A 115,343-nucleotide genomic window follows, 5' to 3' on the forward strand; every position below is an offset into this window, starting at 1 on the left:
GCTCCCCGGGCCGCCCGCCGTGTTCCCGCCCCTGTCTCTACTTCGTACTGCCGTCGTCGTTCTTCCGCAGCAGCGCCCCGATGTGGGCCGCCGCCGTCGACAGGTGTCGGCGGGCCTCGGCCAGCTGCTCCTGTGTGACGCCGCGGTCCCGCGCCACGTCCCGGATGTCGTCGCGGAAGCGGTCGAGCAGACGGTCCAGATCGCGTGCCGGGTCGCCCGTACTGTCCGCGTCCTTGCCCCAGTCGGGGTCGGCGTCGGCGGGTTCCGGCTTGATGTACGGGGGCCAGTTGCCGGTACGGGCGAGGCCGCCCAGCTGGCCGGTGATCTCTGCCAGCCCTTCCCGGACGCCCGAGGGCCAGTCGCCCCGGGCGAAGTGCTCCTGGACCTGACGGGCGGCGTTCTGCATCTGCTCGCGCGCCCGGTCCTGGGCCTCCTTGGCCTGGCGGCGGGCCTGCTGGGCGTCCTCGCGGGCGCGGCGGGACTCGTCCTTCGCCCGGCGGGCCTGCTCCTTCCACTCCTGCTTGGCCTTGCGCAGCTCCTCCTTCGCGGAGCGCCATGTCTCCTTGTCGCCGAAGTCGAGGTCACCGAGGTCACCGAAGCCGCCGAACGGGAACTCCTTGCCGGACTTGCCGGTCCCGGGCCGGTCGCTGCCGTGGCGGGACTCGTCCGCCGCGGCGCGCATCTCGCTGCGCAGCTTGCCCGCGGCGCCGCGGACGTCGTCGCGGATCTCGGCGGCCAGTTCGGAGACCGACTCCCTGATCTCCAGCTCCAGATCGGCGAGCTCGCCGGTACGGCCCGCCAGTTCGGCGCGGCCGGCGTCGGTGATCGAGTAGACCTTGCGGCCGCCCTCGGTGGCATGGGTGACCAGTCCCTCGGCCTCCAGCTTGGCCAGCCGCGGATAGACCGTGCCGGCCGAGGGCGCGTACAGCCCCTGGAAGCGTTCCTCCAGCAGCCGGATGACTTCGTAGCCGTGGCGCGGGGCCTCGTCGAGCAGCTTCAGCAGGTAGAGGCGCAGGCGGCCGTGGGCGAATACGGGGGGCATGTCAGAGCACCTTTCCGGTCGGCTCGGCGTCGTGCGGACCGTCCTCGGACGGTGGGCGCCGCAGGAGTGCGATGGAGCCGGAGACCGTCGTCGCCTTCAGCGTCCCGGTCCCGGAACCGAGCGTGCCGGTGATCCTCTTCGCCCCCCACTGGCCATTGACCCGGAGGTCCTCGAAGCCGTTGGAGACGGAGCCGCTCGCGGTGTTCGCCTCCACCTTGGCGTCCGCCGGGTGCGGCAGCCGGATGGCGACCTCGCCGGAGACGGTGGTGAGCCTGATGTCCGTGGGCTTTCCGGTCGGGTCCAGATCGAGCACCATGTTCCCGCTGACCGATTCGGCGCGCACGGAGACTCCCGCGCCCTCCACGACCGTCAGATCGCCCGAGACCGAGTGGAAGCGCAGCTCGCCGGTGACGGACTGGGCCTCCAGGTTGCCGGACACGGTCTCCGCGCCGACCGGCCCCGCCAGTCCGACGAGGGTGGTGTCGCCGGTGACGCCGCGTACGTCCGTACGGCCGCGGATTCCGGAGACGAAGGCTCCGGCGCCGACCACGCCGACCTCCACCGCCGATCCGGCCGGGACCGCCAGCGAGACGGCCGCGCGGCGGTGCCAGCCCTTGCGGTCGAACCACTTGAGGAGGCCCTGCCAGGTCAGGTCCTCGTAGGCGACGGTGAGGACGCCGTCCTGCTGGGTCACGATCAGCGGCGGTCCCTCGATGTCGGTGACCTCCAGCCTGGCAGTCGGTTCGTCGGTGCCGACGACGTCGACCGTGCCGTTGACAATGCGCACGTTGAGCGCCCGCACGGGTTCGTCGAAGGCGAGCTTCTGCGGATCGGCGATGGCCCACGTCGACACAGGCATGGATCTGACCTCCTGGGGAGCGCGGATGACGCAACATATCGCGTCTCTTGCAGAACACGATATATCGCGGATCGGGGAAGTCAAGACAGGTCGCGGTCCGCGAGGGGTGAGTGCATGGCCCATATCGCAACAAACCATGACTATGTGTCCTACGGTGTGAGGCATGGACGCGGACGCGACATCACCCGTGGGGGCACTGCTGCTGTGCCGGGCCGAACCCGAGACCGTGCGGCCGGTCGCCCACCTGCTGCGCGAGCGGATGCTGCTCGCGCCCGCCGGAGGCGGGTGGAGCGTCCTCGTACCGGAGGGAACGCCCTGGCGGGACCGGCGGGCGGGGGAGCCGGCCGAGCCCGTCGACCGGGTGCTGGGCGGCTGGGCCACCGCACTCGCGGTCGGCTCCACCTGGCCGGTCCTCGCGCTCTGGTGGGACGGAGACCGGGCCGGGCACACCCTTGCCGCGGGATTCCGCCGCCCGGTCGGCTACGTCTGGCTCGCCGACGGGACCCCGGCCGGTGAGGACGAGGCGATGCGTACGTTCGCCGAGCGGCTCGGCCTCGATCCCGTACTGGACGTCCAGGCGCTCGAAGCCCTGACCCGCCCCGATCCGGAGTCTGACGCCGCGGCCCGGCTGCGCGGACTGCTCGCCGTCCTCACCCGCAGCGGGCTGACGCTCCCGCCCGGCCTCGGCCCCGGCGCGTCCGCAGCTGCGCTGACCGCCGCGGCCGACGCGGGCCCGGAGGCCGAACGGATCGCCTGGACCGGTTGGCGCGACGTGGTCCGGGTGGAGCTCGAAGCGGTGGAGAACAGCCGCGTCGGGCCCTGGATGCGCGGCCCCAGGGCCCGCGCCCTGGCAGGCGCCCAGCTGGCGGCGGGTCTCCCGCTCGCCCTCTGGGGAGCCGGCCGGCGCAGCGGAGGCTGGTGCTTCGCCGGGGCGCTGCTGATGGTGCACGGCGCGCTCGGTCTCGCGTATGACCGGATCAGGGACGAGGGCCCGGACGGCGGGGCGGCCTGACGGACGGCCGACGGCGGTGACTACTCCTCGTCGTCCTCGTCGTCCAGCCGTGCCAGCCAGGTGGCGAGGCGCTCGACCGGCACCTCGAAATCGGGATTCAGATCGACGAACGTACGCAGCTGCTCGGAGAGCCACTCGAAAGTGATCTCTTCCTCGCCTCGCCGCTTCTCCAGCTCCTCGATACCGCGGTCGGTGAAGTACATGGCGGCAAGTTTAATGCCTGGTGGCAGCCCGGAACGGCGCCGGTACCCGGCCCGGACCGGCCGTGCGGACGGTGGCCGAAACGGACCCCCGCGCCCCCGCGCCGTGGTTCACGTACCTCGCATCGGCCGACTACGCCCGTTAACCTGCGGGTAGTTGGGGAACGGGGGGTGTCATGGGTGACAGTGGGGCCCGTATTACGCGCATTGAGATGCCGGACGGCACGCCGGTCTGGGCCCGGATCTCGGGAGCCGAGGAGCTGGACCGTCCGGCGCCCGGTGACGGTCCGACGTACACCGACACCGGGTTCGGGGACATCGCCGACCGGGTGCAGGCCCGGGTCGAGAGCCTGCAGTCGGTGGTGACCAGTGTCGCGCGCTCCCTCGCCGTGCCGCTGCGCGCCGTGCGGCCGGACGAGGTCAGTGTCGAGTTCGGGATCGAGCTCACCGCCAAGTCGGGCAAGGTCGTCGGACTCCTCGCGGACGGCGAGGCCAAGGGGGCCATCAAGGTCACGCTCACCTGGAACGGCGGCGGACCACCCGTCGACCCGCCTCCGCCTCCGCCGGCTCCCGTGCCCGCGCAGGCGCCGGCGCCTGCGGCGGGAACGCCCGCCGCCGTGCCGCCGGTGCCGTTCGCGCCCCCGGGAGCGCCGCCCGTCGCACCGGCGCCCACACCCCCGGGCCCGCCCGCCGGGGCACCCCCCGGCGCCCCGGCGCACCCGGACGGGGCGGACGACACCGACGGTGGCAGGGCATGACCTCGGATGGGGACGGGGGCGCAGAGGGGGGTCTGGGCGGGCCGCAGGCTGCGCTCATGGACCTCGTGCATGACTCCACCGTGCGCATCCATCACCCGGGGTCCGGGTATGCCCATGACGGACCGGGCGGGGACTTCTTGGGGAGCGGCTTCTTCATCGCCCCGAGCTGGATCCTCACGTGTGCGCACGTGGCAACGAGGGGGGAGGGGGGCGTGGTGAACGTGTGGTTCAAGGAGGACCGCTACAGCACCGAACTGAGCGAGGTGCCGGGCAAGGTCGTCGCCGCGATGCCCGGCGCCCGGCCACCGGGCGCGGGCGGCTGGCCGGCCCCCGACCTCGCGCTCATCAAGCTCCAGCGGCCGGTCGAACACACCTGTGTCTACGTCACCGAGCGCTCGGAGGCGATGCTCCGCAGCCGCGAGATCCACTGTGTGGGCTGGGCGCCCTCGCAGGGCGGCGGGCTGCTGAAGCGCAGCGGTGTCTGTGTGGTGAAGGGGGCCTACGGTGCGTCGGACGACGCCGAACAGGTCGTCCGGCTCGACGGCGACTGGCTGGAGCTGGGCATGTCGGGCGGCCCCGTGGTGGATCTCGCCCGGGGCGAGGTGGTCGGGGTGATCAAGTCGCGGCTCGACAACCACCAGGGCGGAACGGCTGTGGGGATCGAGCGGCTGCGCACCCTGAAGGTGCCGTCCACACCCGTCGAGGCCGAGGCGGACGACACCTATCAAGCGGTCTTCCACGCCCATGACCGCTACCACTCGGACCGGCACAACAGCCCGGCCAGCACCGAGCGGACCTGGGCCGACGCGCAGAGCGAGCTGTCGGCCCCGCCCGGCGGGGTCCTCGGCCCCAAGCGGCGGGCGGACCTGCTGGGGCGGCTCGCGGAGTTCCCGCCCCCGGTCAGCACCCGCAGCCTGCTCGTCCTCCTCGACTCCCTGCCCGGTGTCCACTCCCGGGACCACCGCCCGGCCCCGCGCGGCTGGCGGGACGGTCTGGGGGCGTTGTACGACACCCGCGCCCGGGACCGGGAAGCCCCGCTCGAACTGGTCCTGCGCTACTGCATGGGCGTGCTCGCCGCCGACCGCCCCTTCGACGTGCCGTCCACCAGGACAGCGGCCAAGCTGCTGTGGGACTGGGTGAAGCGGATCGCGGAGGAGGAGCTGTCCCGGGACTTCCGCCAGCAGCTCGCGCTTGACTGGGCGGCCGTCCGGCTGCGCATGGAGGAGAACCGCCGCCGGGCCCGTGCACCGGTGAACGAACCCGTCCGGTACGGCGAACGCGCCTGCGTCCTGCTGGAGCTGGCACCGCAGGGCTGGGTCCGGGACCGCTACGACTGGCGCATCGGCGTCGCCCGCCCCGGCGAGGACATGCTGCCCGTCGCCGAGGACAGCCAGGGCTCCGCGCTCGACACCCTGCCGGACCGGCTGGCCGCCGCGCTCACCGAGGCGTTCCGGCAGTGCGACGAGCCGGGCAGCCCCGCCCTGCTCCAGGTCGCCGTCGCCCCCGCGCTGTTCGGCCTCGAGGTCGACCGCTGGGAGCTCCCCTCCGACGGACTGCCGCTCGGCGTCGTACGCCCGGTGGTCCTGCGCAGCACCTACCAGGGCCCGGCCGACGAGCGCCCGGCGCGCTGGAACGCCACATCGGAGACCGGGATCCGGGCCGAAGTCATCGACTGCGAGAGCGGATTGCGGGTACGAGTACCGGAGGTCGCACAACTGCGCACCCTGGCACCCGAAAGCGTGCCGGTGCTGTGCCGTTACGGCAGCCGGCCGGACCCCGGGACCACGGCCGGTGTGGTGCGGGTTCTCGACGCCGGCTTCTCGGTGGCGCTGCTGCAACGGCGGCCGACGGAGAGCGACACGGTCTGCACGGAATTCCACCGGCGGGTGGCCGAGGCGGTCGACGAGGCGCACGCCCTGGACGGGCTGCCCCTGAAGGTGCACGAGTTGAGAAAAGGAGTGAGTGCGGAACGTACGGAGACCTACTGGTCCGACGGCGTCGCTCTCTACTTCGACGACCCCCACCACCCCCTGCCCGGTTCGGACGAGTTCCTGGAGGCGCCGTGACGGGACGCGCCGGTCATCATCCCCCGGAGGGCCGCAGCGGCCCGCCCCTTACGGGAGGTACGCCGGATCGATACGGTAAAGAATGCCGGACGGCTGCTGTCCCTGGCGGACGAGTGACAACGAGGACCACGCAATGAGTGAACCCAGCGAGTGGCTCATCTACCGCGGGATCGGTGAACCGCACGACGGCGTACCGCAGTTGCCGCCCCCGCCGCCCTGGCGCGACTTCGCGGGCGGCCGCGGGGCACCGGCGGACGGGGACGACTCCGCCGACCGCCGGCTCGGTATCCCCGGACGCATCGCCGAGGAGCACCGGCCGGGCGCCGAGGAGCTCGAAATGATCAACGCCGCGCTGTATCTGCGTCGACCGCTGCTGGTCACCGGGGACCCGGGTGCCGGAAAGAGCACCCTGGCCCACTCGGTCGCCCGGGAGCTCGAATTCGGCAAGGTGCTGCGCTGGCCCATCGTCAGCCGCTCCACCCTGCTGGACGGCCTCTACCACTACGACGCGATCGCCCGGCTCCAGGACGTGCAGATCGCCTCGCACGCGTCCGCCGGCGGGGGAGCCGGTGCCGACTCCGCCCAGAACGTGGGCAGTTACATCCGGCTCGGCCCGCTGGGGACGGCACTGCTGCCCTCCGACCGGCCGCGGGTGCTGCTCATCGACGAGCTCGACAAGAGCGATATCGATCTGCCCAACGATCTGCTCAACGTGCTGGAGGAGGGCGAGTTCGCCATTCCCGAGCTGGAACGGATCGTGGACCGGCTGCCGGACGGCGAGGCGGACGTACTCGACCACGACGGCAACAAGGTGCGGATCAAGGGCGGCCGGGTCCAGTGCCAGGCGTTCCCGTTCGTCGTCCTCACCAGTAACGGCGAGCGGGACTTCCCGGCCCCGCTGATGCGCCGCTGCATCCATCTGGAGCTCGACCGCCCCGACCACAAGCGGCTGGCCGCCTTCGTCAAGGCCCATCTGGGCGAGGAGGCGGCCCGCTCCAGCGAGGACCTCATCACCCACTTCCTGGAGCGGTCGCGCAGCGAACTCCTGGCCACGGACCAGCTGTTGAACGCGATCTACCTCACCCATGCGGCGGCGCCGACCGGCCGCGACCGGCTGGCCGACCTGCTCATCCAGCGACTCGACCGGCCGAGGTGAGGTACTGATGCCCGGGGCGGACGAGACGCCGGGTGCGCCCGGGGCGGACGGGGCGCCCGGGGCGGCGGATGCCCTCGAACCGTACGACGGAGGGTTACTGCCCACGCTCGTCGCCCGGCTTCGCGGGGCCGGGCTCGATCCCGACGTCGAGCAGCTCTGTGATGCCCTCTGGCTGGCCGGCTGGACCCGCACCCCCGGCGTGCCGGAGGACAACGAGGACGATGCCGGCACAGCCCCCTCGCCGGGACGGACGCCCGAGGGGCCCCCGGGCCCGGGGCGGCCGGTGGACCCGCGCGGCCCTCGCGTCCCGGACACCGACGGGGACGAGCCGCCCGGCGAGCCGCATGGACCGGGCGACGATGGGCGGATCGCCCTGTACCCCGTGCCGCACTCCGCGCCCGACGGCGGCGAACGGGACGACGGTGACCCCACGGGCCGCGGGAGATCCGGTCCCGAGCCTCGCGCCACCGTGCTCACCCTCGGCGTGCCGGCCGCTCCAGTCCTGCCGGCCCCCCTCGAACTCACCCGTGCACTGCGCCCGTTGCAGCGCTACCGCCCGGTCTCCGCTCCGCTGCGCCGCGCCCTGGACGAGGAGGCGACCGCGGATCTCAGTGCCCGCGCGGGCGGCATGGTCATGCCGGTGTTCCGTGGGGTCGGGCGGGCCGACGCGATCCTCCAGTGCGTCATGGACGCCTCGTCCTCCATGCTGGTGTGGGACCGGATGTTCGGGGAACTCCAAAAAATCTTTGGGCAGTTGGGCGCCTTCCGGGATGTGCAGGTGCGCTATCTGCACCAGGGCCCGGACGGCGGCTGTGCGGTCAGCCGCAGCTCCGACCCGGCCGCGGCCCCGCTGCACACCGCGGACCGGCTCAGCGATCCGACCGGACGCCGCGTCACCGTGGTGATCAGCGACTGCGCCGGGCCGCTCTGGCACAGTGGGCGCGCCCACCGGCTGCTGCACCAGCTGGCCAGGCAGGCCCCCGTCGCCGTGCTGCAGCCGCTGCCGCAGCGCATGTGGAACCGCACCCGGCTGCCGGTCACCTTCGGCTCGCTGTCCCGGGGTGACGGCCTCGCCGGAGCCACCCAGCTGAAGGTCACCGAGGACGCCGGCACCGGCCCCGCGGTGCACCCCGGCGCCCTGGCCGTCCCGGTCCTCCCGCCGGCGCCGGACGCGCTGGCGGCCTGGGCCAGGCTGCTCTCGGGCACCGGCGCGGCACGGATCTCCGGAGCGGTCGGCTGGGTACGGGCCGACCAGCCCGCGGCGGCCGCGCAGCGCTCGGGCGCCACCCTCTCCTCTCTCCAGCTGGTCAGCCGCTTCCGTTCGACGGGCTCCCCGGTGGCCGGGCAACTGGCCGTCTATCTCGCGGCCGCCCCCCTCTACCTGCCGGTGATGCAGCTCGTGCAGCGCACGATGCTGCCCCAGTCCGGCCCCTCCGAACTCGCCGAGGTACTGCTGAGCGGACTCCTCTCGCGCGCCGACGGCGGCGGGGGCCGCGGACAGTGGTACACGTTCGAGCCCGGCGTCCAGGAGGCGCTGCTCGGTCCGCTCGGCCGGGACGAGGCCCTGCTCGTGCTCAAGCACTGCTCGGAGTACATCGAGACGCGGTTCGGCAAGGGCGGGCCCAACTTCCCCGCTCTGGCCTTCGCCCAGCTCGGCGACGGCGGGGCAGGTATCTCCCCGCGCGCCACCGGGCGCGACAGCACGGGCGCCGGCGGCGAGGAGTCCGACGACGGCGAGGAGAACGAGGCGGACGGGGGGACGGAGAGGCTCGGAGGCCCGCGCGTCCCCCATGCCTTTGCCGAGGTGGCAGCCCGCGTACTGGAGCGATTCATGCCCGTGCCCCCCAGATTCGTGACCCCGCCACCGACCGCGCCCGGAAGCGCCCCCGCCGTTGAGCGCGCCCGCGAGCTCGTGCGGCAGTTCGACGCCGACAAGATGGTGCAGCGCCTCATCGACGCCGTCCAGCTGCTGCGGGGAGCCACCGAGAACGGCCCGCAGCAGCCGGACGACCCCGGACTCTGGGCGGAGTACGCGCGCTGCGTCCTGCGGCTGTGGGAGGTGCAGGGCGGCGCCGAGCTGCTCCGGGAGGCCGAGCACGCCGCCGAACGGGCCGCCGCGATTCCCGGCGCGGTACGCGAACGGGCCGTACTGGCCAAGGTGCTGCACGCAGCGGCCGACGACCGGCGGCGGCGCGGCGACCGGCGCGGCGCCCTGGACCTGCTGCGCCGCGCCGACCGCGAGTACACCGCCGCGTGCGCGGCCCCTGGCCTGGAGCCGGGTGAGGCGCTGCGGCTCACCCTGGAGCGGGTGCGGGCCCTGGAGGCGCAGTGGCGGCTCGACGGCGACAGCGCCCTGCTGCAGAGCGCTTGCGGGATGCTGGAGGCCTTCGCCGACGCCTGGCCCGACCAGGGGAACCGGCCCGCCGCCCTCCCGCTCCAGCACGGCCGGACGCTGCTGAAGCTGGCCGGCGCCACCGAGGACACGGAACAGTCAAGGGAGTTCGCCGGGCAGGCCGCCCGCTCGCTGCGCACCGCCTTCGCCCAGGGCGGCCGGCACACCATGGGCACCGAGGTCCGCATCGTGCTGGACCTGGTGGACGCGCTGCTGGCCTCCGGTGATGAACCGGACGAGGCCGCGGCCCTGACCGCCCAGGCGCTGGAGACCGTACGGGAGCAGCGGCAGCGCGCCCAGCTGCAGATCAGGGCCGGACGGGTCCGGGCCGCCCGCTACGAGCACACCGGAGACCCGGACGAACTCGTGGGCGCAGCCGACTGGTTCGCCCGTGCATCCCGAGGCATCCCCCGGGACTCCCGGGCCCACACCGACCTGCTCGCCGAATGGGGCGGCACGCTGCTGCGCCGCGCCGAACTGCCGGACGGCGGAGCGCACATCGGCGCGGCGGTGCGGGTGCTGCGCGACTGCCGCACCGAGACGCCGGCCGGAGGCGCGCACCAGTCCGAGCGGCTGCTGATGCTCGGCCGGGCGCTGATGCTGCGGCACCGGGCGACGACGGACCGGGTCGACCTGCGGGAGGCCGAGTACCTCTTCGGGCTCGCGGCGCAGGAGGCCGCGGCCCCGCTGACCGCGGCGCGCTGCTGGCTCGAGCTGGGCAGGGCCCATCTGGAGGCCGCGGATCTCATGGACCGGCCGGCCCGTCGCGACCAGGCGGCGGAGGCCTTCCGCTCGGCCGCCGAGTCCGCCCGGCAGGCAGAAGCGGAGCAGATGAGTCCGCAACGGCTTCAGGAGGCAGTGGAGTTGGGTGCTACAGCCAACCACTGGCGGGGTATGACGTATGAGAGAGCGGGGCGCCCCCGGGCCGCGCGGGAGGCGTACCGGGCGGCCCGCCTGGAGTGGCGCAAGCTGCCGGACGGCGGCGGCGCGGCGGGTGAGTCGACCGCCGAGCGGCTGGCCGGGCTGGAGCGCTGAGTGCTCAACGACGAGCACCCGGCACGGCGGCACCGCCCGGGACCGGGCACGACCGGCGCGCGACCGGCGCCGGCCGAGGTGCGGACAGCAGGACGAAGCGGGTCAGGGACGTGGGACCGGCGGTGTGCGCTCAACGGCGAGCGCGGCGCGGCGGGCCCGGTGCTGAGTACGGGGAGGCGTGATGAGCGAGTCGACACGTAACGACGGGGCGGGCGGGCCCGGTGCCGCCGGCGGTGGTGCGTCCGGAGCCACGGGCGCGCTGCCGGATCTGCTGGGGCTCGATCTGGAGACCCTGCGGACCCTGGACCACCCGGTGCTGACCGAGGTGGTCGCGGATCTGCGCGGCCGCGCCGAACAGCCCCGCGAGATGCTCTGGGGCTTCAACAACGCCTTCTGAGGCGGACGGCTCCGCCGTGCCCCGGACCGGACCCGCACGGTTTCGGCCCGGGGCACGGCCGTTCAGGACATCATCGCCCGGGACGGGTCTGGCCGCGCCGCGCGCCGGGGATACTCACCCCGGGCCGGTGCGGGTGACCGTCCCGGCAGACGTACAGCACGGGGGTGCCGGAGTGGTCCGACGGGCGACGCCGCAGGGGGAGCAGCGGTACGCGGACGGGAGCGGCGAGCCGTTCCCGGGCGCCGGACCGCGCCCGGAACCCGGCGGCGACGGCCCGCACCGGGGCGTGCCGTTCGGGCAGTTCATCGTGAAGGTGCACGGCCGCTGCAACCTCGCCTGCCGGTACTGCTATCTGTACGAGGGCCCCGACCGGACCTGGCGGGACCGGCCGGCCGCCGCCGCACCCGCCGTCCTGGACCGCACCGCGGACCGGATCGCCGAACACGCCGCCGCGCACCGGCTCCGGCACATCGCCCTGGTGCTGCACGGCGGCGAACCCCTGCTCGCGGGCCCGGCCCGGCTGGCCGCCCTCGCCGGCCGGGTCCGGGAACGGGTCCCGGGGGACTGCACCGTCCACGCCACCGTGCAGACCAACGCCACGCTGCTCACCGACGCACGCGTCACCACGCTCGCCCGGCACGGCATCAGCATCGGCATCAGCCTGGACGGCGGCCTGGCCGCGCACAACACCCAGCGCACCGACCACGCGGGCCGCCCCTCCTGGCCCGCCGCCGTGCGTGGAGCCCGGCTCCTCGCCGACCACCACCCCGACGCGTACGCGGGCATCCTCACCGTCGTGGACCCGCGCACCGACCCCGTGGAGATGTACGAGTCGCTGCTCGCCCTGCGCCCGCCGGCCCTGGACCTGCTCCTGCCGCACGGCAACTGGACGAGCCCGCCGCCGGGCCTGCCGGACCTGGCGCACACCCCCATGGGCCCCGGTTCCGGCCGGGCCACCCCGTACGGCGACTGGCTGTGCGCCGTCTTCGACCGCTGGTGGCCGGCGGCCCGGCGGGAGACCAGGATCCGGCTCTTCGAGGAGTGCGTCGCCCTGCTCCTCGGCCTGCCCGCCGCCACCGAATCCCTGGGCCTGGACCCCATCAACGCGATCGTCGTCGAGACCGACGGGTCGATTGAACAGGTCGACTCCCTCAAGTCCGCCTACGACACGGCAGCCGCCACCGGACTCGACGTCTTCCGCCACACCTTCGACGACGCCCTGCGCCACCCCGGCGTCGCCGCCCGCCAGGCAGGTGCCGGCGCGCTCGCCGCCGCCTGCCGTGCCTGCCCGCTGCTGACCGTCTGCGGCGGGGGCCACTACGCCCACCGCTACCGCGCAGAGAACGGCTTCATCAACCCGTCCGTCTACTGCGCGGACCTCGAACGGCTGGTGCGCCACGTGGCGCACCGGCTCGCCGACGCAACCGCAGGAGACCCCCCATGAGTCCCGCCATCCCCGATCGCGTACTGCGCGAACTCGGCCGCACCGAGGGCGACACCGACTCCCTCGGCCTGCTCGTCCGCGACCAGGACACCCGCCGCCTCGTCCTCCTCAGGGCCCTGCTCGACGCCGCGGCCGCCGCCCCCACGACCGTGTGCCCACCCCCGCTGCTGGACCGGCTGCGCGAGGACTGGGCGCTGCTCGAAGCGGCCGAGCACACCGACCGCGACGCGGCACGCGCCGTCCTGTTCCACCCCATGACCGGCCCCTGGGCGCAGCGCCTCCTGGGTGGCCTCACCGGCACCGCCGCCACCGGCCCCGAACTCCGCGCCGACCTGGCCCATCTGAGCTGCCTCGCCGCGGCGGCCGCGATCCGTGCCGCACTGCCCTGCGCCGCCCGGCTCACCCCCCACGACGGACTGCTCTGCCTGCCCACCCTGGGAGCGGTACGCGCGGACACCGGGCCGGTCGAAATCCACTACGCGGCAGGGGAGATGACCGTCCGCCCGGCCGGTGCACCACCCCTCTCGGTACGGACCCTGCCGGACGGCACCCTGAGCTCGGCCGACCCCCGCTGGCTGCCCGTGCTCACCCTGCCCGCCGTACTGCCGGGCGCCGGCCCCGTACCCCTGGACGACCTCGACCCGTACCGCACCCGCGGCACCGGACTCGAACGCCACGGACTGAGCGCCGCCACCCACATCGACGACCACGAGCGCAAGGCCTGGAGCGAGTCCTGGTCCGGGGTCGAACCCCTGCTGCGGGTGGGCGGCGAGCACCGGCTCACCGAAGCGGCCGTCCTGCTGCGCTGCCTCGTCCCGCTCGGACCGCCGCCCGGCTCCGGGCCGGCCGGCCGGGGCGCGGCCCACTGCAGCGGCACCCGGCGCGAGGCGTTCGGAGCGGTCCTCAGCAGCAAGCCCGCCACACCCGCCTACTTCGCCTCGACCCTCGTGCACGAACTCCAGCACACCAAGCTCGCCGCGCTCGGCGCACTCGTCCGCCTGCACCACGAGGACGCCACCCCGCGCCACTTCGCACCCTGGCGCTCCGACCCCAGGCCCTTCGACGGGCTGCTCCAGGGCGCCTACTCGCACCTGGCGCTCGCCGACTACTGGCAGCGGTTCGCGCTCGGCGCGCGGCGGGTCACCCACCGCGATCTGGCCTGGGCGGAACACGCGCGCTGCCGCCAGCAGATCGGCGCCGTACTGCCGGTACTCGCCGGCTCGGCAGCGCTGACGGCCGAGGGCCGGGTGCTCGTCAACGAGATGATCACCGTCTACCACCGTCTGGAGGATTCGCCGCCACCCACGGGTCACCTGGCCCGTGCGGAGGCATATGTGAGTACCGCCCGAGTGATATGGCAGCAGAGGAACGGATCGCCCAGGACCTGAGCAGCCAGGTGATTCCGGCCGGAGCGGGACCGCTCCGGTGTATCTTGAAAGAGCTCGCAACGAGGTCAGGGAGACGGTTGAATGCCCGGAACGCGTAAGCAAGTTGGAGCAACCGGGGCGCAAACCGTCACCCTCAGTTTCGCCGGTTTCAACCGGGCCTGGGCGGCGTGGATCGCGGACCGGCTCGAGCGGCGCGGGGTGACGGTCGTACAGCAGCGCTGGGACCCGCCGGTCGAGGTCCCGCTGGAGGACGCCCTGCGGGACCTGATGCTGTCCCGCGGCCGGATCCTGGTCCTGCTCAGCGACTGGTACTTCCAGGTCGGGCCCCGCAGCCACGAGGAGTGGAACCGGGCCCTGCGCGAGGTCGTCGCCCCCGATCCGGACCGTTTCGCCGCGGTGTCCCTCACCACCGCGGCCCTGCCCGGCGCCACCTCGGTCTACGGCGCCGCGGACCTGACGAACGTCGGCGCGGACGAGGCCGAACGGCGGCTGCTGGTGCGGCTGGGACTGCCCACCGATCCGCTGCCCGAGACCGCCGTGGGGCGGCCGGGCCCGCGCTACCCCGCCGACACCCCCGAGGTCTGGGGCGGGGTGCCGCGCCGGAACACCCGCTTCACCGGCCGCGAGGAACTGCTCAGCAAGGCCTACACCGCCCTTCAGGACGCCGGGAGCGGCGCGGGCGTCGTCGCGCTCCACGGCATGTCCGGCGTGGGCAAGACCCAGCTGGCCGCCGAGTACGTCTACCGGTTCGGCTCCGAGTACGACGTGGTGTGGTGGGTCCCCGCCGACCGGCGCGCCCTCTACCGCCAGAAGCTCGCCGAACTCGCCCCGGAGCTCGGCCTGTCCACCGGCGCGGAGTACGGCGAACGGCTGCGCGCCGTACGTGACTCGCTGCGCCGCGGCGACCCGCACTCCCACTGGCTGCTGGTCCTGGACGGAGCCGACGAGCCGGAACAGATCTGGGACCTGGTGCCGACCGGCCCCGGCCACGTCCTGATCACCTCCCGCAACCCCGAGTGGAGCGAGCACAACAGCAACCTCGTCGAGGTGCCGGTCTACGCCCGCGACGAGTCGGTCGCCTTCATCCGCCGCCGGGCCCCGCGCCTCACCCAGACCGAGGCCGACCGGCTCGCCGAGGCGCTGGAGGACCTCCCGCTGCTGCTCGACCAGACGGCCGGCTGGCTGAACGACTCCGACATGTCGGTCGAGGAGTACATCGAGCTCCTGGGCGGCGGCATCGACCAGGACGTCGTCAAGGTCTCCGCCGACTTCCCGCTGGCCTTCCAGACCGCCTGGTCGATACTGCTGAACAAGCTCCGGGACACCGTCCCCGAGTCCGTCGACCTGCTGCGGCTGTGCAGCTTCTTCGCCCCCGGCTCCATTCCCGTACGGCTGCTGAAGGAGATGCCGCCGGGAGAGATGCCCGAGCAGCTCTCCGGCCTGATGAACGACCCGCTGCTGTGGAACAAGGCGATCGGGCAGCTGCGTCAGTACTCCGTGGTCCGCCTGGAGTCCCACGAGTCCGTCGCCGACGAGACGTCCTCCGGCGAGTCGATCTACCTGCACCGCATGGTCCACCAGATCGTCCGCAAGGACATGCCGGAGCGCGACCGCCAGGAGTTCATCGACGTGGTCCGCCGCGCTCTCGCCGCCGCGGACCCAGGCCGCCCCACGGACACCAGGCAGTGGCCCACGTACGCGGAGATCGCCCCGCACCTGAAGTGGGCCGACGTGCTGTTCAGCACCGACCCCGCGGTGCAGAGCCTGGTGCTCAACTGCCTGCGCTACATGTACCTCTCCGGCGAGTACCGGGCCGGCATCAAGCTGGGCTCCCGTGCCATGGCGGCCTGGCGCGAGCTGCTGGGCGAGAACCACCCCCGGGTCTGGGACCTCAGCTACCACTACGCCAACCTGTTGCGGGCCGTCGGCGACTACGCCGGGACCGAGGTCATTGAGCGGGCCGCCGTCGACCATCTGCGCGCCGAGCGGGGCGCCGAGGACCTGGAGCACCTGCGCGCCGCCGGCGGCCTCGCGGCCGATCTGCGGGGCCTCGGCCAGTACGACGAGGCATACGAGATGTCCAGCTGGATGCTGACCGCCTACCGCGAACTGCTCGGTGACCAGGACTCGCGCACCCTCAGCGCGCAGAACAACCTGGCCGTGTCGCTCCGGCTGCTGGGCCGGTACGAGGAAGCGCTGGAGCTCAACCGGCGCACCATGGAAGCCCGTCGCCAGCTGCTCAGGCCGCGCCACAGGTGGACCCTCTACTCCGAACTCAACTACGCCACCGACCTCCGTCTGCTCGGCCGCTACACAGAGGCCGAATCGCTCCAGAGCCAGAGTGTCCGGGTGCACCGGCTCGTCATGGGGAACGACAACCCCCAGACACTGCTTGCCGAACACAACCTCGCCCTCTGCCAGTACCGCTCCGGCGAGCGGAGCAAGGCCGCCGCGCTGTTCACCAGGGTGCTGGAACGGGGTGAACGGGTTCTGGGCGAGCGAGACCCGCTGACCATGATGTTCGCGGCCAGCCAGAGCTTCTTCGCCCGCGAGCACGGCGACATCGACCAGGCCAGGGGCATAAGCGAGAAGGTCGTGGACGGCTATGTGGAGATGCTCGGCGAGGAGCATCCGTACGTGTCGGGTACCCGGGTCAACCATGCCCTGATCCTGCGCAACGTGGGCGAGCGGGACCACGCCCACCATCTCCTGGAAGAGGCCCTCGCCGAGATGGGCCGGGCCGTGGGCGAGCACCACCCCTGGACCCTGGGCTGCGCGATCAACGCCTCCGCGCTGCGCAATCTGGTGGGCGACCCGGAGTCGGCCGCGGAGTTGACGGACTCGGTCGTCACCCGGGCCACCGAGGTCCTGGGCCGCACTCATCCCCTGACGCTCTCCGCCCGCATCGCGTACGCGGCTGATCTGCGGGGCCTCCGGGACAGGCAGCGGGCGGAGAAGGTCGAGTCGGAGGCGCTCGGGGACCTGACGGCGACACTCGGGGCCCAGCATGTCCACACTGTCTCGGCGCGGTCCCGGAACCGCCCGTTCTGGGACTTCGAGCCTTCGATCATCTGAGTGGGTTCCGGAAACCCGCACGCATGGTGATGAGGCGTCAGTAACCTCGTGAGACAGGCTTATTGGTCATCCAGGGGGGGCGTATGGCTGTCGTTGTCGGTCCGGTGATACCCGGGGAGGACGGCCCGATCCCGGTCGTGGTGGACGCAGAGGCGTACACCGGGACCGGGGTGTCGGCCCGTGACGTGGACTCGGTGTACCGAAGTGAGGAGACCCGGGACGGCACCGGCGCGGCCAGACGTGTCATGGGAGCGGCGGGCGATCTCTACGGGGACGGGCTCGACCTCGCGCGCCGCTGTGCCTCCCAGGCCATGCGCAGACTCGGTGACCTGGGGGACGGGCTGCGGCCCGACGAGGTCGAGCTCCAGGTCGGCATCACCTTCGAGGCGGGCATGGCCGCCGTGGTGAAGGCCGGCGCGGAGGCGCAGATACAGGTCACCTTCCGGTGGCAGCCGGGACGCGGGGAGCGGGCCACCGCGGTGGTGACCTCCTCATGAGCGGGGCGGCCCGGCCGGAGGTGCCAGGCCGGCGGACGCCGCCGGCGCCGATCCTCCCGTACAGCAGGGTCGTCGGACAGGACGGGCTGAAGCTCGCCCTGGAGCTGAACTTCATCGCACCGGGCATCGGCGGGGTGCTCATCGCCGGACAGCGCGGCACGGCCAAGTCCACCGTCGTGCGTGCCTTCGCGCTGATGACCGGCGGAAAGCTGCCCGTCACCCTGCCGATCAACGCGACCGACGACCGGGTGCTCGGCGGCTGGGAGCTGGACGCGCTGATGCACGGCGAGGCGAAACGGCAGACCGGGCTGCTCGAAGAGGCCCATGAGAAGGGGATGTTGTACGTCGACGAGGTCAACCTCCTCGATGACCACATCGTCAACATCATCCTGGACGTGGTCTCCACGGGAGTGCTGTCCGTCCAGCGCGAGGGCATCGACACCGAGACCCATGTCTCCTTCGGGCTCGTCGGCACGATGAATCCGGAGGAGGGCAGCCTGCGCGCCCAACTGCTGGACCGCTTCGGGCTGATGGTCACGGCGGCCGAGCTGGACATCGAGGAGCGCCACCGGATGATCACCACCGTGCTCACCTTCGAGGAGGAGCGCGAATCCGCCGGCTCCGCCTGGCTGCTGGCCGCCCACGAGGAGAACAACCGGCTGCGCGGGCAGCTGCTGGCCGCCCGCGACCGGCTGACGGACGTCCGGCTGGAGGAGGACGTCAGCAGGCTCTGCGCCGGGGCAGCGGCCCGGACGGGCGCCGTCGGGCAGCGGGGTGACCTCCTGGCGGCCAAGGCCGCCCGCGCGCTGGCCGCCAGGGAGGAGGCACAACGGGTGGAGCCCCGGCATGTGCGCCGGGTGCTGCCGCTCGCACTGCGCCACCGCAGGCCCGATTCCGCCCACGGTTCGGAGTTCGCCTGGGGGCCGGAAGAGGACGCCGTCCTCGACGACCTGTTCGGCTGAGCAGGATGTCCGCCCGGCCGCCGCAGGCCCAGGACCCGGGGGAGCCGGACGACGTCTCGCACCGGCTCCTGACGGCGCTCGTCTGCTCCGTGCTGGAACCGGCGCTGACCGGTGTGCTGCTCTTCGACCTGCCTCCGGAGCACGTGTCCGCCGTGGCCCGGGTGTTCGCCGAGGTCCTCGGTGCGGCAGGTGGCCGGCCGCCGGGGGCCGGGGTGCCCCGCACGACGCTCGACGCGTCGACCGTCGACGAGGACCTGTGGCTGCGGCCCCGGGTGCGGCGGGGTCCGGACGGCATCGAATTCGCCCTCGGGCCCGGCCCGCTGGCCGAGACGGCGGACAGCCCGCCGCTGGTCGTCGTGCCCGACCTGGCCCGGCTGAGCGTTCCCGGAATGCGGGCGGCCGTCCAGCTCCTCGGCGCGGACGTCGCCACCCTCGAACACTCCGGAATCCGGCGCAGCTGGACGCCCCGCGCCCGTTGGCTGGCGTTCTGCCGGTCCGAGGACGCCGTGCACCTCTCGCCGCACCTCCTGGACCGCTTCGCCGTACGTCTCGGCGTCCCGGATCTGCGGCCCACGCCGGGCCCGGAGCCGCTCGGACCGCTCCCCGCCGCCTGGGCCGCGGCGCTGACCCCGGGGGCCCCGCGTCCGTCCGTCACGCTCGGCGAGGAGTTCGCCGCGTCGGTGCTGGACCACCTGGACGACCGCGACGGCCTCGGACAGCGCAGGGCGCTGGCCCTGGGCCGTATCGCCCGCGCCCTGGCCCGGCTGGACGAGGCCGAGCGGGTACGGCCCGGCCGCGAAGCCGCGCCCGACGCCCCGCTCCTGGTCACCGCCGCTCATGTCGGCAGGGCCGCCCGGCTGATCCGCCTCCGCGCGGCCCACCGGCCGTCGACGCCGCCCGAGCCCGCCCCGGTCCACGAGCTGCCCGAGCCCTCCGGGCCCGGCCCGGAGCCTCCCCCCGCCGGGCTCCGTCCCGTCCGCGAACCGGCCGTCGAGGCAGGCCCGTTGGTTCAGGAGCCCGAGACCGTCGTGTCCCTCGGGCCGGCCCCGGTCCCCGGCGACCGGCCGGCCTCCTCGTCCCCGTACCCGGAGGACACGGCGGGGCCGGGGACGGACGGGGGAACGCTCCGGACGCCCGCCCGCAGGACAGCGGGCGCCCGCGCCTCCCGCGGTGCCGTCGTCGGGGTGCGGCGCGCCCGTGACCTGTGGGACCTCGCCCCGGTGCGTACCGCGATGGAGGCCGCGAAGTACCGGGCGATACGCGGCGGGCCCGGTCCGCTGGTGATCGTGCCGCAGGACCTGCGCGGATACGTCCGGGCGCCCGAACCCGTCCGGATGCTCACCCTCGTACTCGACCACACCTGCCGCGGCGACCAGGACTGGCACACGACGCTCGAACCCTTCCTGCAGTGGGCCTACGTCACCCGGGCCACCGTCCATGTCGTCGAGGTCGGCGCCCGGGGCGCGGCGAACGAACTGCGGGCCGGTTCCTTCTCGGCCAGGTCCACCAGGGACCCGAGGATCGCCGCCGCGCTCGTCCGGCCGCCCGGCCGCGCCACCCCGCTAGCCCACGGACTCGACCAGGCGGGCAGCGCCCTGCGCCGGGCCTTCCGCCACCACCGCGCCGGACTCGTCGAGGCCCTGCTCGTGGTCGTCACCGACGGACGGGGCAACGTGCCGCTGGCCGCGGGGCGCACCGGACACCAGGACCGGGGCCCGGTCGGGCGGACCGGGACGACGGACGCGGTGGAGGCCGCCGGACGGATCAGGGCCCTGGGCCGCTCCCGGCTGCACAGCGTCGTGGTCGACCCGGGGCGGCGTCCGTACACCGCGCTGCCCGCCGAACTCGCGGACGCGCTCGGTGGCGTCGTGATCGCGGCGCGGGACGGCGACGGGGAGGCGGGCCGTGCGCGATGACCCCCTCAAGGTGATCCGGCGGATCGGGCGGCGGGCCGGACAGGCGCTGCCAGGACCGCGGCCCGCCGTACCGGCCAGGGCGCTCACCGGCACTCCGCTGGGGCTCGGCGCGGCGGCGGCCGATGCCAGACAGGCACCCGACACGACGTACGCCCGCATCAGGGTGCGGCGCCGGCGCCCTTATCCCGGACATCCGGAGACCTTCGGCTTCGAGGCCTGGTGCCACGGTGTTGCGCCGCTCCCGTACACCTCGGGCGGCGGCCAGCGGCGGCCGGTGTCGATCAGTCTCGGCAACGCCAGGCAGGGTGGCGACCCCCCGTCCGAACTGCTCCGCTCCATCCGCCGCTGGTCACTGAACCAGGGACCGCTGACCGACTGGATCAACCGCTGCCGGCAGGTCCACGGCGACTCCCTGCAGCTCGTGATCCTGGACCAGACCGGATTCGACCTGCCCTGGGAGGCGCTCACCCTGCCGCCGGTGCCGGAGGCGGGACTGCCCGGCGGAATGCTCGGCATGCTCGTCGACCTGGCGCGCTGGTTCGACGCGGTCCGCGGCGGAGACGACTTCCCGACCGACGTCGCCGCCCCGGCCGGTGCGGTACTCGGCTACTTCCACCCGGACATGCACTCCGACCGGGAGGTCTTCCACGCCTACGAGCACCGACCGCACTCCGGCATCGTGTCCTTCCTCAGAAGCCTGGACGAACACACCGCCGACCGGACCGGACTCGTCTACATGGGCTGCCACGGCACCTTCGACCAGGAGCTCAGCAATCTCACCCTGGCCGACGTCACATGGGCGGAGTACCACGACCACGAGATGCGGCTGCTCGGCAGGGACGGTTCGCTGGTCTGCCTCAACGCCTGCCACTCCGGCCGGTTCCTCGACCACGACGGCGACGGCCGGCAGTATCTGCGGGGCTTCACCGAGGTCTTCCTCGGCAACGGGGCCGGCGGCTGCATCGTCACCGCGGGGAAGGTCGGCGACGCCGAGGCCCGCGAGCTGATCCGCCGGCTCGTCGAGACGGTGACCGCCGACCCGGACCGGCCGGTGGCACGGGCGTTACGGGCCTTCCGGACAGCAGCCCACGAGGCCTTTCTCGCCGAGGGCGGGGTTCCGCTGCTGGTCCGGGACGACGGCACGTTCGACGAGCGGGGCCAGCGCAACGTCCTGCGGCTGCTCTACAGCCTGATGTTCCAGTACTACGGGCACCCGCTCAGCACGCTGCACCTCACCGGCCGGTACGCGGACGGCCCCCGCCCCCGGGAGGGCGCCGAGCATGAACGGTGAAGAGCTGCCCCTGTTGATCGAGCCCGTCGTGGGCTGGCTGCACGAGGTCGGACCCGGCGCCGTCCAGTGCGTCGGCGTCGACCTGCGCGGCCCGCTGAACGCCCGCAACGAGGAGGACAGCGAGGCATGGCCGTACGAGGAGGAGGAGCTGGCCTTCAGCGTCTCGCTGGACGGCGCCCCGCACTTCGTCTGCGAGGTGCTCGACGACCCCGGACTCGTACTGCACCGCTTCGGCGGTACGTACGGCCCTGCGCGGTTCCTCGTCACCGCGGGCACCGCCACCGGGCCTGCCGTGCTGCGGCTGACCATCTCCAACCAGTGGGGCGCCCCGGTCCGCAGGGCCGAACTGCCCTGCCGCATCAAGGAGCCGGCAGGCCCCCAGGCGCCGCCTCCGGGCCCGGCCAGGCGGTGGGGCCCGGCCGCGCCCGCCAGGACCACGCCACCCGTCCCGCCCCCGTCCGGCACCACCACCCTCACCCTCAGCTACGCCGACTCCGACCGGGCCTGGGCGGCCTGGACCGCCGACCGGCTGGAGCGGCGCGGGCTGACGGTCCTCCAACAGCGCTGGGACCCCCCGGCGGGCGGTCCGCTGGAGGACTCCCTGCGCGAACTCGCGCGCCCCGGCGGGCGCGTGCTGCTCCTGCTCAGCCACCGGTACGTCCAGCTCGGCGACCGGAGCCGCGAGGAGTGGGACCGGGCTCTGCGCAGGGTCGTCGGCCCGGACCCGGACCGCTTCGCCGCGGTCTGGTTCACGCACTTCGCCCCGTTGCGCGGCGCGGTCTCCCTGCTGGACCCGCTGGAGCTGTACGGGGCCGGTGCGCAGGAGGCCGAGCGCCGGCTGCTCCTGCGCCTGGGGCTCTCCACCGACCCGCTGCCCGAGGACGTCGCCGCCCGGGCGGGGCCCCACCACCCGGCCGAGACCCCCGAGGTGTGGGGCGGGGTGCCGCGCCGCAACACCCGCTTCACCGGCCGCGAGGAACTGCTGGCCGATATGTACGAGGCGTTCCACGCGGGCGGGACCGGCGGGGCCACCGTCACCCTGTCCGGGATGCCGGGGGTGGGCAAGACACAACTGGCCGCCGAGTACGTCCACCGGTTCGGCTTCGAGTACGACGTGGTGTGGTGGGTGCCCGCCGACCGCCGCGCCCACTGCCGCCAGAAGCTCGCCGAACTCGCCACCGAACTCCGCCTGTCCACGGGCCCGGAGTACGGGGAGCGGCTGCGCGCCCTGCACGAGGCGCTGCGCCTCGGCGAACCGTACGGCCGCTGGCTGGTCGTGCTGGACGGTGCCGACGAACCGGACCAGATCCGCGACCTGGTGCCGGCCGGCACGGGCCACGTGCTGATCACCTCCCGCAGTACCGGGGAGGACGAGGGCGGCGGCACACCGGTCGATGTGGCCGCCTACCGCCGCGAGGAGTCGGTCGGTTTCATCCGGCGCCGCGCCCCACGGCTGAGCAGCGCCGAGGCCGACCGGCTGGCCGAGGTGCTGGAGGACCTGCCGCTGCTCCTCGACCAGACCGCGGGCTGGCTCAACGGCTCCGACCTGCCGGTGGAGGAGTATCTCGGGCTCCTGGAGAACCCCCACCGGGAGGACGTCTTCAAGGTCTCGGTCGACTACCCGCTCGCCTTCCTCACCGGCTGGTCGATCCAGCTGGCCCAGCTGCGCGACACATCCCCGGACGCCTACGAACTCCTGCGGCTCTGCGCGTTCTTCGCACCCGGGTCCATCCCCGTACGGCTGCTGGAAGGCGCAGCCCTGCCCGGCCTTCCGGCGGACGACGCCCGACAGGCCAGGGCGGTGCGCGATCTGGTGGACCGCGCCGTCGTGCGCCTGGAGGCCGACCCCGGGCCGCTCGCCGGCGGGGACGACGAGGCGCTGCAGATCCACCGCATGGTCCACCAGTACGTCCGCGGATACACAGCGGAGAGCGACCGCCAGGCCTACCGGGAAGCGGCCCGGAGCGCACTGGCCGCCGCCGACCCGGGCGACCCCGCGGACATCCGCCACTGGCCGGCCTACGCCGCGCTCACCCCCCACCTCAAATGGGCCGAGGTCCTGGAGAGCGACGATCCGCCGGTACAGCGGCTGGTCCTCAACTGCCTGCGCTACATGTACCTTTCGGGCGAGTACGGCAGCGGTGTCCGGTTCGCCGCCCCCGCGATGGAATCCTGGCAGACCCTGCTGGGGCCGGCCCACCCGCGTATCTGGGACCTGCGCCACCACTACGCCAATCTGCTGCGCGCGCTGGGCGACTACCGGACCAGCGAGGGCGTGGAGCGCACCACCGCCGACTTCCTGGCGGCCGAGCGCGGCGAACTGGACCCGGACCATCTGCGGGCCGCCGGCGGGCTCGCCGCCGATCTGCGGGGCCTCGGCCGCTACCGCGAGGCGCTGGACCTGTCCGTGTCGATCCGGGACCGGGACCGGCAGCTGCTGGGTCAGGACGACCCCCGCACCCTCAACGCGGAGAACAACCTCGCGGTGTCACTGCGCCTGCTCGGCCGGTACGCCCAGGCGCTGGAGCAGGACGAATTCACCCTGGAGCGGCGGCGGGCCGTGCTGCCGCCGGAGGCCCCCGCCACGCTCTACTCGGAGATCAACCGCGCCATGGACCTTCGGCTGCTCGGCCGGGACCGGGAGGCGGAGGTCGCCCTGCGGGAGACGGTCCAACGCCATCTGCGCCGGATGGGCGGCAACAACCCGCAGACACTGCGCGCCCAGTACCACCTGACGCTCTGTCAGTACGCCCTGGAGGGCGCCCGGTCCGCCCTGCCCGCGCTCACCGCGACCAGGGACGTCTCGCTGCGGCTGCTGGGCGAGCACGACCCGCTCACCCTGCTGATCACCACGGCTGCCGCGGGCGCGGAACGGGAGGCGGGCGATCACCGGCAGGCGCTGCGGCTGCACGAGCAGGTGGTGGACGGCTACCGGCGGATGCTGGGCGACCGCCACCCGTACACCGTCGGCACCCAGGGCAACCTGGGCCTGATGCGGTGGACCCTGGGGGACAGGGACCACGGGTACGACGAGATCGAGCGGGCCCGCACCCGGATGTCCTGGGCGGTCGGCGAGAGCCACCCGTGGACGATCGGCTGCGCGCTCAACGCGGTGCTCATGCGGGCCCGGACGGGGCGGCTCGGGGCCGCACGCGAACTGGGACGGGCCAACCGGGAGCGGGCCGATGCCGCACTGGGGACCCGCCACCCGCTGTCCGTGGACTGCTGTGCGGCGATCGGGACCGTACCGACCGACGCCGAACCCGACTTCTGGCTCTTCGAGCCGCTCATCATCTGAGCCGGCCCGTTCTCCCGAATGACGCCCGGCCGGGCCCCGGCCGGTCTGAGCGGCGCGGTCCGGAGGCTTCGGCCGCCGGCGCGGTCAGCCGCGCACGTGCAGCCCGAAACCCGTGCGCCCCGCGGGCTCCAGCCCTTCCTTCAGATGCAGCGAGGGGATCTCGTAGTCACCGAAGTTCTGCGGGCGGAACGCGATCGGCTCGGTCGACTGCAGGGTGAGCAGGCGCTGCTCCCAGGCCTTGGCCGCGTCCCGGTAGTCCTCGCCGGTCAGCCGGTCGGCGCCGTACAGCACGAACGGCGGCAGCGCCTCGATGCCCGGGTAGTAGAGGATGCCGTGCTGGACCGGGAACAGCAGATCGTCGATGGGTCCGTTGATCCCGCGAGCGGAGTAATGCGACTCCGGGCCGCCGACGGTCACCGACAGCAGGGCCTTCCTGCCCGCGAGGGTTCCTTCGCCGAACCGCTCGCCGTACTTGGTGTCGCTGTGTTCGCCGACGCCGTACGCGAAGCGATAGGTGAACACCCGGTCCACCCAGCCCTTGAGGATCGCGGGCATGCCGTACCACCACAGCGGGAACTGGAAGATGACCGTGTCGGCCCACAGCAGCTTCTCCTGCTCGGCGAGGACGTCCGGAGTGAGCGTCCCGGCGTCGAAGGCCCGGCCCGAGTCCCGGGCGACCTTCAGCGGACTCGACGCGTTCGGGCCGTAGTCCGAGGCGTCCACCGCCGCCTTCCAGTTCATCGCGTAGAGATCGCTCACCCGCACCTCGTGCCCGGCGGCCTCCAACGTGGACACGGCCAGGTCCTTCAGCGAGCTGTTGAGCGAGTTCGGCTCCGGATGGGCGTGGACGATCAGTGTCCTCACGGGGACTCCTTCGGATCGGCTTCGGATCGGATGCCTCGATCCTGGACGTCGCGGCGCCCGGCGTTCAGGGGCGGCTCTTCCGTCGGACGGGACTTCCTGGTATCGGCAGGGCCACCTTCGCGGGCAACACCGAGGCCATACTGGGGCCATGGACGATCTGGCGGGCTTCCTGCGGACCCGGCGTTCCCGAGTCGACCCGGCAGCCGTCGGCATCCCCACCGACAGCCGCCGCCGGGTCGAAGGCCTGCGCCGCGAAGAGGTCGCGCATCTGTCCGGCGTCAGCGTCGACTACTACGTCCGCCTGGAGCAGGGCCGGGCGACGCAGCCCTCCGAGCAGGTTCTCGACGCGCTCGCCCGTGTCCTCGGCCTCGACGAGACCGAACGCGGGCACCTCGACCGGCTCGCCCGGCAGCGCCGCCGCCGACCGAAGGCGCCGGGCGGGCGGGTCCGGCCGGAGCTGCTGCGCGTCCTCGATCTGGTCCCCGACGCACCCGCGCTGATCATGGACCACCGCCTGGACGTGCTCGCAGGCAACCGGCTCGCCGGGCTTCTCCTCGGCCGGCCGCTGCCGGGTCTGAACACCGCCCGGCACATCTTTCTGGAGGAGGCCGGGAGCGGCCTCTACGCGGACTGGGAGAACTGCACCCTCGACGTGGTCGGGCACCTGCGCCTGTCCGCCGGGAAATACCCCGAGGACCCCCGCCTGGCCTCGCTCATCGGCGAGCTGGCGATGGGCAGTGAGCGCTTCCGGCGCCTCTGGGCCCGCGCGGACGTGCGCGCCCGCACGCACGGACACAAGGCGTACAGACACCCGCTGGTCGGACTGCTTGACCTGCACCAGGAGAACTTCGCGCTGCCGGATGAATCGGGCATGGAGCTGCTGGTGCTGTCCGGGGCCCCCGGCAGCCCCGCCGAGGACGGGCTGCGCCTGCTCGCCGGCCTGGACGCGGACAGCGATGAGGCGCATCCCGCAGCGAATGCTCAGGTGCGCGAGTAACAGGGCCGGTACCGGCCCGACGGCCCGGGGCAAAGCCGAGGGCCCGGCCCCGCGTTGGTTTCGCGGAGCCGGGCCCTCGGTTCGTGACGTGCCGGTCAGGCCTCGAAGACCTCGTCGAGCAGCTGGGTCTGCTCGGCCTGGTGCCGCTTGGCCGAGCCGACCGCGGGGGAGGAGCCGCGCGGCCGCGAGATGCGGCGCAGGCGCTCACCGTGCGGGACGTCGGCGCCGACGGCCAGATCCAGGTGGTCGATGAGGTTCAGGGCGATGAACGGCCAGGCGCCCTGGTTGGCCGGCTCCTCCTGCGTCCACAGGTACTTCTCGGCGTTCGGGTACTTGGCGATCTCCGCCTGGAGCTCGGCACCCGGCAGCGGGTACAGGCGCTCGAGGCGGATGATCGCGGTGTCCGTGACGCCACGCTTCTCGCGCTCGGCCTCGAGGTCGTAGTAGACCTTGCCGGCGCAGAAGACGACCTTGCGGACCGCGTTCGGGTCGACCGAGTCGTCGCCGATCACCGGGCGGAAGCCGCCGGTGGTGAACTCCTCCACCTTCGACGCGGCCGCCTTCAGGCGGAGCATCGACTTCGGGGTGAAGACGATCAGCGGCTTGTGGTGCGGGTTGTGCACCTGCCACCGCAGGAGGTGGAAGTAGTTCGACGGCAGCGTCGGCATGGCGACCGTCATGTTGTCCTGCGCGCACATCTGGAGGAAGCGCTCCGGGCGGGCGGACGAGTGGTCCGGGCCCTGGCCCTCGTAGCCGTGCGGCAGCAGCAGCGTGACGCCGGAGGTCTGGCCCCACTTCTGCTCGGCCGAGGAGATGAACTCGTCGACGACGGTCTGCGCGCCGTTGACGAAGTCACCGAACTGGGCCTCCCAGATGACCAGCGACTCCGGGCGGGCCAGCGAGTAGCCGTACTCGAAGCCCATCGCCGCGTACTCGCTGAGCAGCGAGTCGTAGACGTTGTACCGGGCCTGGTCCTCGGAGAGGTAGAGCAGCGGGGTGTAGTCCTCGCCGGTCTTCTGGTCGACGAGCACCGCGTGGCGCTGACCGAACGTGCCGCGGCGGGTGTCCTGGCCGGCGAGCCGGACCGGGGTGCCCTCCATCAGCAGCGATCCGATGGCCAGCGTCTCGCCCATGCCCCAGTCGATGGTGCCGTTGTCCACCGAGGCGGCGCGGCGCTGCATCTGCGGCATCAGACGGGGGTGGACGGTGATCCGGTCGGGGATGTTGACCTGCGACTCGGCGATCAGCTTCACGACCTCCGAGGAGACCCCGGTGGTCACGGCCACCGGGAACTCGGCCTGGACGTCCGGGACATGCGGCTGGGACGGCGCGGAGGTGGCTTCGCGGACCTCCGCGAACACCTTCTCCAGCTGGCCCTGGAAGTCCTGGAGCGCCTGCTCGGCCTCTTCCAGCGTGATGTCGCCGCGACCGATGAGGGACTCGGTGTAGAGCTTGCGCACCGAGCGCTTCTTGTCGATCAGCGTGTACATCTGCGGGTTGGTGAACTCCGGGTTGTCGCCCTCGTTGTGACCGCGGCGGCGGTAGCAGATGAGGTCGATGACGACGTCCTTGTTGAACGTCTGCCGGTACTCGAAGGCGAGCCGCGCGACGCGGACCACGGCCTCCGGGTCGTCACCGTTGACGTGGATGATCGGCGCCTCGATCATGCGCGCGACGTCCGTCGCGTACATCGAGGAGCGCGAGGCCTCCGGGGCGGCGGTGAAGCCGACCTGGTTGTTGATCACCACGTGCACCGTGCCGCCGGTGCGGTAACCGCGCAGCTGCGACATGTTGAGCGTCTCGGCGACGACGCCCTGGCCCGCGAAGGCCGCGTCGCCGTGGAGCGCGACGGGCAGCACCGTGAAGTCCGTGCCCGCCTTGTTGATGATGTCCTGCTTGGCGCGGGCGATGCCCTCCAGGACCGGGTCGACCGCCTCCAGGTGCGAGGGGTTGGCGGCCAGCGAGACCTTGATCTGCTCGCCGTCCAGACCGGTGAAGGTGCCCTCGGCGCCCAGGTGGTACTTCACGTCGCCGGAGCCGTGCATCGACCGGGGGTCGAGGTTGCCCTCGAACTCCCGGAAGATCTGCGCGTACGACTTGCCGACGATGTTGGCCAGCACGTTCAGCCGGCCGCGGTGGGCCATGCCGATGACGACCTCGTCGAGGCGCGCCTCGGCCGCGGAGTCGATGACCGCGTCGAGCAGCGGGATGACGGACTCGCCGCCCTCCAGCGAGAACCGCTTCTGGCCGACGTACTTGGTCTGCAGGAACGTCTCGAACGCCTCGGCGGCGTTGAGCCGGCGCAGGATCCGCAGCTGCTCCTCGCGCTCCGGCGCGGGGCGCGGACGCTCCACCCGGTCCTGGAGCCACTTGCGCTCCTTCGGGTCCTGGATGTGCATGAACTCGATGCCGGTGGTGCGGCAGTACGACTCACGCAGCACACCGAGGATGTCGCGGAGCTTCATCAGGGTCTGCCCGGCGAAGCCGCCGACCGCGAAGTCCCGCTCCAGGTCCCACAGGGTGAGGCCGTGCTCGGTGATGTCGAGGTCGGGGTGCTTGCGCTGGCGGTACTCCAGCGGGTCGGTGTCGGCCATGACGTGGCCGCGGACCCGGTAGGAGTGGATCAGCTCGAAGACCCGCGCGGCCTTGGTGACGTCGTCGTCGTGCGAGGCGTCGATGTCCTTGAGCCAGCGGACCGGCTCGTAGGGGATGCGGAGCGCCTTGAAGATCTCGTCGTAGAACCCGTTCTCGCCGAGCAGCAGCTGGCTGAGGATCCGCAGGAACTCGCCGGAGGCGGCTCCCTGGATGACCCGGTGGTCGTACGTCGAGGTCAGCGTCATGACCTTGGAGATGCCCAGCTTGTTCAGGGTGTCCTGCGACGTGCCCTGGAACTCCGCCGGGTAGTCCATCGCGCCGACGCCCATGATGAGGCCCTGTCCGGGCATCAGGCGGGGCACCGAGTGAACGGTGCCGATACCGCCGGGGTTGGTCAGCGAGGCGGTGACGCCGGTGAAGTCGTCCATGCCGAGCTTGCCGTTGCGGGCCCGGCGGACGATGTCCTCGTAGGCCTGCCAGAACTCGAAGAAGTTGAGCGTCTCGGCCTTCTTGATGGCCGCGACGACCAGCTGGCGGTCGCCGTTCGGCTTCACCAGGTCGATGGCCAGACCGAGGTTGACGTGCTCCGGCTTGACCAGGGTCGGCTTGCCGTCCTTCTGGGCGAAGGAGTAGTTCATCGCCGGCATGGCCTTGAGGGCCTGCACCATCGCGTACCCGATGAGGTGCGTGAAGGAGATCTTCCCGCCGCGGGCGCGCTTGAGGTGGTTGTTGATGACGATGCGGTTGTCGAAGAGCAGCTTCACCGGGACGGCGCGCACGGACGTGGCCGTCGGCAGCTCCAGCGAGGCGTTCATGTTCTTCGCGACCGCGGCCGAGGGGCCGCGCAGCGTCACGTACTCGGGCCCGGCCGGCGCCTCGGTGGCCGGCTCGGCGGTCTTGGCTGCCGGAGCCGCTGCTGCCGGAGCAGGGGCGGCCTTCACCGGAGCCGCCGGGGCGGCCGGTGCGGGCGCGGCAGGGGCGGGCGCCGGGGCAGCGGGTGCGGCCGGGGCCGGAGCCTGGGCCGCGGGCTTCGCCGGTGCGGCCGGAGCGGTGTGGTTGGTGGCGGTCGGCGCGGTCACGGCCGGAGCCGCTGGCGTCGCAGCCCCCGCGGCTGCGGCGCCGGGAACGGGCTTGTCCGCCGTGCCGGAAGTGCCCGGCTTGTAGTCGGCGAAGAAGTCCCACCAGGCGCGATCGACCGAATTGGGATCCTGGAGGTACTGCTGGTAGATCTCGTCGACGAGCCACTCATTGGGGCCGAAAGCAGCAGCCGGGTTCGAACCCGGGCTGGCTTGGTCGGTCGAGATGCTCGAGTTACTGGGGGACTGAGACGACACGGCGGCAACCGCCCTCTTCCGCTTCACAAGGTGGTGGACAGCGGAAATCAAGGCTACGCCTCCCGGACCGTTCCATGCGGACCGGGCCGGTCTTCGTCGTGCAAGTCACATCGAAAGTCGGGTTTCGGCGCAGGAAATGGCGGGAAACAAGCTTGGTTCCGCATTGCTCCGGGTACGCGAGACCGCAGTTACGGCCCCTTGGACCGTACCCCTTGAACAGAACACGCAGAACGTGCCCTTCCGGTTCGAACCCTATGTCAACCTCGCGGTTGATGGATCCCCGGAAGGGTGACGCGGATGCGGCATCCGCGAACCGATTCGGCCACACCGATCCGTCCGCCGTGCAGATCCACCGCCCAGCGGGCGATCGCCAGGCCGAGGCCCGTACCGCCGTCGCTGCCCGGACCGTGCGGGGACGTCACCTCGCCACGGTTGAAGCGCTCGAAGACCCGGTGCCGCTCGGCCTCCGGAATGCCGGGGCCCTCGTCCAGGACCTCCAGGTCCAGTGACTCGGGCTGTGCCCCGCGCCGGGCGAGCACCGTGACCCGGCCGTGCGGCGGGCTGTGCTTCACCGCGTTGTCGATGAGATTGGCCACCACCTGGTGCAGCCGCTCGGCGTCCGCGTGCGCGGTCAGCTCGGGCGGGGACACGTCCAGGTGCAGATGGACGTCCTTGCGGGTGGAGTTCCCGGAGCCGGAGGACAGCCGGCGGTGGGCGGCGGCGAGATTCGCCTCCTTCAGCACCCCCGACAGATACGGCCACACCTCGAAACGGCGGGCCTTCAACGTGACCACACCGTTGTCGAGCCGGGACAGATCCAGCAGCGTCTCCACCAGCCGGCCGAGCCGTTCCGTCTGTTTGAGGGCCGTGCGCATCGTCTCCGGATCGGCTGATGACACCCCGTCCACGACGTTCTCCAGCACGGCTCTCAGCGCCGCGATGGGTGTGCGCAGCTCGTGTGAGACATTCGCCACCAGCTCCTTGCGGTGCCGGTCGACGGCCTCCAGATCGTCCGCCATCAGGTTGATCGTCTGCGCCAGGTCGCCCAGCTCGTCACGCCGGTCGGCGCCGCTCACCCGTCTGGTGTAGTCGCCGTGCGAGATCGACCGGGCCACCGCTCTCATCTCGTCCAGCGGCGCGGTCAGACCGTGAGCCACGAACTGGGTGATCAGCAGGGTCGCGATGACCGAGAACACCGTGATGAACCGCAGCTCGGTCCGGGTGCGCAGGGCCACCATCAGCAGCCCGGTCGTGATGAACACCGAGACGACGACGAGCGTGCCCAGCTTGGCCTTGATCGAGAACGGCCGCAGCCCCGGTCCGGGGGTCATGGCGCCGGGGTCTCCAGGGCGTAGCCGACGCCGTGCACGGTACGGATCCGCTCCGCGCCGATCTTCCGGCGCAGCGCCTTGATGTGGCTGTCGACGGTGCGGGTGCCCGAGGCATCCGCCCAGTCCCAGACCTCGGCCAGCAGCTGCTCCCGGGAGAGCACCGCACGCGGCGTGTTGGCCAGGCAGACCAGCAGGTCGAACTCGGTCGGCGTCAGATGGACGTCGTCCGCACGCACCCGCACCCGGCGCTGCGCGTGGTCGATCTCCAGCTCGCCGAGTCGCAGTATGCCGCTGCGCGGCGTCACGGCGGCCAGCGCGGCCCGCTCGACCCGGCGCAGCAGGACGTGCACCCGGGCCGCCAGCTCACGCATGGAGAACGGCTTGGTCATGTAGTCGTCGGCGCCGACCCCGAGGCCGACCAGCATGTCGGTCTCGTCGTCGCGGGCGGTCAGCATCAGCACCGGCACCGGGCGCTGCGCCTGCACGCGTCGGCAGACCTCAAGCCCGTCGAAACCGGGAAGCATGATGTCGAGCACCATCAGATCCGGCTGCCAGGCCTCCGCCGCGTCCACGGCCGCGGGGCCGTCGAGCGCGGTCTGCACCAGGAAGCCCTCGGCCCGCAGTCGGGCGGAAATGGCATCGACGATCGTCGCTTCGTCCTCGACCACCAGCACCCGGCGCTGCGCGCCCGGGGTGGCCGCGACACCGTTGTGGGTGGTGTGTGTCTGTTCCATCGCCCCGCCCCTGCCCGCTCTCACGGGGGCCATTCCCCCGGACGCACGGTTTTCGCTTGTGAATTTCGTGGGAGATCCCGCTATCGGCAAGCAGCGTAAAGGCAGCGGGCGGCTTCCGGCTACGCAGGGTGCAAGGACACGGGAGCGCGTTGGTCGCGCAAAGGCCGCGGAGTGTCGCTCTTGTGGCGCTTGGCACCCGGGCGTCCCGGGGCCCGCATACCCCGGCGGGGGGTCTCAGGCTGCTCGAATTGCGAGATGGACCACGTCGGGCACACCTCGGGCAACGCCTACCTCTTCGGTTCGAACCACCTGGAATCCGGCATTCCGCAAGGCTTGTTCGAACATGGCGGACGGCTGTGCGGACCACACCGCGAGCACCCCGCCGGGGGTGAGCCGCTGGTGACAGTCGGCGAGACCGGCCGGCGAGTAGAGGTTCTCGTTGTCGTCGGTGACGGTCCAGTCCGGGCCGTTGTCGATGTCCAGACACAGTGCGTCGTAACGGTCCGTAGTCGTACGAAGATGGGCGACGAGGTCCGTCGTCAGGACCTCGGTCCGCGGATCGGCGAGCGCCGCCCCGGAGATCCCGCCCAGCGGCCCGGCCAGGTGCCAGTCCACGATGGCCTGCTCCCGTTCCACCACCGCGATCCGCCCCCAGCGGGGTTCGGCGGCGGCCCGGACGAGCGAGAAACCGACCCCGAGCCCGCCGATGAGCACCGCCGGGGCGGTCCGCCCGGCGGGCAGCGCGGCGAGGGCGGCGTCGATCAGCAGCCGCTCGGAGCGCCCGTCGGAGGTGTCCATCAGGAAGCACCCGTTGGCGATGATCTCGAAGTTGTCGCCCCGCCTGCGCAGGACCACCTCCCCGTACGGTCCCTCGCGGCGGTCGAGGGTGACGGGGGCGAGGGCGTCGGGGCCGAAGGTGTGGTGCATGGCGCTGGTCTCCGCTGGATGTCGATGGGTGTCACCGCCGGTCGGTGTCAGCCCCATCCTGGCCCGCCGGGCAGCCGCCGGGCCAATGGATTGCCCGATCGGGCACGGGGGTGGGCGTGGGCGGACCGATTCGGTCAGCCGCGCTCGGTGCGGGCCCCGCGCACCGCGAACAGCGCCGCCCCCACCGCGTACACCGGCAACGCCACGAACCAGGCCCCCGCCTGCGGCCCCGGCTGCATCGGCCAGGCCCACAGGGCGGCCGCGCCACCCGGGGTGCGCGGCGCGGCCAGGTACACCGCACCGCAGTAGACGGTCATCGGCAGCCAGCTGAGCCGGGCCCCCACCAGGGCGGCGGAGGCGGCCGCCACCCCGCTCGCGCCGAGCACGTTACGGACCATGCCGGGCGCGCCGAACGCCTCGGGATGCCCCGGGACGGCCAGCGCGAGCGCCGCCGCGGCCGGGAGGGTGAGCGCGAGCAGATGCGTGAGCCGCCGCGGCCACCAGCGGCGCACCGCGGTCCGGTCGAGCTCGTCGGCTGCGGCGTACAGGCTGGTGCCGACCGCCGCGGACACCAGCAGCGGGGCCAGCACGAGGACGGGGACGCGGGCGGTGTGATCGAAGCCCGGCTGGTCCTCCAGCCAGTCGGCGGCCCAGGCCGCGAGGAGAACGACGCAGGCCAGTGCGGCGACGGTACGGGGGAGGCCGCGGGAGCGGATGTAGAGAAGGGGCAGTTCGGGCCGGAGGGCGGACTGGTTCGGTGCGGCGTCGGCGGTGGCGTTCACAGGACGGGTACCTCCGACGGGTCGCAGCTCTTGCGCGTGGCCAGGTAGCGGCCGAGCCAGACGCGGCGCTGGGGGGCGGGCATGGCTTCGAGGCGGCGGAACAGCGGCCTCTTCTCCGCGCCGGGGGGCTGCACGGCGCGCCGGCCGGCGAGCCAGTTCGTGACGGCGTCGTCGGTATCCATGACCCGGCCGGAGTCGTCCGAGCCGCCGGGCTTCTTGGCCCCCGAGGAGTCCGGGCATTCCCGGCGCTCGAAGGTCATCGATGCGGCCGCCTGCCAGACGAAGTCCTCGGGCTTGCTCAGCCGGTCGCGCACGATCCCCCAGCCTCGGGCGGGCATCGACAGCTGGATCTCGCCGGATCCCTCCCGGACCTCGTGACCCACGTACCCGACCGGTGCTCCCGGCACCTCGTCCAGCCGCTCGATGAGCCCGGACAGTGCCTGGGAGGCCTGTGGGAGCAGCGCCGCGTCGAGCCCGTTCAGACACACCCGCGGAGTGCCGTCCGTGCAGACAAGGCGGTCGCGGGCGGGATCAGGGGGGAGCAGGCCGGGGCCCGTGAGCGCGATGAACGGTGCGACGGCCGCCGCCACGGCGAGCGGCACGAGGACGAGGCGCTTGCGCCTGGCCGCGTGGGAGACCAGCGCGGCCAGGCCGAGCCCGCCGGTCCACGCCACCATCGCCGGGGCGAACCACCACACGGGCAGCGAGCCGCTGAGGTAGTACTGAAAGGCCGGATCGAGGTACCGCGCCGGCCACTCCGAGTAGTCCGGTACGCCGAGGACGACGTACAGCACCACGGCAAGGGCGGGAGCGGCCAGCCGCCAACGGCAGCGTTGGCCGACGACGAACCCCAGCAGCCCGACGGCCAGCAGGAAGGCGCAGTTCACGACGGCGAAGGACGGGAACGGGCTGCCGCTCCCGGCGTACGGCCAGGTGGCCAGCAGAGAGGCGGCCAGCACGAGGAGATAGCCGGCGACCGCCCAGAGCGCGACGGGCAGCGCGGCCAACACGACCCGCGCGGACCTGGCACGCGGAGTGGAGAGCCAGAGTTCGTCGGTCGAGCGTCGGTGCTCGCGGGCGCCCTGCCAGCAAGCGGCAGCCGCCACCATCGGACCGGCGAGCAGCGAGGCGGCCGCGTGGAGATGTCCCTGGGTCTCGCCCCAGCCGCCCTGCCATCTGTCGGCCGTGGTCGCCATGCTGACGCCGAGGATGACCGCCGTACAGACACCCGTCCACGGCGCGATGCCGCGCCGCAGCTCGGTCCGCAGCACGTGGAGCGTCGGCCGGTACGCGCCGGGCGACCGGGCGGGCCGGGGAGTGGGGGAGTCCTGCTGCTCGGGGGCGAGGGTGCCGGTCGTCGTCATCGGGCGGCCGCCGTCTCACGGTGGGCGCGCAGGGCGGCGGTGTAGCCGCGCTCGATCGGGCTTCCGTCGAGCAGCCCCCCGTCACCGCCCTCGCCGTTCCCGCCGCCGAGGGCCGACAGCTCGGCCGTCGTCCCCCGGTACGCGACCCGCCCCGCCTCGACCAGCGTCACATCGGCGCAGGCCGTGGCCACGTCCTCGACGAGATGCGTGGAGAGGATCACCGTGGCGCGCTCGCCGAGCTCCCGCATCAGCGTGCGGAACTCGACCCGCTGCTCCGGGTCCAGACCGGCGGTCGGCTCGTCGAGCAGCAGCAGATCCGGTTCGTTGACGATCGCCTGGGCGATGCCCACGCGCCGCACCATGCCGCCCGACAAGGTCTTCATCCGCGCGTCGATCCGGTCCGTCAGACCCACCCGGTCCACCGCACGCTCCACCGCCGCCGCGATCCGCGCCCCGTCCATCTCCTTGAGCCAGGCCACGTAGGCGACGAACTCGCGGACGGTGAACCCCGGGTAGAAGCCGAACTCCTGCGGCAGATACCCCAGCCTGCGCCGGACCGCCGCGCGGCTGCGGTGGTGCGCCGCCGCACCGACCTCGCTGCCCAGCAGTTCGACCCGTCCGGAGGCCGGCGCGGCGGCCGTGGACACCACGCGGATCAGCGAGGTCTTCCCGGCGCCGTTCGGCCCGAGCAGTCCGTGCACGCCGGGCGCGAAGTCGAGATCGATGCCGTCCAGGACGGTCGTACGGCGGTACCGGACCGTCAGGCCGGTCACGCTGACTGTGCTGCTCACGCGATCACGCTCATGACTTCTCCAGGTGGTCGAAGGATCTGCGGCGCAGGGCGAGCAGCCCGGCGCAGAACACGGCCGCTGCCGCCCAGACGCTCTGCGCGGCGGGCCCCGCGAAGTAGCGGGCGGCCGCAGCCAGCGGCTCGCCGAACCCCGAGGTCCGCGTCCCGACGGCGGGTACGAGGACGGCCGCGGCCCAGCACGCGGCGACCGTCGAGGCGCCGGTACGGCAGCCGAGGTAACTGCCCAGCGCCAGCGCCGCCAGCGTCATGGCCAGTCCCGGCAGCAGCCATGCCACGGCCCCCGGACCGCCGGCCGACGCGGGCAGCACCGCCCAGGCGAGCGTGAGCACCGGGACGGCCACCGCGAGTACCGCCGCCGTCCTGATCAGCAACAGCCGCAGCCCGCCGCCCGGAGCCGTGGTGGTGATCTCGTGCATCGGGTCGCCGGAGCGCCCGTACGAGACGCCGACCCCGGCGAGCGGCAGCACCGGCGCGACGACCAGGAGCAGCGGCCGGGCCGTGGAGCCGAGTCCGCCCCCGTACGCCAGCACGACGGCCCCGAGCGCGACCAGCACCAGCGCAGCCGCCCACGCCCCCCGCAGAGCGGGCCCGGCCGCCCACAGCACCCGCCCGATCCGGCCGGCCGGCCCCGGCCACCGCATGAGCGTCCGGCCCCGTCCCCGCACGGGACCCCGCACCGGTTCCGCCGCCACCGCAGCCAGCACCGCCGTCCGCACCCCCTCCAGCAGCGGTACCGCGCCCCCCCGTTCGCGTACCGACGCCGACACCCGGGCCGCGCAGCGCGCACACGACTCGACGTGCTTCTCCAGGGACCAGGCGTCCGTCTCGGCGGCGGTGCCGGCGGCGTACCGCCCGGCCAGTTCGTTGCCCACGTGCCAGACCGTCATGCCGTGCCTCCAAGGGGGCCGTTCTCCGCAGTCAGCCGGTCCAGCGCGGTCCGCAGTTCGCGACGGGCCCGCGAGGCCCGGGTCTTGACCGTCCCCTCCGGTATGCCGAGCAGCCGGGCGGCCTCCCGGGTGGTGAGCCCGTCGATGACCGTGGCCCGCAGGACCTCCCGGAGCTCGGGCGAGATCCGGTCGAGCGCGGCGCCCACGTCGCCGTATTCGAGACCGGCCAGCACCCGGTCCTCGGCGGACGGCACGGCAGCCGCCCACCGGTCGCCGTCGGTGTGATCGGCCCGTGCCACCCGCTCGGTCCTGGCCCGGGTCCGCTGCGCGTCGACCAGCCGGCGGGCGGCGATCACCCAGAGCCAGCCGCCGGCCTCGGCGCCCCGGTGCGAACCGGCCGAGCGCCAGGCCGTGACGAAGGTGTCCTGAAGTACCTCCCGTACGGTCTCCGCGTCGGCGCACCGCCGGTTCAGCCGGGCCAGCAGCCAGCCGGAATGCCGGTCGTAGAGAGCGGCCAGGGCCGTCGTGTCCCCCTGTGCGACGGCGCGCAGCAGCGCTTCGTCGGTCGGTTCGTCCCCCGAGGGGCGCAAGTGGCTCACACCTCCTCTATCGGAGGCCGCACCCTGCTCGGTTCACGTACCGGGCCGGCGAACGCGGTCAGGGTCTCGGGGCCTTCTCGCCGTGCACCGCGATGTGTTCGGCCGCCAGCCACGGAGCGAGGTCGTCGACGAGCATCGACAGGACCGCCGGGTCGGCGGTCGGGGCTCGGCCCGTGCGGGCGGCCAGCCGCATCTGATCGGCCCGTTCGGGCAGGTCCGGGCGGTAGCGGGCGAACAGTTCGGCGGACTCGGCCAGATCGCTGGTCCAGCCGCCCCACTCCGGCATGACCAGGGTGAAGCCCGTGCGGACGATCCGGCGGGCGACGCCGCGGCTCATGGCGAGGCGTTCGGCGTCCGTGGTGGCCTCGGCGGCCCGCTTGTGCCAGCCCGGGAGCAGCAGGCACAGATCGCCGTTGGTCTCGCGGGCGAGCAGCGAGGTCGGCCGGTAACGCGGCAGTTGTGCGGCGAGGTCGTCGCCGAGCAGCGGGGTGCACAGGCAGGCGACGAAGAAGCCGCCGTCGTGGCGTTCGAGCTCGCTGAGCAGTGTGTCCGCGCCGTCCAGCACGATGCCGACCCCGTCGATGGTGTCGAACGCGGCGTCCAGCGCGGCCTCGATCCCGTCCGCGTCGGTCCGGTCCTGACCGGTGGGCCGGTCCCGCAGGGCGAGCAGCAGGTCCAGGTCGGAGACGCCGGGGACGGCCGTGCCGCGCGGAATGCTGCCGTAGACGTAGGCGCTGTCCAGCCGGTCGGGGCCGAAGACCTCGGTGACGCGGGTACGGGCCGCGGCCACGACCGCCGCGAACGGCGCGGGCACCCGGTCCAGGGAGCCCTCCCGTGCGATCGTGCCGTCCCGTTCCAGCCCTCGGTCTTCGCTCATGCACGCACTCTGCCCCGTCGGGCCGGGCCGTGCCGAATGCTTTTCGGGCCTCAGCGCGGACGTGACGGCGCGGTGAACGTCACATCCGGGGCCGGCACGGTGACCTCGGCATCGCCGCTGATCGCCCATGCCGCGACCCGGGACACCACGGCGGCCGGTACGGCGGCGCTTATGCCGGGCGCGGCCGGGATGTCCTGCGTCGCATGGGCGTCGTACGGGAGGACGACCCGGTAGCCGAGGGCCAGAGCGGTGCGGGCCGTGGCCTGGACGCACATCTCGGACATCACCCCGCACACCACCAGCGACTCGACACCGGCTCCCGTCAGCAGCTCCCCGAGGGACGTGCCCGCGAAGCCGTCGTCCCTGGTCTTTCGCATCACGACCTCGGTGGGGCCCGTGCGCACGGGAAGGTGCAGCGCCCAGCCCGGTGTGTACGGCTCGTCGCCCGAGCCCGGTGCGCCGTCGTTCTGGACATGCACGATCAGGGCGCCGCCGCGGCGGGCCCGTGCGATCAGTTCCGACGTGCGCCCCAGCAGCCCGGCCGCGCCGGGCACCGCCCGATCGCCCGTCACGCCCGCCTTCTGGACGTCCACGACCAGCAGGGCATGCGAGGGAGGTGCGACATCGTTCATGGCGCCATCCTGTCCGGCGCCGCCGAGGCCTTCCAGGGGATTTCGTACGCCCGGACACGACCCGGGCAGCCCGGAGGAGCACGGCGGAACCGGCGCGGGGACTACGCAGGCCCCGTCCGGCGTTGGACCAGGGCACAGAGGCCGGCAGAGGCAGCCACAGAGGCAGCCGCTCACGTGATCGCTCACAGCGAACACACCCCGGGGAACATTGAGCGACTCAGAAGCATTGAGTCTGCATAGCTCAACTTGACTGCCGAAGGGGAGATCATGGCTACCGAGTCCAATGCGGTCACACCGCTCAACCTGCCTGTGCTGCCGCTCGACGACGAGGTCGTACTGCCCGGAATGGTGGTGCCTCTGGACCTGTCCGACACCGACGTGCGCGCCGCTGTGGAGTCCGCTCAGGCCGCAGCCCGTGAGGGCGGCGGCAAGCCCGAGGTGCTGCTCGTTCCGCGCATCGACGGCACCTACACCGCGATCGGTGTCATCGGCACCGTGGAACAGGTCGGGCGGCTGTCCGACGGAGACCCCGGCGCGCTCATCCGGGGCCGGGGCCGGGTCCGGATCGGCGCCGGGACCGGCGGGCCGGGTTCCGCGCTCTGGGTGGAGGGGACCCGGGTCGACGCATCGGCCCCCGACCCCCTTCCCGGCTCCGCGGCCGAGCTGGCCAAGGAGTACAAGGCGCTCGCCACCAGCTGGCTGAAGCAGCGCGGCGCCTGGCAGGTCGTGGACCGGGTCCAGCAGATCGAGGACATCTCCGCGCTCGCCGACAACTCCGGATACTCACCCTTCCTCACCACCGCCCAGAAGGTGCAGCTGCTGGAGACCGCGGACGCGGTCGCCCGGCTGAAGCTCGCCATCCAGTGGCTCGGTGAACACCTCGCCGAGCAGGACGTCGCCGAGTCCATCGCCAAGGACGTCCAGGAGGGCGTCGACAAGCAGCAGCGCGAGTTCCTGCTGCGGCGCCAGCTCGACGCCGTACGCAAGGAGCTCTCCGAGCTCAACGGTGAACCCGGTTCCGGCGACGAGTCCGACGACTACCGGGCACGCGTCGAGGCGGCAGACCTTCCCGGGCACGTCCGCGAGGCCGCGCTCAAGGAGGTCGACAAGCTGGAGCGCTCCTCCGACCAGAGCCCCGAGGGCTCCTGGATCAGGACCTGGCTCGACACCGTCCTCGAACTGCCGTGGACCGAGCGGACCGAGGACGCCTACGACATCAAGGGCGCCCAGGAGATCCTCGACGCCGAACACGCGGGCCTGCAGGACGTGAAGGAGCGCATCACCGAGTACCTCGCGGTGCGCAAGCGTCGTGCCGACCGCGGACTGGGTGTGGTCGGAGGCCGGCGCGGTGGCGCCGTGCTGGCCCTGGTCGGCCCTCCCGGCGTCGGGAAGACCTCGCTCGGCGAGTCCGTCGCGCACGCCATGGGACGCAAGTTCGTCCGCGTCGCACTCGGCGGTGTCCGGGACGAGGCGGAGATCCGGGGGCACCGGCGTACCTACGTCGGCGCGCTTCCAGGACGCATCGTCCGGGCCATCAAGGAGGCCGGTTCGATGAACCCGGTCGTCCTGCTCGACGAGATCGACAAGGTCGGCTCCGACTTCCGGGGCGACCCGGCCGCGGCACTGCTCGAAGTGCTCGACCCGGCGCAGAACCACACCTTCCGCGACCACTACCTGGAGGTCGAACTCGACCTCAGTGACGTCGTCTTCCTGGCCACCGCCAACGTTCTGGAAGCGATCCCTGAGGCCCTGCTCGACCGGATGGAGCTGGTCAGGCTCGACGGCTACACCGAGGACGAGAAGGTCGTCATCGCCCGTGACCATCTGCTCCCGCGCCAGCTGGAGCGGGCCGGTCTGGAGTCGGACGAGGTCGCTCTCGACGAGTCGGCGCTGCGGAAGCTGGCCGGCGAGTACACCCGGGAGGCCGGTGTCCGGAACCTGGAGCGGGCCGTGGGCCGGCTGCTCCGCAAGGTTGCCGCTCAGCACGAACTGGGCGACCGGGGGCTGCCGTTCACGGTGACCGACGAGGACCTGCGCGGTCTGATCGGGCGGCCGCACCACGTCCCGGAGTCCGCCCAGGACCCGGCTGAGCGCCGCACCGCGGTGCCGGGCGTGGCCACCGGACTCGCGGTGACCGGAGCCGGAGGCGATGTGCTCTTCGTGGAGGCTTCCCTCGCCGACCCGGAGACCGGTGCGTCCGGACTGACCCTCACCGGCCAGCTCGGCGACGTCATGAAGGAGTCCGCGCAGATCGCGCTGAGCTTCCTGCGCTCGCACGGTGCGGAGCTGGAGCTGCCGGTCGCGGACCTCAAGGACCGGGGCGTGCACATCCACTTCCCGGCGGGCGCTGTCCCCAAGGACGGCCCGAGCGCGGGCATCACCCTGACGACCGCGCTGGCCTCGCTGCTCTCCGGACGGCTGGTCCGTACGGATGTGGCGATGACCGGTGAGGTGTCGCTGACCGGACGGGTGCTGCCGATCGGCGGTCTGAAGCAGAAGCTGCTGGCCGCCCACCGCGCGGGCATCACCACCGTGGTGATCCCGCAGCGCAACGAGGCGGATCTGGACGACGTCCCGGCCGAGGTGCTGGAGACCCTGGAGGTCCACCCGGTCACCGACGTCCGCCAAGTGCTGGAGATCGCCCTCGCACCGGCCTCGGCCCTGGCGGAGCGGAGGATCCCGGCCGCCGCGTAGGCGCCACACAGTGACGGGCGTGGCACCACGGGCGCGGCCGGTACGGACGGCCCGCATCCCCTTCGCGGGGAGGCGGGCCGTTTCGCGTACGAGAGGTCCTACGGGCGGTAGATGGTCCCCGGGACCGGCTCGGCGGGCGCCATCAGCTGGGGCACCGTCACGAACGTGTAGCCCTGCTTCTTCAGCGCGTCGATGATGCCCGGCACCGCGGGCACCGAGCCCTTGTAGATGTCGTGCAGCAGGATGATGCCGTCCTTGCCCGCCTGGTCGAGTATCCGCTTCTTGATCAGCGCGGAGTCGGTCGTCGAGTAGTCCTTGGCGGTGGCGCTCCACAGGATCTGGGAGAGCCCGAGATCCTTGCTGATCTTGGAGACGGTGTCGTCGGTGCGGCCCTGCGGCGGGCGCATCAGCCGCGGCTTCTTGCCGGTGATCGCCGCTATCGCGTCCTGCGTCTTCTCCAGCTCGGCGCGTATCTGCGCGGGCTTCTTGTCCGTCAGGACCTCGTGCGACCAGGTGTGGTTGGCCACCTCGTGCCCCTCGGCCTCGATGCGGCGGACGGTGTCGGGGTGCTTCTTCACGTGGTTCTTGCCCAGCAGGAAGAAGGTCGCGTGGATCTTCTCCTTTTTGAGGACGTCCAGCAGGTGGGGGGTGTCCTCGGCCGGGCCCGCGTCGAAGGTCAGGGCTATGCACTTGGCCTTGCGGCAGTCCACCGGGCCGAACGAGCCCTTGGAGTCGGAGCCGGCGTCGGCCCGTGCGGAGCCGGGGGCGGTGGTCTCCATCGAGCAGCCGCTCAGCGTCAGGGTGAGGCCTGTCACAAGAGCGACGGCCAACCCGGCACCGATCGACTTCGTCCTACTGGGCACGGCAGGTCACTCCCTCGTGGCTGACGGCGCACACCGCGTGCGTCCTGGGAGGACTATACACGCCGTGTATACACGCAGTGCATAGAAGACGGTGTGATCCCTCCGAGGGTGAACGCCCTGGTCAGGGGTGAGGGACGGGAAGAACCCGGCGACGGGTGCATCGCCGGGCTCTTCTGCGGAAACGGTGTGCCGGACAGCCGGCGGCGGAACGGCTCAGCCGTTGGCCAGTGCCTGTACGCGGTCCAGGGCGCCGTTGAAGTGGCTGTGGTCGCCGACCGTGGGGCCCGTCGAGGTGTACTGCCACATCGTGTAGAAGCCCCACCCGGCCGGGAGGGCGCCGACGGTGGAGGCGTAACGGGCCACCCAGAGCGGGTTGGTGGTGCCGAAGCCCGCGTTGTTGCCCGTGCAGGTCTGCCACCAGCTCGTCGCGGTGTAGATGACCGCGTCGCGTCCGGTGCGCGCCTTGTAGGTGTTCACGAAGTCGCGGATCCAGGCGACCATCGCGGCCGGGGTCTTGCCGAAGCACTGGTCGCCGTACGGATTCCACTCGATGTCGAGCGCGCCCGGCAGTGTCCGGCCGTCCTTGGACCAGCCGCCGCCGTGGTCCACGAAGTAGTTGGCCTGGACGGCGCCGCTCGTCGTGTCCGGAGTGGCGAAGTGGTAGGAGCCGCGGATCATCCCCACGTTGTACGAGCCGTTGTACTGCTGGGTGAAGTCCTCGTTCGTGTAGTACGTGCCCTCGGAGGCCTTGACGTAGGCCCACTTGACGCCGCTGCTCCACAGGGCCGCCCAGTTCACGGCGTCCTGGTGGCCGCTGACGTCCACGCCCTCGGTCTGCGCGGCGCGGCTTTCGGGCGGCAGTCCGCCCTGGCCGTCGTGGGCGACGACGCCCATTCCCATGGTGGCCGACCCTCGGGCGGGCTTCGTGGGATCTCCGGTGGCCGGGTTGCCCGCGGCGCCGGCGGCGCCCGGCAGGGTGATGAGGAGGGAGAGTGCTGCGAGCAGGGTTCCCGCGGCGGCGAGGCGTGAGCGACGGGATGTCTTGGAGCCGGATCTGTGCACGGGCATGGCGTGCCTCCGAGGCTTCAGTGGGGGGATCTGCTGACCCGGGGACCGGCGCACGGGCCCCTGGAGGCATGTCATGTTGTGAACATGCCATGCATGACGCTACGCACGTAGACCCGTGCTGCGGAAGGGGGCCTGGGCGGTGCCGTTGGTCTACTCCTGCGAAATACTGGCGGAGCTGCGGCGATGACCAGCGGTGAAAGAAACTTATCTCGGCAGGAAAGCTCATGAGGGGTGTTGACGTGCACGGGAGCGAAAGAGGGAGTGAACCCGGCGCAGCCGGGGGGAGTGGTGTGGACCACGAATTCCTTGCCCTGGAGCTCGAGTTGGCGGTATTCCTGCGCCGTGCGCGGGCGAACTCCGGCGAAATGGCGCGCGAGGTGCACCCGGAGCTGGAGGCCGCCGCCTACGGACTCTTCGTGCGGCTGGAGTCGGCGGGACAGCAGCGTGCCACGGATCTCGCCTCGTACTTCGGCGTCGGCAAAGCCACCATGAGCCGTCAACTGCGCGCCCTGGAGAACCTCGGACTGGTGGCACGTGAACCGGATCCGGTCGACGGTCGCGCCTTCCTCGTCCGCCTCACCGACGAGGGTCTGGACCGTTTCCGGCGCGTCCGCGATGCCCGCCGGGACCGCTATGTCCGCAAGCTCGCCGACTGGGACCGGGCCGAGGTGGCGGAACTGGCCCGGCTGCTGCACCACTTGAACGCCCGCGCGGAGGACTGAGGGCGGCGCGCCCCGCAGTGGGCGGCCGCCGTGTGACGCCGGTGCGCCCCGCTGCGTCCGGGCGCCGGGCCGCAGCTCCGGAACGGGCCGGCGGGCAGCCGTCCGGCTCACAGCTCCACGTAGACCGCCGTCGCGTCGTCGTGCGTCTTGCCGCGCAGCCGCGAACGGCCCGGGTCCGCGTCCTCCAGGGCCCGGACCCGGTCGATCAGCCCCTGCGGCCCCTCCTTGCGCAGCACCCCGAGGCAGGCCGTCCAGTCGCCCTCGCCGAACATCTCCGTCCAGCGGCTCGCCCCGTCCGTCATCGCGGCCAGGGCCCGGACCTCGGTGCGGGGCGTACGCCCCGTCACCGCACGGTGGGCGACGTCCGGGTCGGCGGCGGCGGTGAAGAAGCCGCCCTCCTTGTTCCGGACCTGTGCGTCGGCGATGGCGTCGGAGGCGAGCGAACCCGGCGGCAGCCGGTCGAGCCGGTCGTCCAGCAGGGCGCGCACCGTCCCGTCCGGTGACTCGGAAAGGAGCACCGAGTCGGAGAGGACCAGGTGTTCGACCTCGGTCTCGCTCCAACGCGCCATCACGACGGTTGCCTGTGGAGTGCGTACGTGAGAAAGGTCACACAGGGAATGGTGTGTGTCGGCGGTGCGCCGGATGGACTCCGCGAGGATCTCCTGCAGGGTCAGATCCCGGCGCGAACCCGACAGTTCGACCAGGGCGCCGCCCAGCCGTGCGGTGAACCATGGGACCGAATGTGCACAACCGTCGTCCCCCTGCGGTGGGGTGACCCCGTCGAGCAGTACCAGCCCCCCGCCCTGGCCGGAAGCGGGGAGGACGGTGGCGGCCCAGTCCTCGTTCGGGCGCCCCGGAATGCCGGCGGCGGTGGCGAGCTCCATACGCATGCGGTCAGTCTGCACGACGCCTTCACCGGGCCCGCACGGGCCCGGGATCGGTCTGTACCAGCAGGTCAGACGGTCGGCTGGCGCGGAAGGAATCGCTCCGCCCCGGGTGCGGGCGGGCATCCTGCCAAAGCCTGACCCGAAGTTCCAGCCAGGTGTCCAGGTGTGCCGTCGGGGGCGCCGGGGGAGACTTGTTCGTCAACTCCGGAGTGTTGTTCACTCGTTCGAGTGGCGGAGCGGTTGATGCGCGCCCCCTTCTCAAAAGCACTGGAATGGTCGGAAGCCGTACCAGGGGTCGGGGCGCTCGTTCATGTGGCCGTGCGTCACCTCTGCTTCAAGGGCGGACGAGTCAAGATTGCGAGCACCGGTGCAGAAGAAGCGGCCTCGGAGCATGGGCGGCAAGAACAGCGGTTCCGAGGCGGCGCCTTCGGCGCCGGCTGAAGGCGGGCGCCCCGTGCGGGTACGCAGTCGGCTGGTGGCGGGAGTCGCGGTCGTCGGGATCACGGTCATAGCCGCGGGAGCCCCGGCTGCCCTCACCGCCTCCTCGGAGCTGAACGACTCGCAGCGGCTGGTCACCCTCGCGGAGCTGAACCAGCAGGCCGTCGCGCTCGCGCACTCCCTCGCGGACGAGCGCGACGAGGTCACCGCCTACATCGCCGCCGGCCGGGAGGGCAAGCCCGGCGGGACCGCCGGCAGCCGGAGCACACGCGTCGACCAGCAGGTCGACGAGATCGAGACCGCGGCCCCGGCCACCCTGCGCCGCGACCTCTCCACCATCCCCTCGCTGCGGCGCGACGCCGTCAGCGGCAAGGGTTCGGCGCTGGAGGCCCATCACTCGTACTCCGAGGTCATCGCCAAGCTCCACGGCCTCGCCGACGACCTCGCGGAGAAGACCCCGCCGCGCGCCGCCGGGTCGGGTCGCACCCCGCTCGCGCTCGGCCAGGCCACCGAGCACGCCTCCGCCGCCCGCGGGCTGCTGCTCGCCGCGCTCGCCGTCCCCCGAAAGGAGCCGGTCACCCGGACCGACCCCGTCACCGGGCTGCCCGTCCAGACACAGGACGAGGGCGTCACCCAGGACGACCGCACCCGCGACGAGCTGAGCGCCGCCGCCCAGCAGGCCCGGGTCGGCGAGCTCTCCTCGCTCGCCGACTTCGACCAGGCGGCCGGATCCACCGCCCGCGACAAGCTCGCGTCCACCGTGACCGGCCCCGAGGTCAACAGCGCGGAGAAGTACCTCGCCGAGCTCACCGACCGCCCCGAGCTCTCCGACTCCGACCAGAAGGTCAGCACCAAGAAGGTGGCGGCGGCGCTCTCCGCCCGGGTCGACCGGATGAGGAGCGTCGAGTCCGCACTCGGCACCGCACAGGTCCAGCGGCTGGAGCAGCTGCGCGACGACGACGTCACGGCGCTCGAACTGCGCATCGCACTGCTCGGCGGCTGTCTGCTGATCGCCGTCGGCGTCTCCACCGCCGTGGCCCGCACCCTCACCCAGCCACTGGCCGTGTTGCGGATCGGCGCCGCCAGGCTCGCGGCGGAGCCCGCCACCGCCGAACCGGTCCGCTACACAGGCCGCAACGACGAGTTCGCCCAGGTCGTACGGTCCATCAACGCCCTGCACGGCAGGCTCCACGGACTGCTCCACGAATTCAACGGCCGGTTCGAGAGCCTGGAGGGCGAGCGCGCCGAGCTGATCGCCGGCCGCGAGGCGCTCACCGTCCAGCGCGCCGAACTCCAGGTCCGCACCGCCGATCTGACGGCCCAGCTGGAGAAGCTGAAGAACACCGTCCACCACACCTTCGTCAACCTCTCGCTGCGCAACCTCGGCCTCGTCGAGCGTCAGCTCGGGGTCATCGAGTCGCTGGAGGAGCGCGAGCAGGACCCGGAGCGCCTCGGCACCCTCTTCAAGCTCGACCACATGGCCACGGTCATGCGCCGCCACAGCGAGAACACCCTGGTGCTCGCCGGCTCCGAGCACGGGCACGGGCATCCCGGACCGATTCCGCTCGTCGACGTCCTGCGCGCGGCGGTCAGCGAGATCGAGCGGTACGAGCGGGTCACCATCCAGTCCCTGCCGCCGCACGCCCAGATCGCCGGATTCGCCGCCGACGACCTCAGCCACCTCGTCGCCGAACTCCTGGAGAACGCCACCTCCTTCTCGCCGCCCGACTCCCATGTCCAGCTCTCCGGCTGGCTGCTGGAGACCGGTGAGGTGATGCTCTCCGTGCAGGACGAGGGCATCGGGATGTCGTCCGTACGGATGGGCGAGCTCAACACCCGGCTGGGCGACCCCTCGCTCTTCGAGGCGGGCGAACAGAACGCCGACGGGGCCGGTCTCGGCCTCCAGGTGACCTCACTGCTGGCCGCGCGCCACGGGGTACGGGTCCAGCTGCGCGAGCAGAAGAGCAGCGGGGTGACGGCGGTCGTCGTACTCCCCGAGGCCCTGCTGCCGAAGGCGCCGCCGGCCGCCACTCCGCCGCCCGTCACCGCGCCCGGCGACGCCCCCACCCTGAACCTGCCCGGCTCGGTCGCCGAGGCCAACTCCAACGCGCTGCCGCGTCGCACCCTGGCACTGCCCGGCGACCCGCTGATCGCGGCGGCCGAGCAGACCATCGCCGCGTCCGCGGCCGTGACCGCGTCCTCCGCCGAGGAGCCCGCGGCATCCACCGGCGGGCAGGCCGTCCCCGACCACGAGCCCCCCGCCGGGCCGGAGGATCAGCCCGAGACCGCGGCCGTGGAGGAATCCCCGGAGCTCTCGGAACGGGAACAGCCCTCGGAGCCCTCGGAACCGGAACGTTCCGCACAGCCGGAACAGCCCTCGGAACCGGAACGCTCCGCACAGCCGGAACAGCCGTCCGTACCCTCGGAGTCCGAGGCCGAGACCACGATGCAGGTCAGGCTTCCCCGGGTGCCCGAGTTCGACGACGTACCCGAGTTCATCCACGCCCCCGCCTTCGGGGACGGCCCCGAGCCGCCGCTCGCGTCCGGCCCCTACGCCATCGGCCCCGACCGCCACGAGCGCACCGCCGACGAGGGCCCGCAGCAACAGGACGCCCCGGCCCCCGCACCCGCTGCCACCTCGGTGGCCGGCACCGTGCCCGGCCCGCGCCACCCCGAGCCCGGCAGGACCACCGACAAGGGACTGCCCAAGCGCACCCCCAAGGTCGTCAGGCCCGCCGCCGCTCCGGCCTCCGAACGCACGGGCAGTGTCGACAAGGACGCGCTGCGCCGCCGGCTGGGCGGCTTCCACCAGGGGGCCAAGGACGGCCGCCGGGACGTCGAGGCGGAGATCGCCGAGTCGTCCGCCACGCCGGAGGCATCCGCCCCGGCCGGGCACACCGCACGTAAAGGCCACACTGAGGCGGCCGGCCGTACCGACGGCCGGGCCGATGAGACGGGGGACACAGTCGAGGAGGCACGCAGTTGACTGCGCCCAGCACATTCGGGCTGAGTACCGAGGCCCGGAACCTTCACTGGTTGCTGAGCAATCTGGTGGAGGAGGTGCCAGGGGTCCACTCGGTCACCGTCGTCTCGTCCGACGGTCTGATGCTGCTCTCCTCCGACCCCGGCCACCAGAGTGCCCAGGCGGCAGGACGGCAGGACGGCCCCCGCGGCTCCAGCGCCGACCTGGCGACCATCGTCTCCGGCATCGGCAGTCTCACCGTCGGCGCCGCGAAGCTGATGGAGGGCGGCGGTGTCAAGCAGACCATGGTCGCCATGGAGGAAGGCAGCGTCTTCGTCATGTCGATCAGCGACGGTTCGCTGCTCGGCGTGCACGCCACACCCGACTGCGACATGAGCGTCATCGCCTACCACATGGCGCTCTTCGTCGGCCGTGCCGGCCACGTACTCACCCCCGAACTCCGCAGTGAGCTGCGCAAATCGATGGAGAGCGCCCAGTGACCCCCGCCGCTGCTGAACCCGCCCGCAGGCTCCCCGTCCGCGGTGCCGACAAACGGCCCGCCCGGGTCCGCCCGTACTCGCTCACCGGTGGCCGCACCCGGTTCGGCCATGTGCTGCTCGTCGAGACGTTCGTGGCCGCGCTCGAAGCACCCGAAGAGCGTCGCGAGCTGACCAACGGCAACCTGGCCTCGCGCGTCATGCCGGAGCTCCGGGCCATCGTCGAGATCTGCCGCCGGATGCGTACCGTCGCGGAGATCTCCGCACTGCTGAAGATGCCGCTCGGCGTGGTCCGGGTGCTGCTCAGCGACTTGGCCGACCAGGGAAAGATCCGCGTGTACGGGACCGGGCACGGCACCGGCCAGCCCGACCGCGCACTGCTCGAAAGGGTGCTCAATGGACTCCGTCGTCTCTGAGTCGCCGCTGTTCGCCCCGCGCCTGCCGGGGCCGAAGGACCAGGCCGAAGAGGCACCGCAGGCCTGGCAGCTGGACCGCACCAGGGCCCCGATCGCCACGAAGATAGTGGTCGCGGGCGGCTTCGGTGTGGGCAAGACCACCTTCGTCGGGTCGGTCTCCGAGATCACCCCGCTGAAGACCGAAGCGATGATGACCCAGGCCAGCGAGGAGACCGACGACCTCAGCGCGACGCCCGACAAGGTCACCACCACCGTCGCCATGGACTACGGCCGGGTCACGCTCGACGACGACCTCGTGCTGTACGTCTTCGGCACACCGGGTCAGCAGCGCTTCTGGTTCATGTGGGACGACCTGGTGCGCGGTGCGATCGGTGCGGTCGTCCTGGCCGACACCCGCCGGCTGGAGGACTGCTTCCCCGCCCTCGACTACTTCGAGAGCTGCGGACTGCCGTACATCGTGGCCGTCAACCACTTCGAGGGAACGCCCGGGTTCGAGGCCGAGGACGTCCGGGAAGCCCTGACCGTCCCGCCGCACGTGCCTGTTGTGATCATGGACGCGCGTCACAGGATCACCGTCGTCGAGGCACTGCTGGCCCTGGTCGGCCACGCCCTCGACGCAACCCCCGCTTAAGGGCTGTCCCGTAACCCCTGGCGGGCGCGCGACGACAGCTGCGGCACCTCGCCGCGTTGCCGAAACGCCCGTATCGCTCCAAGATGAGGGCGCTCCGGCGCCTTGCGATGCACCGCATCCGACGCCGCGCGCTGATCCACCAGGGATTACGGGACAGCCCTTAGCACGTCACACACAACGGAGAGCCGCGATGCGGAAGATACTCATAGTCGGAGCCGGTCAGTCCGGGCTCCAGCTCGCCCTGGGACTGCAGTCCAGAGGGTACGAAGTCACCCTCATGTCCAACCGCACCGCCGACGAGGTCCGCTCCGGCCGGGTCATGTCCACCCAGTGCATGTTCCACACCGCGCTCCAGCACGAGCGGGACTACCAGCTCAACTTCTGGGAGTCCCAGGCCCCGCGCATCGAGGGCCTCGGTGTGTCGGTCGCCGCGCCCGACTCCTCGCGCGCCGTCGACTGGGTCGGCAAGCTGGACGGCTTCGCCCAGTCCGTGGACCAGCGTGTGAAGATGGCCGGCTGGATGGACACCTTCGCCCAGCGCGGCGGACAGCTCGTCATCCACGGCGCGGCCGTCTCGGACCTGGACTACTTCTCCCGCACCTACGACCTGGTCATGGTCTCGGCCGGCAAGGGCGAGCTGGTCTCCATGTTCGGCCGGGACGCCTCCCGTTCGCCGTACGACGCCCCGCAGCGCGCCCTGGCCGTCGCGTACGTCCACGGCATGGGCCCGCGCCCCGAGCACCCCGAGTTCGACGCGGTGCGATGCAACCTGGTCCCGGGCGTCGGCGAGCTCTTCGTGATGCCGACCCTGACCACGTCCGGCCGCGCCGACATCCTGTTCTGGGAGGGCGTCCCGGGCGGACCGCTCGACGCCTTCCAGGGCATCAAGGACCCCTCGGAGCACCTCGCCAAGACGCTGGAGCTCATGGAGCGGTTCACCCCGTGGGAGTACGCCCGCGCCACCAAGGTCGAACTGACCGACGCCAACGGCACCCTGGCGGGCCGCTACGCCCCGACTGTCCGCAAGCCGATCGGCCGGCTGCCCGGCGGCGGCCTGGTGCTCGGCGTCGGGGACGTGGTCGTCGCCAACGACCCGATCACCGGGCAGGGCTCCAACTCCGCCTCCAAGTGCGCGAACGCCTACCTGGACTCGATCATCGAGCACGGTGACGGGGAGTTCGACGCGGCGTGGATGCAGTCCACCTTCGACCGCTACTGGGAGACCGCCCAGCACGTCACGAAGTGGACGAACGCGATGCTCGGCGTCCCGCCGGAGCACGTGCTCAACCTGATCGGCGCCGGCGGTCAGCTCCAGCCGGTCGCCGACCGCTTCGCCAACGGGTTCAACAACCCGGGGGACTTCGAGAACTTCTTCTACGACCCCGAGAAGACGAACGCGTACCTCGCCTCCCTCGCGGGCCCGGCCGCCTGAGCGCTCCGTACCCGCTGAACGGCCCGGCAGGCCGTTCAGCGGGTACGGCAGCCGTCACTCTTCGGGCGCCGAGGAGACGCTGTACCCGTCGTCGGAGCCGTCGGACGCCCCCTGCGGGAGCTCCGGCGCCTTGTACGTACGCAGAGGCGCGCTCTCCGGGTCCGGCCGCACAGCGCCCAGCAGTGGATTCGACGCCAGCGGCGAGACCTTCACCCGGGAGCCGGGCCGGGGTGCCTGCACCACCAGCCCGTTGCCGATGTACAGCGCCACATGCGTGGCCTTCGGGAAGTAGATCACCAGGTCGCCCGGGCGCAGCGAGCTCACCGGCACCTTCTGGAGCTGCCGCCACTGCTCCTGCGATGTGCGCGCAATGGTGCGTCCGGCGTGCGCCCAGGCCTGCGAGGTGAGCCCGGAGCAGTCGAACGAGTCCGGCCCCTCCGCGCCCCACACGTACGGCTTGCCGATCTGCCGGACCGCGTACCGGACCGCCTCGCCGCCCTCCTCGGACGGCGGCCGGGTCGAGGACAGCGCACCCGAGGCGGCCAGGGCGCCCTGGGCCTCGGCCGTGCCCTTCTGTTCGAGGCCGGACACCTCGGCGAGCTGGTCCGCGGAGAGCGTGGCGAGCTTCGCCTCGACCGCCTTCAGACGCTTCTGCACGGCGTCGCGGTCCTTCTTCTGCCGCGTGGCCAGCACCTGCTGCTTGTCCAGCACCTTGCGGGACTTCTTCGCCAGCTCGTCGGCGCGCTTCTCGGCGCCGGTGAGCCGCTGCACGGTCGCCACCCGCCCGGCCGCCAGCCGCTGGATGACCTGCCCCTGGTCCAGGGCCTGCGCGGGGTCGCGGGACAGCAGCAGTTGCAGATACGAGGAGAAGTCGGAACGCCCCTGGTACTGCTGGCGGGCCAGCCGTCCGGCGGCGTCGCGGCTGCGGGACAGCGAGAGCCGTGCGGTGACGAGGGCGGAGTCCAGCTTCTTCGCCTCCGCCGTCCGCTTCTTCAGCTCGGCCGCCGTCCCGTTGTAGGTCTCGGTGGCCTCCTCCGTCTGCTGGTACAGCTTCTGGAGCTCACTCAGCAGGGTGGCGGCGCTCGTGCCCGCGGCTCCGGCGGCCGACGGCGGGGCGGGGTCCGCGGGAGGGGGCTGCGGGGCGGCCACGGCAGCGGCCGGTGAGGCCAGGACGACGGCGGCCAGCGCCGTGGTGCAGAGCGAGTGCAGGACTCTGCCGGGCACGACATCACCTCCGATAACGGGGCGAATCATGGGACTACCCCATAAGTGGGCGCAAGGCATCCATACGCTCACTCGTCGTCAGGTGATGCAAGGACCGGCGGTGTGGCGGCGGCCCGGTTCCCCCGGAAGGCGGTGGGGCCAGGGCATGTCCGTAAAGCCCTGGGGCCCCACCGCCCGGTCACGACCGGGTCGGGATCAGGTGACGGGGAACGCGTAGAAGACCCGGTCCCGCTGCACGACCGTGCTCTTCGCGGAGGCCAGCACCTTGTAGACGGCGGTGACCGTGGCCCCCTCGGGGGCCTGTGCGCCGATGTCCTGGAACTTCCACAGCCGCCGTCCGTCACTCGCCGCGAACGCGGTGACCTGACTGGAGCTCGCCGCGAACAGGGTCTTTCCGGAGCTGCTGACCGCGATGGCCGGGGCCCAGGCGGTGAGCGCACCCTCCGTCGAGCGCAGCCAGCGCAGCTTTCCGGTCTTCCGGTCGACCGCGCCCACCTGCTGGTTGCGATTGGTCGTGTGCAGCAGGTCGCCGGACTCCACCGAGGTGCCGAACGCGGAGCCGCGGTCGCCGTTCAGCGTCCACTTCGGCTTTCCGTCCGGTGTGGCGAAGGCGCGGAGGTCGGTGCCGGCCGCCGCGTAGACGAGGCCGTCCTCATCGCCCGCCGCCGCACCGTCGGGCGTCACGGTGCCGAACTTCTCCGTCCACTTCAGCTTTCCGGTGCTGCGGTCGAAGCTCCGGAAGACGCCCTTGCCCTTGGCGGCCTTCACGTCCGCCGGGGTGAGCGTCAGCCGGTCCTGCCGTACGACGATGTCGTCGGGGCGGATCGCGATCAGCCGGTACACCGGGGCGACCGGCCCGCGGCCGGTGGGCACGGGTGTGCGCCACAGCTCCTTGCGCTGCTCGATGTCGTATCCGAACAGGAACGACTTGACGACCTGCTTGTCCTTGCCGCGCTTCTTGCCCTTCTTCGGCTTGGGGGCCTTCTCGGTGACCTTGGTGGAGCCGGTGAACCAGACGGCGGATCCGGACGAGCCGACCAGTGTGCGCACCGTCAGATACGGCGCGTCGGCGAACCCGTCGGCGTACGCGACCCGGTGGGTGACCCGGCCGTCCTTCGCCGACAGCCACAGGAACTCGGTCGGGCCCGCGACGAAGACGGACTCCTTGCCGGCCGGCAGCGCCGCCTGCCCTTTCGCGGCGTCCGCGTTCTCCCAGATCCGGCGCCCTGTGCTCAGGTCGACGGCGGACGCGTGTGTCTCGTCCGTCACCACCAGCAGCCGGTCGTTCCAGGTGACGGCGGTGAGCGGGGCCGGCGAGGCCGCGGGGTGCGTGTAGATCCACTGCGGCCGGGGCGGCTGTCCGGCGATGGTGGTCCCGCTGGGGTTCGGGGTCGATTTGGCGTCGTCGGCGGACTTCCCGTCGTCGCCCGAGCCGAGCGCGAGCATCCCGCCACCTCCGACGATCAGCCCGGCAGCTCCGGCGGCGGCCCCGATCAGCAGGGTCCGGCGGTCGATCCCGGCGCGCTGCGGAGGGAAGACGGAGAACGGGGAGGGGAGAGGCGCCGCGGGTACGGGCAGCGGCCGGGCCGGTACGGGAAGCGCCTGCGGGCCCGGAAGCGCCTGCGGGGCCGTGGGCCCTGCGGGGAAGGGAGCCGGGGCGGCCGGGAGGGCGGGCCGGCTCGGCGGCATCGAGAGCTGGGTCGTCGCCCGGTCGGGGCGCGGGGCGTCGTGATCGATGATCCCGAACTGGGCGGTCCGGGTGTCCCGTCCGGGCGCGGGAGCCTCGGATCCGCCTACCCCGGCCCCGCCGTCGGCGGCCGTGGGCACGGCGTCCTGCACATCCGGTACGCGAGGGTCTGCGGATACGGCCGGGGCGTCGGATACGCCCGGGGCGTCCGCCACGTCCGTCACGTTCTGCGCGGGCACGGAGTCCTCGACGGCCGGCGGCGGGGTCTCCAGCGCCTCGGCGCGGGCGCCCTGCCCGGCCACGGCCGCCGACAGCGACGCCGGCAGCCAGTTGCCGCCCTTGGCGAGCCCGGCCGCACCCTCCAGGGCCAGTTCCGCGGCCACCGCACCCGCCGTCGGCCGGTCGGCCGGGTCCTTGGCCAGGCAGCGGGCGACCAGATCGCGCAACGCGTCCGGTACGGCGGCCAGTTCCGGCGCGGTGTGGGCGATCCGTTCGGCGGCCTCGGTCACCGGACCGTCCGCCAGCGGGGTGCTGCCGGTGGCCGCGTACGCGAGCAGCAGGCCCAGCACGAAGAGGTCGGACGCCGGCCCGGCCTCCTTGCCCTCGACCTGCTCCGGGGTCAGATAGCCGAGCCGTACGGAGAGCTGCCCGCCCGGCCTGGCCTCGGCGTCGGCCGCCGCACCCAGCGGACCGAAGGCGGTGAGCCGCGGGCCGTCCCCGGCCAGCAGCACGGTCCTCGGGGCGAGGCCCTGGAGCACGGCCCCGGTGGCGTGCACCCGGGAGAGGGTCTCGGCGACACCCGCGCCCAGTATCCGCACGGCCCGCTCGGGGAGCGGTCCGGCGAGCTCGACCGCCTCGGCGAGGGTCAGCGCCGGTACGTACGCCGACGCCGTCCACAGCAGGTCCTCGTCCTCGGGCCCGGCCGCGAGGGTGCCGAGCTGCTCGGCCACCCAGCCGCCGGCCAGCCGCTCCGCGGTGCGCGCCTCGGCCTGGAAGCGGCGCCGGAAGGCGGGCAGCGCGGCCAGTGCGGGCCGCGCCGCGGTGATCACGACGAGGTCCTGCGCGGGCCCGCCGCGCGCCAGGTACTGCAGCGCTGCCGCCGTCTCCCGCAGACGCACCAGCGTCGTGTACGGGCCGAAACGGCGTGGATCATCCTGACGCAGCGCCTCCATGGCGCACCCCCTTGTGACCGTTCCCTTGGCCGTCGTCCTCGGACCAGACCGTCGATCTTAGACCGAACAACCGACCCACCCCATTTCGCCCCAAATATGTCACTCCGGTTTCGACCAGGGCCACTTGGGGCTGTGCCGCTCGCGGCCGTCGGGGGCGTACTCGTACACCCAGCCCCGCTGGATCCCCAGCCGCTTGGAGAACCCGGCCGGGACCCGCCGGTACGCGTACACCGTGGCAGGACCGCCCTCGGCGTCCGGGACCGGGACCTCGTACCACTTGGGCGGGTGGCCGGTCGGGCCGACGAGCACGGGCAGGACGCGTCCGTCCAGGGGGCCGCCGGTGAAGGGGGTGTTCTCGCTTCTCACCGCCCCAGTCTGACCGATCAGCCCGGCGGCAGCAGATGCGCCGCCTCGCCGACCACCGGGATCAGCCGGTCCGCCAGCCGGCCGGCCGGGCCCGCCGCGGTCTCCAGCGGCAGCAGTTCGGCCACCGCGGCCGCGGTTCCCGGGTCGGTGGCGGCGGTGATCGCGAGGAGTCCGATGAACTGGTCGACGAGCCAGTCGCGCAGCTCGGGCGCGGGCGGCTGCTTCTCCTCGTCCAGCCAGATCAGCGAGGCGGCCTCGACGGCCGCGATCCAGGTGCGCACCATCATCCGCAGCCGCGGCCCGGGTGCGCTGCCGCCCTCGCCCCGGCCCAGGTGCAGGAGTATCTGGTCGGCCGCCGCCCGCCGCACCTCGTCGACGATCGTGGTCGTCCGGGACGTCTCGGCGACGCTGCCGCCGCGCAGCAGCGCGCTGAAGCCGGCGTCGTGCTCGTCGACGAAGGCGAGATAGCGGTCGAGGACCCGCGTCACCCGCTCCGTGGGCGGGCCCACGGCCGGTTCGGCGAAGCACAGGATCAGTGCCTCGGCGGCGGACCTGAGCGCCGCCTCGTACAACTGCTGCCGCCCGCCCGGGAAGTAGCGGTAGACCAGTGGCCGGGAGACACCGGCCACCGTCGCGACCTCGTCGAGCGAGACCTCGTCGGGGGCCCGGTGCGCGAAGAGGGTGAGTGCCGCACCGAGGAGCTGGGTGCGCCGCTCCTCGACGCTGAGCCTTCGGTACGCGCGGGTCGGCGACGTGGCTGCGGCTGGGGTCATACCTGTCAGCCTAAGTGCTGCCACGGTCAGGCGAGCAGGCCCGAGCTCTTCCACAGCCTGCGCCCCACTCCGTTGAGGACCCCGATGTCCTCGAAGAAGTCGGTCAGCCGCTTGGCTCCCGACTGCATGACCTCCGCCCGGTGCCCGCTCGCCCGTACCTGGGCCACGGCCTCCTGGCGGTCCAGGCCGACGTTTTCGTACACCTGCGGATTGACGAAGCAGACGGAGAAGACGCGGGCCGCCTCGCCGCAGCTGACCCTGGTGAGTTCGCGCTCCCAGCGCGGCGCGGTCACCATCTGGCGGCGCAGTTCCTCGCGGGCGTAGCGGACGTGCCGGGCCTCCTCCACCACATGGATACGGGTCACGCCGCGCACCAGGGTCTGGACGCGCTCGTCGGGGAAGGTCAGCCGCTGCATCCAGTCGAGGATCTCCTCGCCGAGCAGGGTCGCCGCGAACGAACCGGGCGTGGTGGAGACGGTCTTCAGTACCCGGGCGAGGTTGTGGTAGCGGCGGGGGACCGGGTAGCAGGGTGCGCCGCCCCAGGTGATCATCCGGCCGAACATCATCGAGTGCCGGCACTCGTCGGCTATCTCGGTGAGGGCGTAGCGGACGTGGTTGCTGACCACCGGCTTGTCGTAGATGTGCCGCACCAGCAACTGCATCAGGATGATCTCGAACCAGATGCCCAGCGAGGCCAGCGAGGCCGCCTCGTGCCGGGCGAGGTCCAGCCGCTGTTCGTGCGACATCCGACGCCACATCGGGGTGTCGTAGAGGGAGACCAGCTCGGGTGGCCAGAACCACTTGCCGTCCTCGGCCGGCGCGTCCCAGTCGAGCTCCTTGTCCGGGTCGAAGGAGTGCTTGGCCGAGGCCTCCAGCAGCCGTTCGGCGATCTGCTCACGGTCCCGGAGCGGGCCGAGTGCGTCGCGGAGCAGCTGCACATCGCGTTCGGTCGCTGACGTCATGGCTGGAGGCACCTCACACATGGGTTACCGGCGGTCACTTCTTATGAGACCGTCTGTCAGCAAGCCCGTCAATCCCTTGCGCGCGACTTGTTGACCCGGCGTCTACCAGCGTGTGAACCTGCCAACTGAGCCAAACGACAGCTGACTTGTCGGAGCATGCGAGGCGAAGGAGCCGTCCGTGTCGACCCACGACCTCTACACCACCGCCCCCGAGCAGCCGCTGTGGACAGTGCCCGCCTCGGGCGCCGCCCGCTTCAGCTGGGACTACGACGACGGCCGCGAGCGCCTCCTCGCCCTCTACCAGAAGGGCAAGGACAAGCAGTGGGACGGCAACAAGCGCATCGACTGGAGCCTGGAGGTCGACCCCACCGACCCGCTCGGCACCCCCGACGAGGCCCTCACCCTGTACGGCACCCCGCACTGGGCGAGGATGACCGAGAAGGACCGGGGCGAACTGCGCAAGCACTACACCTCCTGGCAGTTCAGCCAGTTCCTCCACGGTGAGCAGGGCGCGATGGTCTGCGCGGCCCGGATCGTGGAGTCCGTCCCGGACCTGGACGCCAAGTTCTACTCCGCCACCCAGACCATGGACGAGGCCCGGCACGCGGAGATCTACGGCCGGTTCCTGCACGAGAAGATCGGGATGCTGTACCCGGTCAACGACAACCTCCAGGGCCTGCTCGGCGACACCCTGCGCGACTCCCGCTGGGACATGCCCTACCTCGGCATGCAGGTCCTCATCGAGGGCCTCGCCCTGGCCGCCTTCGGCATGATCCGCGACACCACGACCAAGCCGCTGCCCAAACAGATCCTCGCCTACGTCATGCAGGACGAGGCCCGGCATGTGGCCTTCGGCCGGATGGCGCTGCGCGACTACTACAAGCAGCTGAGCGACGCGGAACTGCGCGAGCGCGAGGAGTTCGTCATCGAGGGCTGTTACCTGATGCGTGACCGGCTCAGCGGTGTGGAGGTGCTGGAGAACTTCGGCATCGCCAAGAAGGAGGCCAAGGAGCTCTCCGAGCACTCCGAGTACCTCCAGCTCTTCCGCAAACTGCTCTTCAGCCGCATCGTCCCGTGCGTGAAGGACATCGGTCTGTGGGGCGAGCGCCTGCAGAAGGCGTACGTCGACATGGGCGTCCTCGAACTGGGCGACTCCAGCCTGGACCTGCTCATGGCCCAGGACGAGGAGATAGCCGAACAGCTGGACCGGGACCGCTTCGAGGTCGAGGAGCAGGCACGGGTCGCGGAGGTCGCGGAGGCGATAGCGGACGGCGGGGCGGCAGCGTCCACCTCCTGAACCGGGGCGGTCCGGGGGAGCGCTGAGTAGGGTCGGGCGCATGCCTCAGAGCGATGACGGTGCCGGCCCGCCCGTGCCCCGCCCGGACCGGGTCCATCTCACCCGCCTCGCCTCCTACGGGCCGGTCTCCACCCACCTGTCGCTGATGAGCGACCGCCGGCTCGGCGAGGCCGTCTCCGCGGCCGCCCCGCTGGGGTCGGGGATGGGCGGCAGATCGGCGGAGCTGGAGGTGGCCGGGACGCGGGTCTTCGTCAAACGGGTGCCGCTGACGGACCTCGAACTGCGGCCGGAGAACGTGCGGTCGACCGCCAACCTCTTCGGGCTGCCGGTGTTCTACCAGTACGGCGTGGGCTCGGCCGGATTCGGGGCCTGGCGGGAGCTGGCCGCGCACACCGTCACCACCAACTGGGTTCTGGGCAACGAGTACGCCGACTTCCCGGTGATGTACCACTGGCGGGTGCTGCCCGACTCCGCCCCGCAGGGCTTCGTGGACGAATTCGGCGGCATCGACGGGGCGGTGGCCCACTGGGAGGGATCGTCGGCCGTACGCGACCGGCTGGAGGCCGTCGGCCGGTCGTCGGCGAGCCTGGTGCTCTTCCTGGAACACGTGCCGCACACCCTCGCGTCATGGCTGGGGCAGCGCCGGGCCGCAGCGGCGGAGGGCGGGGGGCAGCCGCCGTACGCATGGCTGGACGGGGCCCTGGCCCGCGGGGCCGGCTTCATGAGCTCCCGCGGCTTCGTGCACTTCGACGCGCACTTCGGCAACATCCTCACCGACGGCAGGTCGATCCGCTTCGCCGACTTCGGCCTCGCGCTGAGCTCCGGGTTCGAACTCTCCGGCGAGGAGTCCGCGTTCCTCGCCGGGCACCTCGCGTACGACCGCCACTACGTCGCCGGACATCTGCTGCGCCACCACCTTTTCGACGAGGTGTGCGACGCCGCCTTCCTGCGCGCCTGGACGGCGGGCGACCGGCCGGACGGCGTACCGCCCGAAATCGCCGCCATCCTCGACCGGCACGCCGCGCCCTCGGTCGTCCTGGACGGTTTCCACCGCCGGCTGCTGACCGTGAGCAAGCGGACGCCGTACCCGTCGGCCGACATCGACCGGGCCGCGCCTACGTCAGCACCAGCCACCGCCGCCCGTCGATGAGTTCGCGTGCCGCGTCGAGGTGACCGGCGTGGCAGGCGGTCTCGGTGATGACGTGCAGCAGGACGTCCCGCAGGGTGTGCAGATGGGGTTCGCCGAACAGGTCACGGGGCCACCGGGCGAGCGCGTCACCGGGTGCCGCGGCGGTCACCACGGCGTCCGCGAGACGGGTCTCCGTGCGGTACCGGTCGAGGACCTCGGTGTGCGTGGTGCCGGGCGCCACCTGCCAGGCGTCGTCGATGTCGTCCAGGGCCCGGATGATAACCGGGTCGCCGGTGAACACGGCACGGAACCAGAACCGTTCGACATCGAGCGCCAGATGCTGGACGAGCCCGAGACAGCTCCACCCCGACGGCAGCACCGGCCGCCGCAGCGCGTCCGCGTCCAGCCCCTCGACGATGCCGAGGACATGGCGACGCTGCCCGTCCAGGCACGACAGGAGCGCCAGGATCTCGGGGTCCGTCGTCGCGGCCAGGGCGGCGGTGCCTGATTCGGGCCCGGTCACTGTGCCGTCCGCCGGACGGCTCTGCTCGATGGACATGGGTGCCACGATCTATGAACGGCCGGGCCCTGTACACAGTGTCGCGGCGCCCCGTGCCGCGCGTTCCATGCACACGAGGTCCGCGCGCTCGTCCCACGACGTGGTGACGGCGAAGCCGAACCGCTCGTACAGCGCGACGGCCCCCGTGCGCGGCCGGCGGACGACGGAGAGGCCGTGCCGGTCGTTCATGGCACCGGGATCCCACGGGCCGGATTCGGGCAGATCAAGCCCGTCCGGCGATTGAGGACAAGGCGTTGCTCCGGAGGGGCGGCCTGTCGGAGTGAGCGGATCCCGGTCCGAGGCGCCGTTCGCCCGCCCGCCGAGTGGCTCACGCGGCGGGAGCCGCTGAACTGATCCCGTCCGTCCCGGGGTTTCGGAATCGTGTGCATGCCCATGACGTAACTTGAGCGCCATGACCACGCCGCCGCCGCAGCCGCCGCAGGGCCCCTACGGACCGCCCCCGGGGCCGTACGGGCCGCCGCCGCAGCCCCAGCAGAACCCGTACGGACCGGCGCCCCAGCAAGGCCCGTACGGGCCGCCGCAGCCGGCACCCGGACCACAGCCCTTCGGCTATCCGCAGGGACCGCCGCAGCCCTTCGGGTTCCCGCAGGGGCCGCCGCCCCGGCGGAACCGGACCGGGCTGGTCGTCGGGATCACCGTCGGCGCGCTGGTGGCGGCCGGCTGCATCGCGTTCGGGGTCTCCCGGCTGGCCGACGCCGGGGCGTCGGCGGTCGCCGGGGACTTCCCGAAGGCCGAGTACCGGCTGACCGTGCCGAAGAAACTGCTGGACGACGAGTACACGCTGGCCAAGGACGCCTCGTCGACCGAGGGCCGGGAGATCGAGAAGACCTACGACCCGAGCATCCGCGATGTGAAGGCCGTCGTCACCCAGTACACCTCGTCGGCCGGCGGCACCCTGGTCGTCTCAGGTCTGTGGGGACGGATCAAGGGGCCGGAGTTCACCCGGGACAAGATTCTGGAGGGGGCCTCCGGGACGGACGGCATGACCGTCGCCGTGCCCGCCCGGGAGTTCACCCCCGCCGGGTACGGGATAACCGTGTCCTGCCAGGTCGTGCGGTCCAAGGACGGTGCGCTCACCAGCACCATCCCCATGTGCGCCTGGGGCGACGACAACACCGCGTCCTTCGTCGCCGTCGTCACCCCCGCCACCGCGCTCCAGGCCCCCGAGAAGGTCGACCTCGACAAGGCGGCGCTGGACACCGCCCGGGTCAGGGCCGAGTCGCGCAAGCCGATCGGGGCCGCCCGGGCCGGCTGACCGGCCCGACGCGCCGGGCGCCGGGCCGTCGGCCGTCAGATCCGTGGCGCCGGGAGTACCGGCTTCAGCACGCTCTCCACCGCACGGGCCATCCCGAGCAGCTGCACATCGGCGCCGCGCCGCGCGACCAGCTGGAGCCCGACCGGGCAGCCGTCCGGGGTGAATCCGGCGGGGACGCTCGCCGCGGGATGCCCGCTCACGTTGAAGGACCAGGTCAGTGCCGTGGAGAAGAGCTCGCCCGGTCCCTCGTGGCCGTGCGGACGGTTGGGCGTGACCGGGGCGAGGAGCAGGGGCGTGCCGGCGAAGAAGGCGTCCAGCCGGCGGTCGTTCTCCCGCCGGATCTCCTCCTCGGGCGCCGCCGCCGTTCCGCTGCGCACCGCCTGCCAGACGGCCGCCGGGTCGAGCAGTTCGCAGCCGGTGTCCCCGAGCCGCACCACCCCGGCCGCCGTCAGCCGCCGCACCGCGGCCCGCACCACCGCCGCGACCTCCGGGTCGACGTCCGCGTACCCCAGGTCCGGGCTGTAGGCGGCGCGCAGGGGCAGCTCGGTCACGGCCGGTTCGTACGGCTCCAGGACACAGCGCAGCCAGGTGTGCGCCGACGCGGCGGACCTCGCCAGCACTCCGGCGGAGGCGAGCCCCGAACGGTCGGGGGACGGCAGCAGCCCGTTGGTCGTTTTGAACCCGAACACCCCGCACCAGGCGGCCGGGATCCGCACCGAACCCGCCCCGTCGCTCCCGGTCGCCAGCTCCACCAGGCCCGCCGCGACCGCCGCCGCCGAGCCCGCCGACGAACCGCCCGGAGTCCGGTCCGGCCGCCACGGGTTGGCCGTCCGGCCGTGGGCGCCGAGACCCCAGGTCTTCCAGTAGGTGCCGGGACCCGGCACGGAGGTCGAGCCGACCGGGACGCCACCCGCCGCGATCAGCCGGCGGGCGGCGTGGGAACGGATTCCGGTGGGGCCCTTCACCGCGAACGGGAGCCCGGCCAGCGGGAGCCGGGCCGCGCCGGGCACCCGGGCGAGCGCCTCGTCGGGCCAGACGTCGAGGAAGGCGCAGAGTCGCGGGTCCGCCCGCCCGATCGCGGCCAGCGCCTCCGGCACATCCCTCGAAGCCGTCATGCGCTCAGTCTTCCAGGGCCGCTTCCATGACGGAACGGGCGATCGGCGCCGCGCTGCCGCCGCCGCTGATGTCGGCCCGGTCGGCGGCGGCGTCCTCGACGACCACGGCGACCGCCACGGCAGGCCGGGCGGAACCCTCCGCCTGCGCCCAGGAGATGAACCAGGCGTACGGCATACCGGTGTTGTCGATGCCGTGCTGGGCCGTGCCGGTCTTGCCGCCGACCGTGGCGCCGTCGATGCCCGCGTTGGTGCCGGTGCCGTCCTGCACCACGTCGATCATCATCTGGCGCAGCTGCATCGCCGTCTGCGGATTCATCGCCCGGTGGTAGGTGTGCGATCCCTCGGTGCGCACGGTGGAGCCGCTGTGCGTGGTCGTACGGTCCACCAGATGCGGGTACATGAGGTCGCCGCCGTTCGCCACGGCCGAGGCCACCATCGCCATCTGCAGCGGCGTCGCCGTCGTGTCGAACTGGCCGATCGAGGACTGGGCCAGCTGGTCGTCGCTCATGTCCGTGTCGAAGTTGCTCTTCGCCACCCCGGACGGGATCTTCAGCCCGGTGTCGTTGAAACCGAACTTCTCGACGGATTCCACCATGTCGTTCAGCCCCACCTGTACCCCGAGGTGAGCCATCACGGTGTTGCAGGAGACCCGGATCGCCTCGGCGAGGGAGGCCTTCTCGCAGCCGCTCGCCTCGTTGGGCAGGGTGGTCGAGGTGCCCGGCAGGACGTAGGGGGAGGGGGTGTCGGTCGCCGCGTCCGGGTCGGTGACGACCTCGGCGTCCAGCGCCGCCGCCGCCGTCACGATCTTGAAGGTGGAGCCGGGCGGATAGGTCTGCCGGATGGCCCGGTTGAGCATCGGCTGGCTCCGCGCCGAGTTGAGCTGCCGCCAGGCGTCGGTGACGGACGAACCGGTGCCCGAGAGCTGCCCCGGGTCGTACGAGGGCGTCGAGACCAGCGCCAGGATCTTGCCGGTCGTCGGCTCGATGGCCGCGACGGCGCCGCGCCGGCCGCCGAGTCCCTCGTAGGCGGCGCGCTGCATGGAGTCCTTGACGGTGGTGACGACATCACCGCCGGGCTGCCGGCTGCGGGTGATCTCGTTCCAGAAGGGGAGCGGGGCGAGCATCGGGTCGGTGCCGGAGAGGACCGGGTCCTCGGCGTTCTCGATGAGGGTCGTGCCGTACGTCTGCGAGGCGTATCCGGTCACCGGGGCGTACAGCGGGCCGTGCCGGTAGGTGCGCTCGTACGCGAGCTGCTCGCCGGTGTCCTTCGAGCCCGTGACGGACGTGCCGCCGACGAGGATGTTGCCGCGCGGCTGGTCGTAACGGTCGATCGTGGTGCGGCGGTTGGCGGAGTTGTCGTCGAGCGAGGAGGCCTCGAAGACCTGGACGCGGGCGGCGTTCAGCAGCAGCGCCACGAGCAGCAGCAGACAGAAGGCGGCTGCGCGCCGGATGTAGCGGATCACAGCTCGTCCTCCAGGATGGGCGCGATGACTCCGGTCTCCACCTGGTCGGGGTGGGGCCTGCGGGCCAGATCGCTGACCCGGATCAGCAGCGCCACGATGATCCAGTTGGTGACCACGGACGAACCGCCCTGGGCGAGGAAGGGCATTGCCATGCCCGTCAGCGGGATCAGCCCCATCACACCGCCCGCGATCACGAACACCTGGAGCGCCAGGATCGAGGCGAGGCCGATCGCGAGCAGCCGCCCGAACGAATCCCGCAGCGCGAGCCCGGCCCGGTAGCCGCGCGCCACCATCAGCGCGTACAGCATGAAGACCGCGGTCAGCCCGGTCAGACCCAGTTCCTCGCCCGCTGTCGCCAGGATGAAGTCGGACTTGGCGGCGAAGCCGATGAGGATGGAGTGGCCGAGCCCGAGCCCGGTGCCGAGCATCCCGCCGGCCGCGAAGGCGAACAGCGACTGGGCGAGCTGGCTCGGCCCCCGGCCGGCGTCGATGGAGGCGAACGGGTCGATCCAGTCCTGCACCCGGCTGTGCACATGCGGTTCGAAGGAGCCGACGACGAACGCGCCGACGGCGGCGAGCAGCAGGCCGACGGCGATCCAGCCGGTCCGGCCGGTCGCCACGTACAGCATGATCACGAAGAGGCCGAAGAAGAGCAGCGAGGTGCCCAGATCGCGCTCCAGGACCAGTACTCCGACGCTGAACAGCCAGATCGCCACGATCGGGCCGAGCACCCGGCCGGTGGGCAGTTGCAGCTTCCAGGCCTTGCGGCCGGTGTACGCGAGGGCGTTGCGGTTCGCCGCGAGGTAGGCGGCGAAGAACACGGCGAGCAGGATCTTGGCGAACTCGCCCGGCTGGAAGGAGAATCCGCCGATCCTGATCCAGATCTTGGCGCCGTTCACCGCGGGGAAGAAGATCGGCACGATCATCAGGACGAGCGCGGCGGCGACCGAGAGGTACGCGTACCGCTGGAGTACCCGGTGGTCGCGCAGGAACACCACGACCGCGATGAAGAACGCGACGCCGAGCGTGGACCAGACCAGCTGGGTGGTCGCCGCCTGGTCCTTCGGGGTCTCCAGGTCGAGCCGGTAGATCAGTACCAGGCCGAGGCCGTTGAGCAGGACGGCGATGGGCAGCAGCAGTGGATCGGCGTACGGGGCACGGAAGCGGACGGCGAGATGGGCGAGCAGCGCGAGCAGCCCGAGGCCGCCGCCGTACCCCGCGACATCGGGCGGGACCGCGCCGTTCCTGGCCAGACCGACGGCGGCGTAGCCGTAGACGGAGATGAGGACGGCCCCGATGAGGAGCGAGAGTTCCACGCCGCGCCGCCTGGGCAGGCGCAGCTCGGGCGGGGGTGCGTCCGCTGTCGTTGCGGTCATGCCACGCAACGTAGCAAGAGGTGGGGTGTATTTCCCTTATGTCATAGTGCAGAGGGTTTTGGGTCCCGTTGGCGGGCCGTCAGGTGCCGGTGGCGGACGGCGGCGGCTCCTCGTCGGGGCCCTCGTACCGCGGGAGTGTCAGCCGGGCCACCGCCCCGCCGTCCGCCGCGTTCTCGAAGTCCAGCCGGGCCCCCATCACCCGCGCCTGCCCGGTGGCGATGGTCAGTCCGAGGCCGTGTCCCTTGCTGCCGCCCTCGGTACGGAAGCGCTGCGGGCCGCCGGCGGTCAGATAGTCCGGGAAGCCGTCGCCGTGATCGCGAACGGTCACCACCGGCCCGTCGACCGTCAGCACGACCGGCGGGCGGCCGTGCCGGTGCGCGTTGCCGATCACATTGCCCAGGACCCGCTCCAGTCGCCGCATGTCCGTCTCGACCCGGACCGGCGGTCCGTCCTCCACGACCGTGACCTCGGTGTCGGTGCCCGAGGCGGGCACCACCCGCCGTACGAGCGGCGCGAGTTCGTGCACGTCCAGATCGACCTGTTCGGTGTGGGCGTCGAGCCGGGAGATCTCCAGCAGGTCCTCGGTGAGGGCGCGCATCGCCCGGACCCGGTCCTGCACCAGCTCGGAGGGGCGGCCGGGCGCCAGCAGTTCGGCGGCGGCCGAAAGGCCGGTCAGCGGGGTGCGCAGCTCGTGCGCCACATCGGCGGTGAAGCGCTGCTCGGTCAGCAGCTTGCGCTGGAGCGTCGCGGCCATCGTGTCCAGCGCGCCGGCGACGATCGCCACCTCGTCCTGCGGGCGCGAGGGGTCGGCCGTACGGGGGTCGTCGACCCGGGCGTCCAGATCACCCGCCCCGATCCGGCGGGCCACCCGCGCGGTCTGGTGCAGCCGCCGGGTGACCCGGGTGACGGCGAACCCGCCGATCAGCAGCGTGGCGCCGATGGCCAGCAGCGAGGAGCCGATGATCGCCCCGTCCAGGCCGTTGATCGTGCGGGCGCTCTGGCTGTAGTCGGTCCGGGTGGCCAGTGCGTGCCCGTCGGCCGGCGCCGCCGCCCACATCGTCGGGCGGCCGAGGTGATCGGCCACCATGGTGCCCCGGTCCCCGCCCACCGCGAGGGCGCGCAGTGACGCGGGCAGCCCCGGCGGATCGAGGCCGGAACGCGGTGGGAGCGCCTCGCCCGCCTCGTAGGCGGCGGTGGCGTCGGTCAGCCGGGCGAGCGCCTTCTCGCGGGCGTGGCCGACCGTCTGGCGGGTGACGGCGGTGTGCACCAGCACACCCAGCAGGGCGGCGAGCACGCAGCACATCACCGTGATGAAGACCGCGGACTTCCAGGCCAGCGTCGCCGTCCAGCCCGGCATCCGCAGCCTGCGGCGGCGGCCCGGCGCGTCCGGCGTCCGCAGCCGGCTCACCGGCGCTCCACGGACACGGCCGCCGAGGGCGCGGCAGTGGGTTCGGCGGTCGGCGGCGTGCCGGTCGGCGCCGTCGTGGGTGCGGCGGAGGGCAGTTCGCTCGGCTGCGCGGAGGGCCGGGGGCTCTGGGGGCGCCGCCGGTCCGGCTTCGGCTGCGGCGGCATGCGGAGAATCCCGTCCTGGGTGGGCAGCATGGCGCGCTGCCGGCTGTCCCAGGACCAGGCCGTGCGGTACTCGTACCCGGTGATGGCCGAAGGGGCCCGCATGATCAGGTCCCGGCCGGCCAGCTCCACGCTGATCACCGCGTCCGAGGTGGACATGATCCGGGTCAGCCCGCTCGGCTCCGGCATGTAGACCCGTACGGAGAGCTGGCGGCCGGCCAGCTTGATGGCCAGGACCAGCTCGTCCCTGCCGTCGCCCGTCAGATCGCGGTAGTACGGCGCGAGCACCGGGCAGGCGTCCGGTGCGGTCCGGCAGGCGCCGATCCGGCGGACGACGCCGTCCGGCAGCTCGTCCGTACCGCTGGAGCGGGCGGGGCGGGCCTTCAGACCCGCCTGCACCACCGCCACCGGGTCCAGCCGGTGCACATCGTCGCCCGGAACCGTGATGCCGGGGATGTGCGCCGTCTCGCCCTCGCCGTAGTCGTACGGGGCGGCGGACGCGGGCGGCAGCTCCGGCCAGAGGCGGGCCGGGCCGACGGCGGCCGGGGACCGCCCGGCACTCTTCAGCTCCCCGCCGGTGCCGCAGCCGGCCAGCAGCGCGGCGCCGGTCAGCAGCGCCGCGGCGCGGGCCCCCACCCGGTGCTGCGGGCGCATGACTTCCTCCGTTCCCGACGGTCCGTCGAGCCGGCGGGCACGTGCTGACGCACGGCCCCGACTCCGTAGACCTTATTCGGAAGGAAGTCCCTTATGTGCATTTAGTGCTGATACGGGTTCTGGCCCTGGCCCTGGCCCTGCGCCCCCGGTGCGAAGCCCGGCTGCTGCGGCTGGCCGAACGGGTTGCCGTCCTGCGAGGCCATGTGCTGCGCCAGCAGCTGCTCGGCCTGCTCCTTGGGAATCTGCTGCTCACCGCCGCAGAACGTGCACTGGGTGGCGAACTTGGTCGAGAACGGGAACAGCGGCACGAAGAACAGCGTGAACTTCGTGACCCGCTTGCGCAGGGTGTGCGCGGACGGATTCCCGCACCAGCCGCAGACCATCGTCATGACGGCCAGTTGGTAGAGATAGCCTCGCGTACCGAAAATGATCATGTTGTGGGTCCCTTCCCCGAATTACCCATGAGCGCCCGGCGGCAGAGCGCCAGCAGCTTCTCGTCCTCGTATGTGTCGTGGCTGCCGTAGCCGCCGTCCATCGCGTTGTGCCGGCGTACGGAGGCGAGCTCGGCGCGCAGCACGTGCGCCGCGTCCGACCCTGCACCAGCCGCCCCCATCCGCGCCAGACATCCGGCCACCCGAACCCTGACATGCCGGTTCTGCTCCCAGGCGGCCAGGAGCACCGGAACGGACTCCCCGGCCCGCCCGGAAACCTCCCACAGCGCGATGGCCGCGTCCACCCGCAGCCACAGTTCCTCGTGCCCCAGCAGCGCCCGCAGCCGCGGCGCGGTCACCGCCGCCTGCCCGCCGAGCCGCCCCAGCGCGCTCGCCGCCGACCGCCGCTCGTGCGCGTGCTCCGCCTGGAGCCCCTCGATCAGCACCGGCAGCACGGCGCCGGCATCCCCCTCGACCGCCCAGAGCGCCTCGGCGGCCTCCGTGGCCGCCGCGGTGCCGGGGCGCCGGATCAGCGCGCGCAGCTCCGGCACGGCACAGTGCGCCGCGGGCCCGAACGAGCCGAGCGCCCGCAGCGCCGCCGTGCGCAGCCACTCGCCGCGGTACTCCGGAGCGCCGCGCAGCACCCGCAGCACCTCCGGCGCCGCCTCGCCCGCCCGCAGCGCGGTCAGCCCGGCCAGCAGCGGGCTCGCCCGGTCGTAGGCGCTCTCGTCGAGGCCCACCTCGCCGAGCCTGCGCCGCAGCGCACCGGCCAGCGGGCGGGCAGCCGGGCCCAGATAGCCGACGGCGAACCCCACGTCGTGCGGCACCTCGGGCCGCTCCAGCGCCGCGGCCAGCGCGGGCAGGGCGCGGGCGTCGCCCAGCCGGGACAGGGCCTTCACCGCACTGCCGAGCCCCGGCGGCCCGCTCGCCCACTCCTTCACCCAGGCCCCCGGATCGGCGGCGACCCGGGCCGCCAGAGCGTCGGCGGCCGGCGCGGCCAGCCCGAACAGCTCCTCCAGGACATGCGAGGCGGCCTCGGCCAGCCTCGGCTCGGCCGAGCAGAGCTGCTCGCCCACCAGCCGCACCAGCTCGCGGTAGGAGCCGCGCCAGGCCCGTATCAGCCCGCTGCTCATCCGGACCGCGTCGATGCGCTGCCAGCGGTCGGGGCTGCACAGCTGATCGGTCAGCAGCGCCGTCCGCTCGGCGACCCGGTCGTCGAGACCGACATGCAGGGTCCGCAGCAGATCGGCCGCCCAGGGTGCCGTGCGTCCCGTGCTCTCCTGGGCCGACAGCGCACGCAGCTGCCCCACCAGGGTCACCGGCGCCGCCCGCTCCCCGTCCGCGGCCGGTTCGCTGTGCGCCTCGACCGGCCGGCATCCCTGCTGCGCGGGCGCCGAGCGCAGCTGCCGCAGCAGCCCCGCCACCACCCGCACCACATCACCCGGCAGGGCCTGCGGTGCGCAGCGGGCGAGCTGGGCCAGCGCCGCCAGCCGCAGCCCCGGCGGATACGCCTCGGCGGCCAGCCGGCTCAGCCAGTCGGCGATCTGGCCGGTCAGCGGGCGGTGGCGCAGGGCGACCCGGCCCGCGGCCTCGACCAGGGCGAGCCGCACCTCCTCGTCCGGCTCGACCGCCAGCCGGTCCCGCAGCAGCGTCAGGACCCGCGCGGGATGGCCGTGCAGGGTGGCGAGCGCCAGCGGGGCGGAGACCCGGACACCCGGGTCGTCGTCCGCCATCAGCGCGAAGAACACCCCGGCGCCCGCGGAGACGGCGGCCGCCGCCATCGCGTAGTTGGCCGCACCCTCGATCTCCTCCTCGTCGATCTCGTCCTCGTCGTCGTCGAGGTCGATGCCGCCGATGCTGGTGAGCAGCTCGACGATGCCTCCGCGGTCCGGGACCGACGGATCTTCGACGAGCTCGAACAGGAAGGGGATACAGGCGAGCGTGCACGCGTAGACGTCACCCTGGTGGTGCACGGCCCCGTACATGCCGTCCAGTGCGCCTTCGCGCTCCGCCGGATCGGCGGAAGCGAGGCCCTGGAGCAGTCCGGGCACATCATCGGCAGGCCCGTAGGCATGCTCCATCGAGGCCCAGTCGACCTCGTCGATCCCCGCGAACACGCCATCGCCTCCCCACGCGCCACCACGAAGCAGTGTCTGCGCAGAGTGTGCACCACCGCTCGGACAATCCACCCGCCACATGCGGCCTTTTGCCTTTGGACATGACAACAAAGGTGCTGGTGCGGTATGCCCCGGGCGCCGGGGCCGGGCGCGCGGCTACGCGGTGTCCGGAACCGGACGCCCCCGGCCCGGCTCATCGAGCGGTCCGAGCAGATCCCCGTACCGCTCCAGCCGCTCGGCCATGTCACCGGCCAGGAAGACCAGCTCCCCGGGGTTGCGGCACCCCTCGACCTCCGCCCAGGTGACCGGGGCGGAGACGGTGGGTTCGGCCCGTGCGCGCAGGGTGTAGGGCGTGGCGGTCGTCTTGGCGGCGGCGTTCTGGCTGAAATCGACAAACACCTTCCCAGGCCGGAGCGCCCGCTTCATCCGGTGCACCACCAGATCCGGAAGCTCCAGCTCCGCCTGAACGGCCAGCCCCTTCGCGTACGCCGACACCTGCTCGGACGCCGTGGGCTCCAGCGGGACGAGCAGATGCAGCCCCTTGGAGCCGGACGTCTTCCCGTAGGCCTCCAGACCGTCCGCCGCCAGCCGCTCCCGCAGCCAGAGGGCGACCCGGCAGCACTCCACGACGCTCGCGGGCGCCCCGGGATCCAGGTCGAACACCAGCCGGTCGGCCACTCCCGGCGTATCGGCCCGCCACTGCGGGGTGTGGAACTCCACCACCAGATTGGCCGCCCACATCAGCGAGGCGAGGTCCGACACGACGATCTGCCGTGCCCCCTCCTGCCCGTGGTGCGGCACCGGGGCCGTCCGTACCCAGGACGGCGTACCGGGCGGCGGGTTCTTGGTGAAGAAGCGCTGCCCGTCCGGCCCGTCCGGATAGCGCAGGAAGGACACGGGCCGCTCCCGCAGATGCGGCAGCAGCGCCTCGGCGGCCGTGGCCGCGTAGTAGTGCAGCACCTCGCCCTTGGTGGTGCCGGTGGCCGGATACAGCACCTTGTCCAGATTGCTGAGCGTCAGGCGCCGCCCCTCCACCTCGGTGATAGGCGACATACGATAAGAATCACACGCAAACCGGATCTACAGCGATATCAGCGATGCCGGCGATGTCAGGGATGTAAGGGGTGACCGGTGAGGTCCATATGGAACGGCGCCATCTCCTTCGGGCTGGTCAGCATTCCGGTCAAGCTGATCAACGCCACCGAGAACCACTCCGTCTCCTTCCGCCAGATCCACGTCACCGACGGCGGCCGGATCCGCTACCGCAAGGTGTGCGAGGTGGACGGGGAGGAGGTGCCCGCCGCCGAGACCGGCAAGGCGTACGAGGACGCGGACGGCTCGCTGATCCCGATCACCGACGAGGATCTCGGCTCGCTGCCGCTGCCCACCGCCAAGACGATCGAGATCGTCGCCTTCGTGCCCGCCGGCACGATCGACCCGCTCCAGATGGAAGCGGCCTACTACCTGTCCGCCAACGGAGTCCCCGCCACCAAGCCGTACACCCTGCTGCGCGAGGCGCTGAAGCGGAGCCGGAAGGTCGCCGTCGCCAAGTACGCCCTGCGCGGACGCGAGCGCCTGGGGATGCTGCGGGTCGTCGACGACGTGATCGCGCTGCACGGCCTGCTCTGGCCGGACGAGATCCGCACCCCCGAGGGGGTCGCCCCGGATGCCGGGGTGAAGGTGCGCGACGCCGAACTCGACCTGGCCGACGCCCTGATGGACACGCTCGGCGAGGTCGACATGGACTCGCTGCACGACGACTACCGGGAGGCGGTCGAAGAGCTCGTCGCGGCCAAGGCCTCCGGCGAGGCACCGCGGACCGCGCCGGCCGAGGACTCCGGCGGCGGCAAGGTCATCGACCTGGTCGCGGCCCTGGAGAGCAGCGTCCGGGCCGCGAAGGAGGCGCGCGGAAGCGGTTCGGAGGGGGGCGGGCCGGAGGGCAGCGGCGAGGAGGGGCCGGTCGCGAAGGTGACCTCGCTCGCGGACCGCAAGGCCTCGGGCGGCACATCCACGTCCTCGTCCTCCGGGGCGAAGAAGTCCACGGCGGGGGCGGCGAGGAGGAGCGCGCCGAGCGGCGGGACCGGTGCGAAGAAGGCGGCGTCGAAGAACGCCACGGCCAGGAAGCCTGCGGCGAAGAAGACCGCAGCGAAAAAGACCGCGGCGAAGAAGACCGCAGCGAAGAAGACCACGGCGAAGAGACAGGGCGGCACGAAGAGCGCCCCGCGCAAACGCACCTCCGCCTGACCGACGGCCCCGGGCTCGTTTCCTTGGTGTGCCGGCCGCCGTTCCGTCGTTCAGCCGTCCCGGCCCTGCCGCCGCCGGAACGGCTGAACGACCGGACGGCCGCCACGGGGCTCACGCCCCGGGACGGCCGTCCGGTCCCCGCGTCAGGGGGGGCCTGGCTCAGTGCCTGCGGTAGGAGCTCACGTATCCGGGGGCCGGAGTACCGACACCCGTCACGTCGTCGTAGCCGCGCACCGCCGACAGCGAGGCGTCCTTGCCCAGGGTCCGCACCGAGGTCAGCAGCCCCTCCGCATCGTCGAACCCGTCCGCGAAGTCCACCCGGGCGACGGCCGGATCATGCCCCTTGCCCAGCGGGTGGTCCGTCACGTCGTGGTACGCCTTCGAGTGGTACCGGCTGTAGATCGCCGGGTTGGCGAAGCCGATCGGGCGGCCGTGCTGCGCCTGCTGCGCCAGGGCCTGGACACCGGCGATGACCGGCGCCGCCAGCGACGTGCCGCCGATGCGGTACTCGTCGTAGCCCAGCGATCCGTCGGGCAGTGTCTGGGTCTGGCCGACCAGGAAACCGGTGTTCGGGTCCGCCACGGCCGCCACGTCCGGGGCCGTGCGCATCCGGGTCTTCCCGTTGGCCTTCGCCAGCGAGTCCGGCACGATGCCGCGCTGGTAGAACGGCTGCTTCACGGTGGAGCTGGTACCGCCGCCCGCGCCCGAGGTGTACGCGCCGGGGAAGCCGGTCCAGCTCTTGCCGTCGGCCGCCAGCGGAGCGCTGGTGGTGCCCCAGCCGGTCTCCCACTTGTACGTGTCGTGCTTGCCGACGGCCAGTGACGTACCGCCGACCGAGGTCACCCAGGCGGAGTTGGAGGGGACGTCGATCTGCTTGGTGCCGGTGGACGCGACGTTGTCGCCGTTGTCACCGGAGGAGAAGTAGAAGCCGATGCCCTCGATCGCGCCCATCTTGAACACCTGGTCGTAGGCGAGCGCCAGGTCGGGGGTCTGGTTGGCCTCGACGTCGCCCCACGAGTTGGAGACGATGTCCGCGAGCCGGTGGTCGACGACCTTGTTCAGCGAGTCCAGCAGATCGTTGTCGTAGCAGGAGGCGCCGCCCACGTACACGATGTCCGCGGCGGGCGCGACGGCGTGCACGGCCTCGACGTCGAGGGTCTCCTCGCCGTACCAGCCGGAGGCCCCGCACTCCTCGGTCTTCGTGTAGTCGTCCGGCAGCACCTGGCTGAGCTGCCCGCGCCGGTACCGTGCGTCACCGTTGCGCTTCGCGTACTCGGCGGCGTCCTTCGCGATGGTGGGGGAGGCGTACGCGTCGGTGATGGCGACGGTCACCCCCTTGCCGGTGTAGCTCCCGGCCCCGTACGCGGCACGCAGCTGCTTGCCGGTGTACCCCTTGACCGCGTACGGGACCTTGGCCCCGTACGCGCTCGGCAGGGTGGAGGCGGTCTTCGAGCCGTAGTACGAGGAGGATGGACCGGAGTTGCGGAACACCGCGTCCGGCGGCGGAAGTTCCTCGTCGTGACGCGTTGTGTGCGGTGCGTTGTCCAGGCCGGAGACGGCGAGTACGGCATCGCTCAGCGCCGCCGGCACCGAGGCGGTGGCGGCCGGGGCGCGGTAGGTGTGGCTGCCCTTGCGGTAGTTGCGCAGCTGAGTGCTGAACGCCTTCTCCGCCGTGGCGACTTCACCGGTGGCCGAGACGTAGTGCTGGTTGCTGCCGGTGACCGTGAGCCCGCTGGACTTCAGCCACTGGCTGACCTGGTCGATCTGCTGCCGGGTGGCCCCGTACCGCGCCTGCGCCTGCGCGGCGCTCAGATACTTCCCGTACGACGGCGACTGCGGGTCGGAGACGGCGGCCGCGTAGGCGGCAAGCCCCTTCGCGTCCCGTCCCGCGAGGTGGACCCGGACGGCGACCTTTCCGCTGTCGGCGGTGGCTCCCCGGTCGGCCGTGGCGGTGGCCCAGGCCGGCTTGGTGCCCTGCAGTGCGTCCCGGCCGCCCGGCGCGGAGTCCGCACTGGCGTTGGGTATCCCGAGGGAGAGCGCACCGGCGAGCAGTGGCAGTGTCACTGCCATGCTCAGCCCGGCGCGCCGTCCGGCGCGGCTGATTCTCAAAGCAACCCCCTGCGATGTGGGTCTCGCGTGCGGATTCATGTGCCGAATGATGTGCACATGTAATCCGCCACTCTGGCGAGGAACACCTCATGTACGGGGCATGCATTCACCAAGAATCAGCCAAGGGCCTCCCTGTCGGAGGCAGTTCGTACCGAATGGCAGCGGAGCGGGACATCTGGCCCGGTGGCTCCCGGTTGATCCGGATAGCTCCGGACATCACGCGGCGGAGTCCGGGCAGGCCGGGCGAGTGGCCCGCCGTGCGGACGGAATGCCGAGCCACGACAGCCGCCGCCCCGTAAGGTACGAGACGCTGCGACTGGCGCGCGCCCCTTGTCCGGGGCGCTCAGTGGAATCGACCACGAGGGAGCGGCACACCCCGGGCGCGCCCGGGGCGTCATCACCGGAGAGCCGTCCGCCTGGGCATCCGGGTCCACGCCGCAGTAACGCGGCCGACCCGGGAGGATCCCGTGACCGCATCCGTACCCTCGCACCCCCGCCACCCCGCACTGGCGGCAGCAGACCCTGAACTCGCCGCGCTGGTGGCCGCCGAGGAGCAGCTCCAGGCCGACACCCTCCGCCTGATCCCCAGTGAGAACTACGTCTCCGCCGCCGTGCTCGAAGCCTCGGGCACCGTCCTCCAGAACAAGTACTCCGAGGGCTACCCCGGCAAGCGGTACTACGAGGGCCAGCAGATCATCGACCAGGTCGAGACGCTCGCCGTCGAACGGGCCAGGAGCGTCTTCGGCATGGACCACGCCAACGTGCAGCCCTACTCCGGCTCGCCGGCCAACCTCGCCGTCTACCTGGCCTTCCTCAAGCCCGGCGACACCGTCCTCGGCATGTCGCTTCCCATGGGCGGCCACCTCACCCACGGCTGGGGCGTCTCCGCCACCGGCACCTGGTTCAACGGCGTCCAGTACGGAGTGCGGCGCGACACCGGCCGCATCGACCTGGACGAGGTCCGCGACCTCGCCATCGCCGAGCGCCCGAAGCTGATCTTCTGCGGTGGCACCGCCGTCCCCCGCGAGATCGACTTCGCAGGCTTCGCCGAGATCGCCCGCGAGACCGGCGCGGTCCTGGTGGCGGACATCGCCCATATCGCGGGCCTGATCGCAGGCGGCGCGCACCCCTCGCCCGCCCCGCACGTGGACGTGGTCTCGACCACCACCCACAAGACCCTGCGCGGCCCGCGCGGCGCGATGCTGCTGAGCCGTGCCGAACACGCCCGCGCCATCGACCGCGCCGTCTTCCCGGGTCTCCAGGGCGGCCCGCACAACCAGACCACCGCGGCCATCGGTGCGGCACTCCGCGAAGCGGCCACGCCGGACTTCCGTACCTACGCCCACGACGTGGTGACCAACGCCCGCACCCTGGGCGAGGAACTGGCGGCCCGCGGCTTCGACCTCGTCTCCGGCGGCACCGACAACCACCTGCTGCTGATCGACCTCACCAACAAGGACGTCCCCGGCAAGACCGCGGCCAAGGCCCTGGACCGGGCGGGCATCGTCGTCAACTACAACACCGTCCCGTACGACCCCCGTAAGCCCTTCGACCCGTCGGGCATCCGGATCGGCACCCCGGCCCTGACCTCACGGGGAATCCCCGCATCGGAGATGGGCACGGTCGCGGGGTGGATCGACCGGGTGGTCTCCGCGGCCCGCACCGGTGACGAGTCCACCATCACGACGGTCCGTGCAGAGGTGAAGGCCTTGATGGACGGGTATCCGGCACCGGGGCTGCCGGCGGCCTGACCTGTGGGCGGGGTGGCACCGGGAGCGCCCTGGTGCCGCCCCTTGTATCCCTGAGACCAGATGCGACGTTCTCCTCGTAGCGCCTCGGCATCGAGGTGGCGGGGCGTGGCAAGGCGGAGAGGGGGCGCGATGCTGCCTCGTCGGTGGACTGGGGTCAGACCTTGATGACGGTGATTCGGCTGCCGCACAGTGCGGTGAGGTCATCCGGGTCGGACGTGAGCACGGTGACTGGGCTCGGTGCGGCCAGGGCGGTCGCGCCGAGCATGGCGTCGATGGCGTACTTGTGGCCGTGCAGGCCGGCGTCGGCGAGCAGGGCTGACGCGTGGCGCGCCAGCGATTCGGTGACGGGCTCGACGACGAGGCGGGACAGAGTCCACTCCAGGGCGGGGCGGTTGATGCGGGGGTGGGTCACTTCCACGAGTGTGGCGGCCGATGTGATCACGCGCAGGTCGTCGGCGCGGGCGAGGGCGAGCCAGGCGGTGACCTCCCGGTCGCGCCGCACGGCCTTGGCCAGTCCTTCGCTGTCGAGAACGAGTGTGCCGCCCGGAGCGGCAGGGGAGCGTGTCACGCCGCGTTCGGCTTGGTGTCGCTCTGCTGCCGACGCGCCTGGTGGAGCTGGTCGCGGAGAGCCTGGATCTCGACCTCTGTGATGGGGCCGTGTTCGGCCTCGCCGACCTGGATGAGTTCATTGAGGTTGTCGCGCTCGATCTGGCGGGCGACGGCGGCGGCCACGTAGGCGGACAGGCCGGAGGGGCCACTGCGGGACTTGGCGGCTTCGGCGATGTCGCGCGGCATGGTGATCGAGTACTTACCGGTAGGCTCACTCATGCTGTCTATCCTACCTTCGATCCGACCCCGGGCTCGGGTTGGAACGGGACGGCATCGGGGAGTCTGGGCAACCGGGGTGAGAGCGACGGTGCGTATCGGGCCGTCGCAGGAGGAGGGGTGCCGCGGTGCCGCCCCTTTTTGCACCATGGCCGCCCCCTGCGTCACGGCCTTCAGCGGGGCATGAAAAGACCGTCTGCGGAGCGTGGCTCGCGTCCGGCCAGGGAGGTCCCGACGCCGCAGATGTCGATTTCGGACGCCTGGCTCGTTCGGCGCTCTATCCGTGTCGGGCCAGACCGGGCACGCTGTCGCCGAGCTACGAGACAGGCCAGGTACGGGTTCCCCAGGACAGGGGTGGCGGTGACCTACGTTCCGATACTCAAGGCGAAGCTGGGCGAGTTCCAAGCACTTCAGCATGCGGTACCTGAAGTTCGCTCCCGGATGCGCCCCATCCTGGAACTGGTACCCGATCCCGAGGCGGCCAGAGATCCACTGGAAACCTTCGCCAACCGGGCGATGGATGCAGTTCCCTTGGGGCACACTCTCACGGTTGATTGCGGAGCATTACTCAGTGCCCGGACATCTCGGGGAGCGACGGGAGGGCCGCTCTCCCGGCTCGGCGATTCGATGGGAGACAGGGGCCTGGCCATGTGTCCAGTGGTCCGCGCCGATGATTCGGAGGAGCAGCTGCGCGAGGCGGCGCGAGTAAACGCTCAACATCAGCGTGGTGCCTGCCTGCGTGTGGCGATTCGCTCCTACAACGACTCGTGCCACGTGGGGCAAATCGGTGAGGCGCTCCGCACTCTGCGCCTGGATCCCGAAGAGATCGATCTCCTCGTTGACGCTGGGCCCATGCCGCCAGGAGTTGTGCTGAGCGACATCACGGATCAGGTCATGGCACTCCGTACGAACCTGGCCCGATGGCCGTGGCGTCGAGAGTGCGTGGCTGCGGGCGCCTTTCCGAAGAACTTGACCGGCTTTCCCCGTGGGCAGGCGACCCCCGTGGCCAGGCTGGATCTGGAACTCTGGAAGCGAGTGGTGTGTCGGAGCCAGGGCCGGCGGCCAGACTTCGGCGACTTCGGCGTCACGCATCCCCACATGCCGATCCAGAGCCGCGGGACGCCGGACCCGAACATGCGCTACACGACGTCGGACGACTGGCAGGTCTTCGTGTATCCGCGGGTGCGAGCGGGGAACGACGACTTCTTCACCCTGAGCCGCGATCTCGTGTCCTCTCCCCACTGGACGCCCACTGGACGCCAGACATCCTGGGGCGATGAGCAGTTGCACGCATGCGCCACTCGGCAGCGGCCGAAGGCGGGCGGAGGGACGCAGTGGCGAGCCTGGGCCACCTCACACCACCTGGCGGTGGTCACCCGGGGACTCGCAGATCTGGTCGACCTCTGACCCCGCCGGAACTCTCACGCGCCACTCACTCACGATCAGTGGTGAACAACGACGAAGAGTCGGATCCAGTGAAACTGGATCCGACTCTTGTAAGTCTGGCACTTCGCTTTTTCAACGGCTTGATCGCGCTGATCCGGCGGAAGTGCCCCCGGCAGGATTCGAACCTGCGCACCCGGCTCCGGAGGCCGATGCTCTATCCCCTGAGCTACGGGGGCGTATCGCTGTGTTGCTCTGCGACGGGTGAAACACTACCAGCTTCCGCCCGGTGCCCGTGAACAGGTATTTCCGCGCCGCTTGCCGGGCGTCCCGGGCTCGCCCCGGCCGCTCGCACACACATCCGGCCAACCTTCGGAGCCACACCTCCGGGGACGGAAGTGGGCAAAACCCGGACGCAGCCCCTCCGCCCCGCCTACTCTCGAAGGGTGTCAGGGGCGTGCGGCCGCGTGCTTGTTGTCGACGACAACAAGGTCATCCGGCAGTTGATCAGGGTCAATCTCGAGCTTGAGGGCTTCGAGGTCGTGACCGCGGCCGATGGTGTCGAGTGTCTGGATCTGGTGCATCGGGTCAGTCCCGATGTGATCACGCTCGATGTCGTGATGCCCCGGCTGGACGGTCTGCAGACGGCCACCAGGCTGCGCTCCGATCCACGGACCCGGCGTCTGCCCGTGGCGATCATCAGTGCCTGCACTCCGTACGAGGTGGACAACGGCGTGGCGGCAGGGGTCGACGCCTTCCTCGCCAAGCCCTTCGAGCCGAGCGAGCTGGTGCGGGTGGTGCGGCAGTTGATGGAGCGCGGCCGGCCGCCGGTGCTTGACGGTAGGCAGGGTGCCGGGCGGGCGGAGAGTGCCGCCGGCTGACCGGATGGCGAAACCGGTTCGCGAAACGCCCCCCTCCCTCCCATACGCTTGTCCCGTGACCCCCGCCGATCTCTCCACGACCGTGCTGCACGCCGTGCGCCGCGCGGTCGACGAGGACGCCTTGCACGCGCCCGTGCCCGCGCGCGTGCGGGTGGAGAGGACACGGCCGGGCGGGTGCGGTGACTACGCCAGCGCCGTCGCCCTCCAGCTGGCCGGACCCGCCGCACTGCCCGCGCGGCAGGTGGCCGAGATCCTTCGGGAGCGGATGGCCGGGGCGCCCGGGATCGGACGGGTCGAGATCACCGGACCCGGCTTTCTGAACTTCACGCTGGACGCCCCCGCCGACGCCGCCGCACACCGGGCGCTCCTGGACCGGGTGCGGGAGCAGGGACTGCGGTACGGGCACGGTGACGCCCTCGCCGGGACACCGCTGCAATTCGGCCACGCCCGGGAGGTCCGGGCCGCGGTCATCGCCGACGCGGTGCGCCGGCTGGTACGCGCGCAGGGCGCACCCGTACGGATCAGCTGCCACGAGGAGCCCGACCCGGACTGGGCACGGCTGGGGGTCACCGTCGACGCGCACGGGCGGACCCCCGCCCAGCAGACGGAGACGGCGGAGATACGTCCGGTCCCGGCCGGTGCCACCGCCGGCGAGCTGCTCGACCGGCTCGGGCCCGATGCCACCCGCTGGGGGCTCCTCCGGCCGGCCGGCCACGACCGTGCCCGGCTCGGCGACGAGCTCCTGGTCCAGGGGGAGGCCAATCCGCTGTTCCTGGTCCGCTACGCCCACTCCCGTACCCGCGCGCTCAGCCGCGGCGCCGCCCTGCTCGGATTCACCGCCGCCGGTGACGAGGTCGGTGAAGAGGTATCCGAGGACGCGGCGGCGCTCGCGCTGCTCGCCCTCGTCGCCGACCACCCCGCGGCCCTCGCCGCCGCAGCGCACCATCGCGCACCCGACCGGCTCGCCCGCCACCTCGAAGCGGTCGCGCACGCCTTCTTCGACTTCCACGACACCGCGTCGCCGCTTCCTGCCGGCGACGAGAAACCCTCGGCCGCCCACCGCACCCGGCTCGCCCTCGCCGAAGCCGCCGGGACGGTGCTGGCAGGCGGCCTGTCCCTGCTCGGCGTCAGCGCGCCACCACACCTCTGAGAGACCCGAGAGAGCAGAGCTACACGATGAGCCGATCCGCACACCCCGCCGGTCCCCGTCACGCCGACGTCATGACCGAGGGCCACTACTCCGCCCCGGCGGATGACCTCAACGTCCTCGACGAGAAGGTGTGGGCCCGTACCGTCACCCGCGACGGACACGGGGCGCTGACCGTCGGCGGGATCGAAGTCGCCCGGCTGGCCGAGGAGTTCGGCACTCCGGCCTACTTCCTCGACGAAGCCGACTTCCGGGCCCGCTGCCGCGCCTGGTCCGATGCCTTCGGCCCGGGCGCGGATGTCTTCTACGCGGGCAAGGCCTTCCTCTCCCGCGCCGTCGTGCGCTGGCTCCAGGAGGAGGGGCTCAACCTGGACGTCTGCTCCGGCGGCGAGCTGACCACCGCGCTGGACGCCGGGATGCCCGCCGGGCGCATCGCGTTCCACGGCAACAACAAGACCGTCGACGAGATCGAGCGGGCCATCACGGCCGGTGTCGGCCGGATCGTGCTCGACTCCTTCCAGGAGATCGTCCGGGTCGCGCACATCGCGCAGCGTCTCGGCCGGCGCCAGCCCGTCCAGATCCGGGTGACCGTCGGCGTCGAGGCGCACACCCACGAGTTCATCGCCACCGCGCACGAGGACCAGAAGTTCGGCATCGCGCTGGCCGACGGACAGGCCGCCGAGGCCGTCCGGCGGGCGCTCACCCTCGACGGGCTCGAACTGATCGGCATCCACTCGCACATCGGCTCGCAGATCTTCGACATGGCCGGCTTCGAGGTCTCCGCCCGGCGCGTGGTGCAGCTGCTCGCCGAGGTGCGCGACGAGCACGGCGTCGAACTGCCGGAGATCGACCTCGGCGGCGGCCTCGGCATCGCCTACACCTCGGACGACGATCCGCGCGAGCCGCACGAGATCGCCAAGGCGCTCGGCGACATCGTGACCCGCGAGTGCGAGGCCAACGGGCTCGCCACCCCCCGGATCTCCGTCGAGCCCGGCCGAGCCATCGTCGGGCCCACGGCTTTCACGCTGTACGAGGTCGGCACCATCAAGCCCCTGGAGGGGCTGCGCACCTACGTCAGCGTCGACGGCGGCATGTCGGACAACATCCGCACCGCGCTGTACGACGCCGAGTACAGCGTGGCGCTCGTCTCGCGCACCTCGGACGCCGAGCCGATGCTCGTCCGGGTCGTGGGCAAGCACTGCGAGAGCGGCGACATCGTGGTCAAGGACGCCTTCCTGCCGTCCGACCTGGCACCCGGCGACCTGATCGCGGTGCCCGCCACCGGCGCGTACTGCCGTTCCATGGCGAGCAACTACAACCACGCCCTGCGCCCACCCGTCGTCGCCGTGCGCGACGGACAGGCGCGGGTCATCGTCCGGCGCGAGACGGAGGAGGATCTTCTGCGTCTCGATGTCGGCTGATGCCGTATTTCCCGGGGCACACCCCAGCCCCACGCAAACATCTCAGGATCCGGACGGGTGGCAGGAACGCCCGTCCGGTGAGTGAGACTGGTCCATACATCAGATGTAAAGGAAACGAGGTCGGATGATGCGTACGCGTCCGCTGAAGGTGGCGCTGCTGGGCTGTGGAGTGGTCGGCTCAGAGGTGGCGCGCATCATGACGACGCACGCCGACGACCTCGCCGCGCGCATCGGCGCGCCGGTGGAGCTCGCCGGTGTCGCCGTGCGCCGGCCCTCCAAGGTGCGCGAGGGCATCGACCCCGCACTGATCACCACCGACGCGACCGCCCTGGTCAAACGGGGCGACATCGACGTCGTCATCGAGGTCATCGGTGGTATCGAGCCCGCCCGCACGCTCATCCGCTCCGCCTTCGAGCACGGCGCGAGCGTCGTCTCCGCCAACAAGGCGCTGCTCGCCGAGGACGGCGCGGCCCTGCACGCCGACGCCGAGCAGCACGGCCGGGACCTCTACTACGAGGCCGCCGTGGCCGGAGCCATTCCGCTCGTCAGGCCGTTGCGCGAGTCCCTCGCGGGCGACAAGGTCAACCGGGTCCTCGGCATCGTCAACGGCACCACGAACTTCATCCTCGACCGGATGGACACCAGCGGCGCCGGGTACTCAGAGGCGCTCGACGAGGCCACCGCGCTGGGATACGCCGAGGCCGACCCCACCGCCGACGTCGAGGGCTTCGACGCCGCCGCCAAGGCCGCGATCCTCGCCGGAATCGCCTTCCATACCCGGGTGAAGATCGGCGACGTGCACCGCGAGGGCATCACCGAGGTCACCGCCGCCGACATCGCCTCCGCACGCCGCATGGGCTGCACCGTCAAGCTCCTCGCCATCTGCGAGCGCGCCGCCGACGGGCAGTCGGTCACGGCCCGGGTGCACCCCGCGATGATCCCGCTCGGCCACCCGCTGGCCTCGGTCCGCGAGGCGTACAACGCGGTGTTCGTCGAGGCCGAGGCAGCCGGGCAGCTGATGTTCTACGGCCCCGGCGCCGGTGGCGCGCCGACCGCGTCCGCGGTCCTCGGTGACCTCGTCGCGGTCTGCCGCAACAAGCTCAACGAGGCCCCCGGGCCCGGCGAGTCCGCGTACACGCGTCTGCCGGTCAGCCCCATGGGCGACGTCGTCACGCGGTACCACATCAGTCTCGACGTGGCCGACAAGCCTGGCGTACTCGCCCAGGTCGCGACGGTCTTCGCCGAACAGGGCGTATCCATCGATACGGTCCGCCAGAAAGGCCGAAATCCAGGCAGCGGCGACGAAGTCGGTATCGAGCAGGGTGGCGGCGGGCGACGGGTGGGCAAGAGCGGCGAGGCTTCGCTCGTCGTCGTCACCCACCGCGCGCCCGACGCCGCCCTTTCCGGGACCGTCGAGGCGCTGCGCAAGCTCGACACCGTGCGCGGTGTCGCCAGCATCATGCGTGTTGAAGGGGAGTAAGGACCCATGACCACCAAGGGCACCCACCAGTGGCGCGGCATCATCGAGGAGTACCGGGACCGTCTCCCGGTCACGAGCACGACACCGGTCGTCACGCTCCGTGAGGGCGGTACGCCGCTCGTACCCGCTCAGGTCCTCTCCGAGCGCACGGGCTGCGAGGTGCACCTCAAGGTCGAGGGCGCCAACCCCACCGGGTCCTTCAAGGACCGCGGAATGACCATGGCGATCACCCGGGCCAAGGAGGAGGGCGCACAGGCCGTCATCTGCGCCTCCACCGGCAACACCTCCGCCTCCGCCGCCGCGTACGCGGTGCGTGCCGGCATGGTCTGCGCCGTCCTCGTGCCGCAGGGCAAGATCGCGCTCGGCAAGATGGGCCAGGCGCTCGTGCACGGCGCCAAGATCCTCCAGGTCGACGGCAACTTCGACGACTGCCTGACGCTGGCCCGCTCGCTCTCCGACAACTACCCGGTGGCGCTGGTCAATTCGGTCAACCCGGTCCGGATCGAAGGACAGAAGACCGCGGCCTTCGAGATCGTCGACGCGCTCGGCGACGCCCCGGACATCCACGTCCTGCCGGTGGGCAACGCGGGCAACATCACCGCGTACTGGAAGGGCTACACCGAATACGCCGGGGACGGCCCGTCCACGCACAAGCCGCGGATGTGGGGCTTCCAGGCCTCCGGCTCCGCGCCCATCGTGCGCGGCGAGATCGTCAAGGACCCGTCGACCATCGCCACCGCCATCCGGATCGGCAACCCGGCCTCCTGGAGCTACGCCCTCGCCGCGCGGGACGAGTCGGGCGGTTTCATCGACGAGGTGACGGACCGGCAGATCCTGGCCGCGTACCGGCTGTTGGCCTCCCAGGAGGGTGTCTTCGTGGAGCCCGCGTCGGCCGCATCGGTCGCCGGTCTGCTCAAGGCAGCCGAAGAGGGCAAGGTCGACCGGGGCCAGCGGATCGTCTGCACGGTCACCGGCAACGGCCTGAAGGACCCGGACTGGGCCGTCGCGGGCGCCCCGCAGCCGGTCACGGTGCCGGTCGACGCGGTCACCGCCGCCGAGAAGCTGGGCCTCGCGTAGTACGCACCACGGGCGCACCGCTGTCCCGCACCCGATGCGCATCGGGCCCGGGGCAGCGGTGCGGCAGTGAATGCGGCAGGAAGACGGTTCAACCGCCCTTTTCGGGGCGGAGAGCGCACCGGCACAGTGCGACACGCATCGTGCGCCTCCTGTGCGCCCTATGTCGCCACAGAACCTTCCTTCGATAAGCTGTACCCAACCCACCCCGCCGCATATGCCCGGGGTGCGCAGGCCGTCGCGGCCGTCGGTCCATTCCCGGACCTACGCAATACCCGCTGCTGCGGGCGCCCTGAGGAATCCCCGGAAACCCGTAGGCCCCGAAAAACCCGAAGCCCCCGAAGAGCCCGAAGAGCCGCAAAGAGACCCCACATATCTCGCAGCCCTTCGAATTCCCGCCGCCTCACAAGGAGAGTCGTCAGAGCGATGGCCGGTCCCGCCTTCCGAGCCGCCGCCGTACGGGTGCGCGTACCGGCAACCAGTGCCAACCTGGGCCCGGGCTTCGACGCCCTCGGCCTGTCGCTGGGCCTGTACGACGACGTCGTCGTCCGCGTCGCCGACGCCGGGCTGCACATCGACATCGCCGGCGAGGGCGCGGACACGCTGCCCCGCGACGAGAACCACCTGCTCGTACGGTCCCTGCGCACCGCCTTCGACCTGCTCGGCGGACAGCCCCGCGGCCTGGAGATCGTCTGCGCCAACCGCATCCCGCACGGACGCGGCCTCGGCTCGTCCTCCGCGGCCATCTGCGCCGGGATCGTCGCAGCCCGCGCCGTGACGACCGGCGGTGACGCCCGGCTCGACGACGCGGCCCTGCTGGAGCTCGCCACCGAGATCGAGGGCCATCCGGACAACGTCGCGGCCTGTCTCCTCGGCGGGTTCACGCTCGCCTGGATGGACGGCGGATCGGCCCGTGCGATCAGGATGGACCCCGCGGATTCCATCGTTCCGGTGGTTTTCGTCCCCGGCAACCCGGTGCTCACCGAGACCGCCCGCGGACTGCTGCCGCGCACCGTCCCGCACGTCGACGCCGCCTTCAGCGCGGGCCGTGCCGCCCTCCTCGTCGAGGCCATGACCAGGCGCCCCGAGCTGCTGCTCACGGCCACCGAGGACCGGCTGCACCAGGAATACCGCTCCCCGGCGATGCCGCAGAGCGTGGAACTCGTGAACCGGCTGCGCGCGGACGGCGTCCCCGCAGTCATCTCCGGTGCCGGGCCGACCGTGCTGGCACTGGCCGAGGACGGTGCGGCCGACAAGGTCGCACGGCTGGCGGGCGAGGGATGGGCGGCCAACCGGCTCACTCTCGACGCCCCGGGGGCGAGCGTGTTGCCGCTCGCCCCGTAGCCGAGAAGTGATTGCCGGTGCGTGAGAGGGGGAATGTTTGTTGGAGCCGGTAGTGTTAACCTCAAGTCTGCAATCGACGTCTATGCGGCGCGTTGCTTCGTGTCCCTTTCCGGGACCACCACTTCTTCCGGGAGCCTCCCCAACTGCCTGAGCAGCCTGCCTGAGCAGTTTCGAGCACGCTCCGGAACCGGCACGACACCCCTCGCTCGTCCAGGAGTGGGCCGAGCAGGGGGATGCTCGCGCCGGGCCCATGCACACGTTCATCTCTCCGCCGTACCTACCCGGCGGACCACCGCCCCGGCACGGTCCGCACAACCGAAGACCGCTGTCGGACAGCACAACCGGTCGCCGAGCCAGAAGGCCGACGTCCGCTCCAGGGAAGGACCCTTCGTGAGCGACACCACCGATCTGATGGGCGTGACTGCCGACAAGAGCGTCGACAGCGCCGCGCCCGCCGAAGGTGCTGCCACTGGCACCACCGCACGGCGCCGCCGCTCCGGCACCGGCCTTGACGGCATGGTCCTGGCCGAGCTGCAGCAGGTCGCGTCCGGCCTCGGTATCAAGGGCACTGCGCGGATGCGCAAGAGCCAGCTGATCGAGGTCATCAAGGAGGCCCAGGCCGGCTCCTCCGCGCCCAAGGCCAAGGCCGCCGCGGCCCCCGCCGAAGAGGCCGAGACCAAGCCGAAGCGCCGGGCCACCTCCAAGGCGCGCACCGGCGCCGGGGACGAGACGCCGGCCGCCGCTCCCGCCGACAAGACCGCGGCGCAGCAGCAGATCGACATCCCCGGTCAGCCGGCCAGCGACGAGCCGCCCGCGGGCGAGCGCCGTCGTCGCCGTGCGACCGCTCAGGCGGGCAGCCCGGAGACCAAGGCCGACGCCAAGGCGCAGTCCAAGGACCGGACGCAGGACGAGCCGAAGCGTGAGACGCCCGCCGAGGACCGCTCGGAGCCCAAGGCCGAGGCCGCTGCCGACAACGCCGAGGGCCGCCGGGGCGACCGCCAGGACCGCGGCCAGCGCGGCGAGCGTGGTGACCGGGGCGACCGTGGTGACCGCCGCGAGCGTCAGCGCGACCGCCGCGGCAAGGGCGGCGACGAGCAGGGCGGCGGTGGCCAGGGCGGCCAGCGCCAGCGGCAGGGCCAGGGCCAGCAGAACCAGGGCCAGAACCAGGGCCAGGGCCAGCAGGGCGGCGGCGGACCGCAGGACGACGGCTTCGACGACGAGGGCGGCCGTCGTGGCCGCCGCGGCCGCTACCGCGACCGCCGCGGCCGTCGTGGCCGCGACGACTTCGCGAGCGACGCACCGCCGGTCACCGACGACGACGTCCTGATCCCCGTCGCGGGCATCCTGGACATCCTCGACAACTACGCGTTCATCCGGACCTCCGGCTACCTGCCGGGCCCGAACGACGTGTACGTCTCGCTCGCCCAGGTCCGCAAGAGCGGTCTGCGCAAGGGTGACCACGTCACCGGTGCGGTGCGCCAGCCCAAGGACGGTGAGCGCCGCGAGAAGTTCAACGCGCTGGTCCGCCTCGACACGGTCAACGGCATGGAGTCCGGCCGCGGCCGGCCCGAGTTCCAGAAGCTGACCCCGCTGTACCCGCAGGACAGGCTCCGTCTGGAGACCGACTCCAACGTCCTGACCACCCGGATCATCGACATGGTCGCCCCGATCGGCAAGGGCCAGCGAGGCCTGATCGTGGCCCCGCCGAAGACCGGCAAGACCATGATCCTGCAGGCGATCGCCAACGCGATCACGGTCAACAGCCCCGAGTGCCACCTGATGGTCGTCCTGGTCGACGAGCGTCCGGAAGAGGTCACCGACATGCAGCGGTCGGTGAAGGGCGAGGTCATCTCCTCGACCTTCGACCGTCCCGCCGAGGACCACACCACCGTCGCCGAGCTGGCCATCGAACGCGCCAAGCGTCTCGTCGAGCTGGGCCACGACGTGGTCGTCCTGCTGGACTCGATCACCCGTCTGGGACGCGCGTACAACCTCGCGGCCCCGGCCTCCGGCCGCATCCTGTCCGGTGGTGTCGACTCGACCGCGCTGTACCCGCCGAAGCGCTTCTTCGGTGCCGCGCGCAACATCGAGGACGGCGGCTCGCTGACCATCCTGGCCACCGCGCTGGTCGAGACCGGCTCGCGCATGGACGAGGTGATCTTCGAGGAGTTCAAGGGCACCGGCAACATGGAGCTCAAGCTCGACCGCAAGCTCTCCGACAAGCGCATCTTCCCGGCGGTGGACGTCGACGCGTCCAGCACCCGTAAGGAAGAAATCCTGCTCGGCAGCGACGAGTTGGCGATTGTCTGGAAGCTGCGCCGGGTGCTCCACGCGCTGGACCAGCAGCAGGCGATCGAGCTCCTCCTGGACCGGATGAAGAAGACCCAGTCCAACGCGGAGTTCCTGCTCCAGATCCAGAAGACGACGCCGGCCCCGGGCAGCAACGACTAGTCGCAGCCGCTCGGCAGCCGTACCAGGGCCGCCCCCGCCACTTCGGTGCCGCGGGGGCGGCCCTGTGTCGTACGCGGGTGCGTGACAGCCACTGCGGGCCGTTGCCGATCCGAGACCTTCGCCACACGGCCACCAGGCGTCGCGCCGGCCCCGCATTGCCTGTGCCGGGCAAGAAACCGCAGGTGAGCGAGGGGTCACCGGATGCTCCCGCGCTCCGCGAGGCCGCCCTCGGCCCACCCGGAGGCCACCGAGCCCTGTGCAACCCTTCTTGTCGCCGCCGCGTCGTACTCAACAGCGACGAGGCGCGCAGAGGCCCGCACACCACAGCTGGGGGTAGCCGGGAGCAGCCGAGGGAACGAGGGAGACGGATGACCGAGCAGAGCGGGAGCAACAGCCGAATACGGGCCACCGGCAGACGCCGGAGGAAGCCGTCCCGCCGTCGCAGGGCGACCGTCATAGCCGCGTGGAGCCTGGCCGGGCTGGTCGTCGTGGGCGGAGGCGGAATCGCCTACGCCTACTTCCAGCTCGACGGCAATCTCAAGGCCGTCGACATCAACAACGCGCTCGGCAAGAACCGGCCCCAGAACGTCGACAACGGCTCCGAGGACATCCTCGTGCTCGGTTCCGACTCCCGCTCCGGCTCGAACGCGCAGTACGGCGCCGACCAGGGAGGCGCCCGTTCGGACACCGCGATGGTCGTCCACGTCAACAAGGGCCACAAGACCGCCAGCGTGGTCTCCATCCCCCGCGACACCCTCGTCACCCGCCCCGAGTGCAAGAGCGACGAGAGCGGCGCGGGCGTCTCGGGCGAGCAGCGCGCGATGTTCAACACCGCGTACGAGGTCGGCGGACCGGCCTGCGCGGTCAAGACCGTCGAGTCGATGTCCGGGATCCGGATGGACCACTACGTCGAGGTCGACTTCACCGGCTTCAAGCAGCTGATCGACAAGCTCGGCGGCGTCGAGATCACCACCAAGAAGGCGATCAACGACCCCAAGAGCCATCTGGACCTGCAGCCGGGCACCCACACGCTGAACGGGGAGGAGTCGCTCGGCCTGGTCCGTACCCGCCACAGCGTCGGCGACGGCAGCGACCTCGGCCGCATCCAGCTCCAGCAGTCCTTCATCAAGGCGCTGATGGTGCAGGCGAAGAGCGTCGGCGTCCTCAACGGCACGAAGCTGTACGGCCTCGCGGACACGGCGACCAAGGCCATCACGACCGACTCCGAGCTGGGCTCGGTCAAGGAGCTCGCGGGCTTCGCCAACGGACTCAAGGGGCTCGGCTCCGACGACGTCCACATGGTGACGCTGCCGGTCGAGTACGACCCCGCCGACCCGAACCGGGTCATACCGCAGGAGAAGGCCGGCAAGCAGGTGTGGAAGGCGCTCCGGAACGATCTGCCGATCCCCGCGTCCGCCACCGAGAAGTCGGCCGGCGACAAGGGTGACGCGGGCGACATCGTGAAGTGACAGGGAGTGTGCGGGAATAGTTCCCCGTCGACCCCGGTTTTGGGAGATACGGCCGGTCCTGGCAGACTGGTACGTCGGCCCCGGTTCACGGACACGCAATCCGCGCGTACGACCCGGCGCCCTCCCGAAACTAGGAGAAACCCTTGAAGCGCGAAATCCACCCCGAGTACGTCGAGACCCAGGTCAGCTGCACCTGTGGCGCGTCGTTCACCACCCGGTCCACTCTGGACAGCGGCTCCATCCGTGCGGACGTCTGCTCCGAGTGCCACCCGTTCTACACGGGCAAGCAGAAGATCCTCGACACCGGTGGCCGTGTGGCCCGCTTCGAGGCCCGCTTCGGCAAGGCTGCCGGTTCCGCCAGCAAGTAGCGAGCCAACTGCGCCGGTTCTCGGCGCCCTCTTCCCGGGGGCGCCGAGACCGGCGTTTTTTCCGGCCGGGACACGGCGACCCCCGTATCCCGCCCGGCAGGCATCCCGCCGGCCGGCAGGTACGTCGAGCGAAGAAACCAGGAGCCCGAAGATGTTCGAGGCGGTCGAGGAACTGATCGGCGAACAGTCCGATCTCGAGAAGAAGCTCGCGGACCCGTCGGTCCACGCGGACCAGGCCAACGCGCGCAAGCTCAACAAGCGCTACGCCGAGCTGACTCCGATCGTCTCCACGTACCGCTCCTGGAAGCAGAACGGCGAGGACATCGAGACGGCCCGCGAGTTCGCCGCCGACGACCCCGACTTCGCCGCCGAGGTCAAGGACCTGGAGAAGGAGCGCGAGGAACTCACCGAGAAGCTCCGCCTCCTGCTCGTGCCGCGGGACCCCAGTGACGACAAGGACGTGCTCCTGGAGATCAAGGCGGGCGCGGGCGGCGACGAGTCGGCCCTGTTCGCCGGCGATCTGCTGCGTATGTACCTGCGCTACGCCGAGCGCGTCGGCTGGAAGACCGAGATCATCGACTCCACCGAGTCCGAGCTCGGCGGCTACAAGGACGTCCAGGTCGCCGTGAAGACCAAGGGCGGCAACGGAGCCACCGAACCCGGCCAGGGTGTCTGGGCCCGGATGAAGTACGAGGGCGGCGTGCACCGTGTGCAGCGCGTGCCCTCCACCGAGTCCCAGGGCCGGATCCACACCTCCGCCGCCGGCGTGCTGGTCACGCCCGAGGCCGAGGAGGTCGACGTCGAGATCCACGCCAACGATCTCCGTATCGACGTGTACCGCTCCTCCGGCCCCGGCGGCCAGTCCGTCAACACCACGGACTCCGCCGTCCGCATCACGCACCTGCCCACCGGTGTCGTGGCCTCCTGCCAGAACGAGAAGAGCCAGCTCCAGAACAAGGAGCAGGCCATGCGCATCCTGCGTTCCAGGCTCCTCGCAGCCGCCCAGGAAGCCGCCGAGCAGGAAGCCTCCGACGTACGCCGCAGCCAGGTGCGAACGGTCGACCGCTCCGAGAAGATCCGCACGTACAACTTCCCGGAAAACCGGATCTCGGACCACCGGGTCGGCTTCAAGGCGTACAACTTGGACCAGGTGCTCGACGGCGATCTGGACGCCGTGATCCAGGCATGCGTCGACGCCGACTCCGCCGCCAAGCTCGCCGCCGCGTAAGCGGCGTAAGATCCGCCCCGCCCCGCTCGTGAACCTGTACGGAGAACCGCGATGAACCTGCTGCTCGCCGAGGTGGCCCAGGCCACCCAGCGGCTGGCCGACGCCGGTGTGCCTTCGCCGCGATTCGACGCGGAGGAACTCGCCGCGTTCGTGCACGGCGTCAAGCGGGGCGAGCTGCACAACGTGCCGGACACCGACTTCGACGCCCGCTACTGGGAGACCATCGCCCGGCGCGAGGCCCGCGAACCGCTCCAGCACATCACCGGACGCGCCTTCTTCCGCTATCTGGAGCTCCAGGTGGGGCCGGGGGTCTTCGTGCCCCGCCCGGAGACCGAGTCGGTCGTCGGCTGGGCGATAGACGCCGTGCGCGCGATGGACGTCGTCGAGCCGATGATCGTCGACCTGTGCACGGGATCCGGCGCCATCGCGCTCGCCATGGCCCAGGAGGTGCCGCGCTCGCGTGTGCACGCCGTGGAGCTGTCCGAGGACGCCCTCAAATGGACCAGGAAGAACGCCGAGGACTCCAGGGTCACCGTGCACCGCGGAGACGCTCTGACGGCCCTTCCCGAGCTCGACGGACAGGTCGACCTGGTCATCTCCAACCCGCCGTACATCCCGCTCACCGAATGGGAGTACGTGGCCCCGGAGGCCCGCGACCACGACCCCCAGATGGCCCTCTTCTCCGGCGAGGACGGCCTCGACACCATCCGGGGCATCGAGCGCACCGCCCACCGGCTGCTGCGTCCCGGCGGACTCGTCGTCATCGAGCACGCCGACACCCAGGGCGGTCAGGTGCCGTGGATCTTCACCGAGGAGCGGGGCTGGGCCGACGCGGCCGACCACCCCGACCTGAACAAGCGCCCCCGGTTCGCCACGGCCCGCAAGGCGATGCCGTGACCACCGGACACCACCCGCACGACCCGTTCCAGCCCTACCCGAACATGCTTGAGGAGGCCGGCTGATGGCACGGCGATACGACTGCAACGACGCGACCGACCGTACGACGGGTCTGCGCGAGGCCGCGTCCGCCGTCCGCCGCGGCGAACTGGTCGTGCTGCCCACGGACACGGTGTACGGGATCGGTGCGGACGCCTTCAGTACCGAAGGCATCGCCGACCTGCTGGACGCCAAGGGCCGCGGCCGCAACATGCCGACACCCGTCCTGATCGGCTCCCCGAACACCCTGCACGGTCTGGTCACGGACTTCTCCGAGCAGGCCTGGGAGCTCGTCGACGCGTTCTGGCCCGGCGCCCTCACGCTGGTCGCCAAGCACCAGCCGTCCCTCCAGTGGGATCTCGGTGACACCCGTGGCACCGTCGCCATCCGGATGCCGCTGCACCCGGTCGCCATCGAGCTCCTCACCGAGGTCGGCCCGATGGGCGTCTCCAGCGCCAACCTCACCGGGCACCCCTCTCCGGAGGACTGCGACGCAGCCCAGGAGATGCTCGGCGACTCCGTCTCCGTCTACCTCGACGGCGGTCCGACGCCGGGCATCGTCCCGTCCTCGATCGTCGACGTCACCGGCAAGGTGCCGGTCCTGCTGCGCGCCGGCGCGCTCTCCGCGGAGGAGCTGCGCAAGGTGGTACCCGACCTCGAGGTGGCCAATTGACCGCCCCTGAGGGGCGTGGCATAGCGGGGCAGACCGACACTTTCCGCATCCTCCACGTCAGTACCGGCAACGTCTGCCGCTCACCGATCACCGAGCGGCTGACCCGGCATGCCCTCGTGGACCGGCTCGGCGACCCGCTCCAGGGCGGCCTGATCGTGGAGAGTGCCGGCACCTGGGGGCACGAGGGCGCCCCGATGGAGGCCAACGCCGAAGTGGTCCTCGCCGACTTCGGCGCCGACGCCTCCGGCTTCGTCGGCCGTGAGCTGCTGGACGAGCACGTGATCCGTGCCGACCTGGTGCTCACCGCCACCCGCGACCACCGGGCCCAGGTGATCTCCATGGGGCACTCGGCCGGTCTGCGGACCTTCACGCTGAAGGAGTTCACCCGGCTGGTCCGGGCCATAGACCCCGCGACGCTGCCCGACGCCGGCGACGAGGGCGTCGTCGAACGCGCCCGCGCACTGGTCCGCGCGGCCGCCGCGCTGCGCGGCTGGCTGCTGGCCCCGACCGCCGAGGCCGACGAGGTGTACGACCCGTACGGCGCCCCGATCACGTTCTTCCGGTCCATCGGCGACGAGATCAACCAGGCCCTCGAACCGGTCGTCACCGCACTGACCGGCGTATCGACCCCGCGCTGACCGGCGCGGGCCTCGTGGCGGCCCCTCCCGTCCGGACGGGTGCACCACGGGCCGTGACAGCGGGCAGCGGGCCCGGCGCGGGCCTACATTGGAGCTGACGTCAGCGCACTCCTCCCAGGCCCGGAGCCCCCGATGCCGGTCACCACTCCTGCCGCACCCACAGCCACCCTGCCGCAGGACTTCGGTGCCCTGCTCAGGGAGGACCCGGAGATCGCCGATGTGCTGCTGGGGGAGCTGCGACGGCAGTCCGGCACGCTCCAGCTGACCGCCGCGGAGAACTTCACCTCGCCCGCCGTCCTCGCCGCCCTCGGCTCGCCGCTCGCCAACAAGTACGCCGAGGGCTACCCCGGCGCCCGCCACCACGGCGGCTGCGAACAGGCGGACGCCGCCGAACGCATCGCCGTCCGGCGGGCCACCGCGCTCTTCGGCGCCGAACACGCCAACGTCCAGCCGCACTCGGGCTCCTCGGCCGTCCTCGCGGCGTACGCGGCGCTGCTGCGGCCCGGCGACACGGTACTCGCGATGGGACTCCCGTACGGCGGACATCTCACCCATGGCTCACCCGCCAACTTCTCCGGCCGCTGGTTCGAGTTCATCGGCTACGGTGTCGACTCCGAGAGCGGGCTGATCGACTACCAGCAGGTGCGCACGCTGGCCCGCACCCACCGCCCGAAGGCGATCGTCAGCGGCTCCATCTCCTACCCCCGCCACCCGGACCACGAGGCGTTCCGCGAGATCGCCGACGAGGTGGGCGCCTACCTCATCGCCGACGCCGCGCACCCGATGGGGCTGATCGCCGGGGGAGCGGCGCCGAACCCCGTTCCGTACGCGGACGTGGTCTGCGCCACCACGCACAAGGTGCTGCGCGGACCCCGCGGCGGAATGATCCTCTGCGGCTCGGAGCTGGCGGAACGGATCGACCGGGCGGTCTTCCCCTTCACCCAGGGCGGCGCCCAGATGCACACGGTCGCCGCGAAGGCCGTCGCGTTCCACGAGGCGGGGACTCCGGCCTTCGCCGCGTACGCCCATCGTGTGGTCTCCCACGCCCGGGTACTGGCCGCCGGTCTGGAGGCCGAGGGCTTCGACGTCACCACCGGCGGCACGGACACCCACCTGATCGTCGCGGACCCGGCCCCCCTCGGTGTCGACGGTCACACCGCCCGCGCCCGGCTGGCCGCCGCGGGCCTGGTGCTGGACACCTGCGCGCTTCCGTACGGAGACGCCCGGGGCATCAGGCTGGGCACCGCCGCAGTCACCACCCAGGGCATGGGCGACGCCGCCATGACCCGGCTCGCGGTGCTGTTCGGCGCGGCGGTACGCGAGGAGGGCGACGTCCTCACCGAGGTGCGGGAACTGGCGGCGAAATTTCCGCCGTACCCCGGGTGACTTGGCCGTGATGTCCTGAATGGTGGCGGCCCGTGCAACCATCACGGACAGCTCCGTGTCCTCAACCATGAGGTCGACCTAGTTAAGGTGTGGGCTGAGATGGCCGGCGACATTTGTGGGGCAGCCCGTGCGTGATTACCTGCTGACGCTCTGCGTCACGGCCGCGGTGACCTATCTGCTCACCGGCCCGGTGCGAAAGTTCGCCATCGCGGTCGGGGCGATGCCCGCGATCCGTGCGCGTGACGTCCACCGGGAACCGACCCCGAGGCTCGGCGGCATCGCCATGTTCGGCGGGCTGTGCGCCGGTCTGATCGTCGCTGATCACCTGGCCAACCTCGACGGGGTCTTCGACCTCTCCAGCGAACCCCGGGCGCTGCTCTCCGGAGCGGCGCTGATCTGGCTGATCGGCGTCCTGGACGACAAGTTCGAGATCGACGCCCTGATCAAGCTGGGCGGACAGATGATCGCCGCCGCGGTCATGGTCCTCCAGGGGCTCACGATCCTGTGGCTGCCGATCCCGGGCGTCGGCACGGTCGCCCTCACCCAGTGGCAGGGCACGCTGCTCACGGTCGCCCTGGTCGTGATCACGATCAACGCGGTGAACTTCGTCGACGGCCTGGACGGTCTGGCGGCCGGCATGGTCCTCATCGCCTCCGCCGCGTTCTTCCTGTACACCTACCGCCTCTGGTACGGGCACATGATCGAGGCCGCTGCTCCGGCGACGCTCTTCACGGTGATCCTGATGGGCATGTGCCTCGGCTTCCTGCCGCACAACATGCACCCGGCCCGGATCTTCATGGGCGACTCCGGCTCGATGCTGATCGGCCTGGTCCTGGCCGCCGGCGCGATCTCCGTGACTGGACAGGTCGACCCGGACACCATGAAGATCTTCGAGGGCAGCGAGCGGCAGGCGACCCACGCGATGCTGCCGGTCTTCATCCCGCTGCTGCTGCCGCTCACCATCATCGCGATCCCGGCGGCGGACCTGGTGCTGGCGATCGTGCGGCGCACCTGGAACGGGCAGTCACCGTTCGCCGCCGACCGTGGTCATCTGCACCACCGGCTGCTGGAGATCGGCCATTCGCACAGCCGGTCGGTGCTGATCATGTACTTCTGGTCGGCCCTGATCGCCTTCGGGGCGGTCGGTTACTCCGTGCACTCGGCCTCGATGTGGATCGTCCTGGTGATCGTGGGCCTGAGCGCGCTCGGTCTGATCCTGCTCCTGATGCCCCGCTTCACCCCGCGGGCTCCGCTGTGGGCCCAGAACGTCGTGCCGCCGCGCTACCGTCGCCGACGACGTCAGGACGGGGAGCACAGCGAGGGGGCGACGGACGGCCAACAGGCGCCCCCGGATGCCCAGATGGGACAGGACGGCGCCGAGCCCACCGCTCGGCCCCCGGTCGCCGCAGGAGTCTCCGGCGTCAACGGGGCGACGGCCGTCGGCCCCCGTTCGCGTTTTGCGGACCGGCGCAAGGCCGGCTCGACGCGTCGATGATTCGGTCATCAAGGGGCATTACCAGACAAGTGGTTGGGTTGTCCCGCTCACACGCGTCAAGTAGTCCTCACGTGTGACAGCAACCACACATTGTAGGTAAAGACCTCATCAAATAGTTTGTGATACCGTTCACTAAGCCCGGTGACAGAGCCGAAGGACCTGAGTAGCACGGTCCATTGGCCCGAGGCATCGACTCGGACCGGGCGCCTACGCTCGTCCATGACGACACACTGCCGACCCCCAGCAAGCGGAGCTGCCGCCATGCCGTCCAACGACGTCCGGACTCTCCTCCAGACCGCCGTCCCCACCGCTGCCGCCGGCGTTGTCGCCGCCGCGATCAGTGCTGGCGTCGCCGGTGGCAAGGGAGCCCTGGGCGCGATCGTTGCGACGATCGTGGTCATCCTCTTCATGGGGATCGGGCTCATGGTCCTGCAACGGACCGCCAAGTCTCTGCCCCACCTGTTCCAGGCGATGGGGCTGATGCTGTACACGGCTCAGTTGCTCCTGCTGTTCATCTTTGTCGCCGTATTCAAGAACACCACGATGTTCAACCCGAAGGCCTTCGCGATCACGCTGGTCGCGACGACTCTCGTGTGGATCGGCGCACAGGCGCGTGCGCACATGAAGGCCAAGATCCTTTACGTCGAACCCGAGTCCGACAAGGGCGAGAAGCCCAGGAACGCGGGGTCCCGGTCGTGAAGGGTAGGGGCGGGATAAGCGCGAGTTCAGGACCCTGCTATCGTCCGGTTCCAACTGCGGCACTGCGGGCGCGGGCATGTGAGCTGACGCCTGCACGATCGCGAGGCTCATTGCCTGACTGCCGCTCACACATCCGTAACACCAGTCCAGTGCCGAACCGCGGCTGCGCGCCGCGCCGACACAACGAGGTTGCCGTACCTATGCGCCACGCTGAAGGAGCCCGCGGTGAGTGCTGACCCGACACAGGTGCTCGCCTTCGAGACCGATTGCCACATCTTTTCCGGCTGTGGTTTCGACGCACCTGGCTTGCATTCGTTCCTGTTCGAGCCCCTGTGGGGTGACGCGGACAGCAACCTGTACTTCAACAAGCCGATGCTGCTGGCCCTGCTCGGCTCGATCATCATCGTCGGTTTCTTCTGGGCCGCCTTCCGCAAGCCGAAGGTCGTCCCGGGCAAGCTGCAGATGGTTGCCGAGACGGGATACGACTTCATCCGCCGCGGCGTCGTCTACGAGACGATGGGGAAGCGCGAGGGCGAGAAGTACGTTCCCCTCGTCGTTTCGCTCTTCTTCTTCGTCTGGATGATGAACCTCTGGTCGATCATCCCGGTCGCCCAGTTCCCGGTGACGTCGATCATCGCGTACCCCGCGGTGCTCGCGATCATCGTCTACATCCTGTGGGTCAGCCTGACGTTCAAGCGCCACGGCTTCGTCGGGGCGTTCAAGAACTTCTCGCACTTCGACAAGTCGCTTGGCGGGGTGGCGTATCTTGCCGGAGCCATCGAGCTGTTCTCGAGCCTGTTGGTTCGTCCGTTCACTCACGCCGTTCGACTGTTCGCGAACATGTTCGCGGGGCACACGCTGCTGCTGCTCTTCACGATCGCCAGCTGGTACCTGCTGAACGGCATCGGTTTCGCCTACGCGGGCGTCTCCTTCGTGATGACGATTGTGATGACGGCCTTCGAGCTCTTCATCCAAGCGCTGCAGGCGTACGTCTTCGTACTCCTGACCTGCACCTACATCCAGGGCGCGCTCGCAGAGGACCACTGAGTCCCGCCCAAAATCCGCAGTCGTCCGGTGGCCAACCCCCACCGGTCCGTGAAAGAGAAGGAAGAACTGGCATGTCCCAGACCCTTGCTGCCGTCAGCGGCTCCCTCGGTTCCGTCGGTTACGGCCTCGCTGCCATCGGCCCCGGCGTCGGCGTCGGCATCATCTTCGGTAACGGCACCCAGGCTCTCGCCCGTCAGCCCGAGGCTGCCGGTCTCATCCGTGCCAACCAGATCCTCGGCTTCGCCTTCTGTGAGGCGCTCGCCCTCATCGGCCTGGTCATGCCGTTCGTCTACGGCACCTGATCCACGGATTCAGACAAGCCCCCTAGACGAAAGGCACTGACGTGAGCCAGATGCTTACGATCGCGGCTGAGACGGAAAACCCGCTCATCCCGCCGATCCCTGAGCTCGTCATCGGCCTCATCGCCTTCCTCATCGTCTTCGGCTTCCTCGCCAAGAAGCTCCTCCCGAACATCAACAAGGTTCTGGATGAGCGTCGCGAGGCCATCGAAGGCGGTATCGAAAAGGCCGATGCGGCCCAGACCGAGGCCCAGAGCGTGCTTGAGCAGTACAAGGCTCAGCTCGCCGAGGCCCGCCACGAAGCCGCTCGTATGCGCCAGGAGGCGCAGGAGCAGGGCGCCGTGATCCTGCAGGAGATGCGGGCGGAAGGCCAGCGGCAGCGCGAGGAGATCGTCGCCGCCGGTCACGCCCAGATCGAGGCCGACCGCAAGGCCGCGGCGTCCGCGCTGCGTCAGGACGTGGGCACGCTCGCCACCTCCCTGGCCGGCAAGCTCGTCGGCGAGTCCCTCGAGGACCACGCCCGGCAGAGCGGCACCGTCGACCGTTTCCTCGACGAGCTCGAGGCGAAGGCCGAGGCCGTCCGATGAACGGCGCAAGCCGCGAGGCACTGGCTGCCGCACGCGAGCGTCTCGACGCGCTGACCGACAACACGTCGGTCGATGCGGCGAAGCTCGCCGAGGATCTGGCCGGCGTCACGGCGCTGCTGCACCGCGAGGTGTCGCTGCGCCGGGTCCTGACCGACCCGGCCCAGGCCGGCGAGGCGCGGGCCGAGCTGGCCGGGCGACTGCTGCGCGGCCAGGTGGGCGGCGAAGCCGTCGATCTGGTCTCCGGCATGGTCCGCTCGCGCTGGTCGCGGTCGCGTGACCTGGTCGACTCGGTCGAGGCACTGGCGAACACCGCAGACCTCACCGCCGCCCAGCGCGTCGGAGACCTCGACGACGTCGAGGACGAGCTGTTCCGGTTCGGCCGGATCGTCGCCTCCGACCAGGGCCTGCGCGCAGCGCTCACCAGCCGGACCGCGACCCCCGCCGCCAAGGGCGAGCTGCTGCGCAGCCTGCTCGGCGGCAAGGCGCGGCCCGTCACCGAGCGCCTCGTCGTGCGGCTTGTCACCCAGCCCCGGGGACGTAGCCTGGAAGAGGGACTCGAGTCCCTCTCCAAGCTCGCCGCGGAGCGCCGTGACCGTGCGGTCGCGATCGTCACCTCGGCAGTGCCGCTGAACGACCGGCAGAAGCAGCGCCTCGGCGCCGCGCTGGCGAAGATCTACGGCCGCCAGATGCACCTGAATCTCGACGTGGACCCCGAGGTCCTCGGCGGAGTCACGGTGCGGGTCGGTGACGAGGTCATCAACGGCACCATCGCGGAGCGTCTCGACGAGGCGACCCGACGGATGGCCGGCTGACCCAGCCCGGCGCAGTAACAGAGACAGAGCAAGACCAGCGGCCCGGTTGGGCCGTGCAGAAATTGCAGAAGATTCCTGGGGGTCGGCCCCCAGACCCCCTTAAGAAACTTCGGGCCCAACAAGGAGAGCAGGGAACCCAGATGGCGGAGCTCACGATCCGGCCGGAGGAGATCCGGGACGCGCTGGAGAACTTTGTCCAGTCGTACAAGCCGGACGCGGCCTCGCGCGAGGAGGTCGGTACGGTCAGCGTTGCCGGCGACGGCATCGCGAAGGTGGAGGGCCTGCCCTCCGCCATGGCGAACGAGCTGCTGAAGTTCGAGGACGGCACCCTCGGTCTCGCCCTCAACCTCGAGGAGCGCGAGATCGGTGCGATCGTCCTCGGCGAGTTCAGCGGAATCGAGGAGGGCCAGCCGGTGCAGCGCACCGGTGAGGTGCTCTCCGTCGGCGTCGGCGAGGGTTACCTCGGCCGCGTCGTCGACCCGCTCGGCAACCCGATCGACGGTCTCGGCGAGATCGCGACCGACGGCCGTCGCGCCCTCGAGCTGCAGGCCCCTGGCGTCATGGTCCGCAAGTCGGTGCACGAGCCGATGCAGACCGGCTACAAGGCCGTCGACGCCATGGTGCCGATCGGCCGTGGTCAGCGTCAGCTGATCATCGGCGACCGTCAGACGGGTAAGACCGCTCTGGCCGTCGACACGATCATCAACCAGCGTGACAACTGGCGCACGGGCGACGTGAACAAGCAGGTGCGCTGCATCTACGTCGCCATCGGTCAGAAGGGCTCCACCATCGCCTCCGTGCGCGGTGCCCTCGAAGAGGCCGGCGCGCTGGAGTACACGACCATCGTCGCCGCCCCGGCGTCCGACCCGGCCGGCTTCAAGTACCTGGCGCCGTACACCGGTTCGGCCATCGGCCAGCACTGGATGTACGCGGGCAAGCACGTCCTGATCATCTTCGACGACCTTTCGAAGCAGGCCGACGCCTACCGCGCCGTATCGCTTCTGCTGCGCCGTCCGCCGGGCCGCGAGGCCTACCCGGGCGACGTCTTCTACCTCCACTCGCGTCTGCTGGAGCGTTGCGCCAAGCTCTCCGACGACATGGGTGCCGGTTCGATGACGGGTCTCCCGATCGTCGAGACCAAGGCGAACGACGTGTCGGCGTTCATCCCGACCAACGTCATCTCCATCACCGACGGCCAGTGCTTCCTGGAGTCCGACCTGTTCAACGCCGGGCAGCGTCCGGCTCTGAACGTCGGTATCTCGGTCTCGCGAGTCGGTGGCTCCGCCCAGCACAAGGCCATGCGCCAGGTCTCCGGCCGACTCCGCGTGGACCTCGCCCAGTACCGCGAGCTGGAGGCGTTCGCCGCCTTCGGTTCCGACCTGGACGCGGCCTCGAAGGCGTCCCTGGAGCGCGGTAAGCGCATGGTCGAGCTGCTGAAGCAGCCGCAGTACTCCCCGATCCCGGTCGAGGAGCAGGTCGTCTCGGTCTGGGCCGGCACCACGGGCAAGATGGACGACGTCCCGGTCGAGGACATCCGCCGCTTCGAGAGCGAGCTGCTGGAGTACCTGCGCCGCGAGCGCAAGGACCTCCTCACCAGCATCGCCGAGGGCGCCAAGATGTCCGACGACACGCTGCAGTCGATCGCCGACGCGGTCGCCGCCTTCAAGCAGCAGTTCGAGACCTCGGACGGCAAGCTTCTGGGCGAGGGCTGACAGATGGGCGCTCAGCTTCGCGTTTACAAGCGCCGCATCCGCTCCGTCACCGCCACGAAGAAGATCACCAAGGCGATGGAGATGATCGCCGCCTCGCGCATCGTCAAGGCGCAGCGCAAGGTGGCGGCCTCGATGCCGTATGCCACCGAGCTGAACCGTGCGGTCACGGCTGTGGCCACCGGTTCGACCACCAAGCACCCGCTGACCACCGAGGCCGAGACTCCGGCACGGGCCGCGATCCTGCTCGTCACGAGCGACCGCGGTCTGGCCGGCGGTTACTCCTCCAACGCCATCAAGGCCGCGGAGCAGCTGACCGAGCGGCTGCGCGGTGAGGGCAAGGAGGTCGTCACGTATGTGATCGGCCGCAAGGGTGTCGCCTACTACAACTTCCGCGAGCGCAAGGTCGCGGAGTCGTGGACCGGCTTCACCGACAGCCCGACGTACGCGGATGCGAAGCGGGCGGCCGCCCCGTTGATCGAGGCGGTCACCCAGGAGACCGCCGAGGGCGGCGTGGACGAGCTGCACATCGTCTTCACCGAGTTCGTCTCGATGATGACGCAGAACCCGGTGGACAACCGGATGCTGCCGCTCAGCCTCGACCTCACCAAGGACGAGGACGGCAAGGGAGAGATCCTGCCGCTGTTCGACTTCGAGCCGTCGGCGGAGGACGTCCTGGACGCCCTGCTTCCGCGGTATGTCGAGAGCCGGATCTACAACGCACTGCTGCAGGCCGCTGCTTCCGAGCACGCTGCCCGCCGCCGCGCGATGAAGTCGGCAACCGACAACGCCGGTGAGCTCGTCAAGAGCCTCTCCCGGCTTGCCAACGCGGCCCGCCAGGCCGAAATCACCCAGGAAATCAGCGAGATCGTCGGTGGTGCCAGTGCGCTGGCCGACGCGACCGCGGGGAGTGACAAGTAATGACGACCACAGTTGAGACGGCCGTTGCCACGGGCCGCGTCGCCCGGGTCATCGGCCCGGTCGTCGACGTGGAGTTCCCCGTCGACGCGATGCCGGAGATCTACAACGCGCTGACCGTCGAGGTGGCCGACCCGGCCGAGGACGGCAAGATCAAGAAGCTGACGCTCGAGGTCGCCCAGCACCTCGGCGACGGCGTGATCCGCGCGATCTCGATGCAGCCCACCGACGGTCTGGTCCGCCAGGCCCCGGTGACGGACACGGGCGCCGGCATCACGGTGCCGGTCGGCGAGATGACCAAGGGCAAGGTCTTCAACACCCTCGGTGAGATCCTGAACAAGCCCGAGGCCGAGGCCGAGGTCACCGAGCGCTGGCCGATCCACCGCAAGGCCCCGGCCTTCGACCAGCTCGAGTCCAAGACCGAGATGTTCGAGACCGGCGTCAAGGTCATCGACCTTCTCACCCCGTACGTCAAGGGTGGAAAGATCGGTCTGTTCGGTGGTGCCGGTGTCGGCAAGACCGTGCTGATCCAGGAAATGATCTACCGCGTCGCCAACAACCACGACGGTGTGTCGGTGTTCGCGGGCGTCGGTGAGCGTACCCGTGAGGGCAACGACCTCATCGAGGAGATGGCCGAGTCCGGCGTCATCGACAAGACGGCGCTTGTCTTCGGTCAGATGGACGAGCCGCCGGGCACCCGTCTGCGGGTCGCGCTCGCCGGTCTGACGATGGCGGAGTACTTCCGCGATGTCATGAAGCAGGACGTTCTCTTCTTCATCGACAACATCTTCCGGTACACCCAGGCCGGCTCCGAGGTGTCCACCCTGCTCGGCCGTATGCCGTCCGCGGTGGGTTACCAGCCGAACCTGGCCGACGAGATGGGTCTCCTCCAGGAGCGCATCACGTCGACCCGTGGTCACTCGATCACCTCGATGCAGGCGATCTACGTCCCCGCGGACGACCTGACCGACCCGGCTCCGGCCACCACCTTCGCCCACCTCGACGCGACGACGGTTCTCTCCCGTCCGATCTCCGAGAAGGGCATCTACCCGGCCGTGGACCCGCTTGACTCCACGTCCCGGATCCTGGACCCGCGGTACATCGCGAAGGACCACTACGAGACCGCCATGCGGGTCAAGGGAATCCTTCAGAAGTACAAGGACCTCCAGGACATCATCGCCATTCTCGGTATGGACGAGCTCGGCGAGGAGGACAAGCTCACCGTCTTCCGCGCCCGTCGCATCGAGCGCTTCCTGTCGCAGAACACCCACGTCGCCAAGCAGTTCACCGGCGTGGACGGTTCGGACGTTCCGCTCGACGAGTCGATCGCGGCGTTCAACTCGATCGCCGACGGAGAGTACGACCACTTCCCCGAGCAGGCGTTCTTCATGTGCGGTGGCATTGAGGACCTCAAGGCCAACGCCAAGGAGCTCGGCGTCTCCTGAGCCTCCGGCTCACCGAGGGGGACGGGGTGCGTCCCGTCCCCCTCACCACGCCCCGTAGAATTGACCCAACACCCGGCATGACCGCCGGGTGGTGACCCGAGGAGCCACCCTTGGCTGCTGAGCTGCACGTCGAGCTGGTCGCGGCGGACCGTAGTGTCTGGTCCGGCGAGGCCACCCTGGTCGTCGCGCGCACCACGTCCGGCGACATCGGCGTCATGCCCGGTCACCAGCCGCTTCTGGGTGTGCTGGAATCGGGCCCGGTGACGATCCGCACGAGCGACGGCGCCACTGTCGTCGCCGCTGTGCACGGCGGTTTCATCTCGTTCGCCGACGACAAGCTCTCGCTGCTGGCGGAGATTGCCGAGCTGGCGGACGAGATCGATGTCCAGCGCGCCGAGCGTGCGCTGGAGCGTGCGAAGTCGGACACGGACGGCGCCGCCGAGCGCCGCGCCGATGTGCGACTGCGTGCGGTGGCGGTGCACTAGCCACCCCGCGAAACGTCTTTACCCTCAGCCGCGGCCCGTGCTGGAGATCTCTCCAGACCGTGTCGCGGCTGAGGCGATGCAGGTGCAGGTGAAGTTCGGGCGGTATCCGTTTACTCGACGACGCGAGGAGGTCGGTGGAGATGTTCCTCGCGCTGTGGGTGGGCGGGCTGGTCGTCGCACTGGTCGCGGTTGGTCTCTTCGTCTTCGGTCTGCGCCGGCGGCTGATTCAGCGCTCCGGCGGGACCTTCGACTGCAGCCTGCGCTGGAACGTGCCCGTGGAGCCCGATCTCTCCGGCAAGGGCTGGGTGTACGGGGTCGCCCGGTACAGCGGCGACAAGGTGAACTGGTTCCGGGTCTTCAGCTACTCCCCGCGCCCGCGCCGTGTGCTGGAGCGGTCCGCGATCGAGGTCGTCGCCCGCCGGCTGCCGGAGGGCGAGGAGGAGCTCGCACTGCTCTCCGACGCCATCGTGCTCGGCTGTCTCCACCGGGACGTCCGGCTGGAGCTGGCGATGAGCGAGGACGCGCTGACCGGTTTCCTCGCCTGGCTTGAGGCGGCGCCGCCCGGCCAGAGGGTGAACGTGGCCTGAGGCCTCGCACCACGCAGACGAAAACCGGGGAGACAGGGGGCGGACCTGTCTCCCCGGTGCTTTTCGGGGTTACGCGCGGTGCGGTGCGGTGGTGACTACTTCAGCCCGCTGTTCATCGCGCTCACGAGTTCACCGTTGCTGGTGTCCCCGCTGAACTCCCAGAAGAACGCGCCTCCCAGGCCCTGGTTCCTGGCCCAGGTCATCTTGGACGCGATGGTGGCCGGGGTGTCGTAGCTCCACCAGTTGGTGCCGCAGTGCGCGTAGGCCGTGCCCGCGACGGTGCCGGTGGTGGGGCAGCTGTTCTTGAGGACCTTGTAGTCCTCGATGCCGGCCTCGTACGTACCCGGGGCGGCTCCGGTGGCGGTGCTGCCGGGTGCGTCCTGGGTGACGCCGGTCCAGCCGCGGCCGTAGAAGCCGATGCCGAGCAGCAGCTTCGAGGCGGGGACGCCCTGGGCCTTCAGCTTGGCGATGGCCTCGGAGGCGGTGAAGCCGGCCTTCGGGATGCCGGTGTACGGGGTGAGCGGGGAGTGCGGGGCCGTCGGGCCCTTGGCGTCCCAGGCGCCGAAGAAGTCGTACGTCATCACGTTGTACCAGTCCAGCGACTGTGCGGCGCCCGCGTAGTCGGCGGCGTCGATCTTGCCGCCCTCGGAGCCGTCGGCCGTGATGGCCGCGGTCACCAGGTTGTTGCCGCCGAACTTCGTGCGCAGCGCGGACGTGATCGACTTCAGTGCGGCGGGGCCGCTGGCGTCACAGGTCAGACCGCAGGCGTTGGGATACTCCCAGTCGATGTCGATGCCGTCGAAGACATCGGCCCAGCGGGGGTCCTCCACCAGGTCGTAGCAGGACTGGGCGAACGCGGCCGGGTTCTGCGCGGCCTGGCCGAAGCCGCCGGACCAGGTCCAGCCGCCGAACGACCACAGGATCTTGATGTGCGGGTACTTCGCCTTGAGCTTGCGCAGCTGGTTGAAGCTGCCGCGCAGGGGCTGGTCCCAGGTGTCGGCGACGCCGTCGACGGACTGGTCGGCGGTGTAGGCCTTGTCGTAGTCGGCGTAGGAGTCACCGATCGCGCACTTGCCGCCGGTCACGTTGCCGAAGGCGTAGTTGATGTGGGTGATCTTCGCGGCCGAACCGGAGGTGTCCAGGTTCTTGACGTGGTAGTTCCGGCCGTAGACGCCCCATTCGGCGAAGTAGCCGAGGTTGACCTTGTCGCCGGTGCCCGGGTCGCCGGGGTCGGTGCCCCCGCCGCCGGTGGTGTGTACCTTGACCGCACCGCTTGCCGGACCGGTCTGGTCGGCGGTGTCGCGGGCCTGCACGGTGTACGAGTAGTCGGTGCCCGCGGTGAGGCCGGTGTTGGTGTACGTGGTGCCGGTGACCGTGGCGACGACCGCGCCGTCCCGCAGGACGTCGTAGTTCTTGATGCCGTGGTCGTCGGTGGCCGCGCTCCAGCTCAGCTTCGCCGAGGTGTCGGTGACGGAGCTCGCGGTGGGGGTGCCGGGCGCGGAGGGGGCGTTGTCACCGGGGACACTGCCGCCGTCGCAGGAGGCGCCGTTCAGCGTGCAGCCCGTGGGGGAGCCGGAGCCGGTGCCGTTGAAGCCGAAGGAGATGCTGGCGCCCGGTGCGACCGAGCCGTTCCAGCCGAGGTTCTTGGCGGTCCAGTGGGTGCCGGAGCCGGTGACGGTGGCGTCCCAGGCGGAGCCGACGGCGGTGCCGGAGGGGAAGTCCCACTCGATGGTCCAGGAGCTGAGTGCGGTGGTGCCGGTGTTCTTCACCGTCCACTGGCCCTCGAAGCCGCTGCCCCAGTCGGATTTCTTGAGGTACGTGGCGGTTGCCGAGGTTGCTGCTTCGGCCGGGGATGCCATGCCGACCATCGCGGCGAGCGGCAGGAGCAGTGCGGTGAGGCCCGCGACGGCTCTTGATCTGGTGGCTTTCCCGGCCCCGAATCTGAATCGGGTCCGGCGGGGGGTCTCAGTGCTCAACGGTGCTCCTCGGGTGAGGTCCGGACAAACGGGGGTGGTCCGTGGACTGCAACCCTGCGCCGCCCTGAGCACGCCGTGTCGTGGCGAGCTCACCGCAGTGTGTTCGGTGAGATTAGGAAGGTCTGGACCAATCGTCAAGAGGTCCAGACCAAAGATCGCAGTCGTCGGAACTAAACCTCAGACGCCCAACTCCTGCGCCAGCACTGCCGCCTGGACCCGGCTGCGCAGACCTAGCTTCCCCAGCAGTCTGCTGACATGGGTCTTCACCGTCGCTTCCGCCATGGACAGCCGCACCGCGATCTCGGCATTCGACAGCCCCCCGCCGAGGCAGCCGAGCACCTCGCGCTCGCGCCGGGTGAGGGAGCCCAGCAGCGCTCTGTCCGGAGCGTTGGGCGGTGGTACGGGGGCGGAGCCGGCGAACTCCGCGATCAGCCGGCGCGTCACCGCCGGGGCGATCAGACCCTCGCCGCGCGCCACCGTGCGTACCGCTTCCAGCAGACCGTGCGCCTCCGTGTCCTTCAGCAGGAAGCCGGACGCCCCGGCCCGCAGCGCGCCGAAGACGTACTCGTCCAGATCGAAGGTCGTCAGCACCAGTACGTCCGCCAACCGGTCACCGACCACCTGTCTCGTCGCGGACACCCCGTCCAGCCGGGGCATCTGGATGTCCATCAGCACCAGGTCCGGGCGCAGTTCACGGGCCAGCCGCACCGCCTCCTCCCCGTCGCCGGCCTCCCCGACGACCTCGATGTCGGGTGCGCTGCCCAGGATGAGCACCAGCCCCGCACGCACGGCCGACTGGTCCTCGGCGACCAGAACCCGGATGGTCATGCCCTCACGCTTCCTTCCCCGACGGGCAGCTCCGCCCGTACACGCCAGATCTTCGTCCCGCTCCCGGTGGACACCGGCCCCGCCTCGATCTCCCCGCCGAGCAGCGCCACCCGCTCCTGCATGCCGACCAGCCCGGCCCCCGAACCGGGTGCGCGCGGACCGGGGCGGCTCCCCAGAGCGCTGGTGACCTCCACCGTCAGCCGCTGCCCGGCCTGCCCCAGCCGGACCGTGACCTGTCCTGGCCCGGCATGCTTGAGCGCGTTCGTCAGGGACTCCTGGACGATGCGGTACGCCGCCAGCTCGACCGGCGCGGGGAGCGGGCCCGGGGCGGTGCGCGAGTCCTCCAGCACACAGGTGAGCCCGCTGGACGCGGCGTTCGTACGGTGCTGCTCGATCAGGGCGTCCAGCGAACCGAGCGTCGGTGAGCTGCTGGGCTCCGGATCCGCCCCGCCGGCGCGCAGCAGCCCGATCAGACGGCGCATTTCGGCCAGACCGTCGACGCTGTTCTCCCGGATGACGCCCAGGGCGTTCCTGGAGGTCTCGGGGTCGTCGATGGAGAGCGCGGCGGTGGAGTGGATGGCGATCGCGGAGAGGTGGTTGGCCACCATGTCGTGCAGCTCGCGCGCCATCCGGGCGCGTTCGGCGGTCACCGCCTGCGCCCGGTCCATCTCGGCCAGCAGAGCCGTCTGATCGGCGCGCAGCCGCGCCGTCTCGGCGGCGTCGCGGTGGTTGCGCACGCTGACGCCGGTCAGGGCGGGCACGAACGAGACCAGTCCGGTGACGATGCCGATCAGCAGCGCCTCTGCGCTGCGGAACCACGCCAGGAAACCGATCGTGACCGTGACCGTGATCAGGAAGGTGGTCACCGGGATCCGCCGCGCGGCAGCCGGGGTGCCGTACAGCACGGCCGCGTACATGACGTCGGTGTACAGGAGCACGGTCGCCAGGTTCCCGGGCGTGAACTGGTCCATGATCAGCGCGAGGGTGCCGATGACCAGGGCGGTCTGCGGTGCGCTTCTGCGCAGCAGCGCCAGCACCGACATCACTGCCAGCGGGACCAGGGCGATCCAGGGAGCGTCGAGGACCCTGCCGTTCTGCATATGCAGACCGAGCAGCCAGAGCACCACTCCGCCGAGCAGTCCGACGACCCCGATGAGGGCGTCGTCGCGGTGGGGGCGGGGAGGAGAGAACACCCTCATATCCAACACGGCGGGGCGCCCCGGCACGTCGGTACGGGGAGTGAGCCGCGAGTACATCGAAGGATGCAGTGCCGGTTCGTCACTCCGGGCGACGATCGCGGGCGCCGCGGCGGGGACGCTGGAGGGGAGCGAAAGGAGCCGGACCGTGATCGTCACACTGATCGTTCTCTGCGAGATCGCCTTCTGGGTGCTGCTGGCCGTGGGGCTCGCGCTGCGCTACGTGGCGCGGAAGCCGCGGCTCGGGGGAGCGGTGCTGCTGTGCGAGCCGCTGCTGGAGGTGATCCTGCTGGTGGTGACGGCCGTCGACCTGAAGAACGGCGCCGCTCCGGACTGGAAGCACGGCCTCGCCGCCGTGTACATCGGCTTCACCGTGGGCCTCGGCCACTCCACCATCCGGTGGGTCGACGCCCGGGTCGCCCACCGGTTCGCGGGCGGCCCGCCCCCGGTGAAGCCGCCGAAGTACGGGATGGCGCGGGCGGTGCACGAGTGGCGGGTGGCCGGGCGGTGGACGCTGGCGGCGGTGACGGCGCTGGCGCTGCTCCAGGGAGCGGTCTGGTACGTGGGCGGCGACGGGGATGTGGCGTCGCTGCAGTCCTGGCAGCGCACGATGCTGTTCGTGATCGGGATCAACCTGGTGATCGCGGCGAGCTACACGGTGTTCCCGAAGCGGGATCCCGGGCGGGATGCGAAGCGGGGCCGGGAGAAGGTGCCGGGCCCGCCCGGCTGACGGTCCGTCCTCAATCGCCGGACGGGCTCGAGAGTGCCGGGCGGGCTTGAGGGGCTGTACGGCTTGGAGGGGCCGGGCGGGCTTGTCCTTCTACCGCTCGCCACCCGGCACCCACAGCACGTCGCCGAGCTCCTTGTTCGCCACCCGGGCGAGGATGAACAGCAGGTCGGAGAGCCGGTTGAGGTAGGTCGCCGTCAGCGGGTTCATCACCTCGCCGTGCTCCTCGAACGCCGCCCAGGTGGACCTCTCCGCGCGCCGTACCACCGTGCACGCCTGGTGCAGCAGCGCGGCACCGGGCGTGCCACCCGGCAGGATGAAGCTGCGGAGCTTCTCCGTCTGCTCCAGGAAGTGGTCGCAGTCCGCCTCCAGCTTGTCGATGTAGGACTGCTCGACCCGCAGCGGCGGGTACTTCGGTTCCTCGACGACCGGTGTCGACAGGTCCGCGCCCACGTCGAACAGGTCGTTCTGCACGCGGACGAGGACCTTCACGACATCGTCGGTGAGCTGCCCGAGCGCGATCGCCGTACCGATGGCCGCGTTGGCCTCGTTGGCGTCGGCGTAGGCGGAGATCCGCAGATCGGTCTTGGCGGTCCGGCTCATGTCGCCGAGGGCGGTGGTGCCCTGGTCGCCGGTGCGGGTGTAGATGCGCGTCAGATTGACCATGCGGTCAGCCTAGTTAGGCGCCCGCCTTCCTGAAGACGCGTGTGCCCACTGTCACGGCCAGTGCCGCGAACCCGAGGGCGACCAGGACCCCGTACAGCATGTGCGTGGTGGCGTACGAGCCGATGTACGCGTCCCGCACAGCGTCCACGAGATAGCGGAACGGCGTGAAGTGGGAGAGCACGTCCAGCCACTTCGGGCCCAGCGTCATCGGCAGCATCAGCCCGGACAGCAGCATGGCCGGCATGGTGACCGAGTTGATCACCGGTCCGAACTCCTGCGGGGTGCTGACCTTCATGGCCAGGGCGTACGACAGAGAGGCCAGCGAGACCGTCAGCAGACCGACGAACGCGAAGCCGATCAGCACTCCGGCGAGCGGTGCCCGCAGGCCCATGACCAGGGCGGCCAGGACCAGCAGCAAGGCCTGGAACATGAACAGCAGCGTGTCCCGCAGCACCCGCCCGAGCAGCAGGGCCAGCCGGCTGACCGGAGTCACCCGCATCCGCTCCACCACGCCGGTCGATTTGTCGATGATGATGGCGAATCCGCAGAACGAGGCGCCGAAGAGGCCGAGCTGGAGCAGCAGGCCCGGGACCAGGATCTGCCAGGAGTCCCCGGACCGGCCGAGCGGCAGACCGGTCAGCAGCGGGCCGAACAGGAGCAGGTACAGCAGCGGCATGAGGACGCCGAAGAGGATCTGGAACTTCGAGCGCAGGGTCTGCCGGGCGTAGCGCTCGAAGACGAGCGCGGTGTCGTGGAGAAGCATCGGTCCGATTCCTAGACGGTGACGGGAGCGGCATCGGGGGCGGCGGGGGCGCGCCCGGTGATCGCGAGGAAGGCCTCCTGGAGCGAGGCGGTGGCGGAGCCCGTGTACCGGGTCTTCAGCTCGGCCGGTGCGCCCTCCGCCGCCACCAGGCCGCCGTCGATCACGACCAGCCGGTCGGCGAGCGCGTCCGCCTCGTCGAGGTAGTGGGTGGTGAGCACGACGGTCGTGCCGGACTCGTCGCGCAGCCGCCGCACCAGGTCCCACAGATCGGCGCGGCTGCCCGGGTCGAGCCCGGTGGTCGGCTCGTCGAGGAAGAGCAGCGGCGGCCGGTGGGTGAGCCCCATGGCGATGTCGAGCCGCCGCCGCTGGCCCCCCGAGAGCGAGGCCGTCTTCCGGTCGAGCAGCTCCGACAGTCCCAGGTCCGCGGCCAGTTCCCCGGCGCGGGCAACCGCCCGGGCCCTGCCGAGCCGGTACATCCGGCCCTGGGTGACCAGCTCCTCCCGCACGGTGGTGTGCGGGTCAAGACCACCGGACTGGGCGACGTACCCGCAGTTCTCCCGTACGCCCGCCGGGTCCGCGATCAGGTCGCAGCCCGCGACGGTGGCGACGCCGCCGGTGGGGGCGAGCAGTGTGGTGAGCATGCGCAGGGTGGTGGTCTTGCCCGCTCCGTTGGGGCCGAGCAGCCCGACGATCTCGCCGGCGGCGACGGTCAGATCGATGGACCGTACGGCTTCCACGGGGCCGGCCTTGGTGGTGAAGGTCCGGGCGAGCCCGGCGGTACTGATGATTGGCATAGCGACCACAAAAACAGAGTCAGTGAAAAATTGCAATGACACCAAATATTCAGGGACCCCAGCCGCGCTCTACGATGGGCCCATGGCTGAGGGACTCAGGGAGCGCAAGAAGCGCCAGACCAGGCAGTACCTCTCGGACGTGGCCACCGGCCTCTTCCTGGAGCGGGGATTCGACGCGGTCACGATCGCCGAGATCGCCCGCGCCGCCGACGTCTCGGTGAACACGGTCTACAACTACTTCCCGGCCAAGGAAGACCTCTTCCTCGACCGCAGCCGAGGCGTCGTCGACCGCCTCTCCCGGTACGTCCGGGGCCGGGACAAGGGGGAGTCCGCGGCCGACGCCGTCCTGCGCGAACTGCGCATCCAGGTCGAGAGCGTGTCACCCACCGTCGGCCTGATGGAGGGCTACGAGCGGTTCATGCGTGTCATCGAGGGCGCGGACAGCCTCAAGGCCCGCCTCTGGCACGTACAGCAGGAAGCCCTCCAGCATCTGGAGGGGACCCTTCAGGAGGAGTGCGGGGACGGGGACCGGACCGCGATCCTGGTGGCCGGCCAGCTCGCCTGGGTCCACGGGACGCTCATGGCGTACATCGGAGGCGAGATGGTGGCGGGCCGCAAGGCCGCCGAGGTGTCCCGCGACGCTCTCGTCCTGCTCGACGACATCGAGGACCTGCTGGGCGAAAAGGTGCTCAACTACGCCCGGCGCGCCACCGAATGACGTATCCCGGTGTGATGTCCGTCATTTGAGACGTGACGCGCATCTCTTCGCCGCCCCAGCGCCCCTCACGGGTACTAACCTCCGCCGGAGAGCATGGACGAGAACCGTTGAGAAAGCATAGGGGTGCCAACGTGGCCAGGAAGCTCGCCGTCATCGGAGCCGGACTCATGGGGTCCGGTATCGCGCAGGTCTCCGCCCAGGCGGGCTGGGACGTCGTGCTGCGCGATGTCACCGACGCGGCCCTGGCCCGGGGCCGTGACGGCATCAAGGCCTCCTACGACAAGTTCGTCTCCAAGGGCAAGCTCGCGGCGTCCGACGCCGAGTCCGCGCTCGCCCGCATCACCACGACCACCGATCTCGACGCGGTCGCCGACGCGGACGTCGTCGTCGAGGCCGTCTTCGAGAAGCTGGAGGTGAAGCACGAGATCTTCCGGGCGCTCGACAAGATCGTCCGGGACGACGCCGTGCTCGCCTCCAACACCTCCGCCATCCCGATCACCAAGATCGCGGCCGTGACGGAGCGTCCGGAGCGCGTCGTCGGTGTGCACTTCTTCTCGCCGGTCCCGATGATGCAGCTCTGCGAGCTCGTACGCGGCTACAAGACCAGCGACGAAACCCTCGCCACCGCGCGGGAGTTCGCCGAGTCGGTCGGCAAGACCTGCATCGTCGTCAACCGGGACGTGGCCGGCTTCGTCACCACCCGGCTGATCTCGGCCCTGGTCGTCGAGGCGGCCAAGCTGTACGAGTCGGGCGTCGCCTCGGCCGCGGACATCGACATCGCCTGCAAGCTGGGATTCGGTCACACCATGGGGCCGCTCGCCACCGCGGACCTGACCGGAGTCGACATCCTGCTGCACGCCACCGGCAACATCTACACCGAGTCGCAGGACGAGAAGTTCGCCGCCCCGGAGCTGATGCGCCGGATGGTCGATGCGGGTGACATCGGCCGCAAGAGCGGGCAGGGCTTCTATACCTACTGATCGTTCTCGGTTCCCGGTCGCCTGATCTGCCGTCAGTCAGGACCGGGGGCCCCGGGAGCCGCCGCCCGGGATCAGCGGATCCGCACCGGATCCACGGCGGGCCCGGGTCACTCCACGGAGTGAATTCGGTATCGGTTCGCTTACAGACGGCAACTTCCCTGTCGCTGCCACAGTCAGTTGGGGCAGAGGCAGTTTCAGACAGACGGATCTTGCCACGGAGCATCCCAGGGGAGCGCATATGCACATCAGGGGCGACCACGCCGAGCTGGTCGTCGGGGGCCGCCTCGACGTCCGAAGCGCGGCGGACGCCCGTACGGTCCTGCACTCGGCCCTCGACGACGGAGTCGGCGATCTGGTGCTGGACCTGACCGAGCTGGATTCATGGGATGCCACCGGACTCGGTGTCATCATGGGCGCGCACAGACGGGCCGGACGGGCCGGACGGCGGCTGGTGCTGCGCGGTGTGCCGCCGCAGATGCAACGCCTTCTGGTGGCCACCAGAC

General features: G+C 71.4%; 98 protein-coding genes and 1 tRNA gene (1 of these 99 running past the window's edge). 57 read left to right on the plus strand and 42 right to left on the minus strand.

The features are described from left to right. Positions 1-37: 37 nt before the first annotated feature. Together ACFVW8_RS03075 and ACFVW8_RS03080 are read right to left on the minus strand one after the other, a co-directional pair. Positions 38-1,042 (minus strand): helix-turn-helix transcriptional regulator, encoded by a 1,005-nt coding sequence (locus tag ACFVW8_RS03075; RefSeq protein ID WP_389685818.1) that lies wholly within the window; start codon positions 1,040-1,042, stop codon positions 38-40. 1 nt (position 1,043) lies between these two features. Next, a complete protein-coding gene (locus ACFVW8_RS03080; protein WP_389685819.1) occupies positions 1,044-1,901 on the minus strand; it encodes a DUF4097 domain-containing protein in 858 nt (285 codons plus the stop codon). 163 nt (positions 1,902-2,064) lie between these two features. Here ACFVW8_RS03080 and ACFVW8_RS03085 point away from each other — a divergent pair, with 163 nt between their 5' ends. Continuing rightward, positions 2,065-2,913 carry a hypothetical protein gene (locus tag ACFVW8_RS03085; protein ID WP_389685820.1) on the plus strand — a complete coding sequence of 283 codons (849 nt, stop codon included), beginning with the start codon at positions 2,065-2,067 and terminating at the stop codon, positions 2,911-2,913. 20 nt (positions 2,914-2,933) lie between these two features. Here ACFVW8_RS03085 and ACFVW8_RS03090 read toward each other — a convergent pair whose 3' ends face one another. Then, positions 2,934-3,116: a DUF6104 family protein gene (locus ACFVW8_RS03090; protein WP_389685821.1), complete on the minus strand. Its 183-nt coding sequence runs from the start codon at positions 3,114-3,116 to the stop codon at positions 2,934-2,936. 173 nt (positions 3,117-3,289) lie between these two features. Here ACFVW8_RS03090 and ACFVW8_RS03095 point away from each other — a divergent pair, with 173 nt between their 5' ends. The 13 genes from ACFVW8_RS03095 to fxsT (ACFVW8_RS03155) all read left to right on the plus strand — a co-directional run bounded on the left by ACFVW8_RS03095 (position 3,290) and on the right by fxsT (ACFVW8_RS03155) (position 24,788). Then, positions 3,290-3,871 (plus strand): CU044_2847 family protein, encoded by a 582-nt coding sequence (locus tag ACFVW8_RS03095; protein ID WP_389685822.1) that lies wholly within the window; start codon positions 3,290-3,292, stop codon positions 3,869-3,871. Positions 3,872-3,927: 56 nt separating this feature from the next. Next, entirely contained in the window at positions 3,928-5,937 is a 2,010-nt protein-coding gene (locus ACFVW8_RS03100; RefSeq protein WP_389685823.1) for a trypsin-like peptidase domain-containing protein, read from the plus strand. A 133-nt stretch (positions 5,938-6,070) separates the two neighbouring features. Then, complete coding sequence (locus ACFVW8_RS03105) at positions 6,071-7,093, plus strand: AAA family ATPase (RefSeq protein WP_389685824.1); 1,023 nt, start codon at positions 6,071-6,073, stop codon at positions 7,091-7,093. A gap of 7 nt (positions 7,094-7,100) precedes the next feature. Then, on the plus strand, positions 7,101-10,520 hold the full coding sequence (locus tag ACFVW8_RS03110; RefSeq protein ID WP_389685825.1) for an SAV_2336 N-terminal domain-related protein: 3,420 nt from the start codon (positions 7,101-7,103) through the stop codon (positions 10,518-10,520). A 181-nt stretch (positions 10,521-10,701) separates the two neighbouring features. Next, positions 10,702-10,917, plus strand: a complete 216-nt coding sequence (gene fxsA / locus ACFVW8_RS03115) for an FxSxx-COOH cyclophane-containing RiPP peptide (RefSeq protein ID WP_389685826.1) — start codon at positions 10,702-10,704, stop codon at positions 10,915-10,917. 286 nt (positions 10,918-11,203) lie between these two features. Continuing rightward, positions 11,204-12,361 carry an FxsB family cyclophane-forming radical SAM/SPASM peptide maturase gene (locus ACFVW8_RS03120; RefSeq protein WP_389685905.1) on the plus strand — a complete coding sequence of 386 codons (1,158 nt, stop codon included), beginning with the start codon at positions 11,204-11,206 and terminating at the stop codon, positions 12,359-12,361. Continuing rightward, positions 12,358-13,749, plus strand: a complete 1,392-nt coding sequence (locus ACFVW8_RS03125) for an aKG-HExxH-type peptide beta-hydroxylase (RefSeq protein ID WP_389685827.1) — start codon at positions 12,358-12,360, stop codon at positions 13,747-13,749. Before ACFVW8_RS03120 ends, ACFVW8_RS03125 begins: the two co-directional genes overlap by 4 nt. Before the next feature lie 81 nt (positions 13,750-13,830). Then, positions 13,831-16,824: an FxSxx-COOH system tetratricopeptide repeat protein gene (fxsT, locus tag ACFVW8_RS03130; protein ID WP_389685828.1), complete on the plus strand. Its 2,994-nt coding sequence runs from the start codon at positions 13,831-13,833 to the stop codon at positions 16,822-16,824. An 83-nt stretch (positions 16,825-16,907) separates the two neighbouring features. Next, positions 16,908-17,321 carry a CU044_2847 family protein gene (locus tag ACFVW8_RS03135; RefSeq protein ID WP_389685829.1) on the plus strand — a complete coding sequence of 138 codons (414 nt, stop codon included), beginning with the start codon at positions 16,908-16,910 and terminating at the stop codon, positions 17,319-17,321. After that, on the plus strand, positions 17,318-18,283 hold the full coding sequence (locus ACFVW8_RS03140) for an AAA family ATPase (RefSeq protein WP_389685830.1): 966 nt from the start codon (positions 17,318-17,320) through the stop codon (positions 18,281-18,283). The genes ACFVW8_RS03135 and ACFVW8_RS03140 overlap by 4 nt, the downstream gene beginning before the upstream one ends. 5 nt (positions 18,284-18,288) lie before the next feature. Continuing rightward, entirely contained in the window at positions 18,289-20,199 is a 1,911-nt protein-coding gene (locus ACFVW8_RS03145; protein ID WP_389685831.1) for a hypothetical protein, read from the plus strand. After that, positions 20,189-21,490 (plus strand): CHAT domain-containing protein, encoded by a 1,302-nt coding sequence (locus ACFVW8_RS03150; protein ID WP_389685832.1) that lies wholly within the window; start codon positions 20,189-20,191, stop codon positions 21,488-21,490. Before ACFVW8_RS03145 ends, ACFVW8_RS03150 begins: the two co-directional genes overlap by 11 nt. Then, positions 21,480-24,788, plus strand: a complete 3,309-nt coding sequence (gene fxsT / locus ACFVW8_RS03155) for an FxSxx-COOH system tetratricopeptide repeat protein (protein WP_389685833.1) — start codon at positions 21,480-21,482, stop codon at positions 24,786-24,788. The genes ACFVW8_RS03150 and fxsT (ACFVW8_RS03155) overlap by 11 nt, the downstream gene beginning before the upstream one ends. An 84-nt stretch (positions 24,789-24,872) precedes the next feature. On the opposite strand, the gene ACFVW8_RS03160 is transcribed toward fxsT (ACFVW8_RS03155), so the two are convergent. Further along, a complete protein-coding gene (locus tag ACFVW8_RS03160; protein ID WP_389685834.1) occupies positions 24,873-25,652 on the minus strand; it encodes an NAD(P)H-dependent oxidoreductase in 780 nt (259 codons plus the stop codon). Between the two features lie 148 nt (positions 25,653-25,800). Between ACFVW8_RS03160 and ACFVW8_RS03165 the strand changes: the two genes are divergently transcribed. Then, positions 25,801-26,649: a helix-turn-helix transcriptional regulator gene (locus ACFVW8_RS03165; RefSeq protein ID WP_389685835.1), complete on the plus strand. Its 849-nt coding sequence runs from the start codon at positions 25,801-25,803 to the stop codon at positions 26,647-26,649. Positions 26,650-26,744: 95 nt separating this feature from the next. On the opposite strand, the gene ACFVW8_RS03170 is transcribed toward ACFVW8_RS03165, so the two are convergent. From ACFVW8_RS03170 to ACFVW8_RS03220, 11 genes are all read right to left on the minus strand, one after another. Continuing rightward, a complete protein-coding gene (locus tag ACFVW8_RS03170) occupies positions 26,745-30,578 on the minus strand; it encodes a multifunctional oxoglutarate decarboxylase/oxoglutarate dehydrogenase thiamine pyrophosphate-binding subunit/dihydrolipoyllysine-residue succinyltransferase subunit (RefSeq protein ID WP_389685836.1) in 3,834 nt (1,277 codons plus the stop codon). A gap of 257 nt (positions 30,579-30,835) precedes the next feature. Continuing rightward, entirely contained in the window at positions 30,836-31,909 is a 1,074-nt protein-coding gene (locus ACFVW8_RS03175) for an ATP-binding protein (RefSeq protein WP_389685837.1), read from the minus strand. Then, the gene (locus ACFVW8_RS03180; protein ID WP_361178083.1) at positions 31,906-32,643 is read right to left on the minus strand and encodes a response regulator transcription factor; all 738 of its coding nucleotides are present in this window, start codon (positions 32,641-32,643) and stop codon (positions 31,906-31,908) included. The genes ACFVW8_RS03175 and ACFVW8_RS03180 overlap by 4 nt, the downstream gene beginning before the upstream one ends. Positions 32,644-32,877: 234 nt before the next feature. After that, positions 32,878-33,570 carry a spermidine synthase gene (locus ACFVW8_RS03185; RefSeq protein ID WP_389685838.1) on the minus strand — a complete coding sequence of 231 codons (693 nt, stop codon included), beginning with the start codon at positions 33,568-33,570 and terminating at the stop codon, positions 32,878-32,880. 134 nt (positions 33,571-33,704) lie between these two features. Further along, positions 33,705-34,352 carry a hypothetical protein gene (locus ACFVW8_RS03190; RefSeq protein ID WP_389685839.1) on the minus strand — a complete coding sequence of 216 codons (648 nt, stop codon included), beginning with the start codon at positions 34,350-34,352 and terminating at the stop codon, positions 33,705-33,707. After that, the gene (locus tag ACFVW8_RS03195) at positions 34,349-35,716 is read right to left on the minus strand and encodes a hypothetical protein (RefSeq protein ID WP_389685840.1); all 1,368 of its coding nucleotides are present in this window, start codon (positions 35,714-35,716) and stop codon (positions 34,349-34,351) included. Before ACFVW8_RS03195 ends, ACFVW8_RS03190 begins: the two co-directional genes overlap by 4 nt. Continuing rightward, positions 35,713-36,507, minus strand: coding sequence for an ABC transporter ATP-binding protein (locus ACFVW8_RS03200; RefSeq protein WP_389685841.1), 795 nt, complete (start codon positions 36,505-36,507; stop codon positions 35,713-35,715). The genes ACFVW8_RS03195 and ACFVW8_RS03200 overlap by 4 nt, the downstream gene beginning before the upstream one ends. Positions 36,508-36,517: 10 nt before the next feature. Then, the gene (locus tag ACFVW8_RS03205; protein ID WP_389685842.1) at positions 36,518-37,414 is read right to left on the minus strand and encodes a hypothetical protein; all 897 of its coding nucleotides are present in this window, start codon (positions 37,412-37,414) and stop codon (positions 36,518-36,520) included. After that, entirely contained in the window at positions 37,411-38,013 is a 603-nt protein-coding gene (locus tag ACFVW8_RS03210; RefSeq protein WP_389685843.1) for an RNA polymerase sigma factor, read from the minus strand. Before ACFVW8_RS03210 ends, ACFVW8_RS03205 begins: the two co-directional genes overlap by 4 nt. Positions 38,014-38,071: 58 nt before the next feature. Beyond that, on the minus strand, positions 38,072-38,890 hold the full coding sequence (locus tag ACFVW8_RS03215; RefSeq protein ID WP_389685844.1) for a nucleotidyltransferase: 819 nt from the start codon (positions 38,888-38,890) through the stop codon (positions 38,072-38,074). Between the two features lie 50 nt (positions 38,891-38,940). Continuing rightward, on the minus strand, positions 38,941-39,522 hold the full coding sequence (locus tag ACFVW8_RS03220; protein ID WP_389685845.1) for a cysteine hydrolase family protein: 582 nt from the start codon (positions 39,520-39,522) through the stop codon (positions 38,941-38,943). A gap of 267 nt (positions 39,523-39,789) precedes the next feature. On the opposite strand from ACFVW8_RS03220, the gene lon reads away from it, so the two are divergent. Next, positions 39,790-42,216 carry an endopeptidase La gene (gene lon, locus ACFVW8_RS03225; RefSeq protein WP_389685846.1) on the plus strand — a complete coding sequence of 809 codons (2,427 nt, stop codon included), beginning with the start codon at positions 39,790-39,792 and terminating at the stop codon, positions 42,214-42,216. Positions 42,217-42,314: 98 nt separating this feature from the next. Here lon and ACFVW8_RS03230 read toward each other — a convergent pair whose 3' ends face one another. Both ACFVW8_RS03230 and ACFVW8_RS03235 read right to left on the minus strand, forming a co-directional pair. Continuing rightward, the gene (locus ACFVW8_RS03230; protein WP_389685906.1) at positions 42,315-42,995 is read right to left on the minus strand and encodes a polysaccharide deacetylase family protein; all 681 of its coding nucleotides are present in this window, start codon (positions 42,993-42,995) and stop codon (positions 42,315-42,317) included. Positions 42,996-43,292: 297 nt separating this feature from the next. Beyond that, positions 43,293-44,147: a lysozyme gene (locus tag ACFVW8_RS03235; protein WP_389685847.1), complete on the minus strand. Its 855-nt coding sequence runs from the start codon at positions 44,145-44,147 to the stop codon at positions 43,293-43,295. A 224-nt stretch (positions 44,148-44,371) separates the two neighbouring features. On the opposite strand from ACFVW8_RS03235, the gene ACFVW8_RS03240 reads away from it, so the two are divergent. Next, entirely contained in the window at positions 44,372-44,869 is a 498-nt protein-coding gene (locus ACFVW8_RS03240; RefSeq protein ID WP_389685848.1) for a MarR family winged helix-turn-helix transcriptional regulator, read from the plus strand. A gap of 107 nt (positions 44,870-44,976) precedes the next feature. On the opposite strand, the gene ACFVW8_RS03245 is transcribed toward ACFVW8_RS03240, so the two are convergent. Further along, a complete protein-coding gene (locus tag ACFVW8_RS03245) occupies positions 44,977-45,759 on the minus strand; it encodes a protein phosphatase 2C domain-containing protein (protein ID WP_389685849.1) in 783 nt (260 codons plus the stop codon). A 364-nt stretch (positions 45,760-46,123) separates the two neighbouring features. Here ACFVW8_RS03245 and ACFVW8_RS03250 point away from each other — a divergent pair, with 364 nt between their 5' ends. From ACFVW8_RS03250 to ACFVW8_RS03270, 5 genes are all read left to right on the plus strand, one after another. After that, entirely contained in the window at positions 46,124-49,180 is a 3,057-nt protein-coding gene (locus tag ACFVW8_RS03250) for a nitrate- and nitrite sensing domain-containing protein (protein ID WP_389685850.1), read from the plus strand. Beyond that, positions 49,177-49,656: a roadblock/LC7 domain-containing protein gene (locus ACFVW8_RS03255; protein WP_389685851.1), complete on the plus strand. Its 480-nt coding sequence runs from the start codon at positions 49,177-49,179 to the stop codon at positions 49,654-49,656. Before ACFVW8_RS03250 ends, ACFVW8_RS03255 begins: the two co-directional genes overlap by 4 nt. Beyond that, positions 49,653-50,069, plus strand: coding sequence for a DUF742 domain-containing protein (locus ACFVW8_RS03260; protein WP_356323109.1), 417 nt, complete (start codon positions 49,653-49,655; stop codon positions 50,067-50,069). Before ACFVW8_RS03255 ends, ACFVW8_RS03260 begins: the two co-directional genes overlap by 4 nt. Next, on the plus strand, positions 50,050-50,700 hold the full coding sequence (locus ACFVW8_RS03265; RefSeq protein ID WP_389685852.1) for an ATP/GTP-binding protein: 651 nt from the start codon (positions 50,050-50,052) through the stop codon (positions 50,698-50,700). Before ACFVW8_RS03260 ends, ACFVW8_RS03265 begins: the two co-directional genes overlap by 20 nt. 190 nt (positions 50,701-50,890) lie before the next feature. Further along, the gene (locus tag ACFVW8_RS03270; RefSeq protein ID WP_389685853.1) at positions 50,891-52,132 is read left to right on the plus strand and encodes a styrene monooxygenase/indole monooxygenase family protein; all 1,242 of its coding nucleotides are present in this window, start codon (positions 50,891-50,893) and stop codon (positions 52,130-52,132) included. 54 nt (positions 52,133-52,186) lie between these two features. On the opposite strand, the gene ACFVW8_RS03275 is transcribed toward ACFVW8_RS03270, so the two are convergent. The 5 genes from ACFVW8_RS03275 to ACFVW8_RS03295 form a co-directional block, all read right to left on the minus strand. Continuing rightward, entirely contained in the window at positions 52,187-53,356 is a 1,170-nt protein-coding gene (locus tag ACFVW8_RS03275) for an NlpC/P60 family protein (RefSeq protein WP_389685854.1), read from the minus strand. A gap of 195 nt (positions 53,357-53,551) precedes the next feature. Then, positions 53,552-56,215, minus strand: a complete 2,664-nt coding sequence (locus tag ACFVW8_RS03280; RefSeq protein WP_389685855.1) for a PQQ-binding-like beta-propeller repeat protein — start codon at positions 56,213-56,215, stop codon at positions 53,552-53,554. A 99-nt stretch (positions 56,216-56,314) separates the two neighbouring features. Beyond that, on the minus strand, positions 56,315-56,581 hold the full coding sequence (locus ACFVW8_RS03285; RefSeq protein WP_389685856.1) for a hypothetical protein: 267 nt from the start codon (positions 56,579-56,581) through the stop codon (positions 56,315-56,317). Positions 56,582-56,598: 17 nt separating this feature from the next. Further along, a complete protein-coding gene (locus ACFVW8_RS03290) occupies positions 56,599-57,354 on the minus strand; it encodes a TetR/AcrR family transcriptional regulator (protein ID WP_389685857.1) in 756 nt (251 codons plus the stop codon). A 26-nt stretch (positions 57,355-57,380) separates the two neighbouring features. Then, positions 57,381-58,316, minus strand: a complete 936-nt coding sequence (locus tag ACFVW8_RS03295; RefSeq protein ID WP_389685858.1) for a diiron oxygenase — start codon at positions 58,314-58,316, stop codon at positions 57,381-57,383. 178 nt (positions 58,317-58,494) lie between these two features. On the opposite strand from ACFVW8_RS03295, the gene ACFVW8_RS03300 reads away from it, so the two are divergent. Both ACFVW8_RS03300 and ACFVW8_RS03305 read left to right on the plus strand, forming a co-directional pair. After that, a complete protein-coding gene (locus tag ACFVW8_RS03300; protein WP_389685859.1) occupies positions 58,495-59,613 on the plus strand; it encodes a ferritin-like domain-containing protein in 1,119 nt (372 codons plus the stop codon). Between the two features lie 40 nt (positions 59,614-59,653). Further along, complete coding sequence (locus ACFVW8_RS03305) at positions 59,654-60,763, plus strand: protein kinase family protein (protein WP_389685860.1); 1,110 nt, start codon at positions 59,654-59,656, stop codon at positions 60,761-60,763. Here ACFVW8_RS03305 and ACFVW8_RS03310 read toward each other — a convergent pair. After that, a complete protein-coding gene (locus ACFVW8_RS03310; RefSeq protein WP_389685861.1) occupies positions 60,729-61,301 on the minus strand; it encodes a DinB family protein in 573 nt (190 codons plus the stop codon). The genes ACFVW8_RS03305 and ACFVW8_RS03310 overlap by 35 nt on opposite strands. Positions 61,302-61,713: 412 nt before the next feature. Between ACFVW8_RS03310 and ACFVW8_RS03315 the strand changes: the two genes are divergently transcribed. Beyond that, entirely contained in the window at positions 61,714-62,577 is an 864-nt protein-coding gene (locus tag ACFVW8_RS03315; RefSeq protein ID WP_389685862.1) for a hypothetical protein, read from the plus strand. Between the two features lie 35 nt (positions 62,578-62,612). On the opposite strand, the gene ACFVW8_RS03320 is transcribed toward ACFVW8_RS03315, so the two are convergent. The 8 genes from ACFVW8_RS03320 to ligD form a co-directional block, all read right to left on the minus strand. Continuing rightward, positions 62,613-63,692, minus strand: coding sequence for an amidase family protein (locus tag ACFVW8_RS03320; RefSeq protein WP_389685863.1), 1,080 nt, complete (start codon positions 63,690-63,692; stop codon positions 62,613-62,615). Positions 63,693-63,696: 4 nt separating this feature from the next. Next, the gene (locus ACFVW8_RS03325) at positions 63,697-65,154 is read right to left on the minus strand and encodes a peptidoglycan D,D-transpeptidase FtsI family protein (RefSeq protein WP_389685864.1); all 1,458 of its coding nucleotides are present in this window, start codon (positions 65,152-65,154) and stop codon (positions 63,697-63,699) included. Beyond that, on the minus strand, positions 65,151-66,530 hold the full coding sequence (locus ACFVW8_RS03330; protein WP_389685865.1) for an FtsW/RodA/SpoVE family cell cycle protein: 1,380 nt from the start codon (positions 66,528-66,530) through the stop codon (positions 65,151-65,153). Before ACFVW8_RS03330 ends, ACFVW8_RS03325 begins: the two co-directional genes overlap by 4 nt. 79 nt (positions 66,531-66,609) lie before the next feature. After that, positions 66,610-67,887: a histidine kinase dimerization/phospho-acceptor domain-containing protein gene (locus tag ACFVW8_RS03335; RefSeq protein ID WP_389685907.1), complete on the minus strand. Its 1,278-nt coding sequence runs from the start codon at positions 67,885-67,887 to the stop codon at positions 66,610-66,612. 47 nt (positions 67,888-67,934) lie between these two features. Continuing rightward, positions 67,935-68,753: a hypothetical protein gene (locus ACFVW8_RS03340; RefSeq protein ID WP_389685866.1), complete on the minus strand. Its 819-nt coding sequence runs from the start codon at positions 68,751-68,753 to the stop codon at positions 67,935-67,937. 101 nt (positions 68,754-68,854) lie between these two features. Beyond that, positions 68,855-69,187: a zinc-ribbon domain-containing protein gene (locus ACFVW8_RS03345; RefSeq protein WP_389685867.1), complete on the minus strand. Its 333-nt coding sequence runs from the start codon at positions 69,185-69,187 to the stop codon at positions 68,855-68,857. Further along, the gene (locus tag ACFVW8_RS03350; RefSeq protein ID WP_389685868.1) at positions 69,184-71,301 is read right to left on the minus strand and encodes a HEAT repeat domain-containing protein; all 2,118 of its coding nucleotides are present in this window, start codon (positions 71,299-71,301) and stop codon (positions 69,184-69,186) included. The genes ACFVW8_RS03345 and ACFVW8_RS03350 overlap by 4 nt, the downstream gene beginning before the upstream one ends. Positions 71,302-71,457: 156 nt before the next feature. Then, positions 71,458-72,354 carry a non-homologous end-joining DNA ligase gene (ligD, locus tag ACFVW8_RS03355; RefSeq protein WP_389685869.1) on the minus strand — a complete coding sequence of 299 codons (897 nt, stop codon included), beginning with the start codon at positions 72,352-72,354 and terminating at the stop codon, positions 71,458-71,460. Positions 72,355-72,432: 78 nt separating this feature from the next. On the opposite strand from ligD, the gene ACFVW8_RS03360 reads away from it, so the two are divergent. Next, positions 72,433-73,545, plus strand: coding sequence for a Ku protein (locus ACFVW8_RS03360; protein WP_389685870.1), 1,113 nt, complete (start codon positions 72,433-72,435; stop codon positions 73,543-73,545). A gap of 159 nt (positions 73,546-73,704) precedes the next feature. Here the strand turns inward: ACFVW8_RS03360 and ACFVW8_RS03365 are convergent, their stop codons facing one another. After that, positions 73,705-75,615 carry a protease pro-enzyme activation domain-containing protein gene (locus tag ACFVW8_RS03365; RefSeq protein WP_389685871.1) on the minus strand — a complete coding sequence of 637 codons (1,911 nt, stop codon included), beginning with the start codon at positions 75,613-75,615 and terminating at the stop codon, positions 73,705-73,707. A 506-nt stretch (positions 75,616-76,121) separates the two neighbouring features. Here ACFVW8_RS03365 and glyA (ACFVW8_RS03370) point away from each other — a divergent pair. Further along, positions 76,122-77,405 (plus strand): serine hydroxymethyltransferase, encoded by a 1,284-nt coding sequence (gene glyA / locus ACFVW8_RS03370; protein WP_389685872.1) that lies wholly within the window; start codon positions 76,122-76,124, stop codon positions 77,403-77,405. Between the two features lie 154 nt (positions 77,406-77,559). On the opposite strand, the gene ACFVW8_RS03375 is transcribed toward glyA (ACFVW8_RS03370), so the two are convergent. Beyond that, positions 77,560-77,973: a type II toxin-antitoxin system VapC family toxin gene (locus ACFVW8_RS03375; protein ID WP_389685873.1), complete on the minus strand. Its 414-nt coding sequence runs from the start codon at positions 77,971-77,973 to the stop codon at positions 77,560-77,562. Further along, on the minus strand, positions 77,970-78,233 hold the full coding sequence (locus tag ACFVW8_RS03380) for a CopG family transcriptional regulator (protein WP_389685874.1): 264 nt from the start codon (positions 78,231-78,233) through the stop codon (positions 77,970-77,972). The genes ACFVW8_RS03375 and ACFVW8_RS03380 overlap by 4 nt, the downstream gene beginning before the upstream one ends. 351 nt (positions 78,234-78,584) lie before the next feature. Here ACFVW8_RS03380 and ACFVW8_RS03385 point away from each other — a divergent pair, with 351 nt between their 5' ends. After that, entirely contained in the window at positions 78,585-79,637 is a 1,053-nt protein-coding gene (locus ACFVW8_RS03385; RefSeq protein ID WP_389685875.1) for a beta family protein, read from the plus strand. A gap of 143 nt (positions 79,638-79,780) precedes the next feature. Here ACFVW8_RS03385 and ACFVW8_RS03390 read toward each other — a convergent pair. After that, positions 79,781-79,852: transfer RNA gene (locus ACFVW8_RS03390), tRNA-Arg, on the minus strand. 228 nt (positions 79,853-80,080) lie between these two features. Here ACFVW8_RS03390 and ACFVW8_RS03395 point away from each other — a divergent pair. From ACFVW8_RS03395 to ACFVW8_RS03515, 25 genes are all read left to right on the plus strand, one after another. Then, positions 80,081-80,494, plus strand: a complete 414-nt coding sequence (locus ACFVW8_RS03395; RefSeq protein ID WP_389685876.1) for a response regulator — start codon at positions 80,081-80,083, stop codon at positions 80,492-80,494. Positions 80,495-80,549: 55 nt separating this feature from the next. Continuing rightward, entirely contained in the window at positions 80,550-81,644 is a 1,095-nt protein-coding gene (gene nrtL, locus ACFVW8_RS03400) for an ArgS-related anticodon-binding protein NrtL (RefSeq protein ID WP_389685877.1), read from the plus strand. A gap of 26 nt (positions 81,645-81,670) precedes the next feature. Next, complete coding sequence (gene lysA / locus ACFVW8_RS03405; RefSeq protein ID WP_389685878.1) at positions 81,671-83,062, plus strand: diaminopimelate decarboxylase; 1,392 nt, start codon at positions 81,671-81,673, stop codon at positions 83,060-83,062. 124 nt (positions 83,063-83,186) lie between these two features. Next, positions 83,187-84,542, plus strand: a complete 1,356-nt coding sequence (locus ACFVW8_RS03410; protein ID WP_389685879.1) for a homoserine dehydrogenase — start codon at positions 83,187-83,189, stop codon at positions 84,540-84,542. A 6-nt stretch (positions 84,543-84,548) separates the two neighbouring features. Beyond that, positions 84,549-85,619: a threonine synthase gene (thrC, locus tag ACFVW8_RS03415; RefSeq protein WP_389685880.1), complete on the plus strand. Its 1,071-nt coding sequence runs from the start codon at positions 84,549-84,551 to the stop codon at positions 85,617-85,619. A gap of 423 nt (positions 85,620-86,042) precedes the next feature. Then, positions 86,043-86,960, plus strand: a complete 918-nt coding sequence (thrB, locus tag ACFVW8_RS03420) for a homoserine kinase (RefSeq protein ID WP_389685881.1) — start codon at positions 86,043-86,045, stop codon at positions 86,958-86,960. 390 nt (positions 86,961-87,350) lie between these two features. Further along, positions 87,351-89,411: a transcription termination factor Rho gene (gene rho, locus ACFVW8_RS03425; protein ID WP_389685882.1), complete on the plus strand. Its 2,061-nt coding sequence runs from the start codon at positions 87,351-87,353 to the stop codon at positions 89,409-89,411. Positions 89,412-89,779: 368 nt separating this feature from the next. Beyond that, the gene (locus ACFVW8_RS03430) at positions 89,780-90,880 is read left to right on the plus strand and encodes an LCP family protein (RefSeq protein ID WP_389685883.1); all 1,101 of its coding nucleotides are present in this window, start codon (positions 89,780-89,782) and stop codon (positions 90,878-90,880) included. 143 nt (positions 90,881-91,023) lie between these two features. Beyond that, on the plus strand, positions 91,024-91,248 hold the full coding sequence (rpmE, locus tag ACFVW8_RS03435) for a 50S ribosomal protein L31 (protein WP_389685884.1): 225 nt from the start codon (positions 91,024-91,026) through the stop codon (positions 91,246-91,248). Positions 91,249-91,399: 151 nt separating this feature from the next. Then, on the plus strand, positions 91,400-92,476 hold the full coding sequence (gene prfA, locus ACFVW8_RS03440; protein ID WP_389685885.1) for a peptide chain release factor 1: 1,077 nt from the start codon (positions 91,400-91,402) through the stop codon (positions 92,474-92,476). A gap of 51 nt (positions 92,477-92,527) precedes the next feature. Next, positions 92,528-93,373 (plus strand): peptide chain release factor N(5)-glutamine methyltransferase, encoded by an 846-nt coding sequence (prmC, locus tag ACFVW8_RS03445; RefSeq protein WP_389685886.1) that lies wholly within the window; start codon positions 92,528-92,530, stop codon positions 93,371-93,373. A 64-nt stretch (positions 93,374-93,437) separates the two neighbouring features. Then, complete coding sequence (locus ACFVW8_RS03450; RefSeq protein ID WP_389685887.1) at positions 93,438-94,085, plus strand: L-threonylcarbamoyladenylate synthase; 648 nt, start codon at positions 93,438-93,440, stop codon at positions 94,083-94,085. After that, positions 94,082-94,723 carry a protein-tyrosine-phosphatase gene (locus tag ACFVW8_RS03455; protein ID WP_389685888.1) on the plus strand — a complete coding sequence of 214 codons (642 nt, stop codon included), beginning with the start codon at positions 94,082-94,084 and terminating at the stop codon, positions 94,721-94,723. Before ACFVW8_RS03450 ends, ACFVW8_RS03455 begins: the two co-directional genes overlap by 4 nt. Before the next feature lie 132 nt (positions 94,724-94,855). Next, a complete protein-coding gene (gene glyA / locus ACFVW8_RS03460; RefSeq protein WP_389685889.1) occupies positions 94,856-96,109 on the plus strand; it encodes a serine hydroxymethyltransferase in 1,254 nt (417 codons plus the stop codon). 115 nt (positions 96,110-96,224) lie between these two features. Then, a complete protein-coding gene (locus tag ACFVW8_RS03465; RefSeq protein WP_389685890.1) occupies positions 96,225-97,604 on the plus strand; it encodes an MraY family glycosyltransferase in 1,380 nt (459 codons plus the stop codon). Between the two features lie 261 nt (positions 97,605-97,865). Beyond that, positions 97,866-98,303: a hypothetical protein gene (locus tag ACFVW8_RS03470; protein WP_389685891.1), complete on the plus strand. Its 438-nt coding sequence runs from the start codon at positions 97,866-97,868 to the stop codon at positions 98,301-98,303. A gap of 210 nt (positions 98,304-98,513) precedes the next feature. After that, the gene (gene atpB, locus ACFVW8_RS03475) at positions 98,514-99,350 is read left to right on the plus strand and encodes a F0F1 ATP synthase subunit A (RefSeq protein WP_389685908.1); all 837 of its coding nucleotides are present in this window, start codon (positions 98,514-98,516) and stop codon (positions 99,348-99,350) included. Between the two features lie 71 nt (positions 99,351-99,421). Continuing rightward, the gene (gene atpE, locus ACFVW8_RS03480) at positions 99,422-99,652 is read left to right on the plus strand and encodes an ATP synthase F0 subunit C (protein ID WP_073889576.1); all 231 of its coding nucleotides are present in this window, start codon (positions 99,422-99,424) and stop codon (positions 99,650-99,652) included. 50 nt (positions 99,653-99,702) lie between these two features. Further along, positions 99,703-100,236: a F0F1 ATP synthase subunit B gene (locus tag ACFVW8_RS03485; protein ID WP_389685909.1), complete on the plus strand. Its 534-nt coding sequence runs from the start codon at positions 99,703-99,705 to the stop codon at positions 100,234-100,236. Then, positions 100,233-101,048, plus strand: coding sequence for a F0F1 ATP synthase subunit delta (locus tag ACFVW8_RS03490; RefSeq protein ID WP_389685892.1), 816 nt, complete (start codon positions 100,233-100,235; stop codon positions 101,046-101,048). The genes ACFVW8_RS03485 and ACFVW8_RS03490 overlap by 4 nt, the downstream gene beginning before the upstream one ends. A gap of 140 nt (positions 101,049-101,188) precedes the next feature. After that, positions 101,189-102,760, plus strand: coding sequence for a F0F1 ATP synthase subunit alpha (atpA, locus tag ACFVW8_RS03495; RefSeq protein WP_389685893.1), 1,572 nt, complete (start codon positions 101,189-101,191; stop codon positions 102,758-102,760). Between the two features lie 3 nt (positions 102,761-102,763). Next, a complete protein-coding gene (locus tag ACFVW8_RS03500) occupies positions 102,764-103,678 on the plus strand; it encodes a F0F1 ATP synthase subunit gamma (protein ID WP_389685894.1) in 915 nt (304 codons plus the stop codon). Beyond that, positions 103,678-105,120: a F0F1 ATP synthase subunit beta gene (atpD, locus tag ACFVW8_RS03505; RefSeq protein WP_389685895.1), complete on the plus strand. Its 1,443-nt coding sequence runs from the start codon at positions 103,678-103,680 to the stop codon at positions 105,118-105,120. Before ACFVW8_RS03500 ends, atpD begins: the two co-directional genes overlap by 1 nt. Positions 105,121-105,230: 110 nt before the next feature. After that, positions 105,231-105,605, plus strand: coding sequence for a F0F1 ATP synthase subunit epsilon (locus tag ACFVW8_RS03510; protein WP_384129458.1), 375 nt, complete (start codon positions 105,231-105,233; stop codon positions 105,603-105,605). 140 nt (positions 105,606-105,745) lie between these two features. After that, the gene (locus tag ACFVW8_RS03515) at positions 105,746-106,192 is read left to right on the plus strand and encodes a DUF2550 domain-containing protein (RefSeq protein WP_384129455.1); all 447 of its coding nucleotides are present in this window, start codon (positions 105,746-105,748) and stop codon (positions 106,190-106,192) included. Positions 106,193-106,287: 95 nt separating this feature from the next. Here the strand turns inward: ACFVW8_RS03515 and ACFVW8_RS03520 are convergent, their stop codons facing one another. The 3 genes from ACFVW8_RS03520 to ACFVW8_RS03530 all read right to left on the minus strand — a co-directional run bounded on the left by ACFVW8_RS03520 (position 106,288) and on the right by ACFVW8_RS03530 (position 110,195). Then, entirely contained in the window at positions 106,288-108,168 is a 1,881-nt protein-coding gene (locus ACFVW8_RS03520; RefSeq protein WP_389685896.1) for a glycosyl hydrolase family 18 protein, read from the minus strand. Positions 108,169-108,345: 177 nt separating this feature from the next. Beyond that, on the minus strand, positions 108,346-108,996 hold the full coding sequence (locus tag ACFVW8_RS03525; protein WP_389685897.1) for a response regulator: 651 nt from the start codon (positions 108,994-108,996) through the stop codon (positions 108,346-108,348). After that, on the minus strand, positions 108,993-110,195 hold the full coding sequence (locus tag ACFVW8_RS03530) for a sensor histidine kinase (RefSeq protein ID WP_389685898.1): 1,203 nt from the start codon (positions 110,193-110,195) through the stop codon (positions 108,993-108,995). The genes ACFVW8_RS03525 and ACFVW8_RS03530 overlap by 4 nt, the downstream gene beginning before the upstream one ends. Before the next feature lie 145 nt (positions 110,196-110,340). Between ACFVW8_RS03530 and ACFVW8_RS03535 the strand changes: the two genes are divergently transcribed. Further along, a complete protein-coding gene (locus ACFVW8_RS03535; protein WP_389685899.1) occupies positions 110,341-110,922 on the plus strand; it encodes a hypothetical protein in 582 nt (193 codons plus the stop codon). A 90-nt stretch (positions 110,923-111,012) separates the two neighbouring features. Here the strand turns inward: ACFVW8_RS03535 and ACFVW8_RS03540 are convergent, their stop codons facing one another. Genes ACFVW8_RS03540 through ACFVW8_RS03550 form a run of 3 tightly spaced genes read right to left on the minus strand, consistent with a single transcriptional unit; the run spans position 111,013 to position 113,142 of the window. Beyond that, positions 111,013-111,585, minus strand: a complete 573-nt coding sequence (locus tag ACFVW8_RS03540) for a cob(I)yrinic acid a,c-diamide adenosyltransferase (RefSeq protein WP_389685900.1) — start codon at positions 111,583-111,585, stop codon at positions 111,013-111,015. Positions 111,586-111,598: 13 nt separating this feature from the next. Next, positions 111,599-112,348 (minus strand): ABC transporter permease, encoded by a 750-nt coding sequence (locus tag ACFVW8_RS03545; protein WP_389685901.1) that lies wholly within the window; start codon positions 112,346-112,348, stop codon positions 111,599-111,601. A gap of 11 nt (positions 112,349-112,359) precedes the next feature. Further along, positions 112,360-113,142 (minus strand): ABC transporter ATP-binding protein, encoded by a 783-nt coding sequence (locus ACFVW8_RS03550; RefSeq protein ID WP_389685902.1) that lies wholly within the window; start codon positions 113,140-113,142, stop codon positions 112,360-112,362. A gap of 82 nt (positions 113,143-113,224) precedes the next feature. On the opposite strand from ACFVW8_RS03550, the gene ACFVW8_RS03555 reads away from it, so the two are divergent. The 3 genes from ACFVW8_RS03555 to ACFVW8_RS03565 all read left to right on the plus strand — a co-directional run. Next, complete coding sequence (locus ACFVW8_RS03555; RefSeq protein WP_389685903.1) at positions 113,225-113,860, plus strand: TetR/AcrR family transcriptional regulator; 636 nt, start codon at positions 113,225-113,227, stop codon at positions 113,858-113,860. Between the two features lie 131 nt (positions 113,861-113,991). Next, a complete protein-coding gene (locus ACFVW8_RS03560; protein WP_389685910.1) occupies positions 113,992-114,840 on the plus strand; it encodes a 3-hydroxyacyl-CoA dehydrogenase family protein in 849 nt (282 codons plus the stop codon). Between the two features lie 238 nt (positions 114,841-115,078). Beyond that, positions 115,079-115,343, plus strand: the 5' portion of a protein-coding gene (locus tag ACFVW8_RS03565) for an STAS domain-containing protein (protein WP_250967584.1). It continues 59 nt past the right edge of the window; only the first 265 of its 324 coding nucleotides appear in the window; it begins with the start codon at positions 115,079-115,081; its stop codon lies off the right edge, out of view.

The organism is Streptomyces sp. NPDC058221, from assembly GCF_042882365.1.
GTDB lineage: Bacteria > Actinomycetota > Actinomycetes > Streptomycetales > Streptomycetaceae > Streptomyces.

What these genes read in the sequence shown, in the direction of transcription:
- ACFVW8_RS03075 (WP_389685818.1), bottom strand. Translation starts at nt 1,042, where the DNA reads ATGCCCCCCGTATTCGCCCACGGCCGCCTGCGCCTCTACCTGCTGAAG.
- ACFVW8_RS03080 (WP_389685819.1), bottom strand. Translation starts at nt 1,901, where the DNA reads ATGCCTGTGTCGACGTGGGCCATCGCCGATCCGCAGAAGCTCGCCTTC.
- ACFVW8_RS03085 (WP_389685820.1), top strand. Translation starts at nt 2,065, where the DNA reads ATGGACGCGGACGCGACATCACCCGTGGGGGCACTGCTGCTGTGCCGG.
- ACFVW8_RS03090 (WP_389685821.1), bottom strand. Translation starts at nt 3,116, where the DNA reads ATGTACTTCACCGACCGCGGTATCGAGGAGCTGGAGAAGCGGCGAGGC.
- ACFVW8_RS03095 (WP_389685822.1), top strand. Translation starts at nt 3,290, where the DNA reads ATGGGTGACAGTGGGGCCCGTATTACGCGCATTGAGATGCCGGACGGC.
- ACFVW8_RS03100 (WP_389685823.1), top strand. Translation starts at nt 3,928, where the DNA reads ATGGACCTCGTGCATGACTCCACCGTGCGCATCCATCACCCGGGGTCC.
- ACFVW8_RS03105 (WP_389685824.1), top strand. Translation starts at nt 6,071, where the DNA reads ATGAGTGAACCCAGCGAGTGGCTCATCTACCGCGGGATCGGTGAACCG.
- ACFVW8_RS03110 (WP_389685825.1), top strand. Translation starts at nt 7,101, where the DNA reads ATGCCCGGGGCGGACGAGACGCCGGGTGCGCCCGGGGCGGACGGGGCG.
- fxsA (WP_389685826.1), top strand. Translation starts at nt 10,702, where the DNA reads ATGAGCGAGTCGACACGTAACGACGGGGCGGGCGGGCCCGGTGCCGCC.
- ACFVW8_RS03125 (WP_389685827.1), top strand. Translation starts at nt 12,358, where the DNA reads ATGAGTCCCGCCATCCCCGATCGCGTACTGCGCGAACTCGGCCGCACC.
- fxsT (WP_389685828.1), top strand. Translation starts at nt 13,831, where the DNA reads ATGCCCGGAACGCGTAAGCAAGTTGGAGCAACCGGGGCGCAAACCGTC.
- ACFVW8_RS03135 (WP_389685829.1), top strand. Translation starts at nt 16,908, where the DNA reads ATGGCTGTCGTTGTCGGTCCGGTGATACCCGGGGAGGACGGCCCGATC.
- ACFVW8_RS03140 (WP_389685830.1), top strand. Translation starts at nt 17,318, where the DNA reads ATGAGCGGGGCGGCCCGGCCGGAGGTGCCAGGCCGGCGGACGCCGCCG.
- ACFVW8_RS03145 (WP_389685831.1), top strand. Translation starts at nt 18,289, where the DNA reads ATGTCCGCCCGGCCGCCGCAGGCCCAGGACCCGGGGGAGCCGGACGAC.
- fxsT (WP_389685833.1), top strand. Translation starts at nt 21,480, where the DNA reads ATGAACGGTGAAGAGCTGCCCCTGTTGATCGAGCCCGTCGTGGGCTGG.
- ACFVW8_RS03165 (WP_389685835.1), top strand. Translation starts at nt 25,801, where the DNA reads ATGGACGATCTGGCGGGCTTCCTGCGGACCCGGCGTTCCCGAGTCGAC.
- ACFVW8_RS03175 (WP_389685837.1), bottom strand. Translation starts at nt 31,909, where the DNA reads ATGACCCCCGGACCGGGGCTGCGGCCGTTCTCGATCAAGGCCAAGCTG.
- ACFVW8_RS03180 (WP_361178083.1), bottom strand. Translation starts at nt 32,643, where the DNA reads ATGGAACAGACACACACCACCCACAACGGTGTCGCGGCCACCCCGGGC.
- ACFVW8_RS03185 (WP_389685838.1), bottom strand. Translation starts at nt 33,570, where the DNA reads ATGCACCACACCTTCGGCCCCGACGCCCTCGCCCCCGTCACCCTCGAC.
- ACFVW8_RS03195 (WP_389685840.1), bottom strand. Translation starts at nt 35,716, where the DNA reads ATGACGACGACCGGCACCCTCGCCCCCGAGCAGCAGGACTCCCCCACT.
- ACFVW8_RS03205 (WP_389685842.1), bottom strand. Translation starts at nt 37,414, where the DNA reads ATGACGGTCTGGCACGTGGGCAACGAACTGGCCGGGCGGTACGCCGCC.
- ACFVW8_RS03215 (WP_389685844.1), bottom strand. Translation starts at nt 38,890, where the DNA reads ATGAGCGAAGACCGAGGGCTGGAACGGGACGGCACGATCGCACGGGAG.
- ACFVW8_RS03220 (WP_389685845.1), bottom strand. Translation starts at nt 39,522, where the DNA reads ATGAACGATGTCGCACCTCCCTCGCATGCCCTGCTGGTCGTGGACGTC.
- lon (WP_389685846.1), top strand. Translation starts at nt 39,790, where the DNA reads ATGGCTACCGAGTCCAATGCGGTCACACCGCTCAACCTGCCTGTGCTG.
- ACFVW8_RS03230 (WP_389685906.1), bottom strand. Translation starts at nt 42,995, where the DNA reads ATGGAGACCACCGCCCCCGGCTCCGCACGGGCCGACGCCGGCTCCGAC.
- ACFVW8_RS03235 (WP_389685847.1), bottom strand. Translation starts at nt 44,147, where the DNA reads ATGCCCGTGCACAGATCCGGCTCCAAGACATCCCGTCGCTCACGCCTC.
- ACFVW8_RS03240 (WP_389685848.1), top strand. Translation starts at nt 44,372, where the DNA reads ATGAGGGGTGTTGACGTGCACGGGAGCGAAAGAGGGAGTGAACCCGGC.
- ACFVW8_RS03245 (WP_389685849.1), bottom strand. Translation starts at nt 45,759, where the DNA reads ATGCGTATGGAGCTCGCCACCGCCGCCGGCATTCCGGGGCGCCCGAAC.
- ACFVW8_RS03265 (WP_389685852.1), top strand. Translation starts at nt 50,050, where the DNA reads ATGGACTCCGTCGTCTCTGAGTCGCCGCTGTTCGCCCCGCGCCTGCCG.
- ACFVW8_RS03270 (WP_389685853.1), top strand. Translation starts at nt 50,891, where the DNA reads ATGCGGAAGATACTCATAGTCGGAGCCGGTCAGTCCGGGCTCCAGCTC.
- ACFVW8_RS03280 (WP_389685855.1), bottom strand. Translation starts at nt 56,215, where the DNA reads ATGGAGGCGCTGCGTCAGGATGATCCACGCCGTTTCGGCCCGTACACG.
- ACFVW8_RS03290 (WP_389685857.1), bottom strand. Translation starts at nt 57,354, where the DNA reads ATGACCCCAGCCGCAGCCACGTCGCCGACCCGCGCGTACCGAAGGCTC.
- ACFVW8_RS03295 (WP_389685858.1), bottom strand. Translation starts at nt 58,316, where the DNA reads ATGACGTCAGCGACCGAACGCGATGTGCAGCTGCTCCGCGACGCACTC.
- ACFVW8_RS03305 (WP_389685860.1), top strand. Translation starts at nt 59,654, where the DNA reads ATGCCTCAGAGCGATGACGGTGCCGGCCCGCCCGTGCCCCGCCCGGAC.
- ACFVW8_RS03310 (WP_389685861.1), bottom strand. Translation starts at nt 61,301, where the DNA reads ATGTCCATCGAGCAGAGCCGTCCGGCGGACGGCACAGTGACCGGGCCC.
- ACFVW8_RS03315 (WP_389685862.1), top strand. Translation starts at nt 61,714, where the DNA reads ATGACCACGCCGCCGCCGCAGCCGCCGCAGGGCCCCTACGGACCGCCC.
- ACFVW8_RS03320 (WP_389685863.1), bottom strand. Translation starts at nt 63,692, where the DNA reads ATGACGGCTTCGAGGGATGTGCCGGAGGCGCTGGCCGCGATCGGGCGG.
- ACFVW8_RS03330 (WP_389685865.1), bottom strand. Translation starts at nt 66,530, where the DNA reads ATGACCGCAACGACAGCGGACGCACCCCCGCCCGAGCTGCGCCTGCCC.
- ACFVW8_RS03335 (WP_389685907.1), bottom strand. Translation starts at nt 67,887, where the DNA reads ATGCCGGGCTGGACGGCGACGCTGGCCTGGAAGTCCGCGGTCTTCATC.
- ACFVW8_RS03340 (WP_389685866.1), bottom strand. Translation starts at nt 68,753, where the DNA reads ATGCGCCCGCAGCACCGGGTGGGGGCCCGCGCCGCGGCGCTGCTGACC.
- ACFVW8_RS03345 (WP_389685867.1), bottom strand. Translation starts at nt 69,187, where the DNA reads ATGATCATTTTCGGTACGCGAGGCTATCTCTACCAACTGGCCGTCATG.
- ligD (WP_389685869.1), bottom strand. Translation starts at nt 72,354, where the DNA reads ATGTCGCCTATCACCGAGGTGGAGGGGCGGCGCCTGACGCTCAGCAAT.
- ACFVW8_RS03365 (WP_389685871.1), bottom strand. Translation starts at nt 75,615, where the DNA reads ATGGCAGTGACACTGCCACTGCTCGCCGGTGCGCTCTCCCTCGGGATA.
- ACFVW8_RS03380 (WP_389685874.1), bottom strand. Translation starts at nt 78,233, where the DNA reads ATGAGTGAGCCTACCGGTAAGTACTCGATCACCATGCCGCGCGACATC.
- lysA (WP_389685878.1), top strand. Translation starts at nt 81,671, where the DNA reads ATGAGCCGATCCGCACACCCCGCCGGTCCCCGTCACGCCGACGTCATG.
- ACFVW8_RS03410 (WP_389685879.1), top strand. Translation starts at nt 83,187, where the DNA reads ATGATGCGTACGCGTCCGCTGAAGGTGGCGCTGCTGGGCTGTGGAGTG.
- thrC (WP_389685880.1), top strand. Translation starts at nt 84,549, where the DNA reads ATGACCACCAAGGGCACCCACCAGTGGCGCGGCATCATCGAGGAGTAC.
- thrB (WP_389685881.1), top strand. Translation starts at nt 86,043, where the DNA reads ATGGCCGGTCCCGCCTTCCGAGCCGCCGCCGTACGGGTGCGCGTACCG.
- ACFVW8_RS03430 (WP_389685883.1), top strand. Translation starts at nt 89,780, where the DNA reads ATGACCGAGCAGAGCGGGAGCAACAGCCGAATACGGGCCACCGGCAGA.
- prfA (WP_389685885.1), top strand. Translation starts at nt 91,400, where the DNA reads ATGTTCGAGGCGGTCGAGGAACTGATCGGCGAACAGTCCGATCTCGAG.
- prmC (WP_389685886.1), top strand. Translation starts at nt 92,528, where the DNA reads ATGAACCTGCTGCTCGCCGAGGTGGCCCAGGCCACCCAGCGGCTGGCC.
- ACFVW8_RS03450 (WP_389685887.1), top strand. Translation starts at nt 93,438, where the DNA reads ATGGCACGGCGATACGACTGCAACGACGCGACCGACCGTACGACGGGT.
- glyA (WP_389685889.1), top strand. Translation starts at nt 94,856, where the DNA reads ATGCCGGTCACCACTCCTGCCGCACCCACAGCCACCCTGCCGCAGGAC.
- ACFVW8_RS03470 (WP_389685891.1), top strand. Translation starts at nt 97,866, where the DNA reads ATGCCGTCCAACGACGTCCGGACTCTCCTCCAGACCGCCGTCCCCACC.
- atpE (WP_073889576.1), top strand. Translation starts at nt 99,422, where the DNA reads ATGTCCCAGACCCTTGCTGCCGTCAGCGGCTCCCTCGGTTCCGTCGGT.
- ACFVW8_RS03485 (WP_389685909.1), top strand. Translation starts at nt 99,703, where the DNA reads ATGCTTACGATCGCGGCTGAGACGGAAAACCCGCTCATCCCGCCGATC.
- ACFVW8_RS03490 (WP_389685892.1), top strand. Translation starts at nt 100,233, where the DNA reads ATGAACGGCGCAAGCCGCGAGGCACTGGCTGCCGCACGCGAGCGTCTC.
- atpA (WP_389685893.1), top strand. Translation starts at nt 101,189, where the DNA reads ATGGCGGAGCTCACGATCCGGCCGGAGGAGATCCGGGACGCGCTGGAG.
- ACFVW8_RS03500 (WP_389685894.1), top strand. Translation starts at nt 102,764, where the DNA reads ATGGGCGCTCAGCTTCGCGTTTACAAGCGCCGCATCCGCTCCGTCACC.
- atpD (WP_389685895.1), top strand. Translation starts at nt 103,678, where the DNA reads ATGACGACCACAGTTGAGACGGCCGTTGCCACGGGCCGCGTCGCCCGG.
- ACFVW8_RS03515 (WP_384129455.1), top strand. Translation starts at nt 105,746, where the DNA reads ATGTTCCTCGCGCTGTGGGTGGGCGGGCTGGTCGTCGCACTGGTCGCG.
- ACFVW8_RS03525 (WP_389685897.1), bottom strand. Translation starts at nt 108,996, where the DNA reads ATGACCATCCGGGTTCTGGTCGCCGAGGACCAGTCGGCCGTGCGTGCG.
- ACFVW8_RS03530 (WP_389685898.1), bottom strand. Translation starts at nt 110,195, where the DNA reads ATGAGGGTGTTCTCTCCTCCCCGCCCCCACCGCGACGACGCCCTCATC.
- ACFVW8_RS03540 (WP_389685900.1), bottom strand. Translation starts at nt 111,585, where the DNA reads ATGGTCAATCTGACGCGCATCTACACCCGCACCGGCGACCAGGGCACC.
- ACFVW8_RS03545 (WP_389685901.1), bottom strand. Translation starts at nt 112,348, where the DNA reads ATGCTTCTCCACGACACCGCGCTCGTCTTCGAGCGCTACGCCCGGCAG.
- ACFVW8_RS03550 (WP_389685902.1), bottom strand. Translation starts at nt 113,142, where the DNA reads ATGCCAATCATCAGTACCGCCGGGCTCGCCCGGACCTTCACCACCAAG.
- ACFVW8_RS03555 (WP_389685903.1), top strand. Translation starts at nt 113,225, where the DNA reads ATGGCTGAGGGACTCAGGGAGCGCAAGAAGCGCCAGACCAGGCAGTAC.